At 52.8% G+C, this 114,501-nt stretch carries 107 protein-coding genes and 2 tRNA genes (1 of these 109 only partly in view); 52 read left to right on the top strand and 57 right to left on the bottom strand.

The genetic code is table 11. From position 1 onward, the window contains the following. The 6 genes from E1162_RS10940 to rplU all read right to left on the bottom strand — a co-directional run. A protein-coding gene (locus E1162_RS10940; RefSeq protein WP_155130625.1) for a GNAT family N-acetyltransferase crosses the window boundary here: on the bottom strand, positions 1-349 show its 5' portion. It extends 221 nt beyond the left edge of the window; the window shows 349 of its 570 coding nt (coding positions 1-349); it begins with the start codon at positions 347-349; the stop codon falls past the left edge of the window. After that, positions 346-903: a GNAT family N-acetyltransferase gene (locus tag E1162_RS10935; RefSeq protein WP_257098912.1), complete on the bottom strand. Its 558-nt coding sequence runs from the start codon at positions 901-903 to the stop codon at positions 346-348. Before E1162_RS10935 ends, E1162_RS10940 begins: the two co-directional genes overlap by 4 nt. Next, the gene (locus E1162_RS10930; protein ID WP_155130621.1) at positions 900-1,457 is read right to left on the bottom strand and encodes a GNAT family N-acetyltransferase; all 558 of its coding nucleotides are present in this window, start codon (positions 1,455-1,457) and stop codon (positions 900-902) included. The genes E1162_RS10935 and E1162_RS10930 overlap by 4 nt, the downstream gene beginning before the upstream one ends. An 80-nt stretch (positions 1,458-1,537) precedes the next feature. Beyond that, positions 1,538-2,146: a GNAT family N-acetyltransferase gene (locus E1162_RS10925; protein ID WP_155130619.1), complete on the bottom strand. Its 609-nt coding sequence runs from the start codon at positions 2,144-2,146 to the stop codon at positions 1,538-1,540. A 153-nt stretch (positions 2,147-2,299) separates the two neighbouring features. Beyond that, positions 2,300-2,569 (bottom strand): 50S ribosomal protein L27, encoded by a 270-nt coding sequence (gene rpmA / locus E1162_RS10920; RefSeq protein ID WP_155130617.1) that lies wholly within the window; start codon positions 2,567-2,569, stop codon positions 2,300-2,302. Positions 2,570-2,616: 47 nt separating this feature from the next. Then, the gene (gene rplU, locus E1162_RS10915; protein WP_155130615.1) at positions 2,617-3,180 is read right to left on the bottom strand and encodes a 50S ribosomal protein L21; all 564 of its coding nucleotides are present in this window, start codon (positions 3,178-3,180) and stop codon (positions 2,617-2,619) included. A gap of 540 nt (positions 3,181-3,720) precedes the next feature. Here rplU and E1162_RS10910 point away from each other — a divergent pair. After that, a tRNA-Ser gene (locus E1162_RS10910) sits at positions 3,721-3,810 on the top strand. Positions 3,811-4,153: 343 nt separating this feature from the next. Here the strand turns inward: E1162_RS10910 and E1162_RS10905 are convergent. Next, on the bottom strand, positions 4,154-4,903 hold the full coding sequence (locus E1162_RS10905) for a FadR/GntR family transcriptional regulator (RefSeq protein WP_155130614.1): 750 nt from the start codon (positions 4,901-4,903) through the stop codon (positions 4,154-4,156). Between the two features lie 328 nt (positions 4,904-5,231). Between E1162_RS10905 and E1162_RS10900 the strand changes: the two genes are divergently transcribed. The 5 genes from E1162_RS10900 to E1162_RS10880 all read left to right on the top strand — a co-directional run bounded on the left by E1162_RS10900 (position 5,232) and on the right by E1162_RS10880 (position 9,454). Further along, positions 5,232-6,047, top strand: coding sequence for an aspartate/glutamate racemase family protein (locus E1162_RS10900; RefSeq protein WP_155130612.1), 816 nt, complete (start codon positions 5,232-5,234; stop codon positions 6,045-6,047). A 14-nt stretch (positions 6,048-6,061) separates the two neighbouring features. Continuing rightward, the gene (locus E1162_RS10895; protein WP_155130610.1) at positions 6,062-6,433 is read left to right on the top strand and encodes a RidA family protein; all 372 of its coding nucleotides are present in this window, start codon (positions 6,062-6,064) and stop codon (positions 6,431-6,433) included. Between the two features lie 82 nt (positions 6,434-6,515). After that, positions 6,516-7,517 carry a TRAP transporter substrate-binding protein DctP gene (gene dctP, locus E1162_RS10890; protein WP_155130608.1) on the top strand — a complete coding sequence of 334 codons (1,002 nt, stop codon included), beginning with the start codon at positions 6,516-6,518 and terminating at the stop codon, positions 7,515-7,517. A gap of 67 nt (positions 7,518-7,584) precedes the next feature. Then, positions 7,585-8,136: a TRAP transporter small permease gene (locus E1162_RS10885; protein WP_155130606.1), complete on the top strand. Its 552-nt coding sequence runs from the start codon at positions 7,585-7,587 to the stop codon at positions 8,134-8,136. 31 nt (positions 8,137-8,167) lie between these two features. After that, positions 8,168-9,454, top strand: coding sequence for a TRAP transporter large permease (locus E1162_RS10880; protein WP_155130604.1), 1,287 nt, complete (start codon positions 8,168-8,170; stop codon positions 9,452-9,454). Between the two features lie 115 nt (positions 9,455-9,569). Here the strand turns inward: E1162_RS10880 and E1162_RS10875 are convergent, their stop codons facing one another. Next, positions 9,570-10,640 carry a LysR family transcriptional regulator gene (locus E1162_RS10875; protein ID WP_155130602.1) on the bottom strand — a complete coding sequence of 357 codons (1,071 nt, stop codon included), beginning with the start codon at positions 10,638-10,640 and terminating at the stop codon, positions 9,570-9,572. 1,115 nt (positions 10,641-11,755) lie between these two features. Here E1162_RS10875 and E1162_RS10870 point away from each other — a divergent pair. The 5 genes from E1162_RS10870 to E1162_RS10850 all read left to right on the top strand — a co-directional run bounded on the left by E1162_RS10870 (position 11,756) and on the right by E1162_RS10850 (position 15,952). Beyond that, complete coding sequence (locus E1162_RS10870) at positions 11,756-12,409, top strand: CoA transferase subunit A (protein WP_155130600.1); 654 nt, start codon at positions 11,756-11,758, stop codon at positions 12,407-12,409. 11 nt (positions 12,410-12,420) lie between these two features. After that, a complete protein-coding gene (locus E1162_RS10865; RefSeq protein ID WP_155130598.1) occupies positions 12,421-13,077 on the top strand; it encodes a 3-oxoacid CoA-transferase subunit B in 657 nt (218 codons plus the stop codon). A 10-nt stretch (positions 13,078-13,087) separates the two neighbouring features. After that, on the top strand, positions 13,088-14,254 hold the full coding sequence (locus E1162_RS10860; RefSeq protein ID WP_155130596.1) for a thiolase domain-containing protein: 1,167 nt from the start codon (positions 13,088-13,090) through the stop codon (positions 14,252-14,254). A gap of 3 nt (positions 14,255-14,257) precedes the next feature. Further along, on the top strand, positions 14,258-14,476 hold the full coding sequence (locus E1162_RS10855; protein ID WP_155130594.1) for a PhlB family protein: 219 nt from the start codon (positions 14,258-14,260) through the stop codon (positions 14,474-14,476). Positions 14,477-14,539: 63 nt separating this feature from the next. Beyond that, positions 14,540-15,952 (top strand): TIGR00366 family protein, encoded by a 1,413-nt coding sequence (locus tag E1162_RS10850; protein WP_155130592.1) that lies wholly within the window; start codon positions 14,540-14,542, stop codon positions 15,950-15,952. 246 nt (positions 15,953-16,198) lie between these two features. Here the strand turns inward: E1162_RS10850 and E1162_RS10845 are convergent, their stop codons facing one another. The 7 genes from E1162_RS10845 to E1162_RS10815 form a co-directional block, all read right to left on the bottom strand. Beyond that, positions 16,199-16,762 (bottom strand): 3-hydroxyanthranilate 3,4-dioxygenase, encoded by a 564-nt coding sequence (locus E1162_RS10845; RefSeq protein WP_155130590.1) that lies wholly within the window; start codon positions 16,760-16,762, stop codon positions 16,199-16,201. A gap of 137 nt (positions 16,763-16,899) precedes the next feature. After that, positions 16,900-17,784 carry an EamA family transporter gene (locus tag E1162_RS10840; RefSeq protein WP_155130588.1) on the bottom strand — a complete coding sequence of 295 codons (885 nt, stop codon included), beginning with the start codon at positions 17,782-17,784 and terminating at the stop codon, positions 16,900-16,902. Between the two features lie 14 nt (positions 17,785-17,798). Further along, positions 17,799-18,596 (bottom strand): FAD binding domain-containing protein, encoded by a 798-nt coding sequence (locus E1162_RS10835; RefSeq protein ID WP_155130586.1) that lies wholly within the window; start codon positions 18,594-18,596, stop codon positions 17,799-17,801. Then, the gene (locus tag E1162_RS10830; protein WP_155130584.1) at positions 18,589-19,041 is read right to left on the bottom strand and encodes a (2Fe-2S)-binding protein; all 453 of its coding nucleotides are present in this window, start codon (positions 19,039-19,041) and stop codon (positions 18,589-18,591) included. The genes E1162_RS10835 and E1162_RS10830 overlap by 8 nt, the downstream gene beginning before the upstream one ends. Next, on the bottom strand, positions 19,038-19,490 hold the full coding sequence (locus tag E1162_RS10825) for an SRPBCC family protein (protein ID WP_155130582.1): 453 nt from the start codon (positions 19,488-19,490) through the stop codon (positions 19,038-19,040). The genes E1162_RS10830 and E1162_RS10825 overlap by 4 nt, the downstream gene beginning before the upstream one ends. A gap of 21 nt (positions 19,491-19,511) precedes the next feature. Further along, positions 19,512-20,465, bottom strand: coding sequence for a dihydrodipicolinate synthase family protein (locus E1162_RS10820; protein ID WP_155130580.1), 954 nt, complete (start codon positions 20,463-20,465; stop codon positions 19,512-19,514). Next, entirely contained in the window at positions 20,465-22,579 is a 2,115-nt protein-coding gene (locus E1162_RS10815; RefSeq protein WP_155130578.1) for a xanthine dehydrogenase family protein molybdopterin-binding subunit, read from the bottom strand. The genes E1162_RS10820 and E1162_RS10815 overlap by 1 nt, the downstream gene beginning before the upstream one ends. Positions 22,580-22,724: 145 nt before the next feature. On the opposite strand from E1162_RS10815, the gene E1162_RS10810 reads away from it, so the two are divergent. From E1162_RS10810 to E1162_RS10755, 12 genes are all read left to right on the top strand, one after another. Continuing rightward, the gene (locus E1162_RS10810; RefSeq protein ID WP_155130577.1) at positions 22,725-23,519 is read left to right on the top strand and encodes an aspartate dehydrogenase; all 795 of its coding nucleotides are present in this window, start codon (positions 22,725-22,727) and stop codon (positions 23,517-23,519) included. A 100-nt stretch (positions 23,520-23,619) separates the two neighbouring features. Beyond that, positions 23,620-24,564: a LysR substrate-binding domain-containing protein gene (locus E1162_RS10805; protein ID WP_155130575.1), complete on the top strand. Its 945-nt coding sequence runs from the start codon at positions 23,620-23,622 to the stop codon at positions 24,562-24,564. Between the two features lie 432 nt (positions 24,565-24,996). After that, positions 24,997-25,947 carry a Bug family tripartite tricarboxylate transporter substrate binding protein gene (locus E1162_RS10800; protein WP_155130573.1) on the top strand — a complete coding sequence of 317 codons (951 nt, stop codon included), beginning with the start codon at positions 24,997-24,999 and terminating at the stop codon, positions 25,945-25,947. Positions 25,948-26,054: 107 nt separating this feature from the next. Next, the gene (locus E1162_RS10795) at positions 26,055-26,567 is read left to right on the top strand and encodes a tripartite tricarboxylate transporter TctB family protein (RefSeq protein ID WP_257098911.1); all 513 of its coding nucleotides are present in this window, start codon (positions 26,055-26,057) and stop codon (positions 26,565-26,567) included. A gap of 1 nt (position 26,568) precedes the next feature. Beyond that, positions 26,569-28,068, top strand: a complete 1,500-nt coding sequence (locus E1162_RS10790) for a tripartite tricarboxylate transporter permease (RefSeq protein ID WP_155130571.1) — start codon at positions 26,569-26,571, stop codon at positions 28,066-28,068. Between the two features lies 1 nt (position 28,069). Beyond that, the gene (locus E1162_RS10785) at positions 28,070-29,242 is read left to right on the top strand and encodes an L-rhamnonate dehydratase (RefSeq protein WP_155130569.1); all 1,173 of its coding nucleotides are present in this window, start codon (positions 28,070-28,072) and stop codon (positions 29,240-29,242) included. Continuing rightward, entirely contained in the window at positions 29,239-30,153 is a 915-nt protein-coding gene (locus E1162_RS10780; RefSeq protein ID WP_155130567.1) for a dihydrodipicolinate synthase family protein, read from the top strand. Before E1162_RS10785 ends, E1162_RS10780 begins: the two co-directional genes overlap by 4 nt. 5 nt (positions 30,154-30,158) lie before the next feature. Next, on the top strand, positions 30,159-30,860 hold the full coding sequence (locus tag E1162_RS10775; protein ID WP_155130565.1) for a GntR family transcriptional regulator: 702 nt from the start codon (positions 30,159-30,161) through the stop codon (positions 30,858-30,860). An 11-nt stretch (positions 30,861-30,871) separates the two neighbouring features. Next, entirely contained in the window at positions 30,872-31,906 is a 1,035-nt protein-coding gene (locus tag E1162_RS10770; protein WP_155130563.1) for a 4-hydroxythreonine-4-phosphate dehydrogenase PdxA, read from the top strand. Beyond that, positions 31,906-33,408, top strand: coding sequence for an aldehyde dehydrogenase (NADP(+)) (locus E1162_RS10765; protein ID WP_155130561.1), 1,503 nt, complete (start codon positions 31,906-31,908; stop codon positions 33,406-33,408). The genes E1162_RS10770 and E1162_RS10765 overlap by 1 nt, the downstream gene beginning before the upstream one ends. A 389-nt stretch (positions 33,409-33,797) precedes the next feature. Beyond that, positions 33,798-34,979 (top strand): CD0519/CD1768 family membrane protein, encoded by a 1,182-nt coding sequence (locus E1162_RS10760; protein WP_257098910.1) that lies wholly within the window; start codon positions 33,798-33,800, stop codon positions 34,977-34,979. Between the two features lie 184 nt (positions 34,980-35,163). Further along, on the top strand, positions 35,164-35,895 hold the full coding sequence (locus tag E1162_RS10755; RefSeq protein ID WP_155130559.1) for an MBL fold metallo-hydrolase: 732 nt from the start codon (positions 35,164-35,166) through the stop codon (positions 35,893-35,895). Here the strand turns inward: E1162_RS10755 and ocd are convergent. After that, a complete protein-coding gene (gene ocd, locus E1162_RS10750) occupies positions 35,892-36,929 on the bottom strand; it encodes an ornithine cyclodeaminase (protein ID WP_155130557.1) in 1,038 nt (345 codons plus the stop codon). The genes E1162_RS10755 and ocd overlap by 4 nt on opposite strands. Positions 36,930-36,945: 16 nt before the next feature. Then, complete coding sequence (gene rocF / locus E1162_RS10745; RefSeq protein ID WP_155130555.1) at positions 36,946-37,878, bottom strand: arginase; 933 nt, start codon at positions 37,876-37,878, stop codon at positions 36,946-36,948. A gap of 119 nt (positions 37,879-37,997) precedes the next feature. Here rocF and E1162_RS10740 point away from each other — a divergent pair, with 119 nt between their 5' ends. Then, positions 37,998-38,456: an Lrp/AsnC family transcriptional regulator gene (locus tag E1162_RS10740; protein ID WP_371311919.1), complete on the top strand. Its 459-nt coding sequence runs from the start codon at positions 37,998-38,000 to the stop codon at positions 38,454-38,456. A gap of 3 nt (positions 38,457-38,459) precedes the next feature. Here E1162_RS10740 and E1162_RS10735 read toward each other — a convergent pair whose 3' ends face one another. Then, positions 38,460-39,047, bottom strand: a complete 588-nt coding sequence (locus E1162_RS10735; RefSeq protein ID WP_155130551.1) for a DUF4339 domain-containing protein — start codon at positions 39,045-39,047, stop codon at positions 38,460-38,462. A gap of 216 nt (positions 39,048-39,263) precedes the next feature. Continuing rightward, on the bottom strand, positions 39,264-40,274 hold the full coding sequence (locus E1162_RS10730) for a proline racemase family protein (protein ID WP_257098909.1): 1,011 nt from the start codon (positions 40,272-40,274) through the stop codon (positions 39,264-39,266). A gap of 153 nt (positions 40,275-40,427) precedes the next feature. Here E1162_RS10730 and E1162_RS10725 point away from each other — a divergent pair, with 153 nt between their 5' ends. Continuing rightward, positions 40,428-40,874, top strand: coding sequence for a YqaA family protein (locus E1162_RS10725; protein ID WP_155130549.1), 447 nt, complete (start codon positions 40,428-40,430; stop codon positions 40,872-40,874). 42 nt (positions 40,875-40,916) lie between these two features. Here the strand turns inward: E1162_RS10725 and ubiV are convergent, their stop codons facing one another. The 3 genes from ubiV to ubiT all read right to left on the bottom strand — a co-directional run bounded on the left by ubiV (position 40,917) and on the right by ubiT (position 43,410). Further along, positions 40,917-41,813, bottom strand: a complete 897-nt coding sequence (gene ubiV, locus E1162_RS10720; RefSeq protein WP_155130547.1) for a ubiquinone anaerobic biosynthesis protein UbiV — start codon at positions 41,811-41,813, stop codon at positions 40,917-40,919. A 7-nt stretch (positions 41,814-41,820) separates the two neighbouring features. Continuing rightward, the gene (gene ubiU, locus E1162_RS10715) at positions 41,821-42,807 is read right to left on the bottom strand and encodes a ubiquinone anaerobic biosynthesis protein UbiU (RefSeq protein ID WP_442587042.1); all 987 of its coding nucleotides are present in this window, start codon (positions 42,805-42,807) and stop codon (positions 41,821-41,823) included. Positions 42,808-42,876: 69 nt separating this feature from the next. Then, complete coding sequence (ubiT, locus tag E1162_RS10710) at positions 42,877-43,410, bottom strand: ubiquinone anaerobic biosynthesis accessory factor UbiT (RefSeq protein WP_155130543.1); 534 nt, start codon at positions 43,408-43,410, stop codon at positions 42,877-42,879. A 150-nt stretch (positions 43,411-43,560) separates the two neighbouring features. Between ubiT and E1162_RS10705 the strand changes: the two genes are divergently transcribed. The 4 genes from E1162_RS10705 to ggt all read left to right on the top strand — a co-directional run bounded on the left by E1162_RS10705 (position 43,561) and on the right by ggt (position 47,995). Further along, complete coding sequence (locus E1162_RS10705) at positions 43,561-45,087, top strand: UbiD family decarboxylase (protein WP_155130541.1); 1,527 nt, start codon at positions 43,561-43,563, stop codon at positions 45,085-45,087. Continuing rightward, complete coding sequence (locus E1162_RS10700; protein ID WP_155130539.1) at positions 45,080-45,652, top strand: UbiX family flavin prenyltransferase; 573 nt, start codon at positions 45,080-45,082, stop codon at positions 45,650-45,652. Before E1162_RS10705 ends, E1162_RS10700 begins: the two co-directional genes overlap by 8 nt. A 120-nt stretch (positions 45,653-45,772) precedes the next feature. Next, positions 45,773-46,093, top strand: coding sequence for a hypothetical protein (locus E1162_RS10695; RefSeq protein ID WP_155130537.1), 321 nt, complete (start codon positions 45,773-45,775; stop codon positions 46,091-46,093). A 129-nt stretch (positions 46,094-46,222) separates the two neighbouring features. Continuing rightward, positions 46,223-47,995 (top strand): gamma-glutamyltransferase, encoded by a 1,773-nt coding sequence (gene ggt, locus E1162_RS10690; protein WP_371311900.1) that lies wholly within the window; start codon positions 46,223-46,225, stop codon positions 47,993-47,995. A 24-nt stretch (positions 47,996-48,019) separates the two neighbouring features. On the opposite strand, the gene guaD is transcribed toward ggt, so the two are convergent. Together guaD and E1162_RS10680 are read right to left on the bottom strand one after the other, a co-directional pair. Further along, positions 48,020-49,351 (bottom strand): guanine deaminase, encoded by a 1,332-nt coding sequence (guaD, locus tag E1162_RS10685; protein WP_155130535.1) that lies wholly within the window; start codon positions 49,349-49,351, stop codon positions 48,020-48,022. A gap of 119 nt (positions 49,352-49,470) precedes the next feature. After that, entirely contained in the window at positions 49,471-50,004 is a 534-nt protein-coding gene (locus tag E1162_RS10680) for a glycine cleavage system transcriptional repressor (RefSeq protein ID WP_155130534.1), read from the bottom strand. A 391-nt stretch (positions 50,005-50,395) separates the two neighbouring features. On the opposite strand from E1162_RS10680, the gene E1162_RS10675 reads away from it, so the two are divergent. Further along, a complete protein-coding gene (locus tag E1162_RS10675) occupies positions 50,396-52,213 on the top strand; it encodes a cobalamin biosynthesis protein (RefSeq protein WP_155130531.1) in 1,818 nt (605 codons plus the stop codon). 45 nt (positions 52,214-52,258) lie between these two features. On the opposite strand, the gene E1162_RS10670 is transcribed toward E1162_RS10675, so the two are convergent. Beyond that, positions 52,259-52,828 (bottom strand): cytochrome b, encoded by a 570-nt coding sequence (locus tag E1162_RS10670; protein WP_155130529.1) that lies wholly within the window; start codon positions 52,826-52,828, stop codon positions 52,259-52,261. 96 nt (positions 52,829-52,924) lie between these two features. Between E1162_RS10670 and E1162_RS10665 the strand changes: the two genes are divergently transcribed. Further along, positions 52,925-53,713: a RibD family protein gene (locus E1162_RS10665; RefSeq protein WP_155130527.1), complete on the top strand. Its 789-nt coding sequence runs from the start codon at positions 52,925-52,927 to the stop codon at positions 53,711-53,713. Positions 53,714-53,726: 13 nt separating this feature from the next. On the opposite strand, the gene E1162_RS10660 is transcribed toward E1162_RS10665, so the two are convergent. Genes E1162_RS10660 through E1162_RS10645 form a run of 4 tightly spaced genes read right to left on the bottom strand, consistent with a single transcriptional unit; the run spans position 53,727 to position 57,023 of the window. Then, entirely contained in the window at positions 53,727-54,557 is an 831-nt protein-coding gene (locus tag E1162_RS10660; RefSeq protein ID WP_155130524.1) for a class I SAM-dependent methyltransferase, read from the bottom strand. Next, a complete protein-coding gene (locus E1162_RS10655) occupies positions 54,554-55,615 on the bottom strand; it encodes a glycosyltransferase family 4 protein (protein WP_155130521.1) in 1,062 nt (353 codons plus the stop codon). Before E1162_RS10655 ends, E1162_RS10660 begins: the two co-directional genes overlap by 4 nt. Beyond that, complete coding sequence (locus E1162_RS10650) at positions 55,605-56,027, bottom strand: 6-pyruvoyl trahydropterin synthase family protein (RefSeq protein ID WP_155130519.1); 423 nt, start codon at positions 56,025-56,027, stop codon at positions 55,605-55,607. Before E1162_RS10650 ends, E1162_RS10655 begins: the two co-directional genes overlap by 11 nt. Before the next feature lie 21 nt (positions 56,028-56,048). Further along, on the bottom strand, positions 56,049-57,023 hold the full coding sequence (locus E1162_RS10645; RefSeq protein ID WP_155130517.1) for a zinc-dependent alcohol dehydrogenase: 975 nt from the start codon (positions 57,021-57,023) through the stop codon (positions 56,049-56,051). A 111-nt stretch (positions 57,024-57,134) separates the two neighbouring features. Between E1162_RS10645 and mdoH the strand changes: the two genes are divergently transcribed. Next, a complete protein-coding gene (mdoH, locus tag E1162_RS10640) occupies positions 57,135-59,012 on the top strand; it encodes a glucans biosynthesis glucosyltransferase MdoH (RefSeq protein ID WP_155130515.1) in 1,878 nt (625 codons plus the stop codon). Between the two features lie 19 nt (positions 59,013-59,031). Here mdoH and E1162_RS10635 read toward each other — a convergent pair whose 3' ends face one another. Further along, positions 59,032-60,216: an OpgC family protein gene (locus E1162_RS10635; protein ID WP_371311899.1), complete on the bottom strand. Its 1,185-nt coding sequence runs from the start codon at positions 60,214-60,216 to the stop codon at positions 59,032-59,034. 63 nt (positions 60,217-60,279) lie between these two features. Continuing rightward, complete coding sequence (locus tag E1162_RS10630) at positions 60,280-61,665, bottom strand: tetratricopeptide repeat protein (RefSeq protein ID WP_155130514.1); 1,386 nt, start codon at positions 61,663-61,665, stop codon at positions 60,280-60,282. Between the two features lie 405 nt (positions 61,666-62,070). On the opposite strand from E1162_RS10630, the gene E1162_RS10625 reads away from it, so the two are divergent. Together E1162_RS10625 and E1162_RS10620 are read left to right on the top strand one after the other, a co-directional pair. Continuing rightward, positions 62,071-63,258: a YeeE/YedE family protein gene (locus E1162_RS10625; RefSeq protein WP_155130512.1), complete on the top strand. Its 1,188-nt coding sequence runs from the start codon at positions 62,071-62,073 to the stop codon at positions 63,256-63,258. 86 nt (positions 63,259-63,344) lie between these two features. Next, positions 63,345-63,836: a DUF302 domain-containing protein gene (locus E1162_RS10620; RefSeq protein ID WP_257098908.1), complete on the top strand. Its 492-nt coding sequence runs from the start codon at positions 63,345-63,347 to the stop codon at positions 63,834-63,836. A gap of 64 nt (positions 63,837-63,900) precedes the next feature. Here the strand turns inward: E1162_RS10620 and E1162_RS10615 are convergent, their stop codons facing one another. The 3 genes from E1162_RS10615 to E1162_RS10605 all read right to left on the bottom strand — a co-directional run bounded on the left by E1162_RS10615 (position 63,901) and on the right by E1162_RS10605 (position 67,863). Then, on the bottom strand, positions 63,901-65,526 hold the full coding sequence (locus E1162_RS10615) for a thiamine pyrophosphate-binding protein (protein WP_155130943.1): 1,626 nt from the start codon (positions 65,524-65,526) through the stop codon (positions 63,901-63,903). Further along, complete coding sequence (locus tag E1162_RS10610; RefSeq protein ID WP_155130510.1) at positions 65,526-66,797, bottom strand: CaiB/BaiF CoA transferase family protein; 1,272 nt, start codon at positions 66,795-66,797, stop codon at positions 65,526-65,528. Before E1162_RS10610 ends, E1162_RS10615 begins: the two co-directional genes overlap by 1 nt. A gap of 292 nt (positions 66,798-67,089) precedes the next feature. Further along, positions 67,090-67,863: a potassium channel family protein gene (locus E1162_RS10605; RefSeq protein ID WP_155130508.1), complete on the bottom strand. Its 774-nt coding sequence runs from the start codon at positions 67,861-67,863 to the stop codon at positions 67,090-67,092. A 491-nt stretch (positions 67,864-68,354) separates the two neighbouring features. On the opposite strand from E1162_RS10605, the gene E1162_RS10600 reads away from it, so the two are divergent. Together E1162_RS10600 and E1162_RS10595 are read left to right on the top strand one after the other, a co-directional pair. Further along, on the top strand, positions 68,355-69,428 hold the full coding sequence (locus tag E1162_RS10600; RefSeq protein WP_155130506.1) for an efflux RND transporter periplasmic adaptor subunit: 1,074 nt from the start codon (positions 68,355-68,357) through the stop codon (positions 69,426-69,428). Positions 69,429-69,431: 3 nt separating this feature from the next. After that, complete coding sequence (locus E1162_RS10595; RefSeq protein WP_155130504.1) at positions 69,432-72,578, top strand: efflux RND transporter permease subunit; 3,147 nt, start codon at positions 69,432-69,434, stop codon at positions 72,576-72,578. Positions 72,579-72,636: 58 nt separating this feature from the next. On the opposite strand, the gene E1162_RS10590 is transcribed toward E1162_RS10595, so the two are convergent. The 7 genes from E1162_RS10590 to E1162_RS10560 form a co-directional block, all read right to left on the bottom strand. Next, a complete protein-coding gene (locus tag E1162_RS10590; RefSeq protein WP_155130502.1) occupies positions 72,637-73,533 on the bottom strand; it encodes a tetratricopeptide repeat protein in 897 nt (298 codons plus the stop codon). 102 nt (positions 73,534-73,635) lie between these two features. Further along, positions 73,636-74,583, bottom strand: coding sequence for a tetratricopeptide repeat protein (locus E1162_RS10585; protein WP_155130500.1), 948 nt, complete (start codon positions 74,581-74,583; stop codon positions 73,636-73,638). 403 nt (positions 74,584-74,986) lie between these two features. Further along, positions 74,987-75,766 (bottom strand): ABC transporter ATP-binding protein, encoded by a 780-nt coding sequence (locus E1162_RS10580; protein ID WP_155130498.1) that lies wholly within the window; start codon positions 75,764-75,766, stop codon positions 74,987-74,989. After that, positions 75,763-76,518 carry an ABC transporter ATP-binding protein gene (locus E1162_RS10575; RefSeq protein WP_155130496.1) on the bottom strand — a complete coding sequence of 252 codons (756 nt, stop codon included), beginning with the start codon at positions 76,516-76,518 and terminating at the stop codon, positions 75,763-75,765. The genes E1162_RS10580 and E1162_RS10575 overlap by 4 nt, the downstream gene beginning before the upstream one ends. Positions 76,519-76,527: 9 nt before the next feature. After that, positions 76,528-77,736 carry a branched-chain amino acid ABC transporter permease gene (locus tag E1162_RS10570; RefSeq protein ID WP_155130494.1) on the bottom strand — a complete coding sequence of 403 codons (1,209 nt, stop codon included), beginning with the start codon at positions 77,734-77,736 and terminating at the stop codon, positions 76,528-76,530. 3 nt (positions 77,737-77,739) lie between these two features. Continuing rightward, the gene (locus E1162_RS10565) at positions 77,740-78,771 is read right to left on the bottom strand and encodes a branched-chain amino acid ABC transporter permease (RefSeq protein WP_155130941.1); all 1,032 of its coding nucleotides are present in this window, start codon (positions 78,769-78,771) and stop codon (positions 77,740-77,742) included. 125 nt (positions 78,772-78,896) lie between these two features. Next, complete coding sequence (locus tag E1162_RS10560; protein ID WP_155130492.1) at positions 78,897-80,258, bottom strand: substrate-binding protein; 1,362 nt, start codon at positions 80,256-80,258, stop codon at positions 78,897-78,899. 615 nt (positions 80,259-80,873) lie between these two features. Between E1162_RS10560 and E1162_RS10555 the strand changes: the two genes are divergently transcribed. Next, the gene (locus E1162_RS10555) at positions 80,874-83,174 is read left to right on the top strand and encodes a putative bifunctional diguanylate cyclase/phosphodiesterase (protein ID WP_155130490.1); all 2,301 of its coding nucleotides are present in this window, start codon (positions 80,874-80,876) and stop codon (positions 83,172-83,174) included. Position 83,175: 1 nt separating this feature from the next. On the opposite strand, the gene E1162_RS10550 is transcribed toward E1162_RS10555, so the two are convergent. From E1162_RS10550 to uxuA, 3 genes are all read right to left on the bottom strand, one after another. Continuing rightward, positions 83,176-84,126, bottom strand: a complete 951-nt coding sequence (locus E1162_RS10550; RefSeq protein ID WP_155130488.1) for a 2Fe-2S iron-sulfur cluster-binding protein — start codon at positions 84,124-84,126, stop codon at positions 83,176-83,178. Between the two features lie 156 nt (positions 84,127-84,282). Further along, the gene (locus E1162_RS10545) at positions 84,283-85,095 is read right to left on the bottom strand and encodes a class I SAM-dependent methyltransferase (RefSeq protein WP_155130487.1); all 813 of its coding nucleotides are present in this window, start codon (positions 85,093-85,095) and stop codon (positions 84,283-84,285) included. A 148-nt stretch (positions 85,096-85,243) separates the two neighbouring features. Continuing rightward, on the bottom strand, positions 85,244-86,476 hold the full coding sequence (gene uxuA / locus E1162_RS10540; protein WP_155130485.1) for a mannonate dehydratase: 1,233 nt from the start codon (positions 86,474-86,476) through the stop codon (positions 85,244-85,246). Positions 86,477-86,666: 190 nt separating this feature from the next. Here uxuA and E1162_RS10535 point away from each other — a divergent pair, with 190 nt between their 5' ends. From E1162_RS10535 to gltS, 6 genes are all read left to right on the top strand, one after another. Further along, the gene (locus E1162_RS10535; protein ID WP_155130483.1) at positions 86,667-87,377 is read left to right on the top strand and encodes a GntR family transcriptional regulator; all 711 of its coding nucleotides are present in this window, start codon (positions 86,667-86,669) and stop codon (positions 87,375-87,377) included. Positions 87,378-87,615: 238 nt separating this feature from the next. Further along, positions 87,616-88,596 carry a C4-dicarboxylate TRAP transporter substrate-binding protein gene (locus E1162_RS10530; RefSeq protein WP_155130480.1) on the top strand — a complete coding sequence of 327 codons (981 nt, stop codon included), beginning with the start codon at positions 87,616-87,618 and terminating at the stop codon, positions 88,594-88,596. An 81-nt stretch (positions 88,597-88,677) separates the two neighbouring features. Then, positions 88,678-89,157 (top strand): TRAP transporter small permease, encoded by a 480-nt coding sequence (locus tag E1162_RS10525; protein ID WP_155130478.1) that lies wholly within the window; start codon positions 88,678-88,680, stop codon positions 89,155-89,157. Beyond that, the gene (locus E1162_RS10520; RefSeq protein ID WP_155130476.1) at positions 89,154-90,431 is read left to right on the top strand and encodes a TRAP transporter large permease; all 1,278 of its coding nucleotides are present in this window, start codon (positions 89,154-89,156) and stop codon (positions 90,429-90,431) included. The genes E1162_RS10525 and E1162_RS10520 overlap by 4 nt, the downstream gene beginning before the upstream one ends. 263 nt (positions 90,432-90,694) lie before the next feature. Further along, positions 90,695-91,405, top strand: coding sequence for a GntR family transcriptional regulator (locus E1162_RS10515; RefSeq protein WP_155130474.1), 711 nt, complete (start codon positions 90,695-90,697; stop codon positions 91,403-91,405). 177 nt (positions 91,406-91,582) lie between these two features. Beyond that, positions 91,583-92,782, top strand: coding sequence for a sodium/glutamate symporter (gene gltS, locus E1162_RS10510; RefSeq protein WP_371311898.1), 1,200 nt, complete (start codon positions 91,583-91,585; stop codon positions 92,780-92,782). Here the strand turns inward: gltS and E1162_RS10505 are convergent. The 9 genes from E1162_RS10505 to E1162_RS10465 all read right to left on the bottom strand — a co-directional run bounded on the left by E1162_RS10505 (position 92,757) and on the right by E1162_RS10465 (position 101,247). Then, positions 92,757-93,272 carry a hypothetical protein gene (locus E1162_RS10505; protein WP_155130472.1) on the bottom strand — a complete coding sequence of 172 codons (516 nt, stop codon included), beginning with the start codon at positions 93,270-93,272 and terminating at the stop codon, positions 92,757-92,759. The two genes, gltS and E1162_RS10505, sit on opposite strands and share 26 nt — an antisense overlap. 210 nt (positions 93,273-93,482) lie before the next feature. Next, positions 93,483-94,178, bottom strand: a complete 696-nt coding sequence (locus E1162_RS10500) for an orotate phosphoribosyltransferase (RefSeq protein ID WP_155130470.1) — start codon at positions 94,176-94,178, stop codon at positions 93,483-93,485. A gap of 47 nt (positions 94,179-94,225) precedes the next feature. Continuing rightward, positions 94,226-95,275: a dihydroorotase gene (pyrC, locus tag E1162_RS10495; RefSeq protein WP_155130468.1), complete on the bottom strand. Its 1,050-nt coding sequence runs from the start codon at positions 95,273-95,275 to the stop codon at positions 94,226-94,228. A gap of 4 nt (positions 95,276-95,279) precedes the next feature. After that, positions 95,280-96,527: a Zn-dependent hydrolase gene (locus E1162_RS10490; protein ID WP_155130466.1), complete on the bottom strand. Its 1,248-nt coding sequence runs from the start codon at positions 96,525-96,527 to the stop codon at positions 95,280-95,282. Then, positions 96,524-97,468, bottom strand: coding sequence for a dihydroorotate dehydrogenase (locus E1162_RS10485; protein ID WP_155130464.1), 945 nt, complete (start codon positions 97,466-97,468; stop codon positions 96,524-96,526). The genes E1162_RS10490 and E1162_RS10485 overlap by 4 nt, the downstream gene beginning before the upstream one ends. After that, positions 97,465-98,307 (bottom strand): dihydroorotate dehydrogenase electron transfer subunit, encoded by an 843-nt coding sequence (locus tag E1162_RS10480; protein WP_155130462.1) that lies wholly within the window; start codon positions 98,305-98,307, stop codon positions 97,465-97,467. The genes E1162_RS10485 and E1162_RS10480 overlap by 4 nt, the downstream gene beginning before the upstream one ends. A gap of 13 nt (positions 98,308-98,320) precedes the next feature. After that, positions 98,321-99,601: a TRAP transporter large permease gene (locus tag E1162_RS10475; RefSeq protein WP_155130460.1), complete on the bottom strand. Its 1,281-nt coding sequence runs from the start codon at positions 99,599-99,601 to the stop codon at positions 98,321-98,323. Continuing rightward, on the bottom strand, positions 99,601-100,119 hold the full coding sequence (locus E1162_RS10470; RefSeq protein WP_155130458.1) for a TRAP transporter small permease: 519 nt from the start codon (positions 100,117-100,119) through the stop codon (positions 99,601-99,603). The genes E1162_RS10475 and E1162_RS10470 overlap by 1 nt, the downstream gene beginning before the upstream one ends. Positions 100,120-100,233: 114 nt before the next feature. Beyond that, the gene (locus E1162_RS10465) at positions 100,234-101,247 is read right to left on the bottom strand and encodes a TRAP transporter substrate-binding protein (protein WP_257098907.1); all 1,014 of its coding nucleotides are present in this window, start codon (positions 101,245-101,247) and stop codon (positions 100,234-100,236) included. A gap of 425 nt (positions 101,248-101,672) precedes the next feature. Between E1162_RS10465 and E1162_RS10460 the strand changes: the two genes are divergently transcribed. From E1162_RS10460 to E1162_RS10450, 3 genes are all read left to right on the top strand, one after another. After that, a complete protein-coding gene (locus E1162_RS10460) occupies positions 101,673-102,719 on the top strand; it encodes an L-idonate 5-dehydrogenase (RefSeq protein WP_257098906.1) in 1,047 nt (348 codons plus the stop codon). A 109-nt stretch (positions 102,720-102,828) separates the two neighbouring features. Continuing rightward, entirely contained in the window at positions 102,829-103,455 is a 627-nt protein-coding gene (locus E1162_RS10455) for a nucleotidyltransferase family protein (protein WP_257098905.1), read from the top strand. Between the two features lie 118 nt (positions 103,456-103,573). After that, positions 103,574-104,224, top strand: coding sequence for a nucleotidyltransferase family protein (locus tag E1162_RS10450; RefSeq protein ID WP_155130450.1), 651 nt, complete (start codon positions 103,574-103,576; stop codon positions 104,222-104,224). Here E1162_RS10450 and pabB read toward each other — a convergent pair. The 4 genes from pabB to E1162_RS10430 form a co-directional block, all read right to left on the bottom strand. Continuing rightward, positions 104,212-106,014: an aminodeoxychorismate synthase component I gene (pabB, locus tag E1162_RS10445; protein WP_155130448.1), complete on the bottom strand. Its 1,803-nt coding sequence runs from the start codon at positions 106,012-106,014 to the stop codon at positions 104,212-104,214. The genes E1162_RS10450 and pabB overlap by 13 nt on opposite strands. A gap of 146 nt (positions 106,015-106,160) precedes the next feature. Next, positions 106,161-106,625, bottom strand: a complete 465-nt coding sequence (locus E1162_RS10440; protein WP_155130446.1) for a MarR family winged helix-turn-helix transcriptional regulator — start codon at positions 106,623-106,625, stop codon at positions 106,161-106,163. 227 nt (positions 106,626-106,852) lie between these two features. After that, a complete protein-coding gene (gene msrA / locus E1162_RS10435) occupies positions 106,853-107,503 on the bottom strand; it encodes a peptide-methionine (S)-S-oxide reductase MsrA (RefSeq protein WP_155130444.1) in 651 nt (216 codons plus the stop codon). A gap of 63 nt (positions 107,504-107,566) precedes the next feature. Beyond that, complete coding sequence (locus E1162_RS10430) at positions 107,567-107,884, bottom strand: hypothetical protein (protein WP_257098904.1); 318 nt, start codon at positions 107,882-107,884, stop codon at positions 107,567-107,569. Between the two features lie 314 nt (positions 107,885-108,198). On the opposite strand from E1162_RS10430, the gene E1162_RS10425 reads away from it, so the two are divergent. From E1162_RS10425 to E1162_RS10400, 6 genes are all read left to right on the top strand, one after another. After that, a tRNA-Ser gene (locus E1162_RS10425) sits at positions 108,199-108,288 on the top strand. 353 nt (positions 108,289-108,641) lie between these two features. Beyond that, positions 108,642-109,322 (top strand): helix-turn-helix domain-containing protein, encoded by a 681-nt coding sequence (locus tag E1162_RS10420; RefSeq protein WP_155130442.1) that lies wholly within the window; start codon positions 108,642-108,644, stop codon positions 109,320-109,322. A 149-nt stretch (positions 109,323-109,471) separates the two neighbouring features. Then, complete coding sequence (locus E1162_RS10415; RefSeq protein ID WP_155130440.1) at positions 109,472-110,440, top strand: TAXI family TRAP transporter solute-binding subunit; 969 nt, start codon at positions 109,472-109,474, stop codon at positions 110,438-110,440. Positions 110,441-110,459: 19 nt separating this feature from the next. Then, a complete protein-coding gene (locus tag E1162_RS10410) occupies positions 110,460-112,373 on the top strand; it encodes a TRAP transporter permease (protein ID WP_155130438.1) in 1,914 nt (637 codons plus the stop codon). Further along, on the top strand, positions 112,354-113,520 hold the full coding sequence (locus E1162_RS10405; RefSeq protein ID WP_155130436.1) for a mandelate racemase/muconate lactonizing enzyme family protein: 1,167 nt from the start codon (positions 112,354-112,356) through the stop codon (positions 113,518-113,520). Before E1162_RS10410 ends, E1162_RS10405 begins: the two co-directional genes overlap by 20 nt. Further along, positions 113,513-114,409 carry a dihydrodipicolinate synthase family protein gene (locus E1162_RS10400; protein ID WP_155130434.1) on the top strand — a complete coding sequence of 299 codons (897 nt, stop codon included), beginning with the start codon at positions 113,513-113,515 and terminating at the stop codon, positions 114,407-114,409. The genes E1162_RS10405 and E1162_RS10400 overlap by 8 nt, the downstream gene beginning before the upstream one ends. The last annotated feature ends 92 nt before the right edge of the window (positions 114,410-114,501 follow it).

Here is a 114,501-nt window from a genome sequence, read left to right as displayed (position 1 = left end):
CAAACAGGTGATGTAACACGGCGGCAAGCGCTTCACTCATGTAACCCTTGCCCCAATACGGCTTGCCCAGCCAGTAGCCAACATAATGACCGTCCTCGAAAGGCCGCGCGTTTATGCCGCCAACAAGGCCGGTACCATCATCAATCGTAAAGGCCAGAATGCCCTGAGCCGCGATTTTGTCCTGCTTGCTCAGTATCTCTCTCGCATGTTCCGGCGGATACGGATGAGGCACACGGGCAAGCTTGCTCGATACCTCGAAGTCTCCAAGATATTGGACCATTCGTTCACAGTCAGCAACTTGCATCCGTCGAAGCGTCAGGCGCTTGGTTTCAAGTGCTAGAGTGTTCATAACGCTGCCTCTCTTTCGAGGCTACGCAGGAAACTCTCTCGGTCCAGCTGAAGCCGCCAATCTTTATAAACCTCCGGGCCTCTAGCACGACTATCGCCTTCGCCATAGCCAATGAACTTAGCGCCAAAATATTCCAAGGTGCGCTTGGATTGTGGGTTGTCGGTGAATACATCGGCTATGAAGACTGCGTCTGGATGCTCTCTGAACATATGAGAGAACGCTGCAGTCAGAGCCTCGCGCATGAAGCCGTATCCCCAATGTGACTCGGCAAGCCAATAACCCAGCGTTGGAGTGTCCCGAGCAGTCGTGTAACCGCAAGAGCCGATAAGCTCACCGTTTAACGTTATTGCCCATGCAGCCGCGTTGGTATGTCCGTATGACATCATCCGGCGAAGTAGTTCATCTGCATCCGCGAGCGTAAAAGGCGAGGGGATAGTGCTCAACATCCGCGAAATATTCGGATTGTCGAGCAGGGCTACAAGCGGCGCTTTGTCGTCTGTCTGCCACTCTCGCAGAACGAGCCTCTTTGTGCGCAAAATCGGAAATCCGCTCATAACGCTGCCTCCACGAAGTCCTCGCGCGAGAGCTTTAACACATAGTTCTCGACCTCGGCGTGGAGGCTGTTGCTGAAACGAACGCATTCGCCTGTTTCTTTGAAGCCGAGTTTTTTGAGCAACTTCTGTGATCGGCTGTTTTCTTTTAGAACGCGTGCCGCGATTGCAGGCATATCGTAAGTTTGAAACGACCAATCAATCAGCGCAGACATCGCTTCGTAGCCGTAGCCATTACCGTGATAATCACGCCCAAGCCAGTAACCGAGCGTTGGGAGTTCGGGGTAATATTCGCTCTCGTCCGGCGCTGAAACTTTGCAGCCGCCGATCGGGTGACCATCCAGTAATATGGAGAAGGCAGCGCCCTCCGTGTAAACGTCTTTTCGCGGGCCGGCGAGCAGGTGGTCGCTTAGCTCTTTGCGGACAGGCGGCCATGATGAGCCGGTCAACCAACGGACGACTTCAAAGTCGGTTGAGCCAAGTGTCCAGAAGGCTTTCTCATCCAGAGGGAGCGTTGGGTGTAAATTTAATCTCTGGGTTGTAATTACAGGTGTCATGCTACACCTCTTCAATTGGCAATAATAAAAGAGAAGAAACGGTGCGCCCGAGAATTAGGCGCACCTTTATACTGTGCGGATTAAGCGGCAGAGCCCCAGCGCTTAAGCGCTGTCCAAGTGGTCTTTTTCAAGCTGAAGCGGTCTACTGCCACTTTGCCGCCTGCGCCGCGAGAATGCATCATGGACTGATTGCGCAGCTGGAAGCCGGATTTTTCCAGCACGCGTTTGGATGCCGGATTGTTTACGCGGCATGCTGCACTCAGTTCATGGAAAACTGTTGTGTTAAAGATGAAGTCAGCCACTGCATGTACGGCCTCGGTTCCAAACCCGTTCCCCCAGAACGGTTCACCGATCCAATAACCTACATGCATTACGCCGTCGTCTTCCTGCATCGGGCCATAGCCGATACAACCGATGATACGGCCAGTATTCTTCATGCGGATAGCGAACAGCCTGCTCTGCATGGAATTCTGCGCACTACGTTTCACGAGCGCTTTCGCGTCTTCCAGTGTAAACGGATGTGGCATGGCAGTCAGCATTTCGGCTACGCGCTTATTATTGGCCAAAAACATGATATCGGCCAAGTCATCGGTACGCACTCGGTCAATAACCAGATGCGCTGTGTCCTGCGGCAACCCGTCCGCGCTGTAACTGCTTTCTTCAGGAACCTCTTCGTACTCTACAACCATTTCTGGTTTCCTCCGGCTTGCCCTTTGCTGCGGGCATGAAAAAAGGGAAGATGGCGTCCCATCTCCCCTTTTCCTGATCTTTCGATCTTGTGCCGGATTTCCTAATCCTGCCGGGTCGATGAGACGCCGACATTTTGGAAATTCACGTCGGCTTTACTCTGCTGCTTCCGCAAGTGGCATCACATTAATAAATGTGCGGCCGCCGCGTTTCTGTGTGAAGGTCACTTTGCCTTCCACAGTTGCAAAGATAGTGTGGTCTTTACCCATACCTACGTTGACACCTGGGTGCCATGTAGTGCCGCGCTGACGCGCGATGATGTTGCCCGGTACGACGCGCTCGCCACCGAACTTCTTAACACCAAGACGACGACCAGCTGAGTCGCGACCGTTGCGGGATGAACCGCCAGCTTTTTTATGAGCCATAACGAAGTACTCCTCGTTTAATCTCTAAGGTCAGAAACCGGGGTGAATTACTTCACCAGTTCCTTAGCCTGTTCAACCCAGTTATCACGTTCAAAACGGCCTTTGATGCCAGCTTCGTCTTCAACGCGTGCGATGTCTTCAGCGGTCAGAGCTGCGATCTGAGCGTAAGTGGAGATGCCAGCAGCAACCAACTTTTTCTCGATAGCAGGGCCAAGGCCGTTCAGTTTTTTCAGGTCGTCAGCGCCTTCTACAGCAGCTTCTGCTTTAGGAGCAGCAGCTTTAGCAGCAGGTTTTGCACCGCCGGTCAGGATGTCGGTGATCTTGACGGTGGTGAAAGACTGACGGTGACCGTTGCGGCGACGGCTGTTCTGACGACGACGCTTTTTGAAGATGATGATCTTGCGGTCACGGCCCTGTTCTACAACTTCAGCAGCTACAGAAGCGCCTTCAACGATTGGAGCGCCGATGGTGGTCTCGGTTTCGGAACCAACGATCAGAACTTCGTCGAATACGACGGTTTCGCCTGCTTCAGCAGAAACTTTTTCGATCTTCAGAAGATCGTTTGCGGCAACGCGGTACTGCTTGCCACCAGTCTTAATGACTGCGAACATGAGTTCAGTCCTTTATATTCAAACGCGCCCTTCGGCGCCGCGATAACGCGGGCTTTGGTGACCTAGCCTTCTTAAGTGAAGTCCCACCTTCAGTTCCCGTCGGAACGAAGCGCGGTGTCGGTGGCCTCGGACAGCGCAAAAAGGCGGACTTTACGCCCGCCAAACAAAGTTAGGCCGGAATATAAGGATTGGCTTGCACAAGTCAACGTGAATCTGGGAGAAAATCTGAGAAAAACAAAGGTGGTTCCGTTGTGAAAGAAAGTCTTTATCTCCAGTAGGTTGGGCTGGTTTTATAGCTGGCATTTGTGTGCTTCTGACAAAAGTGTGAGAGGATTTCTTTTGCCGGTAACGGGATATTTGAAAGGAAATAGCGCCCTGAATGCGATTTGTAGCGCATTGTTCTAAGAGATTCTTTCAAAAGCTTGTGTGGGACCTGTGAGTTTTGCAATTGTGAGGTAAATCGCAGGCTTGTTAATGGCAGCGCTGTTGTATATGTTCCGCGCGTTCCCGCCCGCCATGGGCCTCATAATCGGAACATGCGGAGAGTTGCCGGAGTGGTTGAACGGGGCGGTCTCGAAAACCGTTGAGCGCGCAAGCGTTCCGAGGGTTCGAATCCCTCACTCTCCGCCATTTCGAAGTTTATGTTTTTGAAATTGTATATTTATTTGGTGTAACCATTTAATCACCCATCATCCTACCCATCAAACTGAAAAAAGATGTAACGCGAGTTTTTATTCGAGTGTGTGGAGGTCAGACCTTTCTAACATCATCGAAAAAGCGCATTCTTCTGCTCCCTTTACGCTTTTCTAGAGTGTTGAAGAGCGATGGCTCTTAGTTAGTGGCGATCGATGGGATAGCCACGTGAGGTCATGGCGTCCAATAGATAAGCTACCAAAAATGGACGCAGACCTTGAATTTCAGATGCCGTTAATAGTCCTACTTTGTCTTTGAGGTTGGGAAGAGACATTGTCGGTTAGCTGGACTTCTTAAAGTCCACCGCATCTTTAGTGTGCTCAATATCTGAATGGAAAATAGCTATGTGCTCACACATGGCTTTGCGCGCCGCTTCGGCGTCACGAGCATGTAGCGCCTTTAGAATCGTCTTGTGCTCCTTGAGCACTTTCTTATGCGAGAGCTTAGGCAACATGAGGTGGAGTTGGTGATTTAGGTTAGTACCAACTAGCAGATATGGCTTCATCCAGTTATAGCAGGCCACTCCGAAGGCATTTTTGGAAGCCTTGATGATCGAATAATGAAAATCCATTTCATATCGTAAGGCCTCATCATGATCCTTTTCACCATCGATCGCGCCATAATATGCTGCCTCGATTGCTTCCATGTCCTTTTCATCCCAGCGCAAAGCCGCAAGCGCAGCCAGCTCACCTTCAAAAAGCATCCTGATCTCGTTGATGAGCAAGACGTCGGCAAGCCCATGCATTTCGAATTGAGTGTCGGTGCAAGGTTGAAATATGTACTCCCGAGGGGAGGGTTCAGGTTTGTCCTTGGGTTTCGTCACAAAGCTTCCTGAGCCTCGGATGGTCTCAATATAACCGTGTGAGCGAAGCTGGGTGATTGCCCCTCGAATGACAAATCGCGAAACAGAATACGTCTGAGCTAATTCGGCCTCTGTCGGGAGTTTGCTTCCGACGCTTATTTCTCCGCTAGCAATCTGGTGAAGCAGCGACGCATAGACTTCATTCGTAAGCTTGGATTCTCGAGCCATACAGGATCCATAGGTAGTTGGCGTAAGTAAAAAAATCTACTTTTTCTATCAGTTTTAAGCAGTCCGCTGATTACCATCGTTTTTTGAATATACATATTGAAAAAATTGTACGGCAAAAAAAATGGAGAATAGCAGGACAAATATTTTTACTTGAGCGTACAAGTCGTTGAAATGTGATGTGGTGAATTACGTAAAATTTTATTTGTCCTTTTTGTTGGTTGAGCGGTGTGTTTCTTAAAAGGGAAACCGGACAACAAATCCTTCCCTGCATTGAAAAATACAAGGAAAGGCACTCAAACACAGCGTTTGGGCGGAATTGTTGTCAGATATGCCAATTCAAGTTGTTCGTGAGGACAAGGTGACCAACAAAATAATCCGGAACTACGGCTACGTTGATCGTCATTCCGCTAATCGTCGCTTTCATATTACAAAAGGGCAGCTTATCGCAGGCTACACTGTTGGGATAATGCATTTGGACGTTCATTATCCGCTTGTGCCGGGGAATGTTGTGAATGCCACTACCTTCGATTTTCCGGTGCGCTACCAGCTTATTCCAGGTGCTGACGGAGAAAGAGTCCACACTGGTGATCGTTCTCTGCTTCCTGCGCTCATTGAGACGGCCAGAAAGCTGGAAATGGAAGGCGTTCGGGCAATTTGTGGGGCTTGCGGCTATCTCGGACATTTTCAGCAGGAAGTTGCAAACGAGATCGATATTCCTGTTTATCTTTCCAGTCTCGTTCAAGGTACTTGGATTGAAGCGGGCCTGAAGAGAAGCCAGAAGATTGGCGTTCTTTGCGCCGATCATGATGCAGATCTTACGGCGTCCTTGCTGACCCCTTGTGGTATTGACAATCATGATCGGTATATCATCCGATCTGCTGGCGATCTGCCTGAGTTCAACGGCATTGCCACAAGTAAAGGCCATTTCAACCATCAATTGGTTGAGGAGGAGATCGTCGGTCTAGCTCGCCAGATGGTAGAGGAAGATCCGGATATCGGTGCGATTTTGCTCGAGTGCAGTGACATGCCTCCATACTCCGCAGCAATTCAAGCGGAGCTCAATATCCCTGTTTTTGATTTCAATACACTCATCCGCTTTGTGCATTCGGTTGTTGCGCAAAAGCCGTACTACGGCTTCATGTAAATATAAGGAATACAATGACAAGAGAAGTAAAAGGCATCATTCCAGGCCTACCAATTGCCACTACTGTTCGTGAAGGCGACACCGTCTACCTTTGTGGGCATTTAGCCTATGACGACAACGATGCTGTTGTGGGTACTGACATCGTTACGCAGTGCGAACAAACCATGAAGAATCTCGTTGCCACGCTTGAAGAGTGTGGGAGTGATATCTCCTTGGTCAATGCCGTCACGATCCATCTTGTGAACCGGTCTGACTTTGCTGGAATGAACGCCGTTTATGGCAAGTACTTCGGAGAATTTCCTCCAGTTAGAACAACAGTGATCGCAGGTCTGATCGATGAGCGTTGCCTTATCGAGATCACCGCGATTGCCAGCATCAAGAAATAATAGAAACCGCACGCAATGGCGCCCTGTCTTTGTCTTCTCCAGGAAGGCGGGGCGCACACTTCATAATATGGGAGATTATGTAATGCGTAAATTCGGGAAACTGGGAGCGCTCGCGCTAACTAGCGTATTTCTGGCTATTTCAGCAAATTCTGCAAGTGCGGCGAATCTTCGCCTCAAGCTGGCAGGTACGGTTCCTGCCGCTCACTTTGGCAATGCCATTATTGAAGAAATGGCAAACGAAATTCAGGATGCAGGGGTTGGGCTTAAAGTAAAGTACTTCCCCGCAGGCCAGTTGGGTACAAGTGAAGAACTTGCGGAGGACTCTGTTCGCGGCAACGTGGATCTGGTTCATGGCTTCATTTATGCCCATACAGACCCGCGTCTCGAAATCATGAACCTACCTTACCTGGTTAGTGGCTTTGACGAGATGCGGGCGCTCTATACTGACATGAGCTCTCCGCTGAACAGTGTACTTAACGACACTCTCGACGATGCTGGGCTCGTGCATCTCTCACTCATCGGTGAAGGCCTCCAAGGTGCAGTGACAACCTCAATGCCTGAAAATCCAACAGACCTTGGCAAGAAGGACTTGAATATCCGAGTGTTTAGTTCGCAGATTGCGAAAGACACGATGGAGAGCCTTGGATATCAGACTACGACACTGAGCTGGGGTGAAGTGTTCCCGTCAATGCAGTCCGGTACGATTGACGGTGCTATCTGCTGTACGCCGGAATGGGCTTACACTGGATTTGCGGTAAGCGATGTTGGTCAATACTTCATTCCGTACGAAGTGTTTATTGAAACCACTATGATCTACTCCAACCAGAAAACCTGGAAGAAGATGAACGACGAACAGCGAACCGTTGTTCGTAAAGCCGCTGAGAACGCAGCTATTAAGTACATTGATCAGGCTTGGGCACGCAATCAGGACTTCGTAACCAAACTGAAGGAAAAAGGCTGGGAGATTGTAGAGTTTGATGATGAAGAACGTCGTGTGATCGTCAAACACGTTCGCGATACGGTCTGGCCTCAAGTCGAAAAGACTATTGGCGCTGAGACCATGAAACAAATGCTCGGCAAATAAACTTCACTGAATTGAAATAATAAATGGCAGGTGGGTTCCACCTGCCAATTTAAATAGCGGTGCAATAATGAAAGATTTGGCGCAGCATTTGCCGGGTAGGTTCGGGCGTTTTGTTCAGAGCATGATTAGAGCCAAGTCGGCTTTCATTGTTGCTTCTGCCTTGATCATGGCCTTCACATTCTTTTTTGTGGTTATTTTCCGGTACATTTTTAAAACGGACCTTTTTGCCTATGAGGAATGGCTCCTGCCAATCTGCTTTTGGATGTTTTTTATGGGGGCTGCGGTTGGTTCGTATGAAGACAGTCATATCAATGCGGACCTCTTTGACAACATCCTTTCCAATCCCAAAGCACTATGGATCCGAAAGGTCATCATTGTTGGCCTTGAGCTGATCATCACCTGTTTCTTGGTGTATTGGGCGCTTCTTATGATTGGAGATGAGATCGCCGCTTATCCTAATTGGAAATCTACGATCGCTCTAAAGATCCCATTTGTTGTTCCACGCCTCGGAATACTCCTAGGATTCGCGTTGATGGGCTTTTACAGCGCACTCCACCTTTATGTGTTGCTTAAGGTTGGTCCACGTCTAACAGATCCGACAGTGATAGATAGTAAATAAAAACAACAGCATAGATCCTCGGACAAAAGTAATGATTATTTCTTTCGCAGTTCTTCTGATATGCGTGCTGTTGGTGGCTGGCATATCGGTTCCGTTAGCGTTTGCTGGCGTTCTGGTCCTTATCTCGTTCATGGCTGACCATGACGTATCCGGATTTCTTCCATCCGGTCATTGGAAAATGAACTCCGTCATCTTGCTTGCAATTCCTCTGTTCATTCTGGCAGGTGCCATTATGGAGCGAGGCAAAATCGCAAAGCCAATCGTTGAGATTGCTGAGTTGGTTTTCGGTCGTGTTCGCGGGGGGTTGAGCGCGGCTGCCGTAATTGCGAGTGCAATGTTTGGCGCAATCTCTGGTAGCGGCGCTGCCACTCTGACCTGCATAGCGCCGATAATGATGCCACATCTCCAAAAGTGTAAGTATCCAAGGCATTTTTGTGCGGCGCTTATGATCAGTGCAAGTCCTCTAGGTCTTCTCATCCCACCAAGTGCGGCGCAGTTAATCTATGCTTGGGTTACCCAGCAGTCGGTATTGAAATGCTTCCTCGCCACAGTCGTTCCAGGCCTCATCTTAACCAGCCTGTTGGTGATTGTGAATTTTGTGCAGCTGCGCAAATACAAAGATATTGAGCTGACTGGTTCATCAGAAAACTTCACTCTTGAGCTGACCAAAAAAACCAAGAGCGCGATTCCAGCTCTAATTATGCCGATTATCATCTTGGGTGGTATCTACGGCGGTATCATGACTCCAACCGAGGCTGCGGGTCTTGCAGTGGTTTATGCCATTCCGATTGGATTCTTCGTATATAAGGGGCTCGATCTTCGCATCTTTTTCGAGACCGTACGTGACGCAGCTGTAACCATTGGTGTTGTTATGGTTATGGTGTTCATGGTGCTGATCGTAAGTCGCTTCCTGATTTTTGAAGATATTCCGGGAATGGCTGAGGAGCTGATTTTCTCGATTTCTGAGAATCCGATCATCGTTCTTTTGATGATCAATCTCGTGATGATCCTGATCGGTATGTTGATGGATGACATCTCTGGCATCATCCTCTGTTCCTCTCTTCTCCTACCAATCGCTCAAAGTGCTGGAATGGACCCAATTCACTTTGCAGCTGTATTGGGTGTGAACCTGGGTATGGGTAATATTACTCCGCCAACGGCTCCTCTTCTGTATCTAGGCTCACGAGTTACACAGGTGCCGGTACGCCAATTGATATGGCCTACACTGATCATGATTATCTTTGCTTGGATGCCTACATTGGTTTTGACAACGTTCGTTCCACAGATTGCTCTTTGGTTGCCGAACTACTTTTTCTAGTACTTTGTAGATTTGAGGGAAAGGGCTGCAAATTGCAGCCCTTTTTTTTCGTTTAACTAAACGCAGGAATTGGAGCTCGTAACCACGCTCTGAATATCCTCAGCCAAAGTACGACCTAACTCGCCAACAGGCACGGGTGAGAGAATGATTGCTCGTCTTTGTTCTGAGTTGCCCAATCCAGACTTCCATCGCTTGGCAGACCAAGGTTCTGGACAAGGCTAGCAATGTCATCATCGGACTTAGCATTGCGTGCGATTTTCAAGAAGAAATTCTTGAAAAGCTCGGTAGCTATGTCGAGATTTCCGAGAGGCTGGTGATAGAGGTTTAGGTGCCAGTGAAGGGTCTCAATATCTTCGAATAAGCGAGTGAGTTTGCCTTGTTCCAGACTTTCAGAAACGATGAACTCCGGTAAATATGCGACACCCAACCCTAGGCAGGCTGCCTGATGCAGCAAATGGCTGTCATTGATATCCGCAGTGTTGTTTGAGCGAATAAGAACTTCATTGCCATTTATCTTGTAGGCCCATTTCCTGTTCTTGGTGATTGAACTACCGTAAAGACAATGGTGTTTGGATAGGTCGTAAGGGGTCTCTGGTTTCCCGTGCTTCTCGATGTATGCTGGCGAGGCGACGGTGATAAACTGCTCGGTAAGAATACTTTTTTTGACAAGCGGTAAGTTGTTCTCAAGGTATGCGTTGTAGCTGCAAATTGCTCCGATCAGGATATCGTATTTTTCATAGTCGCGAAGTCCAAATGGATTGACGTCGATCTGAAAATTGATCCTTTTATAAATATTTGAAAAAGCGGTAATTATCGGGATTAAATGGCCGCGTGCGTACACTGGGGCACAGCAAATCCTGATGAGGCCAGTGGGCTCTTTAGTGAAACTCTCGATGTCCTGATTGAGGCGATCCACAATCTCGGAGACATCCTTGGATTTTTTAAAAAGGTACTCTCCGCTTCTGGTGAGTTGGATCTGAGGCCCGTTTCTTTTGACAAGCTGAAGTCCGAGTTCTTTCTCGAATTCACAGAGCTTTCTTGATCCTGTCGCAATCGAGATATCGCAGGCTTCAGCTGCTGCGGAAATGGACCCAGACCGGCAGACCTGAATGAAGAAGAGAAGTTTTTCGATCTGCTTGCTTGAAATTGCAGGTTGATGACGTGCAGACAGTTCTGAATTTTCCAAGAGTACCCCCACGCTCGATCTGTAATCCGAGCAACCTCTCAAGAGACACAGAATAGAGCTCCCAATAAAGCCTCCACTCCGTCAGTCATTGATTTTGGAAAGCTTATAGAGGACTGAAATATCTACAATTCGTGTTTAAATGTACTTGCCCGATCATCGCTGCATTTGTGCGTTGCACTACCTATTATCCTAGGGGTAAACGAGGGTTTCTGCCAGTATTTCCGGCGAATCTACGAAGTTTCACAGGGTATTTTGCAATTTTGCAAAATCCACTTTTCGTCTGTGATATTTTACAATCGGACAAAACTTGCAATGATCCTTGCAGCAGATATGAGAGCGAAAAGGAGAAGCGAGTTAGATACTGCTGATCGACTATGGTTTTGGACTGCGGGTTTCCTATCCAAATGGGGTGCACAGACCCGGTTTCGGCATTTGAGCAGTTTGCCGAATAGTGCTTGGGTTATGCCTGCGAGGAGCTAGCCGAAGCATTGGTTGAAATTGAAAACCCTGCGCCGAACCGTAGGAACTGATCCAGCAGATCACGAATTGTTTTTGTGCCTGATAAGGCGAAAGGTCCGACCAGTGGTCAGTCTGTAGATAGCACTTCATCGAAGGTGGCGATGGCAGTTGGCTCCGATCACTTGGCAACGGCATTCCCAAAAGCATAGCTGTCGCTGGCCCTTGGGTACTCCTGACAATTGAAAAGGCAATGAACGCCCAATGCGAGTTGGGTGAATGAGACTGTTCGTCCCGAGCGCAGGTCTCGTTGTCTTCCTTTGGTTGCACCGACCTTCCAAAGGCATTGCTTTGTACCCGTCAGGAATGGTTGGCGCATGCCCTGCTGTGCTGCTGGCTTTAACAATTCGCGACCGGTCATCTAGCCCGTGTTTCTTACGTTTTCATATCTGCGCAGATCATCTGATGAGCGGAGATAGCCGAGCGAAAACAACAAACTACCGATCTGAATTTTACTCGCAATGCCATGCTTTGGGGGGTGAACGTGCCAATAAGCGTAATGAGTACGCACGGGCGCTCTCCTTGAACTTTCAGCTGTTGGTGCACTGCGCAACAAGCACCAACGGCCAATCAAGAAACATAAATTACGGGAGTGAACTGTGGTTCAAATTTTGAATCTGGAAGAGGCAGTACGCCACATTAAGGACGGCGATATCGTTCTGGGTGGTGGCTTTTACGCCAACGGTACGCCTGAGCGGATCATTGATGAAATGATCAAGCAAGGCCAGAAAGACCTCACCATTGTAAACAACGATGGTAACACCACAGAAAAGGGAATGGGTCGTCTGGTTGCTGCCGGACTGGTCAAAAAGTGCATCTTCTCTTGGTGTGGTCGTATGACCTGCCTGCCGCAGATGGTTGACGAAGGCAAGATCGAGCTGGAACTGTGCCCGCAGGGCAGCCTTGCAGAGCGTATTCGCGCAGGCGGTTTTGGTCTCGGCGGCATTCTTACACCGGTTGGCCTTGGAACCATGGTGGAAGCCAAGTGGGGCGAACGCACCCACCTGAACGGTCAGGACTGGCTGTATCAGAGCCCGATCCGCGGCAACGTTGCAATCATCGAAGCAGACCGTGCCGACGAAGAAGGCAACCTCGTCTTCAATCTCACCCAGCGCAACTTCAACCAGATCATGTGCTACGCAGCAGACGTTGTTCTCGTACAGGTGAACAACCCAATCGAGCCTGCTGGCAGCATTCATCCGCAGGAAGTCCACGTTCCGGGCATCCTTGTCGACGTTATGGTTCAGGCTTGAGAGGGGCTGCCATGAATAGCAAAGAATTTATCGCCGCTCGCGTAGCAAAAGAATTCAAAGACGGGGACACCGTAAACCTTGGCGCAGGTCTTCCAAACCTTGCAGTTAAGTACCTGACACCGGGCACAAAAATCTACCTTCAGGCAGAAAACGGTATCGTTGGCTTTGGTCCTCATGACCCTGAGCAGCCAATCAACCCGTTCTGTACTGATGCAGGCGAAAACCCGATCACCATCAACAAAGGCGGCGCGATCGTAGACAGCGTGACCTCTTTCGGTCTGATCCGTGGTGGCCACCTGAAGCTTTCCGTTCTTGGCGCAATGCAGGTGGACGAAGAAGGCAGCATTGCAAACTGGCTTGTTCCTGGCGGCAAAATGGCTGGCATGGGCGGCGCGATGGATCTGGTTTGCGGTGCCAAGAAGGTTATCGCCACTATGGAGCACAACGCGAAAGACGGCAGTGCCAAGATCCTCAAGAAGTGCACCTACCCACTCACAGGTGAGCGCGTACTCAGCGCTATCGTGACCGAACTGGGCTTCTTTGAAGTAACCCCGGAAGGCCTCGTGCTGAGAGAAATCTCCCCGAATGTCACCGTTGATGAAATCCGCGCTCGTACCGAAGCGTCCTTCACCGTCGATGAAAACCTCAAAGAAATGACCGTCAACTAAGGGCGCCAAAATGAAAAAGATTTCTATCCTTGGCATTGGCGAAACCAAAATGGGTCGCCTTGCTGATCGTTCCCTCCGGGATCTGATCAAGGAAGCTGGTACCAAAGCTATTGAAGACGCCGGTATTGAAAAAGAACGCATCCAAGCGGTTTATATGGGCAACTTCAACAGCCAGTTCCTGACCGGTCAGGGCCATATGGGTCCTATGGTTAGTGAGGCCCTTGGCCTTGGCAATGTTCCAACCGTACGTACCGAAGGTGCTTGTGCATCTGGCAGTCTTGCACTGCGCATGGCGATTATGGCTGTGTCTGCGGGCGAGTACGATGTCGTTCTGGTTGGCGGCGCTGAAAAGATGACCCATCAGCCTACTGAGACCGTTACAACCGGTATCGCATCGGCGATGGACTTTGAATTGGAAGCAATGCAGGGTTTCACTTTCCCGGCATGCTTTGCAATGATCGCAAACCGGTACTTCTATGAGTACCGCAATGTGAAAAAAGAGATGGGCATGGTTGCATACAACGCGCACCAGAACGCTCTTCTCAACCCGGATGCACAGATGCAGAAAGACTTCTCCTTGGAGAAAATCCTTTCAGCAGATCCAATTGCATCCCCGCTTTCGCTGTTTGACTGCTCTTTGGTCACCGACGGTGCTGCATTCATCGTCATTGCAAATGCTGACGTTGCCGACAGCATTGCTACCAAACACCGCCGCGTTGATATCATCGCGTCCGGTCATGCAGGTGACTCTCTCACTCTTGCATCGAAAGCAAGCATCACTTCGTTCGGTGCTGCAAAAGCTGCAGCAGCTCAGGCCTATGCTCAGGCTGGCTTGAAACCTGCTGATATCGACCTCGCAGAAGTCCATGACTGCTTCACCATTACCCAGATCATCAACACCGAAGACCTTGGTTTCTTTGAACCGGGTAAGGGCGGTGATGCAGTAGCAGAAGGTCTGACAGCCCTGCACGGTGCAAAGCCAATCAACACTAGTGGTGGTTTGAAAGCCAAAGGCCATCCGATTGGCGGCACAGGCATCAGCCAGATCTTTGAACTTGTCACACAGCTTCGTGGTGACGCGGGAGAGCGTCAGATCCGCAAAGCCGACATCGGCCTCGCACACAACCTTGGTGGCACGGCTGCAACCTGTGTGATCACCATCCTGAAAGGTCGTTAAGCTATGAGCAAGTACACACTCTACACCTACTCGGTTGTTTACTCATCCACCGAGGACTTCAAGGACAAGACACCTTACCTGACCGCCATTCTGGAAGACGAGAACGGTGACCGCTTTGCTTCGTTGGTGGAAGGCTACGAAGACGGCTGTGACGTTTGTGTTGGGCAAGAAATCAAGCGCATTGGTGAAGATGCGAACGGCAAAGTGATCTACTCCCTTTAAATAGGAGAGCTCCCCCGGGGGGATTTAACGGGGGAGCTTCCTTTAGCTATCAAGGAAACATCTATGAACGGGAAAAGTGCGGACCTGAAGAAACGGTCCTTTATGGATGCCTATATTGATTGGTTTATCCGTTGGGTGCCGGATTCCTTCTTTTTCTGTATGGCGCTGACCATCATTGTTGCCATTCTCGCAGTTGCTTTCACAGACATGCCGTTGTGGAGCCCGAGTGAACAAGTAAACCTTGTAAACTCTTGGACCGGTAAGTTCTGGAACCTGCTCGCCTTTACAATGCAGATGACTGTTCTGCTTGTGGCCGGTACTGCTGTTGCAGCATCTCCACCAGCAAAACGCCTTCTGTCCTGGATCGCTAGCCAGCCTAAAACGCCTCTTGGCGTCATTATGGTTGGTGGTATCGGTGCAGCAGTACTTGGTTACCTTCACTGGGGTATCGGTATGATGGGTGGCATCATGCTGGGCCGTGAACTTTTTGCTCAAGCCAAGCTGCGCGGCATTAAAGTTCACAAGCCAATTCTGGTAACCGTTATCTTCCTGCAGTTTATGCCAGGTTCCGAAGGTATCTCTGGTGCAGCAGCTCTGTTTGCGGCATCTCCTGGTTACCTGCAGAGCATGGTTACAGGCGAGTACAAGGACCTTGTTCCTGAGTTTATTTCGCTTGCAGATACCGTTGCATCTCCAGCCTTCATTTTGACCCTTGCTGCTGGTGTAGCTATCTCCATCGCAGTTTGCTGGTTTATGTCACCAAAGGACCCTTCCAAGATCGAAGAGATCGACGACGAGTTCGTTCGTGAAGTAACCAAGGTCGAAAGCGAAGACAGCATTGACCGCAGTACACCTGCTGCCCGCATGAACAATAGCCATCTCATGATGTATATTGTTGGCGGTACCGGTCTTGCGTGGAGCCTTTACAACCTCTGGCTTGCAGGTCTTACCGGCCTTTCGCTGAACAACTACAACTTCCTCATTCTGTGCCTTGGCATGGTGCTTTGCGGCAACCCTAACCTGTTCTGCAAAAACATCCGTCTTGGTCTGAATGGCACTTGGGGCTTTGTTCTGCAGTTCCCGTTCTATGCGGGTATCTTCGGCATGATTTCCGACAGTGGTCTGGGCCACATCATCGCGAACTGGTTCATCTCCATTTCCAACGGTGACACCTTCCCGCTGATCGCGTTCATCTACTCCGGTCTGCTGAACATTGCTGTTCCATCGGGTGGTTCCAAGTTCGTTATCGAAGCGCCGTACATCATTCCGGCTGCTATCGAAACCGGTGCTCAGCTGAAAACCATCATCTGCGCATACCAGCTCGGCGACGGTCTGACCAACATGATCATTCCATTCTTCGCGCTGCCATACCTTGCGAACTTCAACCTCGACTTCAACCGTATCGTTCCTTACACCCTCGTTGCGGTTCTGCTCGTGTTTATCGTGAATATGCTCAGCTTGTGGATGTTCCTATAGCGGCTTGTTTACGGTCCTCAGTGAAAAGGGAGGCTTTCATAGCCTCCCTTTTTGCCGTTCTAACTTGGGTTAACTAAAGGCTTTCATAGGCACTCTTCATAGCGACCAAGGGGTCTTTGCGCGGAATAAACGCGTAAAAATCATCTCTCGCCTATGGAGCTACTTCGATCTCAGACGAACAAAAGAAAAAGGCCTGCCAGTGAGACACTGACAGACCTGATTTAGATCAGTCAAAACTGTTTAGAGTTACAGCTTTACCCAGCCCTCAGGCGGCTTGCCTTTACCCGGGTGAACTGTGCCGCAGCTTGGGCAGGTGCGCGCATCCATATCCGCATCAAATGCCTCGTAGATTTTAGGCAGGGCAGAGACGATGCCTTCAGCTCCATCAAGAGCGACCTCAGCGCGGTGAACAAGACCTTCGCAGTTAAAGCAGAACCACTCGAAGCCTTCTTTCATGCCTGGCTGGCGCGGCGCCTCAACAACAATTCCAACGGAACCTTCCTGCGGGCGCTGCGGGGCATGGCGAACATGGGGAGGAAGCATAAACACTTCGCCCTCGCGAACTGGCACGTCGTAGACTTTGCCGCCATCTGCGATCTTCAACATCATGTCGCCCTTGATCTGGAAGAACCATTCTTCGACAGGGTCATCATGAAAGTCCATGCGGGTGTTCGGGCCGCCAACAACCATCACAATCATATCGCCTTCTTTGTGAAGCAGCTGGTTGCCAACTGGCGGCTTCAGTTTGTCGGCGTTGTCTTCCACCCACTTGTGAAAGTTGAATGGCTTGAGTGTTGGGTGTTGGCTCATGAAATCCTCCCTCCGCAGCAATTCCCTAAGAGAACAGAGCGACTATAAATTGCAGTGCGAACTGTATGCTATCGTTTTGCATCAGAACATCGGTTTCGCAGAATTCAGATATCCAAAATGCGGATACCTAAAGCATCTCAAACAAACACAATAAAGGTGCCAAGCGTTGCCAATGCGCTGGCAACGGCAAAGCGTATCGGTCTCAACGTTTCCGTTTTGAAGACAAAGGCAACCAACATGGCAGAGAAAAACACCTCCAGCGCGCCGAGCACCGCAACGGTTGGCACGGACGCAGACTGAAGCGCGAAGAATTGTAAGGTCTGGCCAAAGCTCAACGAGAGCGCGGTGATGTACTGCCACCGCCCTCTATCAAGCAGCAACCGTCCGATGGCAGCTTTGGGCGCAGCGGATAAAGCGGCCGCAATAGCGAACCATAAAACTCCGACTACAGCACCGATCAGCGTGCCGAGTGCAGGGTCTGGAATATCCTGAAGACCAAGGCTGCGAAAGCTGTAGGCAGAGGCGTAAAATAGGGCCGAAGCAATACCAAGCATATCGCCATAAGCGCAGGATTTTTGCGAGCACCCGCGCGGTGCACCCATATAGGCTAGCACACCAATCAGGATAACGCCGCCGCCAATGATGGCCTGCGGTGCGGGCAACTCATCCAGCAAAATGATGGCACAAGGAACCGCGAAGACCGGTATCAAACGGCGGAAAAGGCTTGCCTTCAACGCGCCAATTCTCTCCGTAGCACGGTACATGGCAGAGCGGCCAAGCACACTGGCGCAAAGACCTGCAATTACGAAGAAGGCCAAACCACCAGTGTTTTCTGCGGTGAAAAGGGAGGGTATCGAAACGTTGCCCCACCCAAGCCAGAGAACGAGAGTGAGAAGGGCGGTCATGACCACGGAGAGAAAGACGCCGTTGTCACCTTTCGCTGTGCTTTTGCCTTTGGCAATGCTGACGCCCGCAAGCCCGTAGAAAAATGCCGAGAGCAAGGCGAGGGCTTCACCAGACATTTCGCCGCCTCCCGTTAAGCGCCAGTGATCTGGTGCACAGCGCGTTTTGTCATCTCGACTGCAAGCGCCGCGCGGTATTCGGCGTCGGCATGCATGTCAGACAAAAGCCCCTCCGGTTCGATCGTTTTGCCCTTTAGAGCCCAAACGTTGAAATCGCCCTTCAGAGCCTCTTCCAACTGATCCGCGCGGAAAACACACGGGCCAGCGCCGGTAATAGCTACACGAACATCATCATCGAACCGGGCAACAAAAGCGCCTGCAACTGCATAGCCAGAGGCCTTGCTGGCAAACTTGGAATAGGCAGCGCAAACCGGAATTTTGAAGCGAACGTGAGTGACGATCTCGTCATCATCCAGCAGGGTTTCGAACATGCCGGAGAGAAAGTCTGCAGCAGCGTATTGCTGCTTTGTTGTGGTGATCTGCGCATCAAGCGCAAGTGCGGCAGATGGATAGTCAGCAGCAGGATCGTTATTGGAAAGGGAACCGCCGATTGTGCCGCGATTGCGTACCATCGGATCACCGATGAGGCCTGCAAGTTCAGCTAGTGCAGGTAGTGTTTCACGCACAATCTGGCTTCTCTGCACATCCACATGTCGCGCGCCTGCGCCAATGGTCAAAAAACCGTCGGCAACAGCAATGTCGCGGGACAGTAGTCTAGACAAATCAACAAGTAGACTTGGCATGGCAAGGCGCTGCTTTAGCGTGGGTACATAAGTCATGCCGCCTGCGAGGCACTTGGCATCTTCGTCGCTTTGTAAAAGCTCTACCGCTTCTTCAAGTGTGCGAGGGCGGGCGTAGGCAGTCTCATACATCTTGAGAGACCTCGTAGATTGCATCGACCATGCCGCGATAGCCGGTGCAACGGCAGATGTTGCCTTCCAGTTCCTCGGCAATGCGCTCACGGGTTAAGGAGGAGCCATGACGGCGGATCATATCCAAACCGGACATGACGACGCCCGGCGTGCAGAAGCCGCATTGCAAGCCTTGATGCCGAACCATGGCCTCCTGTAACGGGTGGTCCGACAGCGACTCGATTGTTTCTACCTTCGCGCCGTCGCAGGCGGCAGCAAGCACCGAGCAGGATTTGACGGCTTCGCCATCCAAATGCACGGTGCAGGCCCCGCATTGGCTTGTGTCACAGCCAACATGGGTGCCGGTGAGGCCAAGTTCCTCGCGCAGGAGCTGCGATAGCAACACGCGTGTTTCGACGCTGGCCTCAACCTTGTTTCCGTTCACAGTGAGGGAGATTTTGTTCATGCCGCTTCAGGCTCGAACTGGGCTGCAAAACTATCGAAAAACTGCGCCGCCAGTTTCTCAGAAGTGGATTTTATAAGACGCTGGCCGAGCTGAGCCAGTTTGCCGCCGATAGCCGCTTCCACTTCGTAGGTGAGCTTTGTGCCCTCGTCACCCAAATCTTCAAGGTGAACCCTCGCTCCGCCTTTTGCAAAGCCAGCAACACCGCCATTGCCTTTGCCGGAAATGACATAGGTTTCCGGAGCAACGATATCGGAGAGTGTCACATCACCTGAAAAGCGCGCCTTCACAGGGCCGATCTTCAAGCGAACCTTTGCAGACAGTTCGGTGTCGGAAGACTTCACCACTTCCTCGCAGCCTGGAATGCAGGCTTGTAAAACGCCTGCATCATTAAGCGCAGCCCAAACCGCCTCACGGTTCGCAGGGATGATGTGTTCACCGGACATTTCCATAAAGCGATCTCCCTCGTGGCGTTAGAGCTTCAGACCGCAGGCTGCGAAAGCCTCGCGGGTTGCGGCCTTTTCTTCTTCTGTCAATTGGAGCAGTGGCTCGCGCACTGGCCCGCCTACCTGCCCAAGCAGTTCCTGCCAGTATTTGCCGTGGGCCTGAGGCTTTCCGCCCGGTTTCGTGCGCTTCATGGCTTCACGAACAGGGTTCAGGCTGTCGCGCACCCTGCGCGCTTCCTCAAACCGGCCTTGGAACGCAAGCTGGGTGTACTCATGCATGCGTTTGTCATTCTTGGTTTGCAGGTGATATGGCGGAGAAGAGCACAGGTAGAGCTTCCAATTCAGCTCTTCGATGTTCTCAAGCCACTCTGCCTCAGATGCGGTGGAGACGTGGATCTTGTCGCCAACCATGTGGCTAAGTTTCACGTACATGTCGCGCGGAACGGAGTATTTGATGGCAACGATATTCGGTAGCTCAGCAATGCGGGCGCAAAGCTCAGGGCTCATCAAATAGCCGCTGTCTGGATGGCTCCACATGGCAATGCCAATGTCTACCTGCTCACAAATCGCCTTGTAGTAATTGTAAACGGTGTCGTCCTGATCGGTCACAAAGTGAAGGATCGGCGCATGCACCACAATATAATCAGCGCCGCAGTTCTGCGCGTGCTTGGCAAGCTCGATCACAGTGTCGAAGTTCTGGTCTGATGCAGACATGATGGTGCCCGCTTTGCCGTCGCATTCTTCAACCGCGATCTCGAAGTTGCGCTTGCGCTCTTCAAGGCTCATGGAGAAGAACTCGCCCTGCTTACCGGCAATAAACAGGCCCTGAATATCAAGATCATCCACCCAGTGACGGATGTTGGAGCGCAGACCCGCTTCGTTGAAAGAAAAGTCTTCGTTGAACGGGTTCAGGGCAGCAGCCCAAATACCGCGCATATTTTCACGCGCGTAATCCTTGGCATCTAGCCTAGAGTATTTCATCAGCTTTTTCCTTGCTCGGCGCTGCGAATGGCACGCCATAAAGATTGACTGGTAAGAGGCATGGTCAGGTCGGTAACACCAAGCGGACGCAGTGCATCCACGGCGGCATTCAAAATGGCCGCCGGAGCGCCAATCGTGCCTGCCTCGCCAACGCCCTTGGCGCCCAATGCGTTCATTGGGCTAGGCGTTTCGAACTTATGAATATCGATCGTTGGGATATCGGCAGCGCGGGGCATGGCGTAGTCCATGAAGGAGCCGGTCAAAAGCTGACCGTCTTCATCGTAGACAATGCTCTCCATGAGGGCTTCGCCCAGCCCTTGAGCCAAGCCGCCGAGGATCTGCCCTTCCACCAGTTTGGGGTTCACAATGGTTCCGGTATCATCAACGCAGGTGATGCGCTCGACGCTAAGCTCACCTGTGCTGCGGCAGATGGAAACCTGCGCAAGATAGGCCCCATAGCCCCACGCTTGGCCCTTGTTCTCATAGCGAACGTCTGCTGTGATCGGCAGCGCTTCGCTAGCCTCCAAGCGTGATGTAATTTCCTCGCACGCCTTAAGAACCGCGCTGCCACCAATGGCGGTGGAGCGACTGGCAAGAGCGCCAATCCCTTCCGGAGTTTTTGCTGTATCGGCCAGCAAAACGGAAATCTGGTCTATGTCGATGTTAAGAGCATCTGCTGCGATCTGGGCAAAGGCGGTTTCGCGGCCATGCCCTTGTGATGAGCTGCCACTAGCGACAACAACGCTGCCGTCTTCGTTTAGGGTAACGCGAGCCGTTTCCCAGCCATTGCCGGAGGGCTCCAGATAAAACCCGATGCCGATGCCAACAAGCTGTCCCTCTGCGCGGCATCGTGTTTGCTCAGCAAGTAGGGCAGGGTAGTCTACGGCCTCACACAAAACGTCGAGGGCCTTGGCATAATCGCCTGAATCCAGTGTGTTCCCTGTCAGGGTGTTATGAGGAAGAGCTGTTGCAGGAATAAGGTTTTTGCGGCGCAGTTCAACGGGGTCGATCCCGCTTACAGCCGCGGCTTTGTCGATAAGCCGCTCCATCAAACAGTTTGCTTCAGGTCGGCCCGCTCCGCGATAAATGCCGGTAGGGCCGAGATTATTCATTACCGCTTGAGTGGTGATGTCTTGAGCGGGGACAGCATAACCTGATGGCAACACGCGGGCTGCATTCCACGCTGTGATAAGACCACTGTTTGGCAGCCAAGCGCCAACAGGGCCTTCAACCATAGCCTTCAGCCCGAGGAATGTACCGTCGCTTGAAAGCGCCAGCTCACCTTCGCTCTTGATGCCTCTGCCGTGGGTTGCGGAAAGAAACTCTTCAGAGCGGGTCGCGGTCCATTTCACATCGCGCTTATGTTTGAGCGCAGCCCAAACTACGAAGACATCTTCAGGGTAAAGCGATGCTTTCATGCCAAATGCACCGCCCACATGTGGAGCGATGACACGAATGCGCTTCGCTTCAATACCAAGAATAGCGGCGAGTTCTGAGCGGGTACGGTGCGGTGTTTGGGTGGAGTGCCAAACGGTTACGCAATCAGTTTCCGCGTCATAAGCGGCCGCGATTGATCTTGGCTCCATAGGGGAGGGCGCAAGGCGAGGGTGCTGAATGGTGCAAGACACCACATGGTCTGCTTTAGCTGCTGCCTCCTCGTATTGTGCGTTCGACCAATTTTTCTCCGCTACAAGAATCGGGGAACTCTCGGTCGGCTCGATCTCGGCATATACGAGTTCTGCTGCGTCAGCGGCTTGCAGAGCGGTTTCACCCAAGACAGCCGCTACCGGCTGTCCCAGCCCGCGCACCGTCGCCTGCGCCAACACGGAAAACGGCGGAAGATGTTTGATTGGCAGAACAGGATTAACAGAGAGGCTGCCAAGGTCTGCAACATCTGCCCCTGTATGAACAGCAGCAACGCCTTCAGCCTCCAGCGCATCTTCAGTTTCCAGTTCTACAATCTCGCCGGATGCGATTTGCGAGCGCACAAACGCTACATGCAACGGGTTCGTCAGCTTCACGTCATCGGTAAACACACCTCGTCCACGCACGAGAACATGATCTTCCCGTCGCAGAGGCGATCCACCTATTTTGTGAGAGTTTTGAACCGACATGGCACACCCGGATAAATATTCGTTGGATGCGATACCAACAAAAACCCGAGCAGAATCCAAATCTAAAGAACAAATCTCGATATAACCAAATTGGATACCTAGGCCTCTGGAATAAAAGTATAAATTGAGCAAATGGAGGCTGCTGATGAAACTTGGTTTGATCGGAAACGGGGCAATCGCTCAATTTGTAAGACGCGCTTTGGAAGCGCACGGGCATGAGATTGGAGCAGTGCTTTTGCGTCCTGCCCGCATAGCGCAGATGAGCCCAATTCCTAATGATGGGCCTTTATATGTAGGCTCCGTCGCCGAGTTGCCCGATGATCTTGACCATGTGATCGATTGTGCTGGCCATGAAGCATTACGCCAATACGGAACAGATGTTTTAAGGGCTGGATTTGATTTAACGACAGTCTCCATTGGCGCCTTGGCGGATAAGGCGTTGGAAGCCGCCTTGGAAGACGCCGCGCTTGAGGGCGATAGCAAGCTCCATTTGGCAAGCGGTGCAATTGGCGCGCTCGATACGCTGCGGGCTGCGCGGGTCGGTAACCTGACTAAAGTGCGCTACACAGGGCGCAAGCCGCCTAAAGGCTGGCTCGGTTCTCCCGCTCAAGAGAGCATCGACTTGGAAAACCTTGGCGATAGACCCCAAACCCACTTTGTGGGAACAGCACGTCAAGCGGCGCTGGAATATCCTAAAAACGCTAATGTCGCTGCGGCTGTAGCCCTGTCTGGTGTCGGCTTTGATGAGACAGAAGTTGTATTGGTTGCCGATCCGGCCATTTCGGTAAACATTCATGAGATCGAAGTCACCGGCGATTTTGGAAGCTTTGAATTCCGTATTCTGGGAAATGCGTTGCCCGATAATCCCCGCAGTTCCGCTCTTGCCGCAATGAGTGTTGTTGGCTGTGTGTTGCAGGAGACTAAACCGATCGTTTTCTAAGTGTTTTAGCTGACGGGCCAGCTTGAACGCTCTAGGCATTAATTGCGCGTACTCTTTTCGATATGAGTACCTTTCAGGGAGTGCGCAGTAGGAGGCAAGCTTGGCTGCACGACACACCCGTATCGTAGAACGTGTTCTCACCCGTCTGAAGTTTAAACAACTCAGGCTTTTGGTGGCGGTAGGCAAGCATAACAACATCCAGAACGCGGCGCATGAGCTGAACGTTTCCCAGCCCGCCGCGACCAAGATGATCAAGGACCTTGAGCTAGACTTCGAGGTGCAGCTTTTTGAGCGTACCAATCGCGGTGTTGTACCAACCCCGTTCGGTGAGGCCTTGATCCGCCATGGCAAACTGATCTTTGCGCAGGTTTCTAATGCCGCACAGGAGCTGGATGACCTTAACGAAGGCAGCAGCGGGCGCGTTGTCGTCGGTACTCTGCTTGCTGCATCCCCGCATCTCTTGCCCCTCGCAATCGAGAAGCTTTTAGAAGAGCGGCCAAAGGTTGCCATCAAGCTGGTTGAGGGCACCAACGAGGTGCTTATGCCAGCGCTACGCTCAGGTGAGATTGATCTTGTGGTTGGAAGATTGCCAACGCATCGCCATCGCAGCGAGCTTTCTCAAGAAAAGCTGTTTGATGAGCGTATTCTTGCGGTCGTCGGCAAAGGGCATCCGCTTGTTGGCAAGAAAGCGCTGGAGTTTGATGAGCTGAAGCCGTTTGGCTGGATCGTACCACCGATTGAGACAAGCCTACGCCGCCAACTCGACCAGTATTTTATCAATCAAGACCAGTATGTACCGCCGGTCTCGGTGGAATCGGTCTCCTACCTTACCAACCGCTCACTGCTTCAGGCGCGTGACTTCATTGGTCTGATGCCAGCCCACGTTGCCGCGCAGGATATTGCAAGCGGTGCATTGGAGCAGATTAACTGGACTGTTCCGTTTGGCGAAAGTCCTGTTGGGGTCTCCTACCGCCGCGGCGGTCAGCTTTCGCCTGCTGGTGTGGCGTTTCTCTCTGCTCTGCGTGAGGCTGCCAAGGTTATGTAACAGCTAGCCGACTTTTCTAGCAGGAAATTAAGCGGTTGCTTAGCCCTGCTAGGCGACAAGGCGACTACGAAAAACTGCCTTAATGTTTGCTGCTATAGGTTCTCGTTTTGCGGTATGAAACGCTCATACCTTTAGAGGCATAGTGCTGTGAATTGATTCAAAAATTAACCTTTTGAGTGTTTGTGTGTAGTTAACCACAGGCCCTAAATCATTTTTAGATCGAACGTTGCGGTATCGTTAATATGGTTTAGGTATTTGTAATTATTGATTAATATCAAAAATACATTTGCCCTTCCGTCGCTAACCTAGCGCGACTGCCTCCTAAAGGCGCTCTAAAAAGGTATACCATATTCCATATATCTGATACCGATACCGAGCTGTTATCAGTACTTAAACCTATTTTTATCGGTTTGATGTTTTCGGGAGGAATTCATGATTAAATTGATTGCCGCGGCCTCTATGGCTGCATTGACGCTGGGTACGTCGCTGGTTAGCGCGGAGGAATACCCGTCCAAGACTATTGAGGTTGTAACCCATGCCGGCAACGGCGGCGGTACCGACGTAACCACCCGCATGATGATGCTTCGCGCTCGTCGTGAGCTTGGTGCGGACATGGTAGTGGTCAACAAAAAGGGTGGTGGCGGTGCCGTAGCTATGGACCACTATCTGGGCCTGCCAGCTGACGGGTACTCCATCCTCACCTTTACAATTGGCCATGCTGCAACTGTCGCCAAGGGCAAGACCAAGATGACCCTTGATGACGTGCGCCCAATCGCACGCGGTACCGACGATCCGCAGATCCTTATGGTTCGCTGTGGCGCATACGACAGCGCTGAGGACTTCGTTGCCAAGCAGAAAGACGCTGCGATCTCCTACGGTACAACCCATCTCGGTAACATCGATGACGTGTCTGCATTCATGTTCACCATGAAGGGCGGCATGAAGACACCTAAGATCGTTCCGTTTGATGGTGGCGGCGAACTGGCAACCCAGCTTGTTGCTGGTGCAGTTGATGCGGCGGTTCTTAACCTTGCAGAAGCATCCTCCCAGATCGATGCAGGCGAAGTGTGCCCAATCGTCGTACTTGCTGACAAGCGCATGGATGGCCTTCCAGAAGTTAGCACTGCGAAAGAACTCGGCATTCCTGTCAGCTTCTCCACCGTACGTGGCTTCGTCATTCACAAAGACACACCGGAAGACGTCGCGCAGAAGGTTGAGGCCTCTCTCGTAAAGGCTATGAAGCACCCAGTTTATCAGGGCTTCCTCACCTCCATCGGTCTTGATGCAAACTCTGTCGTTGGTGCGGAAGAGTGGGGCAACCAGCTTCAGACTATGACCACTGACATGGAATCCGCTCTCAAAGAGTTGGGCTTCATCCAGTAAGGCCAATCGGTCTTCGGGGAAGCCGCGTTCTGCGGCTTCCTCTCAAACACTCCCCCTAAATGATCTCTGCCCTTAACGGGCAGGCAATAATGTCTTTGGAGGATTTCTTGACGAGCTCAGCAGATTTCGAGCCGCGGGAAGAAGGTGCGGCAGACTTTCCTAGTCGGCGCGAGCAGTTGGTGGCACGTTTTGTTGTTCCTTTGCTAATACTCCTCTTCTGTGTAGGTGCGTACTATCTATCCACGCAGTTTGACCGCGTTCCGCCAATTTTGAAGCGTGGCATCCAGCCCTCTGACTTTCCTCAATTGGTCATTGGCCTGATTGGTTTTCTCACCATCTGGCTGGCGCTCACCCAGAAGGTCGGGAAGCTTGAGGTTCTAACCTCAACGGTTTGGGGCACATTGCTTGCTCTGATCGGCTTTCTCTTGGTGGCAGAGATAGACCTCTTCCTCGGGCTTGGCCTTTTTGCCTTCACGCTCGCGTTGATGTGGGGCGAAAGGCGGCTTTGGGCACTTGTGCTCGTTGGTCTCATTATCCCAGTTGCAGTGTTCTTTCTCTTTGACGGAATTTTCGAAGTCCGCTTCCCGCGCGGCCCTCTGACGAACTTGTGGTATCAATAATATGGAAGCTGTATTTTCCGGCCTGATGGCTCTGGCAGATCCAAGTTTGCTTGTACTGCTTGTTGCCGCAACATTAGGCGGCGTAATGGTAGGGGCGTTGCCGGGCCTTAATGCAACAACTGGTGTTGCACTTCTTCTGCCATTTACCATCACCATGGAGCCGATCGCGGCAATCGCGATCCTGACAACGATTTATTGCGCCGCCACGTTTGCTGGCGCGATCACGGCAATTCTCATTAATACGCCGGGTACTTCAGCCAGCGCGACCACCTGTCTAGACGGATACCCGTTAGCGCAGAGGGGCGAGGCTGGGCGGGCCCTAGGCATGGCTGCGGTTTCCTCCACCATCGGCGGTATCGTATCGGTACTTTGCTTGATGGCAGCCGCGCCGCTTATGGCTCGCGCCGCTTACAACTTCGCGCCGCCTGAGTACTTCGCGCTTACTGTCTTCGGCCTTTCCATGCTGGCAACCATCGGTGATGGCAGCGCTCTTAAGAACCTGATTGCCGGTGCTTTCGGCGTGCTTCTGGCAACCGTTGGCATTGACCTGCTAACCTCTATCGAACGCTTCACGTTTGGCATGAACGAACTGAGCGAAGGTATTCCATTTGTACCGGTCATGATTGGCGTCTTCGGTATTTCCGAGTTGCTGGTTCAGGCAAGTAATCTGCACATCAAGCGCGAACCGGTGAAGATGAAGGCAATTCGCCTTCCTAGCCGCGAAGATTATAAGCGCGTCTGGCGCACTATCCTTCGTAGCTCCGGCATCGGTACCTTCATCGGTATTCTGCCAGCAGAGGGGGCAACTGTTGCTTCCATGATCGGCTATAACGAAGCTAAACGCTGGTCAAAGCACCCTGAAGAATTCGGTAAGGGTTCTCTGGAAGGTGTGGCTGGCTCTGAGGCTGCGAACAACTCGGCGACTGGCGGCGCAATGGTACCAACGCTCGCGCTGGGTATCCCAGGTAGCCCGACTGCTGCCGTTATCCTGGCGGGCCTTATGGTTCACGGCCTGCGTCCGGGCCCGACTATGTTTACCGAGCAGGCAGACTTTGTCTTTGCGATTTTCTGGGCGATGCTGCTGGTAAACGTGCTCTTCTTCTTCGTTGGTCTTTGGGGGGCAAAGCTCTTTGCTCGTATCACCCTCATCCCGATCAATATTCTTTGGCCAATCGTTTTCACTTTCTCCATCGTCGGCGCCTATGCGCTGGAACAGTCCATGCTCGATGTCTGGATTGCAGTTGGAGCCGGTATCCTTGGTTTCTTCATGCGCCGCTACGGATTTTCTGTAGTGCCGCTCACAATTGGTTTGATCCTCGGTGGCATGCTCGAAACACGCCTTGGCCAGTCCATGGTCATGCTTGATGAGCAGTGGTGGCTCATGCTCGCCCGTCCACTTTCTTTGTTCTTCTTTATTCTGACCGCACTGGCACTGTTCGGCCCGTATTTGTGGGGACGGTTGTTCACCCAGCGCGCACCAATTAAATCGACCGGAGAATAATATGACGAAAATTAAATCCGTCCGTACTCGGGTGTGGAACTGGAAAGGCAAGACAGTTCCCCCGCAAGGCAATTTCTGCACCAACGCCAGCGACGCGCTTTACGACAAGGGCGATGCGATGGGCAGCTTTCGTTTTCATCAGTGGCTGACCTGTGAGGTTGAAGCGGAAGACGGAACCATCGGTATTGGTAACGCAGCGCTTGCACCTAATCTGGTGAAAGCGGCCATTGATCAGTACTACGCTCCAATGGTTATTGGCGAAGACCCTTTCGACTACGCTTATCTCTGGGAAAAGATGTACCGCAAGACCCATGCATGGGGCCGCAAGGGCGTGGGTATGACGGCAATTTCTGCTGTCGATATCGCGATTTGGGACCTGATGGGCAAGCTGGCTAACAAGCCGGTGTTCAAGCTGTTAGGTGGTCGTACCAAAGAGAAAATTCCGGTCTACTATTCCAAGCTCTACGCTGCCAGCATCGAAGAAATGCAGGCCGAGGCAGAAGAAGCCATGCAGCACGGCTATCAGGGCTTTAAGACGCGCTTCGGTTTCGGCCCTAAGGACGGCATGAAAGGCATGCGCGAGAACCTCAAGCGTGTTGAGGCAGTGCGCGAAGTCATCGGTTATGACAAGGATCTTATGCTCGAGTGCTACATGGGCTGGAACCTCGACTACACCCGTCGCATGCTGCCAAAGCTTGAAAAGTATGAGCCTCGTTGGCTGGAAGAGCCGGTGATCGCAGATGACATTCACGGCTATGCTGAGCTGAACCGTGGTCCGATCCCAATCTCTGGCGGCGAGCATGAGTTCTCGCTGCTCGGTTTCCGTCAGTTGTTGGATGCCAAGGCTGTTTCTGTCATCCAGTACGACACCAACCGTGTCGGCGGCATTACAGCAGCGCAGAAGATTAACGCGCTCGCAGAAGCCTACCAAATTCCGGTTATTCCGCACGCTGGCCAGATGCATAACTATCACCTGACCATGGCGAACGTGAACTGCCCGATTGCTGAATACTTCCCTGTGTTCGATGTCGAGGTTGGTAACGAGCTGTTCTACTACATCTTTGAGGGCGATCCTGAAGCGGTAGATGGCTTCCTGCAGCTGGATGATAACAAGCCGGGGCTGGGCATCTCCATCACTGACAAACATCTTCATGACTTCGAGGTGGTAGAATGACAAAGCCATACAAGGGTATTTGGCCTGTAGCGCCTACACCGTTTAATCCCGATGGAACACTTGATCTGGAGGGCATGAAACGTGTTCTAGATTGCATGGTCGATCAGGGCGTTGACGGCATCTGCATTCTTGCAAACTTCTCGGAGCAGTTCCTCATTTCAGATGAAGAACGTGCGGTCCTAACTCGTTTGTGCTTGGAGCATGTGGCAGGACGCGTTCCTGTTATCGTCACCATTAGCCACTTTGCGACGGATATCGCGGTAGCGCGTGCAAAAGAGGCCAAGGCACTCGGCGCGGCAATGGTGATGATGATGCCGCCGTATCATGGTGCTCTCCTTAAAGGAAACGCCCAGCAAACCTACGAGCAGTTTCAAGCCGTAGGTGAGGTTGGTATTCCGATTATGATTCAAGATGCGCCGCTCTCGGGTGTTGATCTGCCTGTTCCTCTGCTTGTGCGTATGGCGCAAGAAATCGAGATGGTGAAACTCTTCAAGATCGAGTGCGCAGGCGCTGCCAGCAAGCTGCGTGATCTGGTTGCCGCAGGTGGCGATTCTATTGAGGGGCCTTTTGACGGAGAGGAAGCCATAACTCTAATGGCGGACTTGGATGCAGGGGCAACCGGTTCTATGACTTCCGCTATGATACCGGACCAGATTCGTCCTATTCTTGTGGCGCATGCTGCAGGGGAGAGGGATACGGCACTGCGTCTCTACGCCCGCATTCTTCCTGCGGTCAATCACGAGAATCGTCAGTGTGGCTTCCGGTCCGCGAAGGCTGCTATGGTTGCTGGTGGTGTTATCAAATCGGATTTCTGTCGTCATCCGATAGCGCCGCTGCATCCGCAAACGAGGGAGGCCATGATCGAGCTGATCAGGCCCCTTGATCCGGTCGTTTTGAACTGGGGAAGGTAATGGGAATGGGCGAGACAAACTGGATCGCAGAACTGAAGCAACACGGACAGGTAACACAGAGAAAGTCTCTGGCAGAAGAAGCTGCAGACACTCTGCGTGAGTTCATTCTGCTTGAAAAACTTGCTCCCGGTACTGCTATTCCAGAGCGGGAACTCGCCGATGCTCTGGGTATTTCCAGAACGCCATTGAGAGAAGCGCTGCGCTTGTTGGTTACCGAAGGGCTGGTGGAATATTCTGCCACCCGTAGGCCACGCGTTGCAGCGCCGTCAATGGCGGAATTGACCCAATACATTACCGTTCTGGGTGCATTGGAAGCTCTGGCAGGCGAACTCGTCTGCAATGAGGCGACCGACGAAGAGATCAACGGGCTGATTACTATGGAGCGGCGGCTGAACAACGACGCCGAGAGCATATCTGCTCTTGAGTTCTTTCAGCGGGATATGCGGTTCCATAGCGAGCTGGTTGCCCTTTCGCGCAACGAGCCGCTCATCGAAACTCATCGGCAATACAATGCGCGCCTTTGGCGTGCCCGCTTCATCTCTTCAAAACGTGCAACCCGACGTGCCAACACGCTCGCCGAGCACCGCGCAATTGCGGTGGCGCTTGGCCAGCGTGATCCGCAGGCAACGGCTCACGCCCTGCGGGCCCATCTGAAATCGACAATCAGCAATATAGCCGTGGCGTTGGAAGGCCAAGCCGACGGCTGAAGGGTTTAAAAATGAAACCACGTATCGGGATTATTCCAGGCGACCCAAGTGGCATTGGGCCGGAGCTGATCGCACGCCTACTAAACGACAACGGCGTAGCAGAGGCAGCAGATATTCTTCTTATTGGCGACGCCCATGTTTTTGAAGAAGGGCAGAAGGTTGCAGGCCTAACATTTGAAATGAACGCAGTTGATGCAAGCTGTGACGACTGGAAACAGGCTTCACAATTTGCATTGCACGCAATGGAAACCATTACTCTTGAGGAGATCGTCGTCTCCTCCGTTGAGCAGCCATGCGGTGCATCCGTCCTTAAAACGCTCGATCAAGCACTGAAATTCCTGCAGGGCGGCGTTATCGACGCGTTGGTTTTCGGGCCATTTAACAAAGCGTCCATGCACCTTGCAGGCCTCGGCCACGATGATGAGCTGCACTACATGGCCGAAAAGCTTGGCGTTTCCAACTATATCTCAGAGCTGAATACGCTGGACGGCATCTGGACCAGCCGCGTCACCAGCCATATCGCTCTGCGAGATGTTGCCGATGCAATTACAGAGGAGCGTATCGAAGAAGCCGTTCATCTGATCGACCGCACTTTGCGTCGTTCCGGTCTAACGCGCCCGCGCATTTCTGTTGCTGCGATCAACCCGCATGCAGGTGATGGCGGCAATTTCGGAACAGAAGAGATCGACACTATTGAACCGATAGTGCGCCGCCTTGCTGAAACGCAAATGTCCGTCGATGGGCCATGGCCATCTGACACCGTGTTCCTGAAAGCCGTCGCCAAAGAAATCGATGCGGTGGTGACCATGTATCATGACCAAGGGCAGATCGCGCTTAAGCTGCTGGGCTTTGATCGCGGTGTAACAGTGCAGGGTGGGTTGCCATATCCGGTTTCCACGCCCGCTCACGGCACAGCATTCGACATTGCAGGTAAGGGCTTGGCAGATGTTGGTGCAACCCGCGCTGCGTTCGATGTTGCCTGCGACATGGTTCAAAACTGGGACAAAGCAGAGCTGACACAGGCAGAAACTGAAGGGGCAGGGTAATGGCTTACGAACCACATGGAAAACACCTGATCGCCGGTGAATGGGTAGCCAGCGACACAACCTTCAAGGCTGATCCTGTCTCTGGCCCTGCGCTTGATTATTCCGCTGGCCGCGTAAGTGATGTTGATACTGCTGTAGAAGCAGCAGAAGACGCTTTTTGGAGTTATGGCTACAGCTCTCGTGAAGAGCGTGCCCAGTTCATCAACGCAATCGCTGATGAGATTGATGCGCGGGGCGAAGATATCACCCGCATTGGTTCCGCCGAAACAGGGCTTCCAGCTGCGCGTCTTGAAGGAGAGCGTGGCCGCACCGTTGGCCAGCTTCGTTTGTTTGCCAGCCACATCCTGAAAGGTGATTACCTTGATCGCCGCTCGGATGAAGCCTTGCCTGATCGCCAGCCAGCGCCGCGACCAGCACTGGAGATGGTTCAGCGTCCAATCGGGCCGGTTGCCGTGTTTGGTGCTTCCAACTTTCCGCTGGCATTTTCGACAGCAGGTGGCGATACCGCTGCGGCTCTTGCAGCGGGCTGTCCGGTTGTGGTGAAGGGCCATCCCGCTCATCCGGGAACTGGCGAGATCATCGCTGACGCTATCCTTGCTGCTATCAAGAAAACCGGCGTTCATCCTGGTGTGTTTTCCTTGGTGCAGGGCGGCAATAACGAGGTCGGCAAACGCCTTGTCGAACATCCGCTTATCAGAGCTGTAGGTTTTACAGGCAGCCTTGCAGGTGGCCGAGCCCTGTTTGACCTTTGCGCTCGCCGTGTTGAGCCAATTCCGTTCTTCGGTGAGCTGGGCTCCATCAATCCGGTCTTCGTTTTGCCAGAAGCTGCCAAGAGCCGAATGGATAGTATTGCAAGCGGCTGGGCAGGCTCGGTTACCATGGGCGCGGGGCAGTTCTGCACCAACCCCGGTGTGGTGGTTCTGCCAAAAGAACACGCGCCAGCCTTTGTCGAGGTAGCATCTGCAGCGCTTGATCAGGTACCCGACCAACATATGCTGACCATGGGCATAGCCTCAGCCTATCGAAAGGGCCGCGATCATATCGCCTCTGTTTCTGGCGTTGAGACGATCCTGTCTAAAGATGCTGCAGAGCGTGATGCTGCTCCAGCCATGTACATGTGTGATGCAACAACGTGGCTGGGTTCAGATGTTCTTAGCGAAGAAGTCTTTGGTCCAACGGGTATCGTTGTAACAGTCTCCAGCATTGAAGAAATGCACGAGCTTGCCAAGCGCCTTGAAGGCCAGTTGACTGCAACACTGATTATGGACGACGGCGACCTTGAAGATGGTGGGTCCTTGATGCCAATTCTGGAGCGAAAAGCAGGACGTATTCTCGCAAACGGGTTCCCGACAGGCGTTGAAGTCGCCGATAGCATGGTCCATGGCGGACCGTATCCGGCATCGACCAACTTTGGGGCAACGTCCGTGGGCACGTTGTCGATCCGCCGTTTCTTGCGTCCGGTTTGCTATCAGAACCTGCCGTCTTCTTTGTTACCGAAATAAAACAGCCCCTTTAGGGGCACTCCCAGACCCGAAACTGCGGGAGCTAGTTGTGATGTTGCTCTTTTGAGCATGCGCGGCTGCTCCCGCTTTTTTTGCTCAATTCATCACGTCGTCTTGACCGCAAAAACCAGCCGAAAGCGGGCTTGTTTTATGCATTTGCGTATTTGTGTTCACACTGGTATACGCCAAGTCCTATCCTAATTGATCCTACAAAAATGGGGTTCTGACGGTTCTCGGAGCACGCTTTGAGCCGCTGCGGCTTGGCTTGTTCTGCAATAAACATAATACAGCCTGTCGGCCTAAAATGGCTGAAAACGGGCGTATTTACCCTGAACGAAACAACATGATGGGCTGCTCACAACATACCCGTCACCAAAAATGAGGGTAAAATGACTGATGAAGTGACCACTGTGTCGGCAGAAAAATCCAGCCGCTTTTCGGCTGTATTCTATCCGGCATTCCCTGTTGTGGTTTTGGGCCTTCTCTTCGGATATCTGGGCAGCGTTATGGGCGCGGCGAACATGTTTAATACCATGTTCTCGACGGCGCACGGCCTGCTCATGAACACCGTGCTTTACATCATGGGCATCTGCGTTTTAGCCGGTGCTATTGGCCGTCTTCTGTTGGAATTTGGTACCGTTGCTGTAATGGAGCGCGTTCTGCGCCCGCTTATGCGCCCGCTCTACCGTCTTCCAGGCAAGGCTTCCCTTGCAGCGGTAATGACCTTCTTCTCCGATAATCCGGCGATTATCTCTCTGGCAAACGACGCCCGCTTTGCGAAATCGTTCAAAGCCTATCAGCTTGTTTCTCTGGCCAACTTTGGCACAGCGTTTGGCATGGGCTTGATCGTCGTTACTTTTATGTCCGCCCAGTCTATTGGCGGCGAAAGTGCAATGACACCGGCGCTGATTGGCCTGTTTGGTGCCATCGTTGGCTCGGTCGTCTCCACCCGCCTTATGCAGCACATGATCTACAAGGATCTGGGTGAGCGCGATCACATCGAGCCGGACTCCGATGCTGACGATCAGGCCTCGGAAATTCCGGTTAGCGGCGATACGATTGGTCTGCGTTTCCTCAACTCCTGCCTTGACGGTGGTAAGTCTGGTGTTGATCTCGGCATCGCGATCATCCCAGGCGTGCTCATCATTGCAACAGTTGTGATGATGCTGACCTTCGGTCCGGGTGAGACTGGTTACACCGGCGCGGCCTTTCAGGGCGTTGCTGTTCTGCCTAAGCTTGGTTCCGTTTTCTCTGGCGTGTTTTCCGCACTGTTCGGCTTCCAGAGCCCTGAGCTGATTGCCTTCCCTATCACTTCTCTTGGTGCTGTAGGTGCGGCGATGACCTTGGTTCCTCCGTTCATCACGCAGGGCATCATCGGCGGTAACGAGATTGCAGTGTTCACCGCAATGGGCATGTGCTGGAGTGGCTACCTTTCCACCCACACTGCTATGCTGGACACCCTTGGCTATCGCAATCTTATTTCCAAGGCATTGCTCTCCCACACCATTGGTGGTTTGGCAGCAGGCATTGCAGCTCACTACACCTATTTGCTTTTCTCACTGTTCTCCTGACTGTGAGAAAAAGCTGAACTGACAAGGCCGGAGCGGAAAGCACTTTCGCTCCGGTTTTTTGTTGTGCTGTACGGCGCTCATCGGGCGTTTGCCCCTAGTCTAATTTGCTAGATTCTTGCTGGTTGCAAGCAATGCCCCGCTAGCCTTACTCTGGCCTTGTAAGTCTTGTGAGTGGAGCCGAAATATGCACCGGATTGCAGCAGAAAACTGGTACCGCACGACACACCTTGCCGACGGCATTTCGCTTATTGAGGAGCCGCATATCCTGCCGTTTTACCGTTGCAACATCTGGCATGTTGCTGGGCGCGATTTTAACATGCTGGTAGATAGCGGCATGGGTGTCGTTAGCCTTCGCGAATACGTACCCCTAGCGGCGGAAAAGAACGTGGTGGCGGTGGCCAGTCACAGCCATTTCGACCATGTAGGCTGCCATCACGAGTTTGAAGAACGCTGGATCCACGAAGCAGAGGCAAGCATTCTTGCCCATCCAACGCGGCAAAATACGCTCGCAGACCCTTATGTAATTGACGAGATTTTCTCGGCCTTACCGCCGGAGCCCTATCGCTCCTGCGCCTATCACGTCAAATCCGCACCGCCGACAAAACTGCTGCGGGATGCGGATATCATTGACCTTGGAGATAGAAGTTTCCATGTGCTGCACACACCGGGGCATTCGCCGGGCGGGATCGCGCTTTGGGAGGAAAAAACCAGAACCTTGATAGCAGGGGATGTGATCTATGACGGAGAGCTCATTACCGACGCCTATCATAGTAACATGGGGGACTACATCGACAGCATGCGCATGCTGTCTGCCCTTCCTGTCGAAACCGTCCACGGAGGACACTTCCCAAGCTTTGGAGGTGGGCGGTTTAAAGAGATAACCACCCACTTCCTAAAGGAGCATGACAACAGCTAGGCGGCTTTATCGCGGCTGTCGTCCTGTGTCAGCAAACCAAACAGGTTTCGAGGGTCTGTCGGCTCTGCGATCATGTCTACGTCTTCATAGTCTCCGGTCTTTTGAACCGTGTCGTGAAGGAAGCGGAGGGCAGAAAAGTCTTCCGTTGCAAAGCCAACGGAGTCGAACAGCGTGATGTCGTTGGCATGTGCCCGCCCAACTTCCATGCCGGAAATAACGCGCCACAATTCGTTGACCGGATAATCCTCCGGCAACTGCTGGATTTCGCCTTCAATGCGGGTCTGCGGCGGGTATTCGACGAAGATCTTGGAGCGCAGAAGAATATCCTTGTGCAGCTCCGTCTTACCCGGACAATCGCCGCCAATGGCATTGATGTGAACGCCAGCGCCAATCATGTTGTCCGTCAATATGGTCGCGTACTGCTTATCAGCGGTCACAGTAGTGATGATATCTGCGCCCTCAACTGCCTCTTCCGCACTCTTGCACGGGATCAGCTCCAAGCCATAAGGAGCAAGGTTGCGCATACACTTTTGCGTTGCCTCCGGATCCAAATCGTAAAGGCGTAGAGTTTTCGTTCCCAGCAGCGCCTTAAAGGCAAGCGCCTGAAACTCCGACTGGGCACCATTACCGATGATAGCCATTGTCTCCGATGGCTTTGGGGCAAGGTGACGGGCTGCAACGGCGGATGTCGCCGCAGTGCGAAGCGCGGTAAGCACTGTCATTTCTGAAAGGAAGAACGGATAGCCGCTTTCGACCTTTGAAAGCATGCCAAACGCGGTAACGGTCTGCAGGCCCAGCTTGGTATTGGCTGGGTGACCGTTTACGTACTTGAAGCTGTAGAGCTCCCCATCACTTGTTGGCATCAACTCGATGACGCCGATTTTGGAGTGGCTTGCAACGCGCGGTGTCTTGTCAAAAAGCTCCCAGCGACGGAAATCCTGCTCAACATAATTGGCGAGGCCGGCAAGAAATGTCTCCACCCCGCATGTGCGCACGGTTTTGAGAATATTCTCGACACTCACAAACTGAACCATCTTAAAAACCTCACGATTAGTTATAGCGGAATGTCGGTCTATCCATGACCGTTTTGCCAAAAAGACTTGCAACAAGATCAACAAGCAAGGTTGCTGTCCGTCCGCGTTCATCAAGGAAAGGGTTAAGTTCCACCAGATCGAGAGAGGTCACGAGCTGGCTGTCATGGAGGATCTCCATAATCAAATGGGCTTCTCTAAACGTAGCGCCGCCCGGAACGGTTGTTCCCACAGCTGGCGCTATTTCAGGATCGAGAAAGTCCACGTCAAAACTCAGGTGCAAATTGCCATCCCGCTCTGCCACCATCTCCAAAAAGCGGTTGAGAGGGCCTGCTACGCCGCGCTCGTCTATGGCACGCATGTCGTAAGCATGAAGCGGGGTCGTCTGCAAAATTTCGCGCTCCGGCGCATCAACCGAACGCAAGCCCATCATGCAAACGTTGCGGGTCGGTACAGTGGCTGGCGGCTTGGGAAAGTGCGGCTCAAACCCGTCAAAGCCACAGAAGTAGGCCGAAGGTGTGCCGTGCAGATTGCCACTGCGCGTTGTGTCTAGCCGGTGCAGATCAGGATGAGCATCCAGCCACAGCACAAACTGCTCCTTGCCCTGTTTTGCCGCAGCACTTGCAACGCCCGTCACCGTGCCTGCTGCAAGGCTGTGATCGCCGCCCATAAAGATCGGAAACGCCCCCTCCAGAAAACAAGTCTCCGCTTTCTGCTGGAGTTCCTTTGTCCAAGCTGCGACTTCAGCGAGGTTGCGGATGGCATCGTTATCATGGGCTTCGTGGAGGCAATCGTTGATATTTAAATTGCCGCGATCATCCACTTGGCAACCAAGGTCCGCCAGCGCACTGGAAAGGCCTGCCGTACGCAGCGCGTCTGGTCCCATCAAGCAACCAGATTGATCAGTACCTGCTTGAAGAGGTACGCCAAAAAGAGCAACGCTACGTTTCATATGATCTCCAACGTAATTATACGTAGATCTCATTATTGGTTGTTTTTGATTAGAGGGAAGCTATCATACTGATCAAAATGATAGGTCACTATGCCAATTTGGTAATCTAAAATATGCAAATCGACGAAATTGATCGCAATATTATAGGGATATTACGTAGAAATGCGCGTGCCTCGCTCTCCGATTTGGCAATCGAGCTAAAGCTCTCCAGAGCCACCATTCGGGCACGACTGGATAAACTGCAAAAGTCCGGCGAGATTCTCGGCTACACAGTCATTTTGCAGCGAGATACCATGGATGCGCCGGTAAGGGGCATTACCTTGGTAAAGATTGAAGGCAAGGGCGCAGACCGGATCACATCAATCCTGAATGCCATGACGGAAGTTGCTGCGCTACACACGACGAACGGCAATTGGGATCTGATTTTGGAGCTGCATACCGAAACGCTTCAGGACCTCGATAAGGTCCTCAACCGGATCCGCAAAATCGACGGCATTCAGTCAACCGAAACCAATCTTCTGCTCTCAACCGTCAGAAGTTCCAAGAACGTGCTCTACTCAAACCTCTCTAACAGCTGAGGGTTAGAGAACGAAATAGAACAGCACGAATGGTGCGGGCAGGAGCAGTAAAGACACCAAAGGGGCCAGATAGCCCTGATGAATCTCGGTCTGTTTTCTCAAAAGGAAATAGACAGGTGGCAGGAACAGGAAGATCAGATAGCCCAGTGGTACCGCCTTCGTATAAACGCTGAGCAATGCGCGGCGGTCGATGTAATAAAATCCGGCACTGATAAACGGGAAGGCGATCACGAAATAGATCGGCGTCATAAACTCTTTAAGCTCTGGCACCGGTAGAGGGATGATAGAGCCCAATGAAATCGCCATTAGAGTGCTGATCAGCGGCGTAAAAATCATCAGCCATAGAATGAACTGGCTTACCTGATAGGCTTTGCCCTTGTCCGCCGGACCCACTTCAATGAGCAGCTGCTTAAGAAACGCAATCTCTCCCGCACGCTTCCAAACAGGACCGAGCTGGTAGTGCCAGACTTTGGTTTGTGCCGTCACAACGCCGCGGGCAATCAGCCGCTTCATGGCTCCATCATCAACAGGACCGCACTTCTCACGGTCGTGTTTATAAAACCACTGTGTCGTTCCTTCGCCGTGCTGCATTCCAGAAAGCCCCAAAACCTACACTTGTCAGCATGTGACGCCAAAGCCGGAGGCAATGGCCGCACGCTCTCGCGTTATTTCACTGTGCTATATCAAATGCAGAGGAGAATGGAGCCTTCCAATTTGTCGTAATCACTTAAAATTACGAAATTTTTTCGTGTGTGTGATGCATATCAAAATATCGGCGAAGTTCCGTAGCGTTGTGTGTTGATAAACCTAACGCAACAGGAAGCCCGCTCCCACGCTGTCGCCTTCCTCTTTCCAGAAGGTGGCCTTGCCGGAGTAATTAGCGCTGCCGGATACCTCCACAACAACAGCCGGAAACTGCCCGCAGGTGGTTTGCTCAGCAACGGTTCCTTTGAAGGTGGTGCCTATGCAGCTTTCAAAAGTGCGCGGCTGGCCAACATCGATAAGACCTTTGGCAGCTTGGGCTGCAAGACGTGCCGTCACACCCGATCCGGTCGGGCTACGGTCCACCTGAGATGCGGCAAACACGCAGATATTGGCGGTTGACTCATCGCTATAGATATCCCGCCCATCAGTCAGGATCGTTCCATAAAGATATGCCAAATCATCGTCATCAGGGTGGTGTAGCTTAATGGTCTTGTTGATGGCATCGCTCACCGCATTAGCCGCATCAACAAGATCGCGGGTGCGGGAGGTGCGAACATCAAGTCCAAAATCAGCAGCATTGGCAAGGCCGTAGAAGGCACCGCCATAGGCAACGTCAACGGTAATTGGTGAAAAACCTTCCGGCTCCACCTGAACATCGCCGCTATGGAGAAAAGCCGGTACGGAGCGGAACGACACAGCACCGGCAATACCGTCTTTCACTTCCACAAACGCTTCAACCAATCCACACGGGCACTCGATGCCAACGCGCGTGATAGGTTCTTGTTTTTCAACGAGGCCATGGTCAATGGCGTAGCGGCCAAGGGCAATCACCGCATGGCCGCACATGGTGCTGTAACCCTCGTTGTGAATGAACAAAACACCGAAGTCGGCAGTAGGCAGCGTGGTCGGAACCAAAATAGCGCCGTACATGTCGTAGTGGCCACGTGGTTCAAACATCAAAAAGCGGCGGTAATCATCAAGGTACTCGCGGGCGTAGCGGCGCTTTTCCAGAATGCTGTCGCCTTTAATCGGCGGATATCCGCTGGTTACGATACGCAGAGGTTCTCCACCTGTGTGCATGTCGATGACGGAAATTTCTCCATTCACGCCCATAACTTACCCTTGCTCTCATTCTGATATATTACGGTTATTGCAGGAGGCCTCCTAAAATCAAGCGCTTCTTTGGTTGTTCCGCAACTAAGAGCTTGTTAGAGGAATGCAGCGCTCGCGCTTGCGTGCGCCACCATTGTTTTGAGTTGCTGTTTTATGCCTGTCGATCTTGGCCTATATCTGGGCCTAACACTCACCGCGTTCTTGTCCGCAACCCTACTGCCGGGGTCTTCTGAAGCGGCGCTGGTCGCGCTGCTGGCCTTGGAGAAGGGCTCGGTGATCCTGCTCCTGTGCGCGGTGACACTAGGCAATGTGCTCGGCTCGCTGTTCAACTGGTACTGCGGTGCGTTTTTAAGCCACTTCAAGGGGCGCCGCTGGTTTCCGGTATCAGAGAAGCATTACGACAAGGCGATTGGCTGGTTCGGGCAATACGGCAAATACTCGCTGCTGTTTGCATGGCTGCCCATCGTGGGCGATCCGCTCACCGTTGTTGCTGGTGCGTTGCGGGTTCGCCTACCGATCTTTCTCGTGCTGGTCACCGTTGGCAAAGCAGCGCGTTATATCGCCATTGCCGCGGCTACATTGTGGTGGCAGGGCCTATAAAAAAGCCGCCGGTTGGATGCGGCGGCTTTTTGAGAAGATTTGTTATTCCGCGGCCCAAACATGGCCGGGCTTGCCACCCAGATAACCGTTTGCCAGCTTGCCCGGCAAAGGCAGTTCTGAAAGACGAGCCTGTGCTTCTTCGCCGTCGATCTTACCGTTCACTAGATCACGGTAGATCTTGTTTACCGCAATCATGTCGACAGAATGCGGGGAAAGACGCAGACGGCCAATGCCCTTGGCTCGCAGTTCGTCAGGGGAAAGCGTAACAGCCTGAACGCTGTGCGACAGGGTCTGGATGCCATTGGCAGAGAGGAACTGCTGATTGTCCAGCGTGGTTACGTCCATTCCGTCTGGATCTTGGTCACACACGAACTGGCAGCTGTCCTTGTGAAGCTTGTGGGCACGGGCGTGATAGCAACGACCGGACACAGCAAGCGGCAGACGGCCAAACGCGAACAGCTCAATGGTCAGCTCAGGCAATGCCTTTGCAATGATCTCAATAGAGCTAAGTGGTAGCTCGACCGGTGGGCACAGGGTTTCCATGCCGCGCTTTTGCAGCGCCAGCGCCGCGCCTTCGTTGTAGACGTTCATAAACGGACCAGCCACAAAGGGCTGGCCAGAGCGGCGGGCAAGACCGTTGATGTCGTTCACTTCGACTTTTAGGTCCATCTCACAAAGGCCGGCGATGGATTTACGGTCACGGGTCGTCACCGGCAGCGCCATGGTGGAAAGCACCACCTCTTTACCAGCACCAAGCAGACGCTCGATAATTTCCGGCCAGACCTTGTCGGAAAACGGCAAGCGTTTACCGCAGATCACTTCACCAACGTAAATACGGTCGAAGTCGGATTCATCAGCCATGCGGGCGTAGAATTCGACGAGCTTTTCATTAGGCCAGTTGAAGAAAACCGGTCCAAGAGAGAGTTCAAGAGCGTTCATGGTGCCTCTATCGCCAGATTTTCTTGTAAGCGCCGGTGGTTTCGCGGCCACCTTCGGTCATGGCTGCAAGCATTGCAGAAACCTCCTGCTGTGCATCTCGGCCCTCATCAAGCGCATCAACTGCTGCGCGGAAGGCTTTCACCACCTGCGAGATGTAGGCCTTACCGCGCTGGCGGCCTTCAATTTTCAGTGCTGTTACGCCAGCCTTTTTCAGACGAGGCAGAAGAGCGGCTGCGTTAAGGCTGACTGGATCCTCAAAGAGGTAGGAAGTAGAGCCCTGCGCGTTGAAACGGCCTTTGCAAAGGGTTGGGTAGCCTGCAGCTTCGCCGTTTTCAAAGCGGTCAATGGTAAAGCCGCCAAGGCGTGCATGAAGGTTGCCGCCTTCATCGTCGTAAGAAACGTCGCCCGGAGGTGAGCAAACGCCGGTGAGGTTTGGTGATTTTCCGGTGGCATAAGAAGATAGAGCGCATCGGCCCTCTGTCATCACGCACAGTCCGCCAAACACGAACACCTCGGTTTCAACGTTGATCTCTTTGTTGAGACGTTCGATCTCTTCAACGGACATCACACGCGGTAGCACGACGCGCTGTACGTTGAAGGTCTCTTCATAAAAGTTGATCGCTTCTGGCGTTGCAGCCGCAGCCTGAACAGAAAGATGCAGGCGCAGGTCCGGGTGGTGAGTCGCGGCATAGTCCAGCACGGCGATATCGGCAGCGATAATGGCATGGGCGCCGGATGCAGCAACAGCATCAACAGCTTTTGTCCATAGGCTCACATCGCCAGCGCGGGCAAAGGTGTTTACCGCGACAAGCACCTTGGTGCCTTTGGAACGAGCCAGCTTTACGCCTTGGTTCAGCTCGCGCTCGGAAAAGTTCAAACCCGGAAAGTTACGGGCGTTGGTTTCATTTCTGAAGCCGCAATAGACCGAGTGTGCACCAGCTTCCACCGCTGCCTTCATGGCAGCAGGGGTTCCTGCCGGGCACACAAGCTCCAAAGACTGAGTGCTCTTTAAAGTGTTTTCAGACATGTATCTTCCGAGCTTTCCAAGGGAAACGAATAGAAATCAGTAGGCTTCCGGTGCATTCAGCTGCCTGCGCAGCGCACCAAGGCCCTTTTGGGTAACGGTATCGAGTTTATCGCGCAGATCACCTTTGAAGCCGAGCAGTTCGGCAGGCGTTAAGTCCGCCTCTTCCATGGTGTTGCGCAGGGCCAGTACCGCGTCCGTATCGCCTTCAATCACCAGATCGCGGGTGAAGAACACCGCATCGCCGTCATAGGTGCCATCAACCAGACCAAGCAGAACAACCAGCGGGCCGCTGATCTTTGCAGTGCCTTTCGGGCATTTGCTGCGGGCGATCATTTCCACGGTCGCGTGCTCACCGTTAGGGATGAGACGGAACACATGCGGAATGTCGATCGGGTCGATGATAAAGTGGGCGTGACGGTAAACGTCCAGCCGTTCAAACAGGTCTGGCCTTTGTACAGCAAGACGACGAACAGCACGGGTAAGAACAAAGCCGAGGGGCGGTGGCGGGACTAAACGTAACGCCCCGGAAAAGAGCGGAGGAAGAGATCCTCGTTCGCGCTGTTGGTTCATCTGTGAAATCTCCTAGATCAATAACAGCGGTAGGAGGTGTAAGGCGCAGCTTCATTGATGCAAATCAAGGACGTACGAGGCACTAAATCCAAAAAAGACAAAAAGACCTGCAAATCTGCTGGTAGATAAATTCGCAGGCCAAGGCGGTAAATGTACAAGCGTTCACAACCTTCTTTCCCAAGTCTAAAAAGCTTTCTTGCTCACCTGAGGGCAGAAGGGACTCTTTGCAACGTCGCCGCGCCTGTCTCGCTGCATGTTGAAATGACCGAAGTTCATCGCCGCGTGATTGCGCAAGGTGGACCGGTTTTGCAGTTTGACCGGCCTGTAGCACTGGGCGATGTTCAGCCGGTTATGCCTGTTGTCACTAATGTCTTCGGCACGCGTGAGCGCGTCGCTATGGGGCTGGGGTGCGGTGTCGATGAGCTGACCAAGCTGGGTGAGTTCATGGCTTACTTGCGCTCGCCAACGCCGCCGGAGGGCTTGAAAGGCATTTGGGAGAAGATCCCCGTCGCTCAAGCTGCGTGGAATGCGCGCCCTAAACTGAGCAAGGGTAACGGTGATCTCGTTGAATTGCCGTGTGACCTGCGCCAATTACCGGTGCAAACCTGCTGGGCTGAAGATGTCGGGCCGCTTATCACATGGGGTATCGTCATCACGCGCCCGCCGGGTAAAGACGATCCCTCTAAATACAATCTGGGCATCTACCGCGTGCAGCCAATTGGCAAGGACAGGGCCATTCTGCGCTGGCTTTCCATGCGCGGCGGCGCAGCGCATCACCGCCAATGGGCGGCTCTTGGCGAGAAGATGCCAGTAGCGGTGGTGATCGGTGCAGACCCCGCCACCATTTTGGCAGGTGTCATCCCGACCCCGTCTCAAGTCACAGAGCTTACCCTTGCCGGTATGCTGGCAGGAAAGCGCCCAACGCTTATCCCGTGCAAGGATATTCCGCTGCATATTCCAGCAAGCGCGGAGATCGTGCTGGAGGGCTATGCAGAACCGACAGAAGTCGCCGAGGAAGGGCCATTTGGCGATCATACCGGCTACTACAACGCACCAGAAGATTTTCCGGTTTTCAAGATCGACACCATCAGAGCAAAGAAAGACCCAGTTTACATGAGCACCTTCACAGGCCGTGCGCCAGATGAACCGGCAGTTCTTTCCGAGGCGATGAACGATGTATTCCTGCCGCTTCTCAAACAGCAATTGCCTGAGGTAATCGACCTTTGGCTGCCGCCGGAGGCGTGCTCCTACCGTATCGCGGTTTTGAAGATCAAGAAGTCATACGCCGGGCAGGCCCGCCGCGTGATGATGGGCATGTGGTCTTTGCTGCCGCAGTTCACCATGACCAAGATGATCATCACCGTCGACGAAGACATTGATTGCCGAAGCTGGAGCGATGTCATGTGGGCCGTTGCGACCCGTATGGATCCGGCTCGCGATTTGGTGGTGCTGGACAGAACGCCAGTTGATACGCTTGATTTTTCTTCTCCGCTGGAAGGGCTCGGCGGCAAGCTGGGAATCGATGCGACCACCAAAATCGGCACTGAAACCTCCCGCGAATGGGCGCAGACCATTATCATGCCGCAGGATATCATCACCAAGGTTGATGAGCGTTGGAGCGAGCTGTTCCCCGATGGCTTAACGAAGAAAACAACGGAGCCGGAAAACAATGGCTGATCCTGTTATCGTCGGCGTGAGTGGCGCGTCCGGCGCTGTTTTGGCTCTCAAGACACTGGAAATTTTAAAGGCGGTTGGGCAGGGCGCCCACCTTGTCTATTCCAAAGGGGCAAACGCGACCATCACCCATGAGCTAGGTGCGAACGGGCTCGACCAACTCACCGCGTTGGCTGAGGTTACTTACGCACCTGATAACATGATGGCCGCCATAGCCAGCGGCACGTTTCGCACCAGCGGTATGATCATTACCCCATGCTCCATGCGCACATTGTCCGCTGTTGCCTACAGTTTCAGCGACAATCTGCTGACTCGCGCAGCCGATGTAACACTGAAAGAGCGCCGCAAGCTGGTGATTGCCCCGCGTGAGGCGCCGCTTCACCTTGGCCATTTGGAAGCTATGGTGAAGGTGACGCAAATGGGCGGTATCATCTGCCCGCCTGTTCCTTCGTTTTATAGTGGTAAGACAGAGTTTGAAGCGCTGACGCTGGAAATCGCCGCTCGTGCCGTTTCATGCCTTGGCATCGACCCTGGCCCTGCATTGGGCCGTTGGACCGGCGATCAGTGATCATTAAAACTGCACGTAAATCGGAGCGCTTTCGAAGCCATAAAACGCCTGTTTGCTGTCATGGCCACCGACCTTGTGTGTATCAATAGCCTAACGCTATTGCTTTCAAAGGGTGGTGAAATGACAAAAAACAGAACAATCAAACTGCTCGCTTCCGGTCTGGTGCTCTTGTTCAGCGCCTCAGTAGCTTCAGCTGGGCCGATTTATCTTGAGGTCGCCAATCCGCGCATCTGCAAAATCGAAGTTACCGTGGGCGCCAACGCACCCAACGGTCCCGCTCGCGCTTATGCTGATTTGGAGCGCGATGAGCGTGTGAAGTTTGATGCAGATAAGATCTGTTTTCGAAAAACAGTGGGTGACGATGAGTGCAGCGCAGGCATGACTGAATGGATCTGCTGTGAATCTGCCCCCGGTGAAGAAAAGGTCTGCCTTGTTCCGTAACGTTTATAAATCTTTGTAGGAGGCGGGGCTTTGCAGCTTCCGTCTTTTTTCTTTAAATAATCTGGTCTTTGCAAACGGCAATAAAGCTGTAAGTATTCGCGATGGTACAAATCGCGGGGAGGCAGGGCTGTGCTGGACTGGAATAGATTCTTTTCTCTTAGATCACTGGTTTGTCTATCTGTTCTTTTGGGAACGGTCAGTGTTGCGTCATCTCAAGAAGCAGCTGATTCCGTCGCACCAGAAGCGGCGACGAGCCTACAGCAAGCACCTGTAACCTCTGCCAAAGAGTTCATGGTGGTGGCAGCAAACCCATACGCTTCTATGGCGGGCTTTGAAATTCTAAAAGCTGGAGGCAACGCCATTGATGCGATGGTCGCCGTTCAGCTCACTCTCGGCTTGGTAGAGCCTCAATCTTCCGGCATCGGCGGCGGTGCTTTCCTTATGTACTATGATGCCGTTGCTGGTGAGATTACCAGTTATGATGGCCGCGAAACCGCGCCAATGGCTGCAACGCCAACGCTCTTCCAGAACGATGACGGCGAGCCGCTCAAGTTCTGGGATGCTGTCGTGGGTGGCCGCTCTGTCGGTACTCCGGGAACTATGCGTCTTATCCATGACACCCACGCCAAATACGGCAAACTTCCGTGGGCAAGAGTGGTGGAGCCTGCCGCGATATTGGCGCAGGAAGGCTTTGAGGTTTCGCCTCGCCTTAACCAGCTGATTACACGCGATAAAGACAGGCTGTCCCGCTTCAAGTCCACGCAGGACTATTTCTTCCTTGAAGGTAAGCCGCTACCGGTTGGCCATGTACTGAAAAACCCAGCTTATGCGCAGACTTTGATTGAAGTTGCCAACTTCGGTCCAGATGCGTTCTACAAGGGCAAGGTTGCCGAGGATATCGTAAAGACCGTTCAGACCGCTGAAGGCAATCCGGGTGTTCTGGCCTTGAATGACCTTGCAAACTACCATGTGATTCAGCGCGATCCTGTTTGTACCTCCTACGAAGAATATGAGGTTTGCGGCATGGGGCCGCCGTCATCAGGTGCTCTTACCGTTGCCCAAATCCTAGGTCTAACAGAGCCTTATGACCTTGAGAGTGACGCTGCCAAGGCGGCTCAAACGTGGCGGGTGATTGGCGATGCCTCTCGTTTGGCATTCGCTGACCGTGGTCGCTACATGGCAGACAGTGACTACGTTCCAATGCCAACAAAGGGGTTGGTAAGCGAAGACTATCTGGATGAGCGCTCGGTATTCTTGGAAGGGCAAACAGCATTGCCGCAAAGCGAGGTCGTGCCGGGCACCCCGACATGGGATCATGCCATGATGCTTGCCGATGATGAGAGCATCGAACTGCCATCTACCAGCCACTTCTCCATTGTTGATGCTGAGGGCAACGTGGTGTCCATGACCACCACAATTGAGAACGGTTTCGGCTCTCGCCTCATGACCAACGGCTTCCTGCTCAATAACGAGCTGACGGACTTTTCCTTCCGCACCCATAAAAACGGTAATCCAATTGCCAATCGTGTAGAGCCGGGTAAACGCCCACGCTCATCTATGGCACCAACAATCGTGATGAAAGACGGTAAGCCGTTCCTCGCAATCGGTTCGCCGGGTGGAAGCCGTATCATCGGCTACGTCGCCACGACGCTAATTGCGGTGCTGGATTGGGAAATGGGATTGCAGGAGGCAATCGACATGCCTCATCTGGTCAATCGTTTTGGAACCTATGATCTGGAAAAAGGCACGTGGGCAGAAGAGCTTGAGGCACCGCTGCAGGAGCTTGGCTACAAAACCAATATCCGCGATCTCAACTCCGGTCTGCATGGCATTATGATTACGCCGGAAGGGCTTATCGCCGGTGTGGACCCAAGAAGGGAAGGAGCGGCGTTCGGTCAGTAACGCCGCCCTCTAGGCCTAATAGGCTTATGCTTCGTCTTTGTTGTAGACCTGCTTGCCGCCAATGTATGTGGCGGCAATTGCACGGTCGTCACCCAAAATCATCTGGATGAAGAGCGCTTCTGTCAGCTCAGTTGCGTAAGACATGCGGTTGGCAATGAGCGGGGTGGAAACCGGATCAATCACGGTGATGTCCGCTTCCATACCCGGCTTGATGTTGCCGATTTTGTCTTCAAGGCACAGAGACTGGGCAGAGCCAACTGTCGCCATGTAATAAGCCTGCGCAGGGTGCAAAACGATGCCCTGTAGGTGCGCAACTTCATAGGCACAGCGCATGGTCTGCAACATGGAGAACGTGGAACCGCCGCCGGTGTCGGTTGCCAGACCAACGGTGAAAGGCTTAGTCCCGAACTGGCTTGCCTTCACGTTGAACAGGCCAGAACCAACAAAGGTGTTGGAGGTCGGGCAGTGAGCAATCGCGGTGCCGGTTTCGTGAATGGTCGCAACTTCACGCTCGTTCATGTAGATGCCGTGGCCCAGCACTGCCCCCTTGCCCAGCAGGCCGTAGTGCTCATAAACGCCCACATAGTCAGGGTGTTCTGGGAACAGCTCTTTAACCCACAAAAGCTCTTTCTTGTTTTCAGAGGTGTGGGTCTGCAGGCGAACGGTTGGGTGTTCTTTCCATAGCGCACCGGCCGCTTCCAGCTGAGCCGGAGTGGAGGTTGGCGCAAAGCGCGGCGTGATGGAATAAACAGCGCGGCCCTTGCCATGCCACTTCTCGATCAACGCCTTGGACTGGTCGTAGCCGGTCTGGGCGGTATCGAGCAGTGTGTCCGGCGCGTGACGGTCCATCATCACCTTACCGGCAACCATACGGGCATTGTAGGTTTCTGCGGTTTCGAACAGCGCGTTCACGCTTTCCGGGTGGATGGTGCAGTAAACAGAAGCGGAGGTAATGCCGTTCTTGAGGTTTTCTTTGAAGTAGATCTGCGCTGCGCGACGGGCATAGTCTTCATCAAAGAACTTGGATTCGGCAGGGAAGGTGTACTTGTTCAGCCATTCCAGCAGCTGAGTGCCGTAAGAGGCAATAACCTCGATCTGCGGATAGTGTACATGACAGTCAACAAAGCCCGGCAAAATGAACCGGTCTTTATGGTGGTCAACTTGGGTTCCTTCCGGCAGTGTCGGCAACAGGTCCTGCGCGTTACCTACCTGTGTGATCACGCCATTTTCAATAACTACAAGGCCGTCGGACCAGTCTGTAATCGCGCTTTCCGGCTTTTCGCAAAATGGATTGCCGCTGAACTGAATAACGTGTCCACGCAGCGCAAGCCGCGTTGAATCTTCCGTTTGAGCCATGCTGTCCTCTGTCGGCTGAAAATCAGGGGTTCTTAAAAAGTCTCGCTCACATGAGACTATCAGCTATATGGGAAACTACGCTAGTAGAACAAAGAGAACAGCATGATCTCGAAACGGCATCAGCTCAGCATAGGTGAGCCCGTTTCCATCTCAATTTCGATCATGATGTCACCGGCAATTCCTTCCAGCGCAGCAGTCAGCACCTCTATATCCATTTGTGGAGGAAGAACAATACGGGCACTTGCTTTAAAGTACATCTCACCGCTCATAGAGCCCGGTTCTACACGGCTGTCCAGCGCTTCGATGTTGACGTGGAAACGCTCCAGTATACCAGCAACGCTGCTGACCATGCCCGGTTGATCCTGCCCAACGATGGAGAGGCTTGCAATCGCACCCTCCGGCGCTTTTTCCTCGCCGTGCTCTTGAACTGTTACCGCTATACCCGAAGCGGCAAGACCTGCTAGCCCTTCTTCAAGTTTGGCTACACTTGCCGCCGGAACACCAACGCGCAAAACACCGGCAAACTGACCGCCTAGACGAGCCATCGCGCTGTCTACCCAGCTACCATCATTTTCTGCAATAACGCGGCTGATTTCGCTTACGCGGCCGGGTTGGTCGGAAGCAACAACGGTAAGGATAAGCTCTTTCTTCATGGTCAGGCCCCTGTTTTTGGAAGCAGCACGCTTGTGACACTGATTAGCTATGACAGCGGATTGGCGAATCTCGATACGCCTTCCCGTATAGGGTTCATACTACACAGGCGGTAAGAAATTATGGACCTGTTTTCGCTCGCAAATATGCGACCTTGTTGCAGTGATAATAGGGTAGAACCGGCTCACGAGTGTTCTAGTTTAGCTTTTCAGATGCATGGTTCGACCACCTAGAAGGTGCGGATATGCGTTCCGCTTCGGCTTTTGCTATGCAAGTAATTGAGCCAGCACAAGGAACGCTGAAAACCTATTGCTTATCTTGCTTGTAGTGGCGATGGGCGCGTGAAATGCGCCAAGGCTTGGCCGAATACGCCGACAACTAAGGGAGAGGTCTATGGTTTCTGCCCCTGTAATTATCGTTGTTAGCCCATCAGCTTTGCCAGTTGCCCGAATAGTTTCTGCCCTTTTTGAAGGGGCGTTGATCCATGGGTATTCGCGGCGTTCCAAGCTTCCGGTTGTCGATTACCACATCAGCTTTCATGACCTTTCCATCCATTTGCAGGACCTTTATGAAGCCGAGACGCCGATTATCGGCATATGCGGCGCATCTTCGCTCATACGCGCTCTTGCGCCCGACCTTGGTGATAAGGCTGTTGAACCGCCTGTTCTAGCCATCTCTGAAGATGGAGAGTGTGTGGTCCCGCTGCTTGGAGGGCACCACGGAGCCAACGCTCTGGCACGGAAAATCGCCGAGGGGTTGGAAAGTTATGCTGCACTCACCAGTGCAGGAGAAGCTGTTTGCGGGATAGCGCTTAACGAACCTCCGCATGGATGGACATTAGCGAATCCGCGGGATGCGAAAGGTGTAATGGCGCGGCTTCAAGCTGGCGAAACGGCTGTTTTGCGGGGTGAATGCGACTGGATTAGCGAGAGTAGTCTGCCGCTTACAAGCGATGCTGACATCGAGTTGGTCGCATCTGAGTACGTTGAGACGCCATGTGAGGGGCGCTTGATTTATTACCCTCATACTCTTGTCTTGGGGCTAGATGTTGAAGAGGGTGTAGGTATAGCTGAACTGGAACTCGCCGTTCTAAAGGCATTGGAAGCAGAGCGCTTCGCCATAGGAGCAGTCGCTGCAATCGTTATGGACGAGAAGCTAGCAGATAACGCAGCGATCAATGAGCTATCAGAAAAGCTCCACCTGCCGCTACGGTTCTATTCCCAACAAGAGCGAACCGCTTGGCAGGAAAACCGGAAACTAGAACAGGGCGTTAGTGAGGCTTTAGCTTTGCTCGGTGCTGGTGTTTCTTCCCGTTTGGTCGGCAGTAAACAGAGAAACGATGCTGTCTCCTTGGCAATCGCACAGGCATCAAAGCCACTGGATAGCGAAGAAATTGGCCGCGCTCGTGGCTGCCTTAGCGTTGTTGGGATCGGACCGGGAAAAGAATGCTGGCGTACGCCGGAGGCTTCTAGATGGCTTGCTCAGGCCGATGAAATCGTCGGATGTGCAAAGCATCTTGATCAAGTTGCTCCCCTTATCCGCGGTAAGCAGCGACATGTTTTTCCCTCTGGTGCTGAACATGAGCGGGCAAGCTTTGCGCTGGAGCACGCAGGTAAAGGGCACAATGTAGCGCTGGTGTGCAGCGGTGATGCAGGAGTAAGTAACGTTTCGGCTTTGATTTATGATCTAATCAGCCGGAGCAAAGATTGCGGAGGTGTGAGTGATGCTGCCAGCCGCGTTGAGATAAAAGCAGCTCCCGGAATCTCTCAGGTACAGGCTCTTGCAAGCCTCGTTGGTGCGCCGTTTGCGCAGGGCTCTTGCCTCATCCCAGCACTTGAAAATGACGAGAGCGTTGATGCCTTCTTGCTTAAGCTAGAGCATGCTTTGAAGGGGGATTACGCCATTGGCATGAACGCCTTATGCGCTCATCTCGCGAAAGATAAGGCAGCGCAGATAACGAACTTGCTTCTGCGTTACAGGGATGCAGAGATACCCGTTGTCGTTGGGGTAAATATCGGCTGTGAAGGGCAGAGCATCCATGTAACACCACTCTCGGAGCTCAACATTGCTGAGGTGAATGAAGGGGCTTCTATAATCATCGCCAGTTCCCTGACACAGCTCTCGCGTGAGTGTGGTGGTAAGCGTTTCCTTTACACATCAAAGCTGGATGCAGGCGACCAGAGCGCCGATCTGCCGGAAGCAGCGCAGTAGAAATCCAATCGAAGTCAGAGCTTCCCTATCTCTTTGACAGATAACCTATTTGTCTTCTGCTTTGCGTCCCCACATCCGCTGAAAGATGCCATCATGCAAAAACAGCAGATGATAAAAAGCGCCCAGAATATGCAAGACAATCGCGCATACGAATACGATGCCAAGGCCGGTATGGAAGGTGAAAAGAACTTCCGAAAGGCCTCTGTTTTGGGTCGTTAGAGCTGGAAGCGTAAAGAGGTTAAATACCTTGATGCTGGCTCCATAGGCAGACGTTGCATACCACCCGATTATGGGAGTTATGATGAGGATACCGTACATCAACGTTTGCGTAGCGCCCGCCAAAATCCGTTGCCACATGGGAACAAAATCAGGAAGCGGGGGAACCTTCATGAACTGGCGAAACAGCAGCCTGACAGCGGTAAGAACGAGCAGGAAAAACCCCATAGAGCGATGAAAATCAAAGAGGTTATTCTGTAGGTAGCCACTTTCGATGTTCACCATGGCGATGCCAGCGATCACAGTCAGGATCGCGCAAATCGCAGTGATCCAGTGAAACCAGCGCAAGCTGAGTGGATACACACTCTTTGTTCTTGGTGGCGGGTTTTTTATTGTCATTTAGCAAACCCCAAAGTTTCCAAACCTCGACAGTCTACCGATCCTCGGTTACCACTAGGCTAACCTAGCGGAAGTTATGCGGCGGAAGGAAGGGTTATGGATCAACAATCACAACAGGCACAGGCTTTGTGCGGGTCCATGTCCCCCTTGGTTTGGGAGGCTGTAAAGCAGGCTCAAACAGAGAGCGTCGCGCCAAAGTTTGAAGGCTATCCGCAATCCTTTGCGCCACTGTGCACGGCGCAAAAGCAGTTTTTTATCGGGCAGTTAGGCCAGTCTGTCGATGGTCGGATCGCAACCGAGACAGGTCATTCCTATTACATTAACTGCCCTGAAGCGCTCGACCATCTCCACTGCTTGAGAGCGCTATGCGATGCGGTAATTATCGGCGTGGAAACCGCGATCTGCGATAATCCTCAGCTCACTGTTCGTAGGGTTTCGGGGCAAAATCCCGCTCGCATCATCATTGATCCCAAGGGAAGACTGCCTTCAGATGCGCGCCTGTTACAAACGGATGACGCACGGCGCATTGTAGTGACAATGGAAGGTGTAACGGTAAATCACCCTTCCGGTGTGGAGCATATAACGCTGCCCGTGGATGAGAACGGCCGCCTTTGCTGCAAGCAGCTATCAGGTAAACTCTCTGATTTTAAACGCATACTTGTCGAAGGCGGCGCTTGGACGTTGTCTCGCTTCCTCGCTGCAGGGCTTCTTGACCGGCTGCATTTGATGGTCGCGCCGATGATCATAGGAGCTGGTCCAACGGGTATTCAGCTCCCCCCGATACAAACGCTGGATGAAGCGATACGTCCGAAGGCGAACTGGTATCACCTTGGCTGCGATGTGCTGCTGGACCTTGATCTACGCGAAACAAACCCAAAGGCTTGAACGGCTCCTCGCTCTAGCTCTCTGGCGGTAGCGCAAGCAGGTCAGTATGGCCAACGCGAATTTTTGAGCGGCCCTCGTCGATCAGCTTTTGTCGCCTAGCAAGCCACGCGTTTACCTCAGCTGCGTCGACCCCATATTCCTTGGCTGCCACCGCCCAGCCTGACAGGAGTTCTTTTTGAAAAAGCTGATCACCTGCCTCGCTTATCCAATCAGATTCAGCTGTTTCGACAGAGTAACCTCTTGAAGAAAATGCCTTTTGGGTTTCGTGAGCAGCTGCGGGGCCAAGCGCTAAACCTAACCCCTTTTCTTGTTGCTGGTGCCTGTTTACCGCGTCAATAATCTCCGCATCCAGCGGGTCCTGCGGGGAACACTCTGCAAATCCGTTATAGGTAAGGCTGGCGAGAAAGGGCAGTTTGAGTTCTGCAATCGCTTGGGCGAGCTTTCCAAGCCATGCAAGACAAACAAGGTCCAAGAAGGCTGAGGTCGTTATGCCATCATGGCCGCTAAACAGCGTCGTCAGACGGCAGGTCGAAAGGTCTACTTGTAACGGAGATAAATGTAACGCGTAACCGTGGCGAGGAAGACTGCGCTTCTTATCTATTAGATCATCAAGAAGAGAGGCATCATTGTCGATCAACGTCCAAAGCTGGTCTCGCGGAATGCGATGGGCCATAGCTTTTAAGGTGGCCCCGTTTCCTGCGCCCAAATCGACGATATGCACCGTGCTGCCAATGGGGACCTTGGCAAGAAGATGGTCGATATACTGATCTTCCAACTCCTTACTTCGTGCTTTTAAATCAACGGGATATCTAAGGTCCAGCCAAATGCTGGAAAAGGCACTCATTGCGGTTCCTCCAGTATTTTGGAGAGTTTTTGTGCAGCGCTTGTCCACGTTGGCAGGTGGCGCGCGCCGGCCCGCGCAGCTTGGGCAAGTCTCATACGGGTTTCAGGGTCTTCAAAGATCAGTTGTAGATGGTGGCGCAGCGCTTCCACATCTCGCGCTTCAAAGTAGAGGCAGGCGTCTGAAGGAAGGGTCTGACGCACAGCGCCTTCACCGGAAGCGATAATGGGCAGGCCATGGGCAAGCGCCTCTGTAAATGCCATGCCGTACCCCTCATAAAGACTGGGCAGCACGAAAACATCCGCACAGCGGTAAAGGATATCAAGTTGCGGTTGGTTCACCGCTCCCAGCATCGAAACCCTCTTTGCCAAGCCGCTTTGTTCAAGCTTCTTTCGAACGTCCTCGGCGTAGGTACGGTCGAAATCGAGAGAGCCAACAAGCTGTAGCTCCCAATCGTAGCTTTGAAGTTGCTCTAATGCCTCTAAGAGCAAAATCTGTCCTTTTCGCGGAATAAGCGAACCGACACAAAGTAATTTGAGATGACCGTTAGCAGATCGTGATGAAATCTCGCTCGGCAGGTCCGTTCCCGGCTCTACAACAAATGCCTTTTGAACCGGAACATTGAACACTTCACGCAGGGTCGTTGCTGTTTGCCGCGATGTGGTAATCGCCGCAGTGCAGTTGTTAAGGGCCTTTTGTTCTAGTGCCCGATAGGCTTCGCCAATAGGAGGGCTGATACCTTCTTCCATAAAAAGCGGATGATGGACCAGCGCAAACAGGCGAAGCCGTGCGCAATGGGCTTGTGCAACTTCTGGCAAAACGCCAAAGGCCAGCCCGTCCACCAGAACTGTTGCCCCATCAGGAAACTTTGCAAAGCAGGCGTGGGCATGCTCGCGATCAGCAATCTCGCACAGCGGGAACGTATCGCCCAGTTTCACATGCTCTACATGCCAGCCCAACAAACGCAGCTCTGCCATGATCCGCCGGTCATAGGCATACCCGCCTGTCGGGCTATCCAGCGCGCCGGGTATTACGAAGTATAGCGTTCGTTCAGCGGACATCTTTTCGTGACTCGCCCAATGGGGCCTCGAAGCTTGCGCGGGCTACGGAGGATTCGGCTATGGTTATCCGCACTCGGTCAAAAGCATTGGAGGGGCGGCCAAGCCTGCCTTCATACACCGCGTTGCAATAGCTTTGATAAATGGCGTGGCAGAGAACCTCGGTGGTGGTGTTGTAGCCAGCAAAGCGGTTTATCTCGTCGAGGTTTTTGTAGTTCAGCTCATCAAGGATCTCTTTGAGAACCAGAGAGGCTTTGCCGATATCTGCCACAATGCCATAGGCATCGAGAGAGGGGGCGTACAGCGCCACATCCACCTCAAACGTTGCTCCATGCAGCGCTTGGGCCGGGCCGAATACATCGCCCTTAAAACTATGGGCAGCCATGAACTGGCCGTGAATTTCAATGGAATACATCAGGTCCTCGTTATGGTCTCGTCAGGGATAGACAAGACACTGGAATGGTGAGCTTTGAACATCCTTAAAAATCGACGGAAGCTTTTGCGGAGCCTCCATAAATGGAATGGGTGGCCCCAGCAGAACATCCAGCCGCGGATCATCAAGAAGGGCGATCGCTTTTTGCAGGCGCTGGCGGTGCGTTGTGCTGGCCCGCATTGCTGGTGCAACAGCCCCAACCTGCGATGAGACTAGACGTAGGCGCTTGCTGTGAAACGTTTCGCCAAGCGGCACGCTGGGAGCTTTCGCGCCAAACCACGAGCACTCCATAACTGTGCCCTCAAAACGGCAGAGAGAAAGCGCATCTGCCAAGCCCGCCTGCGTGGCACTGCAATGGAAAACCAGATCCTGCTCGCCCAGCCCTTTTGTGGAAGCGCTATAAGAGCAGCCAAATGTCTCGGCTATGTGACGGCGCGATGTGAGGGGGTCAACCAAGGTCACAGTAGTGCCCGCTACTTGGCTGCAAAGGTAGGCGATCAAACAGCCAACGCTACCAGCGCCAATAACCGCAATGGAGGTTGCTGCAAGAGGCGCTCCATCCCACACGGCGTTGAGGGCCGTTTCCATATTGGCCGCAAGAACTGCCCGTGTCGGCGGAATACTCTCAGGGATATCGGTAATCTCGTCCTCCGCCAAAGCTACAAAGTCTTGGTGCGGGTGAAGGGCAAAGACGTGACCGCCCTTACCGCCCTGTCGCTGGGCAACCAGCGCATAGCCATATTTGACCGGAAAAGGGAAATCGCCTGCCTGATGCGGCGCTCTCATCTGCGCAAACTGGCTTTGTGGGATCAGCCCGTTTGAAACAAGTGCTTCAGTTCCGCGGCTAATACCGCTTGCAATAGTCTTTAGCTCAACAAGGTTAAGCGACTGCTGCGGAAGAACTTCTTCAACAATCTCTATAGTTTGCGGGCCAGTATACCAGAGTGCTTTTGCTTGCCTGCGGCTTCTTTCTGCCATCTTTCGCACAAAAACTCCTCACTGAGACCACTCTGTAAAAGTAAAATTTATAGAGTTATCTTAGGCTGACCCTTGGTACGGCGACAAACCAGAAAAATAACAAGGATAAAAATGGCGCGTACAAGCAGAAAGCGGTCTTCGCTGGTTTCAAGAGCCGTTGCGAAGACAAAGGTTCTCTACGGCAATCAACAACTAGACTTTGACGAGACGTTCTCAGAGGCTTCGACGATCAAAAAACGCTTTCGCGGTATCGCTGGGCGGCGCTTGGTTTTTGGCACTCTGGTGGTGGCAACCATTCTGACGCTGTTTGTGGCTATGACGAATACGGTGGTGACGCAGTCTTTCTCCGTGCCGCGTATTTTGATGCTCACGGCATTTCTGATCACTCTGCCTTGGTTGGTTATCGGCTTTTGGCATTCGGTTATTGGTATGAGCTTGATGTTTCGCCATGCCAAACCGGAGGATCACGTCTGCCAGCTAGAAACGCTTGACCCCGATGTGGCTCTGCCAGAACGCAGCACCGCGCTGCTTTCGTGCATTCGCAATGAGGATGTGACGGCCGTTGGGCAAAAGCTGGAAGCGATGCTGGAGGATCTTGCAAAGGCCAATGCCTTGCAGGTGTTTGCGCTCTACATTCTTAGCGATACGGATGAGGAAGATGTCGGCGCGCAAGAAGAAGCGCTTGCCGCCCAACTGCAGCAGCGATGGGGTACCCGCATTCCAGTGGTTTACCGCCGCCGCGCACAAAATACCGGATATAAAGCTGGCAATATAGCCGACTACTGCCGCACCTATGGTGAGCGGCACGAGTTCTTCATCACGCTGGATGCAGACAGCTATATGGCTGCCCACGTTCTTAAAGGCTTGGTGAGCCGAATGGTTGCCAATCCAAACCTTGGTATCTTGCAGACCTTGGCTGTTGGACTTCCTTCCAAGAGCTTCTTCGCCCGAGTATTCCAGTGGGGTATGCGCCTTGGTATGCGCTCTTACACGCTGGGCGCTGCATGGTGGCAGGGCGGCTTTGGTCCCTACTGGGGCCACAATGCGATTCTGCGCACAAAGGCCTTCACTCAGCACTGCATGTTGCCAGTGTTGAAGGGTAAAGGTCCACTCTCTGGCCCTATCCTTAGCCATGATCAGGTAGAAGCTGCACTCATGGCCAAGGGCGGGTACGAGGTTCGTGTATGGCCGCAGGAAGGTGGTAGTTACGAAGAGAACCCGCCGAACCTTCTCGGCTTCATTGATAGGGATTTGCGTTGGTGCCACGGCAATATGCAGTACCTGCGCCTGTTCGGCATCAAGGGCCTTAAACCCATCAGCCTTATTCAGCTGTTCCTTGCGGTGTTGATGTTCGTTAGCTCGCCCGCTTGGTTGCTATTCCTGTTTATCGGCGCTCTTGGTCCCTACGCATTTGCAGAGAACCCGATCACCTATGATGGTCAACTTGGTATCGTGATGCTTGCAACGATCATGACGATGGTGTTCGCCCCAGTTCTGTCATCCATGTTCTACATTGGGCTTTCCCGTGCAAGGGCGGCTGTATATGGCGGAACCGGTTTGTTCTCGCTGGGCGCTGTTGGCTTTCTCTTCTTCTCCATCATGCTTTCACCGCTTATGGCGATAGCCCATAGTGTATTTATGGCGCTGTTGTTCATGGGCAAGAAGTGTAGCTGGCGGGGGCAATCTCGCGATGTAACAGAAATTAGCTGGAGTGAAGCGCTATCCAAGTTCTGGCCCCAGCTCTTGTTCGGCATCGCGGGTCTTGTCTGGGTTAGCGACCAAAGCGGCCTTGTTATGGCGCTTGCAGCTCCTGTGCTGATTGGCCCTCTACTGGTGGTGCCCTTTGCGGTACTGACAAGCCGCATCAAAGCGGGGCAGCTGGCTGTTCGTCTTCGCCTGTGGGATGTGCCAGAGGAAATCAGCGAGCCGGAAGAGCTCAGACAGTTGGAAGTGGTTGAGGCAAATGCCGCCACCTTGGGAGCGCGCTAACGGTGGTGCGCTCCGGCCTTTATGGCGTGGTGTCAGGCTTGGTTTTGTGCTTGCGCCACGGCTGTGCCTTGTACCAAGCAACGGTGTAGGCGACGGCGATCAGTCCGGCAAAGCCAACAAGGTTACTCGCCACCTGCATAGGAAGGTCCCGATTGAAAAACTCATCGCGTATCATCGCGATAAGCTGAGCCAGAAACAGGCTTGCCAAAAACACAGCAAGGGACTGCTGGCCGACCTTTTGAACCACCTTTACAAACTTGCCCCAAAGGTTGTTGGCAATGAGATACTTGCCGCCAGCCCCAACGGCGACCCAGCTCACATAGGCAAACGCGAGAAAGTGAATGTAACGCAGCAGGCCAAACTCTGTTTTGCCCGTTAGTGGCTGAAGCTGGGCGTTAATCTGGGCGAGCTCTGGTACTTCGCGCAGAATGCGGAAGTAAGCGAACGGGATGGTTACAAGAAGCCCGGCAACGCACAACACAACAAGCCATCGCTTGACGGGTGGGGCGGGGATCCACCCCAGCATCCACGCAAAGCCGGTAAAGAAGAGAAGCTGCCAGCCAAACGGATTAAAGAACCATACACGATCTGACCACGGTTCGGCTGGTAGGCCAAGATAACCAAGGTTCGCCACAAGCCATAGCGCAACAACGCCGATGAAAACGCCTATGCGTCCGCTGAAGCGGTGCGCAAGCATCACCATTGGCATCAGGGCGAGGATAACCAAATACATCGGTAAAATGTCGAAGTAGTTGGGCACATAGGTAAGGGTTAGCAGGCCGGGGATGTTGAACAATGGGTCCTCATAGAAGACCCAGAGATTAAGTTTGCCAATGTAGTCGTTAATGACAAGCCCGTTGATCTGTACCAGCGCCAACAATCCGGCCAGCGCTATGAAAAGGCCGATATGCGCCCAGTAAACCTGCCAGACGCGGTAGGAAACGCGTGCAGTTCCCATCCACCAGCCCCGCTGCTGGAACGCTTTGCCAAAAGCGATGGCCGAGGCCATGCCTGAGCAGAAAACGAATATCTCTGTTGCATCAGAAAAACCGAAACGAGCAGGGATCCAAAGCGTCCATGTATTGCCGGGTGTATGGGCAATGAAGATGATGAACATCGCTATACCGCGAAAGAAATCAAGACGCGGGTCTCTGGGGGCGCTTATCTGTGCGGCGCTCTGCGTATTGGTCGGGTGCTGGTTCACGGGCTCTGGCTTTTTCAAAACGTCATAAAAAATCTAAAGAAAATATCAGGAGTGCGGAGGAGGCTAACCCCACCGCGCCCTCAAACTTTCATCTTGCATAACTTGTGATGCGCTGGACATACGTTCAGCCAAAGGCAGGCGGCTTTCACTAAAGGCATCTGGTGCGCTTCTAAGTGCTAGGCGCTGGTCAAGCAGGCGCTTGGCTTCGGTTGAAAGACCGGCCCGTAAGGCCGCTTCAATGGTTAGGCGCTCAAAAACATCGCGCTGGGCGTGGCTTCCACCCACCTCAATCAAATGCGGGCGAGCCTGATTGAGTGCATGAAACGCTGAAAAGTACTTGCCGTCTCTGTAAGCTGCTAGCCCTTGCGCCGTGGCAAGGCCGGTATCACGGGTGATAACGGCAGGCTCGTCAGAGGCAACGTTGGCGCTGTCCCTCATGCGGTTCATCATCATATCCATTGCGCGGGTTCTGTCGTCACCACAAAGCGCGAGGAAGTAATGGAGATCTGCAAACACATTGCAGGCATCGGCCACGCGGTGCTCACTCAGGTCCGCAAGCTCTTCCCAGCGGTTTCCGACGGAAGCACCTTCGATTTCCAGACGAACGAGAAGGGAGGCGGCGTTGGAAATGTCGCGGTAATCGTCTGTTTTATCTTTGCGAATGCGCTCGTCGTAGAGCATCAACACGCGGTCAATATTGCCGTTGTCCAGATGCATAAGCGCTAAATGCCACCAAACGTGATAGCCGAAGTTGTTGCAATGAGCCCAGCTTGACGGGTTTTCATCCAGCCAGCGAACGCCGTGGTCGGCGCGTCCCGTCATGTCGTAGACATGGGCAACAGCGTGCAAGCCCCACGCATCATCGGGCGTATGGCTAACGGCATCCCTGCCGATTTTTTCTGCACGGGCGTATTCGCCGGTTTCTTCCAGCGCAAAGGCGTAGCAGCCGTTGATATAGCCCCACGCTTTGTCGGTTGGCTCATAGTGCGGAAGCACAGCTTCAAGGGAGGCCCGCATTTGCTTCGGCTGCCCAAGCACAAAGCGAATTGCATGAATGAGCTTGATGAGCAGTGCATCACGCGGAGCATTAACTGCAGCACCTTCCAATATGGCGGCGGCTTTACTTGGCCAGCCATCAACCCATGCCTCCAGCGCATCAACATAGGCGCTCTCTCGTGCCGTAGCACCCACCATCAAGCGGGATTGGCGCGCCTTCTCCAGCGCTTTGAACGCAACCGAACAAAGCTCTCTTCGACCCAGTAACATGTTGAACAGGCCCAATGTGGCGTAGGCCATGGCAAAGTCCGGCTCGCCCTTCAGCGCACCTGTCATGTGTTTGGGGGTTTCTGCGCTATGCGCTAGAAAGGCCATTGTGCAGGCATTCCAGCTTTCCAGCCGGGATTTGTCCGACAGTGACACGTCGTAGCCGAACTGATCTACAACCTGCATCAAGCGATCCTCTCTTTTTGTTCGGCCACACATCCGAAGCTTGAAATCCAACAAGGGGCTAACGCCATCTTTTGAAAGACTTCAGGAAGACAAGATGACAAGCAAAACACAAATAAGTGTTTTGGATGTGTATGGCTTTGTTTGAAATAAGTTGTAGCGCGAACAGATAAATAAAATGAAAAAAGCGCCTGAGTGATCAGGTTGCCCATTATATCTCAAGGTTTATGTAAGTTACAGCTCAATCGAAATTTAAAGAAATACACATCCAGTCAGTTGGTGTTTGCAGTGTTTGACAATAACCTCTCTTAAGTATGCTGCGTTATCCGTCATTAAATGCTGATATTTATTTGTAGTGTCGGTTTTAAAGTACATGCCAATCAAAGGAAGTGATGAGGCTAACAGCGCATGGAAACAACAAGGCATGAATCGCTGCCTCCAACGCAGGCGAGGGAGCGGACATCCCCGCAGCCTTTGGTCTTGCTGGCCTCGGTGGTCATCATACTCGGCCTTGTAGGCGCCGCGCTAACATACGGCAGTCATCGCCATGCCTTTGCGGTGCTGATTGGCGTTCTGGCAGGGCTTTCGCTCTACCTTGCGCGGTTCGGGTTTACAGCAGCTTGGAGGCGAGCTGTCGTTGAACACCGCGGCGCGGGGCTGCGTGCCCAGTTTCTACTGCTGGCTTTGGTGTGCGCGGTTAGTTTTCCATTGCTGGCCCAAGGCAACGCTTTTGGCATTTCCGTCTATGGCTACATTTTACCGTTTGGTGTTTCGGCGGCGCTTGGCGCCTTCATGTTTGGCGTTGGTATGCAGCTTGGCGGTGGGTGCGCTTCCGGCACGCTGTTCACGGTTGGTGGTGGCTCTGTGCGTATGGTCATCGTACTGGCGTTCTTTGTGCTGGGCTCCGTTATCGCTACAGCGCACATGCCGTTTTGGCGCTCACTTCCCTCGTTGCCGCCTGTGTCGTTCATCAAGTCCTTTGGGCTTTGGCCAGCTCTAGCGCTTGTTGGCGCTATCTTACTTGGCCTTACGCTGCTCAGTGTGTTTCGCGAAAAGCGGGCACATGGCGTGGTTGAATGGAGTGGCGCTACGATTTCAGCGCTGCAAGGGCCTTGGTCCTACAGGCTGGGTGCTTGCATGATTGCGCTCGTCTGCCTGCTCACCTTTGTTGACCTTGGCCGTCCTTGGGGTATCAGCTCCGGCTTTGCGCTTTGGGGTGCCAAGCTATTTCATGCAGTTGGTATTGATGTTCTTAGCTGGCCGTATTGGAGCGCCCGTTCTGGTGAGGTAGAGCGTAGTGTCTTTGCCCATTCCACGTCCTTGATGAATTTCGGCATTATTGCGGGGGCTTTTATTGCCGCTGGTTTGGCGGGCAAATTTGCGCCGGCCTTTCGCATTGAACCTCAGCAAATCATGACAGCGATACTTGGCGGCCTTTTGCTCGGCTACGGCGCACGCCTTTCCTATGGCTGTAACATTGGCGCTTATCTTGGCGGCGTAACCTCCGGCTCCCTTCATGGGTGGCTCTGGATGGTGTTCGCCTATGCCGGATCGGCAGCCGCCATTCATCTTAAACGTAGACTTAAGCTTGCCTAGAAAACTGAGGGCCAGCAATGAAAGGCCCGTTAGGCTTCCGCGCTTAAGCTGCAACAAAAAGCACTCTAGCACGAGGCACGAAACCCATGATCGCACGTAGTTCTCTAGTTGGCCTTTCCATGTTGCTCATGGCAATGAGCGCGCCTGCCCAGGCCGATGGCGCAATGGCTGATCGTGAAGGCTGGCGCAGCATTGATACCCAGTTCACCTACGGCGAGCTGCTCAAGAATCTCAAGAACGCCATCACCCAGATTGATATGCGACTGGTTACGCAGGCTAGCGCCTCTGCTGGTGCCAAGGCCGCTGGCGTGGAGATCCCGGGAAATGCGGTCGTTGGGGTGTTCCGCAATGACTATGCCCGCCGCATGCTGGAAGCTTCCATTGCAGCTGGCATTGAAGCGCCTATCCGGTTCTATGTCACGGAAAACGCCAGCGGAACCGCAACGCTTTCATGGAAAACGCCAAGCTTTGTTTTTCAGCCCTACGAGAAAGAGGGTGGCGACGCTCTAGTGGAGCTAGGGCAGGAGCTTGATCAAGTGTTCCTCAGTATTGCAGAACTTGCCACCGGCAACATGTAGGCCTTGCTGAAAGCGGAGGACAAGCGGAGCACTCTTCTAATGAGATGCGCCGCTTTTTATTGGCTTACAGCCTGCCGGAATACGCCCCGCGTGGAATGCGGCAAGCAAGCAACGTGAAGGTGTCACGATCCAGCGCCGCAGATGCTTCCTTGGCGAGCGACTTCGCATCATCCACCCAAACACCGTGACCGCCATAGGCATTCGCTATGGAAACAAAGTCCGTCCCCTCAAAGTCTACGCCGAGATTTTCCAGCTGGTTTGCCCGCTGCTTTAGCTGGATGAGCGCAAGGCTGGTATCTACGAAAACGCAAATGATGACAGGCAGTTTTTTGTCTCTAAGCACTGCCAGCTCGCCCAGCCCCATTTCTAGTCCCGCATCGCCAACGAAAACGAGGGTCGGTGTATCCCGATCAACCATTTTGTAGCCCGCTCCGAGGGGAAGGGCACAGGCCATGGTGCACAGAGCGGAGCTTTGTAAGAAAGTGCGCGGCTCATAACACTGCCAAATCTGGCTCGCCATAATCCTGTGAGCGCCGCTATCGGCAGTAACAACGCAAGTTGGTGGCATCGCCTCACGCAAACCATGAACGATTGCGGCAGGCCCCCAACTTTCTTCCTTAATCGCGAAGGTGTCAGCGAGCCGCTCCTTTATTTGCGCTAATTGCTGCTCCGGCCATGGCGCTTGAGGCGCTGCAATCCCTTCACCGAGCGCACCAATGGTGAGCGCAACATCGCCAATTAGCTGGTGAGTGACCGAATGCATGGAGTGGTGGCGTGGGACCGGCGTTACCTCGATCACCGGCTTATCGGCAGGCCAAGGGTTGCGCCAGTTTATACGCATCTCAATAGGGTCATAGCCAAGCAGCAAAACCAGATCAGCTTCATCCAGAAGCGGCAGCAATATGCTGTCGGCTCTCGGGGAGAGACCAGCCCCGCCAAGAGACAGCGGGTCTCGCTCATCAAGAAGGCCCTTGCCCTTGTAAGAGGTGATGAGCGGAATGCCGAACTTGTGGCAGAACTCGGTTATCTCTTGGCCGGCCTCACCGTTGACCGCTTCTACTCCCGCAATAGCCACGGGGCGCTGGCTTTCCGCGAGCAGGGTGCGGGCGCTCTCGAGAGCCGGTCCTGCGGGCACAAATGTGGATTGGGTACCAATGGCGCAAGAGCGAAGCGGCTCCTCCGTGCTGCCCTCGGCAACAGAGATCGGCACGTCAATGTGAACGGGACCGGGCTCGCCCTCCATAGCAATCGCAATGGCTTTGTCCATCACAGCGTTGAGGGCGCCTTTTTCTGCCTTAAGGGATGCTTTGACTATGGGTTTCAGCAGGGCCTGATGATCGAAAACCTGATGAGTATAGGTTTGCGCTGTGCTGCCATCCACGCAGCCGCTTAGGAAAATGAGCGGCACCTTATCTTGCAGGGCATTCGCAACAACGTTGACGGCATTGGCAACACCCGGGCCCAGAGTTGCAAGCAGCACTACAGGGCCGTCCTGCCCCTTGCGGCGCATTGCATGCCAAGCCCCTTCAGCCATAAACCCGCCGCTGTTCTCGTGCTTGCAAAGGGTAAAGCTCAGTCCCGCTTTATCCAGCCCGTCCATCAAAGCCAGTACTTCGCCGCCGGGAATGCCAAAGGCATAGCGGGCTCCGGCTTTTGCTAGTTTTCTGGCAATAAGGTCCGCTCCGCGCATCATTGGTCGTCGTCTCCCAGTTTGATAATCCCTTTTTCGGCAAGCTCTTGTAAGCGCTCCGTGCCAAGGCCGAGCTGATCCTGCAGAACCTCAAAGGTGTCTTCTCCCAGTAGCGGAGGCGGGCGGCGGTACTGCACGGGTGTTTCGCTAAAGCGGATAGGATTGCCCAGCAGATCCACATGGCCTGATGCAGACGTCGGATGGGGCATTGTGATTTTCATTTCCCGCGCTTTAACCTGCGGATTTGCAAACACGCCTGCCAGATCGTTCACTGGGCCGCAAGGTACGCCGACTTTCTCCAGCGCCTTGATCCAGTCATTGATGCTTCGCGCTCTGGTTAGATCATTGATGAGAGGAATGAGCGCTTCTCTGTTGCGCACGCGATCGGCATTGGTTTTGAAGCGTTTGTCGGTGGCAAGGGCCGGATTGCCCGCAACGTCGCAAAACCGCTGGAACTGCTCGTTGTTGCCAACGGCTAGAATAAATTCACCATCCTTGGCCGGAAATGTCTGATAGGGAACGATGTTGGGGTGGCCGTTGCCGATGCGCTGGGGCACTTCGCCCGAAGTCAGGTAAGCCGTGCCTTGGTTGATTAGCCACGCCACTTGGCTGTCTAGCAGAGCGATGTCGATATACTGACCTTTGCCGCCGCTATTGCGGGCATTCAGCGCTGCGAGGATAGCCGTAACCGCATACATGCCGCACATGACATCGGTAATGCCTACGCCGATCTTCGTGGGGTGTCCGCCCTCATTGTCGGGAAATCCGGTTAGGGACATGATCCCGCCCATGCCTTGGGCCAGAAAATCATAGCCAGCCCGTTTCGCATAAGGGCCGGTTTGCCCAAAGCCGGTGATGGAACAATAAATCAAGCGCGGGTTTAAGCTGCTTAGCGCCTCATAGCCAAGGCCACGCCGCTCAAGATCACCCAGCTTGAAATTCTCGACCAGAATGTCTGCCCGCGATGCAAGCTGCTTTACAAGCTCAACGCCCTCAGCATCCGCTATGTTGATGGTGACAGAGCGCTTGTTGCGATTGGCGCAAAGATAGTAGGCGCTTTCGTTGGTGTCGTTGCCATCACTGTCTTGCAGAAACGGAGGGCCCCAGCCGCGTGTGTCATCACCTTTTTCAGGGTGTTCGATCTTGATGACCTGCGCTCCAAGGTCGCCAAGCATCTGAGTACAGGTGGGGCCTGCCAAAATACGGGTAAGATCTAGAACCACTAATCCGGCAAGAGGGCCTGTGCGATCGGGGTTGGTATTACGCGTCAAGGCTTGTGTCCTGTTCTGGCTAGTCTTAGCCCTAGGCTAGCCTTCCAATAATAAATGTCTGGTCAATAAAATGCTTCGCCCACGCATCGCCATTGCGGCAAAGCGAGATCGAGTACTCCAGCATTTTCGGAAAAAAGAAGAGGAAAGGGCAAGCCTTGTATCTTCACAAAATGGAGAGCCAAGACTTGCACAGGAATCCCGATTTACCGGTGATCTTCTTGGTGTATCTTTCAGCTCTGGCCTCAGAGCTTTCCGGTGAATCAGTTATACCTCACGTAGCGTTTAAAAAGACTTACTGCCACTCGCCTTCTGTCGGAATATGAATGGTCCGGCCGCAATGCTTGCAGTGCACAGCATCAAGGTCATGCCTGTTTAAGCCACAGTCCGGACACGTATATTTGACCTTGGTCGGGCGGAAAATCGTCTGGATCAGCCGCAAGAAAAGCGCCACGCCGAAGATCATAATCAGAATCGTGATGAAGCGACCCACCGTGTCGGTCATGATGATGTCGCCAAACCCCGTGGTGGTGAGGGTCGTCACGGTAAAGTACAGCGCATCCATGTAGCTGTTGATCTTGGGGTTGATGTCTTCTTCCAGCACAAACACCACAGCGGTGATGAGGAAGATAAACACCAGCAAATTCGTGGCGGATTGAATGATCTCTTCGTTACGACGGAACCAACTGGACATTCCTCGCAGCTCTTTAAGAACATGGTAGGAGCGCAGCAGACGCAGCATACGAACAACGCGCAAGAAGCCGAGATTGTCGAGGAAGGTCGCCGCAAAGAGCGAGAAAATGACGATCAGGTCGGCAATCGCAGTGGCGTCTGTCATTGCTCGCAACGGGCGCGGAGATATGTAGAGGCGGGCAATATAGTCTAGCGTAAGGACTGCGCCGATTGAGTAATCGAGCCAAAAATGATGAATATCTGTCCAAACTGTGGCTGAAATAATGAAGTAACTGATTGTCACCAAATCAAAGCCAAGTAGAGCGAATCGGAAAACGCGGGCTGGTGTCGATGGGCCAAAATATAAGCGCTTAATGCCGTTGCGGAACTCTTTCATCGGGTGGCCCTGACCTTTAATAGGCTGGTGAAAACTAGATATATTTAGGCAGTTTAAGCGTGTTTGCCTAACATTTGGCAAGCTTGACGCGAAAATTCTCCGCAATTGCAGGACACCGTTTTATGCAAGAGCGCCGCTTTTCAAGATTTTGCAAGGCGGCCCCTACGACAAGTTGGCAGCAATGGGGAATCGATGATGTGCGTCACAGATATCTTCCATAAATGCCTTTACCTCCATGCGTCGAATTGGGCGACGGGGGGCATTTCTGCTTGCCACGGCGAACGCAATAAAAACTCGAAGTGCGCGGGCATCAATGAAACAGTTACTTCCCTATAGTAATCTGATAGTAATTTAATTGTCCAAGCTACTCAAATTGGCCAGCGAGTGAGAAAATGAATAATAAAAGTCTCGTCTCTTGGATGGGTATACCATTTGTTAAGCGTGCCGTAGTCGGAAATTTGGCAAAATTTTCATTGGCATGTTCGGTCGTTATGGCCGCTCCCCAAATTTCCTTTGCGCAAGATGCTGAAAATGCTCAAGCAGCTGCGCCGCGTCCGGGCGTTATTGTTGAAGAAGTCCGCAAGGAAAAAATCGAGAACCAGCGCGTGTTTGCAGGCCGAACTGAGGCTGTAGCTCGCGTAGAGTTAATCGCTCGTGTTGGTGGATTTCTCGACCCTCTCAAATTCTCAGAGGGCCAGATTGTAGAGGAAGGCCAGACGCTATTCGTCATTCAAAAAGCGCCCTACGAGTTTGCTGTAGAGCAGCGAAAAGCAAATCTGGAGAGCGCCAAAGCGCAGCTCGATCTGGCCAAGCTGGATTTTGACCGTAAAGAAAAGCTGGTAGCGCGTGACACGGTTTCCGTCTCCGAGCTTGATGTGGCAAGGGCAAACCAGCAAGAAGCGCAGGCAAATGTCGATTTGCGGCAGGCGGACTTAAGCCTTGCTGAGCTGGACCTTAGCTATACCGAAATCAAATCCCCTATGAAGGGCAAGGTCGGTACCGCCCGCTTTAAGGATGGTGCATATGTGACCAGCCAGAGCGGCACTTTGGCAACCGTTACCAAACTTGACCCTATGCGCGTTGCGTTCCCTGTACCGCAGGCCTTGATGCTGCAAGGGCAGCGTCTTCGTGTTTCTAACGAAGATATGGCAAAGTTGACCCTGCGCCTGTCAGATGACAGCATTTACAACCATGAAGGCAAAATCGAGTACTTCGACGCCGTTGCCAATCCCGGTACCGACACAGTGACGGTACATGCACTGTTTCCAAACCCAGACGGATTGCTGTTCGATCAGCAGTTGGTGGATGTAATCGCCGAGCAGCGCGACACAGCCCCTGTTCTTGTGGTGTCACAGGCAGCACTTTTGATCGATCAGGACGGCCCTTACGTTCTTCTGGTGAACGATGAAGACAAGGTCGAGCAACGCCGCATCTCTGTAGCTGATCAGGTGCAGGGCAAAGTCATTGTCCAAAATGGTCTGAAAGAGGGTGATCTGGTTATCACCTCCGGCATTCAGAAAGTGCGTCCGGGTGTTGAGGTCAACGCGAAACTGGCGGGCCAATAAATCATGATTTATGACGTCTTCATACGCAGGCCCCGCCTTGCACTGGTGATATCGATCCTGATTACGGTGATCGGTGTCATCTCCATGATGGTCATTCCGGTATCGCAATACCCGACAATCGCCCCTCCAACCGTGCAGGTTCGCGCAACGTTTATCGGTGCTGATGCGTTGACGGTGGAAGAAAGTGTGGCACAGCCTATTGAAGGGGCTGTGAACGGCGTGGACGGCATGCGTTACATGAAGTCCGCTTCTTCCAGTGATGGTAGCTATACGCTGACTGTGTACTTCGACCTGACCGTCGATCCTGATATCGCTGCAGTTAACGTGCAAAACCGCGTTAGCACGGTGGAATCGCGATTGCCGCAGGAAGTGCGCTCGCTCGGTGTGAACGTCACAAAAACTGCGGGCGATATGCTGCAGGTCTTTGCGTTCTATTCGCCAGAGCAGACCCACGACAGCTTGTTCATTTCCAACTACGTGACCATCAACATCATCGACGAATTGAAGCGTCTTCCAGGTGTTGGTGATGCGCAGGTTCTGGGTGCGCGTGACTACTCCATGCGTATTTGGGTCAATCCGGACAAGCTCCGCGCTTTGAACCTGACAACGCAGGACGTGATTACAGCAATTCAAGCGCAAAACCGTCAGGCTGCGGTGGGCCGTATTGGTGCAGCTCCCGTATCCGATGACCAGCAGCTCCAGCTAACGGTGACCTCGCGTGGTCGTTTGAATACGCCTGAAGAGTTCCAAAACGTCATTTTGCGAGCAAATCAGGATGGCTCCGTTGTCCGCTTGAAAGATGTTGCCCGTGTTGTCTTGGACTCTGAGTCCTATGACTGGATTGCTGACTATAACCAGCAGCCCGGCGCTATCGTGGGTATCTACCTCACACCGGGCGCAAACGCTGTGGCCGTGGCTGAATCGGTCAATAAGCGGCTTGGAGAACTCTCGGAACGCTTCCCTGAAGACTTCACGTTCATCTCGATTTTTGACACCTCGCTCTTCGTGAACGAGATGATCTCCAAGGTTATCCATACGCTCATCGAAGCGTTCGTGCTGGTGACGATTGTGGTCTATGTGTTCCTTGGGCGCTTCAGGGCAACGCTTATTCCGCTTATCGCCGTTCCCGTGTCGATCATCGGCGCAATTGCCGTAGCCAATGGTCTCGGCTTTACCGCGAACACCATCTCCCTGCTGGCACTGGTGCTGGCGATCGGGATCGTGGTGGATGACGCCATTATCGTGGTGGAGAACGTTGAACGCGTTATGCACGAGGAGCCTGACTTAACCCCCGCGCAGGCAACCTCTAAAGCGGTGGGTGAAATCGCAGGGCCTGTGCTGGCGATTACCTTCGTGCTTTTGTCGGTGTTCGTGCCGGTGGCGTTTCTTCCGGGTTCGTCCGGTGTGCTCTTCCGAGAATTTGCGATCTCCATTTCCGCAGCGATGGTTCTCTCCGCCGTTAACGCGTTGACGCTGTCTCCGGCCCTTTGTGCGATCTTGATGAAGCAGGGACACCTGACTGGCATCATGGCGAAGGTGTCAGGTGCGATTGATGGGATGGGTCATGCCTACGCCAATTTCATCAAGCGCATTGTGCACTTGTCGGTTATCTCCATCCCTGTGGTGATTGGCTTCTTCCTGCTCAGCTACTTCTTCGTCAGCATTACGCCAGACGGCTTTGTGCCGGACGAAGATAAGGGCTACGCGCTGGTAATCGCCAACCTGCCACCGGGTGCTTCGCTCAACCGAACTGATGCGATTATGCGTGAGGCGGATGACATCATCCGTCAGGACCCTGCGGTTCACTCCACCACGCTGATTGCTGGTTTCGACATCCTGTCAGGCGGTGGTACGGCTTCCAACGCCGGTGTGATCTTTGTGAAGCTGAAGGATTATGAGGAGCGCACCAGCTCGGACATGTCATCGTTCGCGTTTGTGAACCGCATGTTCCCTAAACTCTCCGGCTTTACCGAGGCAACCTTCTTCCCGGTTAACCCGCCTGCTATTGACGGTATGGGTTCTGTTGGTGGCTTTGAATACATCATGGAAGGCCTGCAAGGCCAAAGCCCGAACGATATGGCTCAAGTCGCCCGTTCATTGATGTATTCCGCTTCGCAGAGCAAAGATGTTGCTGGCTTCTTCACCACGTTCAACGCGAACACTCCGCAAGTGTCCGTGGTGTTGGATCGTGACAAGGCGCAGGTCTTGGGCTTGAACGTTGCTGATGTTTATCAGGCGCTCCAGACCATTCTGGGTGGCTATTACATCAACGACTTCAACCTCTATGGCCGCTCTTGGCAGGTTCGCCTGCAGGCAGAGCAGAACTTCCGCTCTGAAATCGAAGACATCTCCCGCGTCAACGTTCGCAACGACAAAGGCGAGATGGTCGAGCTTTCATCGGTGGTTCAAACAGACCTTTCACAAGGTGCCAACAACATCACCCGCTATAATAACTACCGCGCTGTGAGCTTTAACGGCAACCCGGCACCGGGGGTTGGTATGGGGCAGGCGATGGATGCGATGGAGCAGGTCTCTGCAAAAGACCTTCCTGAGGGCTACGCCTATGAATGGACAGGTATTGCATTGGAACAGAAGGAGGCGGCAGGCCAAACCGGTCTTGTGCTGGGTCTTGCGTTCCTGTTTGCCTACCTCTTCCTCGTCGCGCTCTATGAAAGTTGGAATACGCCAATTCCGGTTCTGCTTTCTGTGGCTCCTTCCATTGCTGGTGCCTTGGGTAGTTTGTGGCTCTTTGGTTTGTCATTCGACCTTTATGCCCAGATCGGTCTGGTTATCCTGATCGCGCTGGCAGGTAAGAACGCGATTTTGATGAACGAGTTCTCACTCGAAAAGCGTATCGAGGGCATGAGCATCTTTGAATCTGCGGTTGAAGGTGCGCGTCTGCGTTTCCGTCCGGTGATGATGACATCGCTGGCGTTCTCGGCAGGTCTTGTGCCGCTCGTTCTTTCCAAAGGTCCGGGTGCGGGCGCAATGGTCGCCGTTGGCGTGCCAGTGCTCTCCGGTATGGTGGTGTCGTTCACCGTTGGTATCTTCTTGATCCCGACGCTCTACACCATCTTCCAGTGGATGCGTGAAAAGACCGGCTGGACCATTGAAATGGGTAAGGCCGCTCGAAGCACCGAGATCAAATAGAACAACAAAAAACCCCGCTCTTTCGAGCGGGGTTTTTCTTTATCTGAACGACCTTGAATTAAGGGCATTCTGTCAGTTCGGAGAAGGAGCACTGCATTGCAAGCTCGGATACTTTCTCCAAATCTGCTTCACTCAAATCAGCGCTGTATTTATCAAAAGCAGGGCCGCCGGGACCATCGTTGTCGATGGAAACCTGAAGCCAAACAAGACCAGACATGATGTTCTGCTCAATGCCTTTGCCTTTAATAAAGCGCATAGCCAACTGGCGCTGAGACTCGGAGTTACCCATTTCAGCGGCGCTGCGGTAAAGAGCGGTAGCTTTTACAGGGTCTGCTTCACTGCCTCGGCCTGCATCAATCAAGCCAGCTGCATACTGATAACCTTCCGCGTCGCCCAGTTCGCCAGCTTCAAGATAGAGCTGCTGCGCTTTTGCGAAGTCCTGCGCAATGATGTCGCTGCTAACGTGGTAGCGGGCAATTTTCTTGTAAGCTTCGGTGTTCTGCATTTCCATGGCGCGGGTGTAAAGGTCAAACGCTTTCTGCTCATCCATCGGGATGTCTTGGCCATAGAAGTAGAGGTCTGCAAGGTTGACGATAGAGCCTTCATGGTCTTGGGCAGCAGCTTTGCCATACCACTCGACAGCTTTTTGCGGGTCTTTTTCCGCACCCCAGCCGTTGGCGTAAATCTGTCCAAGGTCATACTGAGCGGTCACGAAGCCGTTTTCGGCAGACTTGTGATACCACTTCATCGCTTCCGGCTCGTTTTCTTCAACGTCATTGCCGTAATAGTAGGCTTCGCCAACAAGGTATTGCGCTTCAGCGTTACCTTCGTTGCCAGCTTCAATAAGCTGCTCGACGCTCATGTCGCTGAGGTCAACTTCTTCGCTTGCATGCGCGGTAAAAGGTAGGACTGTAAGGCACAGCGCGGCGACGAGGCCACGGATAGGAGAGATCATGCTTTTTTCTTCTTTTTCAGTATTTTATGAAAGAAGAAATACGGACAATCACATGTCTTGGGAAGGTGCTCCCAATGTTTATCAAGGTATATCGATGTTTGCTTATTGTCCTGCGGGAACAGAAGTCATCGGTTTGCCGCCAATAATCGGGCAAGCTTTAAAATCTGAGAGCAAGCACTCTACGGCACGCTCTTCAATGAGTTCGAGATTGTCTTCGGAAAGATCTCGGGAGGCTACTCTAAATAGGGTAGCGTTGTCTTCTCCCATCAGCATTGCAACGCGCATCCAGACAAGCCCTTTAAAAAGCTTGCTCTTATTGCCGTACCCCAAGACCAAACGTATGCCCAAAATAGACTGGGCGTAGGCATCTCCCATGAGGGCTGCTTGCTCAAAATGCAGATTGGCGCTGTTTTGGTCTTGATCACCGCCGTAGCCCTGTGACTGGAGCACCGCGAGATAGACGTAGCCCTTTGGATCGCCGAGCCTGCCCGCAAGCTCGAACCATTTTCGTGCTTCCTCGCAATCTTGAACGACCACATCGCCGCGCATAAAGTAGAGCCCAACCTCCGTGTATGCCTTGGCGTTGCCGACATCCGTCGCCCTCATATAGTAGTCGAGTGCTTTTTCCGGGTCAGGGTCTAGCAATTCACCTCTTTCAAGCAGCTTGGCGAGCGACATCATGGAGAGTTCATGCCCCTTCGCTGCTGCCATCTCAAACCAGTAGATGGCCTCTTTCGTGCGCTCCGGAGTAGGTTCGATTAGTGAAAGTATTCGGCCTAATCGATACATAGCAAGAATACTGCCTTGTTCAGCAGCCAAGGTCAGCCAGTACTGCGCTCTCTCAAAATCCTGATCGACTTTATTTGCGACTATGTAAGCCATTCCAATGTCGTACAGCACTTTCGCTTCTTTGTGCTCTTTGTGCAGCTGATACTCAGGCAGCACTTCACGGTCGCTTTTGTACCAAGGAGCTGACTTGGCAAGAGACGGCGTAAGGGCAAAACACAGAAGTGTTGCTATGAGCGCTGGCAGACGGGCGAGGGCGGGCATAGGGGCTTCTAAGGGTGAGAGCAGCGAGGAAATTTTCTGTTCTTTTCTTGGGTGCCTATAAGAAGCATAGTTGCATCGATAATTGAAATGAAAAAGGGCTGCTATCTAAAGTTTATTTCCATTTTAATTAAGTGCGTTGGAATAATTGTTATATGGCAACGTAGCTATACGTAATGTTTTAGCAGATCTCTGCCATAATTGATTGAAATGGTAATTTGAGTAACTAATTCCGAATTCTGAAATTTAAATAAAATTGTATCTATTGAGCCTTGTTTACTGATTCCTAGAGAAGAATTCTCCAAAAGAATCAGTGTTTTTATTGATTTCTGATTTTCAGCAGACAAAGAAAAGCCCCCGCAAAACTGCGAGGGCTCTTTCAGGGGTGCCAGCCGGTTAAGGCTGGTCAAATCGCCAGATAGTTCTGACGAAGTTCTTCGTTGTCGAGCACTTCCTGAGCGGTGCCGTCAAACACCACCTCACCCATGTCGAGGATCACAGCGCGATCTGCCAAGTTCAGTGCAGCAACAGCATTCTGTTCCACGATAATGGTGGTGATGCCCAGTTCCTTCACGTTGATGAGAATGCGCTCGATTTCCTGCACGATAACAGGGGCGAGGCCCTCGTATGGCTCATCAAGCAGAAGCAGCTTCACATCACGGGCCAGAGCGCGGGCAACGGCCAGCATCTGCTGTTCGCCGCCGGACATGGTCACCGCTTCCTGCTTGGCGCGTTCGGCAAGGCGAGGGAAGTGATCATAGATACGATCCAGCGACCAGCCATGTGGCTCGGCAATTTGAGCCAGCTGAAGGTTCTCTTCTACGGTCAGGCCGGGGATGATGCGGCGATCTTCCGGCACCAGCTGAATGCCGCTGCGAGCTGCTTGATAGCTTTGCATCTCGTGAACGGGTTGGTGGTCCAGCCAGATTTCACCGCGTCGCAGTGCAGGATCATCTGCACGGGCAATGGCACGAAGGGTTGAGGTTTTGCCTGCGCCGTTACGGCCCAGAAGGGCGAGGATTTCACCCTCGCGCACTTCAAAGGAAACACCTTGAACGATGTAGCTCTCGCCGTAGTAAGCGTGCAGGTTCCATGCAGAAAAGTAAGCATGGGCACCACCTTGGGCGCGGGCTGGCGGGACAGCAGGAGCCTTGCGTCCTTTGAACTGGTCTTCAAACAAGGTCATATGTGCGCCCCTCCAAGATAAGCTTCCTGCACCCGCGGGTCGCCCTTAATGTCCTCCGGCTTTCCTTCGGCGATCACTGTGCCTTGCGCCAGAACGCTGACCTTGTTTGCCAGCGAGAACACCACATGCATGTCGTGTTCAATGACGATCTTGGTAATACCGCGTTCGCCAATTCGCTTTAGAAGGTCAATGGTGTTGTTGGTATCCGCACGGGACATGCCCGCAGTTGGTTCATCCAGCAGCACCAGTTTCGGGTCTTGAACCAGACACATGGCAAGCTCCAGGCGACGTTTGTCGCCGCGGGAAAGAGAAGCGGCCAAAACATCTTTCTTCTCGGCAAGGCCGATGTCTTCCAGAATACTCTCGGCTTTATCAAGGATTTCGCCGCGCTTCTGAACACCGTTCCAAGCGTTGAAGGAGAATGACCCGTCGTTGGAAGCAAGTGTCGGAATGATCACGTTATCCAGAATGGAAAGATCAGAAAAAATCTCCGGTGTCTGGAATACGCGCGACACACCAGCTTGATTGATCTCGTGCGGTTTGATGCCGATGAGGTTCTTGCCCATGAAGGTCACGGAACCGGTATCGGGTGTTAGTTTGCCCACGAAGCAATTGAGTAGGGTGGACTTACCTGCCCCGTTAGGGCCGATGATGGCGTGTACATTGCCTTCTTCGATGGAAAGGTTCACCTCGTTCAGGGCTTTAAGGCCGCCAAAGCTCTTGTTTACCCCTTCGACTTTTAAAATTTCCATGGGGTACTCCTATTCTGCAGCCTTGGCGCTTGGCACTGCGCCGTTGCTAGACGGGCTGCTTGAAAAGCGCTTTTTGACGAAAGCGGAAATCCTGCGCAGACCTTCCATAATGCCGCCCGGCAGGAAGATAACTACGAGCATGAACACGATGCCGAGGGTGAGGTGCCAGCCTTTACCGATGAACGGGTGGATGACGAACACAAGAGCATCTGCAACACTTTCCGGCAGACCAGAGAACCACTGGTACAGGATGTTATCGTTGATCTTGGAGAAGATGTTCTCGAAGTACTTGATAAAGCCAGCGCCCAGAACTGGTCCGAACAAGGTACCGGCCCCGCCAAGAATGGTCATCAGAACCACTTCACCACTTGCTGTCCACTGCATGCGCTCGGCGCCTGCCAACGGGTCCATGGCAACCATCAAGCCACCTGCAAGACCTGCGTACATGCCTGAGATAACAAAGGCTGCAAAGGTGTATGGCTTGGAGTTAAGGCCGGTGTAGTTCATGCGCTGCTGGTTAGACTTAACCGCTTTAAGCATGAGGCCGAAAGGTGAGCGGAAGATGCGAACCGACACATAGAACGCAAGGATCATGATCACTGCGCACAGGTAGTAACCAGCGTTGAAGGTGAATGACCAGCCACCCAGAGTAAGGTCCCAGCTATCGCGCATTGCAATGCCAAAGATGCTCGCTGGTGGGATGGAACCATCTACCTGAGAAACGCCGAGGATACGCGGGTCATCGAGAGCCAGCTGTAGGCCGGTTTCACCGTTGGTGATCGGGGTGAGCACCGAGTAAGCCAGCGAGAACGACATCTGCGCAAACGCAAGGGTGAGAATGGAGAAGTAGATGCCAGAACGGCGCAGGGAAACATAGCCCACCAGAATGGAGAACAGGCCTGCAACCACCATGGACATAAAGATCGCAGGGATCACGTCCATAGTCAGCAGCTTCATCATCCAAACGCCAGCGTAGGAGCCGACCCCAAGGAATGCAGCATGGCCGAAGGAAAGGTATCCGGTTAGGCCGAAGAGCAAGTTGAAGCCGATAGCGAAGATTCCGAAAATCACAAAACGCTGCATCAGATCCGGATAACCGGCGTTGAACTGGGCAAGCTGTGAGGTTTCTGGAAACGGGTTCAGGATGAATGGAGCGAACATTGTCATGCCGACAACGATCAAAAAGAGTGAGGTGTCTTTTTTGTTCAATCCGAGCATGGGTTAGTCCTCCATCACACCTTTGCGGCCCATGAGACCGCGAGGCCGCGTGAGCAGCACAATGATGGCCACCAGATAGATGATGATCTGGTTGATGCCGGGAAGAAGCGCGACGACCTGCGCCATGGAGGCGAAGCTTTCAAGAATGCCAAGCAGGAAGCCTGCCAGAACAGCGCCAGCGAGCGAGCCCATACCACCCACAACAACCACAACGAAGCTGAGGACCAGAAAGTCCATTCCCATGTGGTAGTTAGGGGAGTTGATAGGCGCGTACATTACGCCAGCAAGACCAGCCACAACCGCCGCGATGGCGAACATAATGGTGAAGCGGCGATCGATATTGATGCCGAGGAAGCCGACCGTTTCGCGATCTGCCATACCTGCACGCACCACCATGCCGAAGGTGGTGTAACGCAGGAAGGCAAAGACCACACCGATAATGCCGATAGCAAAGGCAAAGTAAACCAAACGCCAGTACGGATAGATGATGGAACCTGGGGCAAAGCCAAGCCACGCGCCAAAATCAAAGCTGCCTGCAAAGGCTGGCGGTGCCGGTGTCGGAATTGGGTTCGCGCCGAAGAAATATTTGATAATTTCCTGCAGGACGATAGCCAGACCAAAGGTCACAAGGATCTGGTCGGCATGTGGACGCTTGTAAAAGTGTTTGATCAAGCCCCGTTCCATGATGAGGCCAACGGCCACCATGATGGGTATTGCAAACAAGATGGAAAGCGGCACGGACCACTGAATAATAGTAGCGCCAATCTCCGGACCGAACCATGCCTCGACATAAGGGGTCTGGACCTTGAGCGGCTTGCCGAGAAAATCTGTGCGGCTGGGGTCAATGGTAGTGTAGGAAAGGGATAAAATGCCGTTGAGCGTAACGGCACAAAAGGCCCCGAGCATAAAAAGGGCGCCGTGGGCAAAGTTGACCACACCCAATGTCCCGAAGATCAGCGTCAAGCCCAATGCGATAAGCGCATAGGCCGAGCCTTTATCGAGACCATTTAAAATTTGCAGGAATATAGCGTCCATCAGTCCGACCATTAGTCGTGTTTCAGGGTTTCCTCTCCGCCTCTGCGCGAAGAAGAATGAATGGTCCGGCTCCCTCGCGTATGGTGAGGGAGCCGGATTGATTGTCTAGAAAGCTTGAAAAGCTCTTATGCGCCTGGGTTACAGGTTCCCAGCGCACCACCGGCGAACTGCGGGTGGTTCGGATCGTAAGTGACCTGACCCACTGGGGTGATCTCTACGATCTCAAGCAGATCGAACTCGGAGCTCGGGTTTTCTTTACCGCGCACAACAAGAACGTCTTTGAAGCACTGGTGGTCAGCGCCGCGATAGAGGGTCTTGCCGTTGCCCAGACCGTCGAACTCGTAGTCCTCAAGCGCTTCAACAACCGCACAAGGGTTGAAGCTCTTCGCACGCTCAACAGCATCTGCATAAAGCAGGGTCTGCACGTAGGTGGTGTGCGCTGCCTGAGATGGTGGGAAGCCGTACTTGGTACCGAAGGACTTAACGAATGCCTTGGAGCCTTCGTCAGACAGGGACCAGTGCCAGTTAGTGGAACCGAAGATGCCCTTAACGTTGGCGCCTGCACCCTTTGCCATGAGGCGGGAGTACAGAGGAACGACGATTTCGAAGTTCTTGCCGTTGACGATGCGGTCACGCAGGCCGAACTGAACTGCGTTGGTGAGTGAGTTCACCATGTTGCCGCCGTAGTGGTTGAGAACCAGAACGTCAGCATCGGACTGCAGAACAGGGGTGATGTAAGCGGAGAAGTCGGTGGCAGCCAGAGGCGTTTTCACGGTCTCTACTGTTTCCCAACCCATGTCCTCGGTCGCGGACTTGATCGCTTCTTCAGTGGTGTAACCCCAGTTGTAGTCTGCGGTCAGGTGGTAGGCTTTACGGTCATCGCCATAAGCGTTCTTCAACACTGGTGCCAGCGCTGCGCCGGACATGTAGGAGTTGAAGAAGTGACGGAAGCCGTTCGCGCGCTTGTCTTTACCTGTGGTGTCGTTTGAGTGGGTAAGACCCGCCATGAAGATAACGCCAGCTTCCTGACACAGAGCCTGCACAGCCACAGCCACGCCGGAGGACGAACCGCCGGTGATCATGATCGCACCGTCTTTTTCGATCATGGATTTCGCGGAGGCGCGTGCTGCGTCGGACTTGGTCTGCGTATCACCGGTTACGTACTGAACCTTGTTTCCAAGAATACCGGTACCCTGAAGCGCCTTGGAGCTGAAGGTGTTCAGCATGCCGCCATCGCCTTCGCCGTTCAGGTGCTCAACTGCCAGCATGTACGCGCGCAGTTCGTCAGCGCCTTCGTCAGCATATGGGCCAGTTTGCGGCACGTTGAAGCCCAGAACCAACTTGCCGGACTTGGCAGGGTCGTTCAGGAATGCGCTCTGCGCCCAAGACTGACTGGTGAAAATTGTAGGCGTTGCCAGAACCAGGCCAGTTGCGGCACCAGTTTTTAGTAGGGAACGTCTGCTAATTGTCTTGCCAAAATCGCTCATTAATCTCCTCCCAGGAAGGCCAATATTTGCCCGTTGAGCGCGTAGGAACGTGTTTCCTCCCAAACACGCCGCAAAGTTAACCGTAAGAGGAAAGATACTCTGCGGCACCTCACGCTAGGGAAAGAATAGTCATCAAGGTTTTTGAATCGCAATACGACTAAAGGCTGCTAGTCGAAGGGACTAATACATTTGCAAATATGATTAGAATGAAAGTTCATCATGCGGCAAAATTATATGCATAAAATAAAAACGGATAAGTTGGCGGAACTATTGCGCTGCGGTTTGTGTAAATACTTATATTGTAACGAAATGTTTCGATCTATTGATGGCTATTGTTGCGTTGCACTATAAATTCCGTTTCGGAATGTAATTCTAAGGCCTGCTGTTAATGTTAATGGCAGATGTGAAGAGCATACCCGCCGTTCTATGTGTTCCAGATCAGCGCCTATGGGTCCTAAGGGTTGGTAACCAAGTGCCCTTGCATTTTTAGGTAAGTTTAAAGCGAAAACTCAGGGTTACTTCGTATGGTTGTGCAGTAACAAACCAAAAGCGGGCCTGAGCACTCATAGCAAGAGTATTGCGTAAGGCCCTGCGACTGTGTGGTGCTTGGGGTTTATGGCGCGTACTATTCGACCTTTCCTGAACTGGAGCTTTTCTGTTTTGCTGGCTGGCAGCCTTTTCGGCTCGCCAGAGCTTTCAGCTTCTCCGGTTTTCGCAGATACGCTCAGCAACAGTGAGAAGCTTGTCGCGATGCCTAAAGCTTCTCCGCCTTTGGAGGTGCGTCTGCCAAAGCAGGCAGAGCGAGTAGCAAGCGAGTTACAGGGGCGTCTTGATAGGTTCGAAGAAAATGTCGAGCAACTAGCGGCACGGCGAGACCTTGGTATCGCGAACTGGTTTGGAAGCAACGAGCGGGTTCATAGAATTCTTCGTAGTGCGTCAGCTCAGCATGAGCTGGGTGAAGTCTTTATCTTGGATGAGGCGGGTGATCTGGAAGTCAGTTCGCTGCCCACTGTTGGCCTTCAAGAAATCGAGCCATGGCTTGAGCAGCTAGTTGATGATCCGCGTGCTTTTGAGCTTGGTGAGGCATTCTTTCTCAGTGCAGACAATGCGCCGCCTAACGCGGCCGGATTGGAAGCCGGAGCGCTCTACCAGATGATGGTAACGCCTCTGGGTGGTGCAGTCGGGTTTGAAAACGGCAGCATGGTTGCGCTTCTACCTGTGCAGTCTGCCAGCCTGACGAAAATTCTGAATGGTGGTGCGTCAGGCGTTCTTGGCGCGCTTTATCATCCATCGGGTCAGTTGGTAGCTGCGTCGCCTTCACCAACAAGCGCATCGGGCGCTACACCGCCTCGGCATTTGGTGCTGAAGGATGGGGCGCTGCACTACTGCCATGTCGGCGCAACTTCTCTCGTTGTGTGTGCTGCGGTAAAGCTCGGAGCAATTCGGGAGGTCGGCGCTCAGGTTGGCCAGACTGAATATATAACCCCAACGCCTGCGAAGGGGGAGGAGGTGACGATAGCCATAGCGATTGTTCTTCTTCTCATCGCGCTGGGGTTCTATCTCTGGCAGGTTTGGCAGCGCAGAAAAACGCTCATAGCGGACGACACCGCACCAACGCGCACAGACCGCGTTACAGGTCTTCCGAACCGTACGCGCTTTCTGGATGAGCTCGCCGCTCGTTTAAAGCGGCGCCAAAGCTTTGGCAGACCCAGTGGCATTTTTATTATGTCGCTTGATGAGTTCAAGCTCATCAATGACTCGCTTGGCTATGATATCGGCAACGAGCTTTTGGCAGAAGTCGCCGGACTTATGCGCAACGCTCTGCCTTCTTCTTTCTATCTGGCGCGGTTGGATGGTGGATCCTTTGCTATGATCGCGCCGCCAAATCTGGATGCCGACGCTCTGGGTGATTTTGCGCTGATGCTTTTGTCGTTGTTTGATGAACCCGTCCCAATCCGCAAAAAGCGCCTCATAATATCGGCCAGCTTTGGTGTTGCGCCGGTCGCCAATGATATTCGCAGCGCCTCAATTTTGATGCGTCAGGCTGATCTGGCTTTGAGTGACGCGCGCAATGACGGGCGCAACACGCTGCGCTTCTTCCACGAGGCGTTGGCCCATCAGGCAGCCTATCGCCAAAGCCTGATCAACGATCTGCCTAACGCTCTGCGAAACAACGAACTCTCGGTTCACTATCAGCCGCAGGTCGACTTGGTGACACGTCGCATCATCGGTTTTGAAGCGCTTATGCGCTGGGAGCATGACGAGCGTGGCTTTATTCCTCCGGTAGAGTTCATTCCGGTGGCTGAGGAAATAGGGCTGATGGGCGAGCTTGGCGTATGGATATTGAAGGAAGCTTGCCGCAATGCACTGGATTGGCCTGAAGATGTAAGAGTGGCTGTGAATGTTTCTCCCAAGCAGCTTCGAACGGGAGAACTGGAAGACGCTCTTATCGAGATCATTGAGGAAACAGGGCTGGCAGCAGAGCGGATCGATCTTGAGATAACGGAAAGCGCGGTGCTGGAAGAAAATGACGAGGTGCACATGCGCCTCCATAATCTGAAGGACTTGGGCGTTCAGATATCCATGGATGATTTCGGCACTGGGTATTCGTCGCTCAGTTCGCTGCGACGGGTGCCTTTCGATAATTTGAAGATAGATCGGCGCTTCATCAGCACCATGTTCGAAGATGAAGAGGCGATTTCCATCGTAACCGCGATTATTGAGCTAGCGCGCCGCCTTGGCCTTGTACCGGTAGCCGAAGGCATCGAGGACGAGCACACCGCAATCGTGCTGGAACAAATGGGCTGTAAGGTCGGGCAGGGGTACTATTTCGGCAAACCTGCCTATGGTCGTAAAGCTCTATCCATGTTGGCGGGGCAAAATCCGGCCACGAGCTCAGTTAGAAAGTTCGGATAGGTTAAGCGTCTTCTGTAACAGCGGTCTGCATGCCAGAGGTTGGAACGGGATGGAACTGAGCTGCGCTTGGTTCCACTACTTGTGCCACGGCTTGAAGGAATGATGGAGAACCGCAGGCGTGTACAACGTCAAACTCGTTGAGGTCTCGCAAGCTCAGGCGCAGGTCTTCAAGCAAAGAGGTCTCTGTTGTCGAGAGAATGTCAGCAGCGGTTCTGCGCTTGTTCAGCCAGCTATGCATGGCATTCACAGGGTGTGAAACCTCTCCGTAGCTTACGATAATTACCTGCTTTGCCCGCCGAGGCTGGCCCATCGTGGAAGCAACGGCCATCGCCCAAGCTGGCGCAAAGGATTCTGCTTCACAAATCACAAAGAGCCGCTCTTCCTCCCTTCTTAGGAAGGAAGTCCCAAAGGGGCCTTCGACAGAAACAGGAAGCGAGTCTTTCTTCTTCTTAGCAAGATGAGCAAAAAGGCCCGCATGCTGGGCGGTATCGATATGGAAAAACAGGCAGCTTAGCTCAGCGGCACCGTTTAAGGAGAAGCTTGGAAACAGGTTTACAGGGTCTTGCCCGCGCATTGAGAGCCTGAAGTACTGACCGGGAACCCATGAAGGCGATTTTGTAAACGCCACCTTCAGCTCCAGATGGTTCTCACCAGATGGGGCAGAGGAGACAAGATGCCCTTTCATCTGCTCCGGCTTGGGGGCAGGCTCGACAAAAACTTCCAAGTCTTCTGTGAGGGTTGCTGTGCAGGCAAGTGCGCTGTTGCGAATGGCGGTGCCATGGTCCTCAACACTGCCTTTATCGATACGCACGCGGCAGGTTTCGCCAAGGCCTCCAGAGCAATCACAGCTTAGGGAAATGGAGGAGCGATTGATGGCTTCTATTAGAAGCTCACCCTGTTTGGCAGTAACACCATGGCCGTTTACAAGGACCTTTAATGATCTGGCCGCCATCTATTTCCCCACCAGTTTTCAAACCACCCGAAAGGCAATTTTGATGCCGTTCACTTCGGGTGGTTCCCCAATACGAGTGGGTTTAGCATAGACAACCTTTGGTTTTCTATGCCGCCAAGTCGGGTAATTGTTAAAAATCTATTAAAACAGACTTCTTTAATTGCTTTCGGCAATTACCAGATGGCCCGGAACCGGCTGACCTTGCTCGTAACGAACGATGATAGGCTCAACTTCCTTGACCGAGAAGCCGTTCTTTTCCAGAAGCTCGCGAATGTAGGTCTCACTATGAGCAAAACGCTGGAACGCGCCAACCATGTATGTGCGACCGTTCAGGATTTCTTCTGGAAGTGTTTCGCTTGAAAATGCCAGAACGCCACCTTTTTCGATGTTCATTGCCGCGCCTTTGAAAAAGTCTTCAAGACCGCCAAGGTATGGCAGAACATCAGTCGCAACGATCAGATCCCAGCGTTCTTCCTCTTCTTTATGAAGGAAGCTGACAACCTCACCGAGATAGAGGTCTTCGTAGACGTCTTTTTCATCAGCGATTTCCAGCATGCCTTCGGAAAGATCAACGCCGGTTTTGTGTTCAACCATGTCAAACAGGGCTTCACCGGTTAGGCCAGTGCCGCAACCCAGATCCAGCAGAGACTTGAAAGAGCGGTCATACAGTTTGCTCAGGCGGTCAGCCACCATCACAGGCACGGAGTAACCAAGCTGATCTACGAGAACATTGTCGAACACGTCTGCATGCTGATCAAAAAGAGTGCTGACATAAGCATCTGGTGCTTTGTCAGGCGTTGCGCCAAAGCCCATGCTGGCAAGGCGAACAGCCGCGCCGCCGTGGTCCTCAGGGTCCAGCTTCAGAACTTCCTGATAAGCTTCCGCAGCTTCTTCCCGTTTGCCTGCTTTTTCGAGGGACAAGGCACGGTTATAGGCTTCAGCGAGTGCTTCGTCGTTAATATCGGTCATTTGAGGATTCCGGTGCTGGGCCGGTTCTGCCCGGCTGACGCAAAAAATAGTCGTGCAGCCTTCTATTGGAAATAGTCCCCAAATGCAAACGGCCCGGCGTATGGGTCGCCGGGCCGTCTTTTGCAAGATCAGGAGATTGGGAGGATTGTTAGGCGATCTTGCCGAAGGTCTGATGGGTAAGAGCAGCAATAATGCCGTTCATTTCAGCCAGACCCTTCATGCGGCCAATGGTTGGGTAACCCGGCTGGGTACCGCGACCAATGTCATCAAGAATGTCGAGGCCGTGGTCAGGACGGAACGGCAGTTCCCAGTCCTCACGACCAGCGTCGCGGCGGCGTTTTTCTTCACGCAGGGTAGCAGCAATGAGTGCAACCAGATCGGTGTTGCCGATGAGGTGTTCGGACTCATAGAAGTTACCAAGACGTGCAGGCTCACCAGCAGGTGCCGGGTTCTCGCTCACAACGTTGCGGATGTGCAGGAAGTGAACGCGGTCGCCGAGACGGTCCAGCATGCCCGGAAGGTCGTTGTCCAAGCGCACGCCCATGGAGCCAGAGCACAGGGAGATGCCGTTTGCAGGGCTGTCTACAGCGTCGAGCAGCTTCTTGAAGTGCTCTTCGGTAGAAGAAATGCGTGGCAGACCCAGCAGCGGGAATGGGGGATCATCCGGATGGCAACCCATCTTCATGCCAAGGCGTTCTGCAACCGGAATAACTTCGGACAGGAAGTCGATGAAGTTTGCGCGCAGCTTGTCTTCGTCGATGTCCTTGTAAAGACCCAGTGCACCAAGAACGTCAGAAACTTCCTGCTTCTTTGCACCTGGAAGACCGCACATGATACTGCCAGCAAGCTTTTCTTTTGCTGCATCATCAAGAAGAGCAAAGCGCTTTGCAGCTTCTTCGCGAACTTCTTCGCTATAGTCTTCTTCTGCGCCTTTACGTTCTAGAATGTGCAGGTCGTAAGCTGCAAAGTCATAGATGTCGAAACGCATGCAGGTCGCGCCGGTTGGCAGGCGGTAGTGCAGGTCGGTGCGGGTCCAGTCGAGGATCGGCATGAAGTTATAGCAAACGGTCTTGATGCCAGCTGCAGCAAGGTTTTCCAAGCTCTGCTTGTAGTTTGCAATGTGCGCACGCCAGTCGCCGGACTGCTGTTTGATGTCTTCAGAAACCGGAAGGCTCTCGATGATTTCCCATTCAAGACCAGTCGGAGTGCCATCTGGCAGGAAACGCACTTCCTGCTGACGTTTGGCGATTTCTTCTGGCGTTACCAGCACTCCATCTGGAATGTGGTGCAGGGCCGTCACAATGCCTTTTGCTTCGACGTGCCGGATATCGGCCATGGTGCACAGGTCACGGGGACCAAACCATCTCCACGTGGCTCTCATGAGTTCATCTTTCTTCTTAACAAAAACTGGTTGGCGCGATCTATCGTCTCGTCAGCATCGCAGGACTATCAAATCCGATCTGTTGCCTTTAAGCGGTGCTGTTAGCTTGGCTTCGGCCCAGTGGGTTTTGGTAGGAGATACTGGAGTGCGTCATGGCCCCAGTAGACTAGAATGGTAGTCGGTTGTCAATATGGAAAATCGTGAGAAGCTAGAACTAATCAAAAATATTTTTGCCGAGCAGGCGATGGGGACTGTTGGCTCACGGATCTATGCGACGCTTAAGCGGGCGATTGTTCAACTTATCTTGTCACCGGGATATGAGCTCTCTGAGGCAGATGTGGCCAAAATGTTCGGCGTTTCTCGTCAGCCTGTACGTGAAGCCTTCATAAAACTTGCAGAAGTAGGGCTGTTGGACATTCGGCCACAGCGCGGCACCTACGTAAGAATGATTTCACGCAAGGATGTGGAAAATGTCCGTTTCATGCGTGAAGCCATCGAGGTTGCGCTTGTGCGTAAGGCAGCAGAGCTGCAGCCGGAAGCTCTCATCAAGGAGCTGCGCAAAATCGTCGCTTTGCAGGAACTTGCATGGAAACATGAGGATAATGCGGAGTTTTTGCGTCTGGATGAGCTTTTCCATAGCACGATTGCTGAAGGGATTGAGTGTGATCTGGGCTGGCGCTTGGTGATGGATATGAAGGCGCAGATGGACCGCGTTCGCTATCTTTCCCTTGATGAGGCTACGCCAATTTCTGCATTGATCGAACAGCACAAGGTCATAGTTGACGTAATTGAAGTTGGTAACGCCCATGCGGCACAAGGACATATGGAAATTCACCTTAGGGAAATTCTAAAGTCTCTTCCGCAGATCCAAAAGAATAACAAACAACTCTTTTGCGACTAAGCCTCGATACACATGAGATAAGAGTGCAGGGTATTACGTTGCGATAGGTTGGCATTCAATTCGAGCCTGAATTGCTAAAACCGTCGCATACGTAAATAGCCGAACTTCCTAAATCAGACTAGTATGGTAATTAACTGGTGTGTTCTCGAGATGTGACGCAACGGACGTTTCTTAGGCTTCAATTTGGGGGTCTGTCCTAATGACGTAACGCATTTCGATGTTTTTTGGAGGAAGCACCATGAAATCCGTGTTCAAGACGCTCGCTGGCTCTGTCGCAGCACTCGCACTGTCCACCTCTATTGGTATGGCAGCTAGCTATCAGCTCAACATGAACTCATCTCTCACCCCAGACGATCCTGTCTTCAAAGGCCTTGAGCGCTTTAAAGAACTGGTTGAAGAAAAGACCGACGGTGATGTGTCCGTTCGCGTTTTCCCAGGTTCCCAGCTCGGCTCTGACGAAGACATTCTCGAACAGGCTCGTGCAGGCGCAAACGTTGGCGTTGTTGTAGACGGCGGCCGTCTTTCCGAATTTGCACCAGAACTGGCAATCTTGTCCGCACCATACATCGTGGACAACTTCACCCAGATGCGCAAAGTCGTGACTTCCGAAATGTTCGACCAGTGGGCTGACAAGCTGGCAAACGCATCCGGTCACCGCATTCTTTCCTTCAACTGGTATCAGGGCACCCGTCACCTGATCACCAACAAGGAAATCAACTCCCCGGCTGACCTTTCCGGCGTTCGTCTTCGCACCATCGGTGCACCGGTATTCATGGAAACCATCCGCGCGATGGGTGCAACTCCAACCCCAATGGGCTGGACTGAAGTGTACACCGCAATCCAGCAGCGCGTAATCGATGCAGCAGAAGCACAGGCTCCAGCTGTTTACGGTTCCAAGCTGCACGAAGTTGGTACCCACTACACCAAAACCGGTCAGTTCTTCCTGATCACCGGCCTTGTAACCGGCGAACTCTGGTTCAACCAGCTGCCAGCTGAATACAAAGTTGCTGTACAGGACGCAGCTCTTGAAGCTGGTGACTACGCATCCAACCTCGTTGAAGAAAGCCTTCTCGAGTACGAAGCGAAAATGAACAAAGAATCCGGCATGAAGATCGTTGAGATCGATAACACCGAATTCAAGCAGGCAACTGAAGTTGTTTACGAGAAGCTTGGTCTGACTGAGCTGCGTGACCAGGTACGCGCTGTAATCGCCGAATAAGGCTCTGCGTTCTACCTGATATCGAATGCGCGGAGAGCCCACAATCCCGCGCATTCCCCCCATCCAAAATGGATAAATCTCATGTTGGACTATTATTATAAACTCGAAGTGCTGGCACTTAAGACCCTGCTTACCGCATGCGTGGGCTTGGTGTTCGTAGCTTCTCTTGCTCGTTGGGTCGGTTATCCGATCATCTGGTCGGTTGATATTGCTCAGCTGCTGTTCGTTTGGGTTTGTTTCCTCGGCTCCAATCAGGCCATGCGTTACAACCAGCACATTGGTGTAGACTTCCTGGTCAAGAAGTTCCCTGTAAAGGTTCAGAACCTGATCGAAGTTCTTAGCTACATCATCATCATCGCGTTTCTTCTGGCGCTGGTCTACTACGGCACTGATCTGACCCTGATGAACAAAGAGCGTCGCCTTAGCGACACCGACATGAGCTATGCTTGGGTTACTGCTGCCGTTCCAGTTGGCTGCGCACTTCTCTCCGTAACCTCATTCGTCAAGCTCACCGAATCTATCCGCAAATTCCTTGGCGGTTCTGAAGGAGCTGCAAAATGAGCCTGATCGTCACCGTCTTTGCAGCATTCATGCTGCTTGGCATGCCTGTCGCATTCGCTATCGGTATTGCCAGTTTCCTGTTCTTCCTGACATCTGACTTTGTACCTGTTTCCATCAGTGTGCAGCGTATTGCTTCTTCTTCGCAGTCTTTCCCGCTGCTCGCCGTGCCGTTCTTCGTTCTGGCCGGTAACCTGATGAATGCCACCGGTATTACAAAACGCCTTATCGGCTTTGCGACTGTAACAACCGGCTGGATTTCTGGTGGTCTTGCTCAGGTTACCATCGCCCTTTCCGCGCTGATGGGCGGTATTTCCGGCTCCGCAGTAGCAGACTCCGCAATGCAGGCCCGTATCCTTGGCCCTTCCATGCTCGACCGTGGTTTCTCCAAGGGTTACACCGCTTGCTCCATCGCATTCTCTTCCCTGATCTGCGCTACCATTCCTCCGTCTGTTGGTCTCATCCTCTACGGTTTCGTTGGTAACGTTTCCATCGGTCGCCTGTTCCTTGCCGGTATTATGCCTGGCATCTTCATGGCAATCTTCCTGATGGTTACCGCATATCTTGTTGCAAAACGTCGTGGCTATGAGCCAGAGCTGAAAGCTCCTCCGAAGTTCAAAGAAGTTATGCGTGAAATGGGTCACGCGAAGTGGGCGCTGCTCTTCCCGGTATTCCTCATCGGCGGTATCCGTCTGGGCATCTTCACCCCTTCCGAAGCTGGTGCATTCGCAGTTGTCTACGCTCTGGTAATCGGCTTCTTCGTTTACAAAGAACTGACTTGGGCTGCTGTTTGGAGCACCGTTGAGGAAAGCGCTCGCGATATCGGCATGATCATGCTGATCATCATGCTCTCCGCAATGCTTGGCTACGCGATCGTCTTTGAACAGGTACCACAGAACCTCTCCGCATTCGTTCTGGGCATCTCTGAAAATCCAACGATCATCATGTTCCTCGTACTCATCTTCCTTGCAGTATGCGGCATGTTCCTTGAGTCCACCGTTCTGGTACTTCTGCTGACCCCGATCTTTGTTCCAGTAATCACAAAGCTCGGTATCGATCCGGTTCACTTCGGTATTCTCATGATGACTATCGTCACCATGGGCAGCATGACCCCTCCGGTTGGTGTGGCTATGTTCACTGTTTGCGGCATTCTTGAGTGCCCGACTGAAGAATACATCAAAGAGTCCATTCCGTTCATTGCAGCGATCTTGGCTCTCGTAGTGTTCCTCGCAATGGTTCCTCAGGCAGTTCTGTTCCTGCCGGATCTATTGTTCTAAGGGCGCCCAAGAACCCTTATCTGTCACCACTGTGTGACTTCCCGATAAACGCCGGAGTTCTCCCTAACTCCGGCGTTTTTGGCGTTTAAACGGCGCCGTCGATTTGCTGGAGCGCAAAGAAAAAGCATTCCTTTGCGGCATGTAAGTCCAATGAAAAACAAAGAGATTGCGAGCCAAGCGGCAAATGTTGCCTTGGAAAAGCAAAGACCTAGGAAATATTCAGGTTGCTACCGGACTAGAATGGTAGCATATTTAGAAGTGTTATGACAAAGAAAACCCAGCTAGACGCGGTAACAGCTGCATTTGCAGCGAGTAAAGAAGCAACAATCGGGGCGCAAGTTTACAGCTCCCTGAAAAAGGCGATCGTGCAACTTCACCTTAAGCCCGGCAATTCATTGTCGGAAGCTGAGGTTGCAAAGCAGCTTGGTGTTTCGCGCCAGCCGGTTCGTGAAGCGTTCATCAAACTCTCAGACGTTGGCCTTGTAGAGATACGCCCTCAGCGCGGAACCTACGTTGTGCTTATTTCCAAGCGCGATGTAGAAAACGCCCGCTTCCTGCGTGAAGCGATTGAGGTTGCTATTGTTCGCAAAGCCGCTTTGATGGATACGGCGAAACTGGATGTTGAACTCCAGCGCCTTATCGAGCTTCAGCAGATTGCTGCAAAGCACAATGATACGGCGGAGTTCATTCGTCTCGACGAGGCTTTCCATCAGGCAATTGCTGATGGCGTTGACTGCGGGCACGGTTGGCGCGTTGTGATGGATATGAAGGCTCAGATGGACCGTGTGCGTTATCTCTCCCTTGAGGATGCGACACCGCTTTCGACCCTCATTACGCAGCATATGGCAGTCGCTGATGCGATTGCCAAGGGTGATGCGCCGGATGCTGAGGACAGCATGCGCGGGCACCTGCGCGAGATCATGAAGTCCTTGCCGGAAATCTCCAAAGGTCACCCAGACCTCTTCACCGACTAAAAAATCGGCCCATTGCAGACACTAAATCGCTGCAATGGTGATTGTATAATGCGCGGCACAACACTCGTGCCGCGATATGCCTTGAGCAGGAACGCGGCCAATAATCTGTGGCCGGGCCTGCCATAGGCCCACGAGCACTGGTCGCAGCTAGAATAAAAATAGCTAAAAGGCGTGCGCGTGACTTTTCCAGTCGATACCTTTTTCACCTTCAACATCGCTATTCTTGTCTTGTTCTTGGGGCAGTACGTCTCAAAAAAATCCGTCTATCTTCGGCGTTTCAGCATCCCTGATCCCTTAGCCGGCGGTTTGATCTGCGCACTTGTTCTTGCGCTTGTGAATGTCCTTCTCAATGTGAAGGTGACTTTCGCGACAGAACCGAGGGACTTCTTCCTCGTGTACTTCTTCGCCGCGATAGGGCTTCGCGCCAACATTATGGATCTGGTGAGTGGTGGTAAGCCGCTGGCGATTTTGATCGCAGTGTCGACAGTCTTCCTCATACTGCAAAACCTGACAGGCATGACCGCCGCCACAGTATTCGGGCTGGACCCGCTGATTGGGCTGGTTTCTGGCTCTGTGTCGCTCGTGGGCGGAGTGGGAACCACTGTGGCTTGGGCGCCAATCTTTGAAGATCAGCTCGGCTTAACCGGGGCGCAGGAGATCGGCATTGCCTGTAACACTGTAGGCATGATCGCAGCCTGTCTTATCGGCGGTCCTATCGCACAGCGCCTCATGTATCGCCACAAGATCGCTGGTAGCAATGATCGTGATCTTGAAGTCGGCGCGCTTGAAGGGGAATCCCGCGGTCCCGCATTGCATTACTATGATGTCCTGAAAGGCATCTTCTCCATAAATATGGTCTGCGCTATCGGCTTTGCGCTGCATCTGTCGCTGACCGAAGCGGGGGTTGTTGTTCCTCTGTTCGTGCCGGTTCTGGTCTGCGGTATTCTCTACAACAACATTGGCCAGCTATTAGCTCCAAAGGTTAGCAGAGCAGGGCGCAATCGCGGCGTTGCACTCATTTCAGACATCAGCCTTGGTATCTTCTTGTCTATGGCCTTGATGAGCATGGACCTCCTCACCGTCTGGGCATCTATAGACTACGTCGCTTTCGTCATGGCCCTGCAAATTCTGCTGGCGATCCTCTACGCCTACTTCATCGTCTTTAGAGCGATGGGAAGGGACTACGATGCAACGGTCGTTTCGGCAGGTTTCGGAGGTATTGCGCTAGGCTCCACCGCAACTGCGGTGCTTAACATGACACAGGTCGTGCAGCGTTTCGGTGCGTCTCACAAGGCTTTTCTGATTGTTCCGTTGACGTGCGGCTTCTTCATCGACCTTGCCAACTCGGCGATTATTGGTTGGTTTGCGGGAGTGTAGTGCCCGCCAAACGAGCCGGAGAACGAACCAGTAGATAGCGGGCAACCATGGCTTTGTTGCCCGCTTCAAACTGCATGATTTCTATCGTGTTGGGCTCTAGGATGCGTCCTTGGATGGTTCCGCTATCAGGGTGCTCCACCAGTGTAAACGCGTCTCCTGCCCAGCTAATCATGCCGATAACCGGTTCGCGTCCTTCGTGAACTTCGCGCACGCCGTCATGGTCAGGGCCTTTGTAAAGAACAGTTTTCCAGTGCAGCTCCCCTTCGAGGGCGGGGCCTTCCTGCTCCTGAATTTCAAGAGCGAACCGCTGCGTTGCTTCATCAACCGTATCGCGGTGCCAGTAGATGGCGCGGGCCTGTGCTGCGTGCCAAACGCCTCTCAAGTCTGGGTAATCTGTCTCGCGCAGGTGATCGCTGCTGGCGGCAGGGTGCGCCAGAAGAGCAAAAACAGCGAATAGGCTAAAGAAGCGGACCAGAAAACGCAGCGACACGAAACCCCACAAGAGCACCAAACGGATACGTCAGAGAGAGTATCGTTTCCGTTTGGAAGAAAAATCCTTGGGTTCCGACCTCCTTAAAAGAGGTGGTCAGACTTTGCTGGCGGGTAGCGATAGGTATCGCTGCGCTTTTAACTGGGGTGCCAAAAAAGAAAAACGCCGGAATGGGTACACCGGCGTTTCTCAAAGAATGGCGCTGCGAAATTAGATGGTGATTTCGCTGATGCCGCCGTGGTTCTTGGACCATTCCAGCGGATTGTTCAGGAAGCTCTCAACTTCGTCCAGAGTTGCTGCATCAAAGTAGCCGTTGTCGCGGCAAACTTTGAGAACATCCCACCAAGTGCAGAGGTAGTGCAGGTTCAGGCCATGCTCTGCCAGCTTGTCTTTGGTTTCTGGGAAGATGTCGTAGTAGAACACGACGAGGGTGTCGGTTACTTCCGCACCAGCGCGGCGCAGAGCTTCGCAGAACTTGATTTTGGAGCCGCCGTCGGTGGTCAGATCTTCCACCAGAAGAATGCGGGAACCTTCTTCAACGTGACCTTCGATCTGCGCGTCACGGCCAAAGCCTTTTGGCTTCTTGCGAACGTACTGCATAGGTGCGTTCATTTTGTCTGCAATCCAAGCAGCAAAAGGAATACCAGCAGTTTCACCACCAGCAACAGCGTCGAACTTTTCGAAGCCGCAGTTGCGCAGGATGGTTGCAGTTGCAAAATCCATCAGGGTGTTGCGGATGCGCGGATAAGAAATGAGCTTGCGGCAGTCAATGTAAACTGGCGACGCAAGCCCGGAAGTGAAGGTGTATGGCTGTTCTGGGCGGAAATGGATAGCGTTGATTTCCATCAGCATTTTCGCGGTGATTTCAGCCATGAGCTCGCGCTCAGGGAAAGAATTAGAAAACATCTCGGGCTCTCTCTGACTTAAAGTTTAGGCCAGAGCGCCTGAGAGTCTTATTGTTCCACTTTCCAGAAGAGGTCGAAGCCGGGGTCGAATATGGTGACTGGTCCGTCTTCAGTCCAAATTTGGCGCGGAAATTCTACAGGCGCATCGTCTCTGACCAGTGTAATTCTTTGTTCGTTTGGTGCCATGCCATAGAAAGCTGGGCCGTTCAAGGAGCTGAATGCCTCAAGCTTGTCTAGTGCACCATCTTCTTCGAAGACATGTGCCAAACAACTCATAGAATTAATAGCAGTAAAAATACCTGCGCAGCCACATGCACAGAGTTTGTTAGCCTGCGTGTGCGGTGCGGAGTCTGTTCCGGTAAAGAATTTCGGGCTTCCAGAGGTTGCGGCAGCGCGCAAAGCCAAGCGGTGCTTTTCGCGTTTGGCTACAGGTAGGCAGTAATAGTCTGGCTTGATACCACCAACCAAGATGTTGTTTCTATTGATGATTAGGTGGTGGGTGGTGATGGTTGCAGCAAGGTTGTCACCACCGTCGCGGGCGTAGTTCACGCCTTCTTCTGTCGTGATGTGTTCCATCACAACCTTCAGTTCCGGGAACCGGCGACGAAGTGGATCAAGGATGCGGTCGATAAAAACGGCTTCGCGGTCAAAGATATCCACGTCGTGGTCGGTCACTTCACCGTGGACAAGCAGTGGAAGACCGATTTCAGCCATGCGCTCAAGCACGTTGGACACTTTATCGAAGTCGCGCACGCCGCTTGCGGAGTTGGTTGTCGCCCCTGCAGGGTAAAGCTTTACCGCAGAGATCAGGCCAGACTGCGCTGCTGCTGCAAGGTCATCAGCATCGGTGTTCTCGGTGAGGTACAGCGTCATCAAAGGGGTGAAGTCATGCCCCTCTGGAATCGCCGCTTCAATGCGTTCTTTGTAAGCTTGTGCATCTGCACCTGTTACGACGGGTGGCACAAGGTTGGGCATGATGATTGCCCGGCCAAAGTTGGCGGAGGTCGATGGAAGCACCGCCTGTAACATGGCTCCATCACGAAGGTGGAGATGCCAGTCATCGGGCCGGCGAATAGTCAGGCTACGGGCGGTACTCATAAAGCTACTCCGTCAGATATTGGAAAAGAATCTCTGTTCCGACCATAAAATCGGAAATCTCCATGGCTTCAAGGGGATTGTGCGAACCATTCCGGTTACGAACGAAAATCATGCCTGTTGGAATGCCGCTGTTTGCAAAAACCGCCGCATCGTGACCAGCGCCGCTTGCCATAACAAACGGCTCCCGACCGGTTGCCTGCATGGCTTCGCTAAGGCCTTCAACGATTTGCGGATCACAAAGAGCAGGGGCAACGCTGTGCTCTTCATCCATCTCGAAGCGAACGCCGCGATCAAGGGAGATGGTCGCCATTTCGCCGCGAAGCATCAGCTTCATGGCCTCAAGAACATGCGAAGACTGGCTGCGGATATCCAGCGAGAAGCCAACTTCGTCCGGAATACGGGTCATGGCGTGTTTTGCCGGTTCCGTTCCCATCATGCCGCTGGTCAGCACAAGGTCGTTACCCTTTTGCAAAATCGTCAGCCAGCTTTCGTCGAGACGGGTCATCAGATCGGCAAAAGCCATCACCGCGTCCTTGCGGTATGCGCGTGGAACCGCGCCGGAGTGGCCAGCTTCACCAACACAGCGAATACGTTTGTGGCGGAAGTTACCGCGAATGCCGGAAACAACAGCGGCGGGGATTTTCTTCTCCACCAACAGCGGGCCCTGTTCGATGTGCAGCTCGATATATTGCAGCACTTCTTCGCTCGCCAGCAATGGCTTCTGCTCGGCAATAGGTGCGGTATCGATACCAACCGCTTCCATATGCTCGCGCAGCGTACGCCCGTCGCTTTTGTGTTTGGAGGAGAGCTCGTCAGCACTCAACTGTCCCAGAAGCGCCTTGGAAGAAATATAGCACGGGCCAAACCATGCGCTTTCTTCACCGCGCAGTGCCATCACCTTTACAGGGTGTTTGAAGGTCGCGCTGGTTTCAGAGGCTTTCAAAAGGCAAAGAAGGCCCGCGATAATACCGGCGAGGCCATCATAGTTGCCGCCCTGAGGTACGCTGTCAGCGTGTGACCCAATGAGGATGTACTCCTTGGCGTCGATATTCTCTGGTCGGCTGAAAATCAGGTTGCCTGCTGCGTCGGAGCAGCTGGCAAGGCCGTTCTCTTTGGCAAAAGCCTCAAGATAGGCGAGGGTTCGGGTTTCTATATCCGAGTAAGCAGGACGGCTGACCCCTGCGGAGTCAGCCGTATCTTTTTCAATATCATCGAATAGCTTTGCAGCAAGCTCGTGATAGTAATTGCTCATTCTGCCGCTTCCTGAAAGAAGACAGCATCTGCTGCTTCTTTGTCCCGTACGCTGCCAATGATTTCGCTCAGGTCGTTGATGTGGTTCTCGCGCATGTAAGCGTCGAGCTGATCAACAAGATCCACCATCACGGTTGGGTTCACAAAGGTTGAAGTGCCAACCTGTACCGCGCTGGCGCCAACCATGAGGTACTCCAGCACGTCTTCCAGAGTAGCGATGCCACCGCAGCCGATAACCGGAATGTTCACGGCTTTGGCGCACTGGTAGGTCATACGCAGGTTGATTGGCTTCAAGCTAGGGCCGGAAAGGCCGCCCATTACGTTGCCCAGCTTCGGCTTACGGGTGCGGATGTCGACAGCCATCGCCAGCAGCGTGTTTGCAGTTACAACTGCATTCGCGCCGCCTTCTTCACAAGCCTGTGCAACTTCTGCTGGCTCACCGGTGTTTGGTGTCAGCTTTGCCCAAAGCGGAAGGTCGGTAGCAGAGCGAAGCTTCTTCATAACCGCCAGAGCCGTGGAAGGGCGCATTGCAAAGGCTTTGCCATCTTCCTCGATGTTCGGGCAGGAGATGTTCACTTCAATGGCGGTCACGCCCGGCATGGTGATTTCTTCACAAATGCGGGCAAACTCGTCAACGCTCGGCGCGGAGATAGAAGCAACCAGTGGTGGGGTGAACTGCGCATAGAACGGTAGGGAGTTCGTGCGGAAATAGTCCACGCCCTTACTTGGAATGCCAATCGCGTTCATCATGGAACCACGAACCTCGCAGATGCGCGGGGTCGGGTTACCATTGCGGATCTCGCGGGTAATGGTTTTGGCAACCAGAGCACCAAGACGGTTCAGGTCAAAAACCTGCGCCAGATCTTCAGAGAAGGTGCCGGAAGCTGGCATGATCGGGTTGGCGAGCTGAACACTGCCGATTTTGGTAGAAAGGTTGCTCATACCAGCGTCTCCAGAATCTTGAATACCGGACCTTCTTTGCAAACGCGCTTATGCACGATGTCGCCTTCAACCGCGAAAGGACGGCTGCAGCACTGACCGATGCCAAGGCCGCAAGCCATACGCTGTTCAAGAGCAACTTCACCTGGCACGTTGTAAATGCGGCAAACGTCTTTCAGCTCGATCAGAGCCAGATCACAGCCACAGGTATAGATCGCATCAACACCGTTTTCCTTGATCTGCTCTTCAACCATACGGCGGATGTTATCGAGACCGGAGTTTCCTTCCTCCTCGGTCACGGTGATAACGGTAGCGCCCGGCTGTTCGAACTGGTCAATCGGCAGCTGCACAGCTTTGGAGCGTGCACTGTAGATGGTGGTGACTTTTTTGCCAGCTTTAGCAGCTTCAACAGCAAGCGGTGCAAGGCTGGCAAGGCCAACGCCGCGACCCCAGAGCAGAATGTGGTTCCACTCAGGTTTCACTTCGTATCCGGTGCCAAGAGGGCCCATGATGTTGATCGGGTCACCAACCTTCAGCTTGGTGAGTGCTTTGGTGCCCTGACCAACGATCTTGTAGATGATGCCGAGGGTGCCAGCTTCTCTGTCATAGCTGTAGATGCTCATCGGGCGGCGCAGATATGGCTGCTCAGAGCTGTTTACAGGGCACAGGATCTGCACGAACTGGCCCGGCTCGCAGCCCAGAATGCTGTCTGGTGCATCGACGATAAGGTGTCCGTACTCCGCGTTGACCGGAGCGTTGTACTTGACGGTACAATCAGCAGCGAAAACGCTGAGAGCGCCCGCGGCAGGTGCCGTCGCAGTGTGATGGGTTGCTTGGGTCATCGTTTGGACCTTCTTATCCGAATAGCAGACGAGGAATGAACAGCGAGATCTCCGGCACGTAGGTTATAATTGCCAGAACGATAAGGTTTGCCATAACAAACGGCCACACGCCATTGATGATAGTCGCTACGGGTTTGTTCAGCGTTGAGGATGCAACGAAGATATCAAGCCCGAATGGCGGCGTAATCATACCGATACAGATGTTCATGGTAACGATCATACCGAAGTGGATCGGATCAATACCAAGAGCCAGAGCGACCGGATAAAGCGGTGGAACCAGAATGAGCAGCGCGGTGTTCGGATCAATGAACATACCGGCGATCAGGAAGCAGATGTTGATGATCAGCAGGAACATGATCGGACCTGCATTGATGAACTCAAGGAACTGCTGGATCAGCTGCGGTACCTGCGCAAGCGTTACGAAGAAACCAAGCACACCACCAAATGCCAGAAGGATGAAGATCACAGTGGTCTGGATCGCACTGGCTTCTGTCAGGTGGAAGAGGTCTTTAAAGGTGAGGTGTCGGTAAACAACCATCTCTACGAAGATTGCATAAACAACGGAAACAACAGCAGCTTCTGTCGGGGTCACATAGCCACTGTAAATACCGCCGAGAATGATCACCGGCATACCCAGCGCCCAGCCAGCACGTTTGAGTGCAACGCCGCGCTCTTTCCAAGTGCAACGGGCAGCAGGCGTAATGTTGGAGCGGCGCGCTTCAATCATCACCATCACGGCAAAGGCAAGGCCGAGGAAGAGACCGATTGCAAGACCGCCAGCAAACAGCTGTGCAACGGACGTACCGGTCATCCAGCCGTAGATGATGAGGGTGATGGATGGTGGAATAAGCAGAGCGGTTTCCGCGCTGGATACGATAAGGCCAACGCTGAAGCGCTCGCTAAAACCGTTTTCACGCAGACGCGGATATACCATGTTACTCATGGCTGCCACGGTTGCCGGAGCAGAACCGGACACAGAGCCGAACATCATGGACGCACCAATGGTGGTGTGGCCCATACCGCCGCGGGTGTGACCCACAAGCGTCTGGATGAAGTCGGTCAGGCGGCGGGCAATCTGGCCAGCGCCCATCAACTGAGCGGCAAAGATGAAGAACGGAATTGCCAGAAGGGTGGTGTGGTTGATGCCGCCAACCAGCTTCTGGATGAACACCATCTCAGGCAGCCTGCTGTAGAACATTTCCTTAACAGCAAGGGCAGGCATACCCAGAACGAGGAACATTTCAAAGCCAAGAACAAGAAGAGCACCGGCCAGAATAATAGGAATGGCGATCATTATGCTGCCTCTTCTTCTTCACTATTGGCACCCGGCTTGTCGGCGTAGCGATTAATTACACCGAAGAAGCTGAGGGCATAACGCAGGGCAAGAAGGGAGAAGCCAACTGCCGGAGCGAGGTAAATCCAGCCCATCGACATATCGAGTGTCGGGCTGGTCTGCCCGGAGGCGAACACGAACACGGAGATGCGATAGCTCAGCACGATCATGTAGATGGAGAGCAGGAAACCGCTGAGGTCGATTACCTTGATCAAGATGCGGCGTTTTTCGGCCGGAAGCTGATCACGGATACTGTCGATGCTTACGTGGCGGCCGCGCTCTAGCGCAAGGCCGAGGCCAAGGAACACAAGGAACAGGTTCAGCAGACGGACGCCTTCTTCAATCCATGCGAACTTGCTCACCAATTGTCCACCGAACTCGCGAACCAGCACGTTTGCAAAGAAGAGGAAAACCATCAGTAGAAAAATGGAGACGATCGCAGAACGTTCCGCAAGTCGCAAATAGTGGAGAGCTTTCAATCTAACCCCCTGGCAGAAATGAGGAAAGCTGGATCTTAAAATCCAGCCTTCTTTTCATGGATAGGTTGTAAATGGTTGACGGCGTGCCAGCTATAAGCGCGCCGCTACCAATGCTTACTTCGCAGCGACTGCTTCGAACTCTTTTTCGTAAACCGCGATCAGGTTTGCACCTTCGTCGCCGGAGCGCTCAAGGAACGCATCGCGTGCAGCTGGGTACATCACTTCGCGCATCTGGCCCTTCATCTCGTCGCTTGCAACGATGATGTTGGTGTCGCTCTTCTTGATTTCTTCAAGAGCAGCGTCAGCAGCAGCGGTTTTGTGGGTGATCAGCTGAGGAATAACTTCGTTAAACGCGTCGGTGATGACGGTTTTGTATTCTGCTGGCAGGCTGTCCCAGAACATTGGGTTGAAGAGAACTACGTCTTCAAACGCGCCGTGACCGGAAACGAGGATGTTGTCCTGAACCTCGAAGAACTTCATCTTCAAGATGGTGTCCATCGGGTTTTCCTGGCCGTCAACAACGCCGGTCTGCAGGGAGGTGTAAACTTCGTTGAATGGCAGCGCTACAGCAGATGCACCAAGAGCGTTGAACTGCTCGATAAGGATGCGGCTGTCCATTACGCGGAACTTCTGGCCTTTGAAATCTTCTACAGAGTTCAGAGGCTTGTTAGAAGCCATGTGCTTCCAGCCGTTTGGCCACAGAGTTACGCCAACAACGCCTTTGGAGTTGAAGGTTTCGAGGAGGGCTTTACCAAATTCGCCACCGCGCAGAGCCTGTGCTTTTGCAGGGTCGGATGGGTACAGGTAAGGGATGTCCAGAACGGAAACAGCTGGGTTGAAACCACCAAGGAAGCCAGCTGGAGCGACTGTCGCTTCAAGAACGCCCATCTGAACGCCTTCAGTCATCTCGCGCTGTGTGCCGAGTTGGCCCTGAGGGAAGATCTGGAATTCTACAGCACCGTCAGTACGCTCTTTCACCATATCCGCTACTTTGAGCAGGTGAACGTGGCGGGTCTGTTCTACAGACTCAAGGTGACCGATGCGGGCGGTGTACTCAGCTGCAACAGCGAAGCTGGAGGCAGCAACCGTCGAAATCGCGGCAAGCGCGAATGTAGTAAGGCGTTTCATCATTTTCCCCGAAAGCAACGTTAAACGGCGGATTAATGAACTGAAATAATATTAGCTGTCAACACGCTAAATAAAAATGAGATAAATTTAACTATTATTCCTATATCTATTGTAAGTAGTTCAACGTATTTCGGGGGATGAAATAAAGGATTTCTATAGATCCTTTGATGGCCTAAGTATACGACTCACTTTTATTTTCCTCAAGATTATTGTGACGTAGGGGATAGTTCTCTTTGGGTTGCGTATAAACACTATCTGGCGACTAGAATGGTAGTGGATTAGGCTTTGCTCATGAGGAAGTTTTGGTGAGGCACGACTCTCTGGATGAAAGGTAGATGATTCTCCGCGCAGGGAGCCGGTGAAGAGCCTTGGCTGACGGTCAAATGTTTGGCTGCAGATACCCAATAGAGGGAACTGGGAAGGCAATGTGCAATAAAGAAATGACTAAAGGGCTGGCCATTGAGTCTGCTCTTCAAAAAGGCGTAGTCGAAATGCCAATCCCTACGCCGGGCGCCGGACAGGTGCTGGTGCAAATGGCTGCAGTTGGTATTTGCGGTTCTGATCTGCACTATTACAACGAAGGCCGTGTCGGCAATTTCCAGATCCGTGAGCCATTTACTCCGGGCCATGAGGCTTCTGGTTACATTGCCGCTTTGGGTGAGGGCGTTGAGGGACTGGAAGTGGGTCAGCCAATTGCCATCAACCCATCAAAGACCTGCGGCACTTGCGAGTTCTGCCGTGATGGTAGCCGTCACCTTTGCTCCAACAACGGCTTTATGGGCAGTGCAAGCCGCTTCCCGCACTCTCAAGGCATGATGCGCGGATACTTCGTTGCTGAAGAATTCCAGTGCAAGCCGGTACCTGCTGAGCTGGATATTCGTCTGGCAACTATGGCAGAGCCGTTCTCTGTAGCGCTGCATGCTGTTAGCCGTGCTGGCTCGCCAATGGGCAAACGCGTCCTCGTTGTTGGCGGTGGTACCATTGGTTTGCTCGTTGCTGTTGGCGCAAAAGTCGGTGGCGCGAAAGAAGTTGTTCTTTCCGATCCATCTGAATATGCGCGCAACACTGCAAAGGCTCTGGGCATTGATGTGGTGATCGACGGTTTCCTTCCGCTTGAAGAAAAGCAGAAGCAGGCTGGTGTCATCGATATCGCGTTTGAAGCCGCTGGTGTTGAGCCGGCGCTTGCTGACTGTCTTGAACTTGTACGCCGCGCAGGTGTTGTCGTTCAGGTCGGCACCGTTCCAACCTTGACTGGCCGTGCGAACCTCAACCTCGCGATGAACAAGGAGCTGGATTACAAAGGCTCCTTCCGTTTTGACGGTGAGTACGACTACGCGCTGCACCTCATTGCAACCGGCAAGGTTGATCTTATGCCGATGATCAGCGGCAGCTTCCCTCTGGAAGAAGCGGCAGAGGCGTTCGCTCTTGCTAGCGATTCCACCCGCTCCACCAAGGTGATGGTGACTGCCTAATAGATTGAATGAAAACGGGGACCTCAAACGGTCCCCGTTTTAATATCAGCCAAACTTGCCCTTGTGGAACAAATAATGAACAATACTTCTCCTGCAGAGGGAGGATGTATTGTTCAAAGCGAAGTCAGCCAGGTCGTTGGCACCTCATGTTGTTGACGCAAGCGAAGAGCAGTTATCCCTCCATCTAAAAACGTTCATCAGGAACAGCTCTCTTCTTATGGAAGCTTATGAGGCTGGGCGTTCGTTGAACCTCGCCGACTACTGGCTTACGTCCGGCGCAATCTATCAAAGCTTATGGAACAGCCTTACTCAAAGACCTGAAGGTTATGGCCTTAAAGACATAGACCTCATCTATTTCGATGAAGATCGGTCTTGGGCTGCAGAAAACCACGTGATCGAAACGATCGCTGCAAAAACATCGCATCTGCCTGTAGAGGTGGAAATCAAAAATCAGGCGCGGGTTCATTTGTGGTTTCAGGAAAAGTTCGGCTCTCCCTATCCCAAGCTTAAATCGGCAACTCAATCTTTGCTCTATTACGCCGCTCTTACCCATAGCGTAGCGTTCACAGTTGCTTGTGATGGCAGCATAAAAATCGCCGCCCCTTTTGGATTGCGGCGGATTTACGCAATGCGTATGGAACCCAATCACACTTTGGACAATCATGACACATACAAGCGTAAGTGTGCGCGGATGGCGCGTTTATGGCCCGAACTTCAGTGCCTGCCTTGGGATTAACCCAAGCGCTGATTGCTTGCGGTCTTGCGCCATTTACCCATAAAACGGGCTTTATTGGATGTAGTCTCCGGCTTGCGATATAAATTAAATAAGCAAAAACAAGCCGGTCGATCAGTGCATGGCCCGAAGACCAGACCCTGCTAGGGATAGAACATTGGAAAAACTGGATGCGGATCTGCTCGCAGATCCAGCGCGGTCAACGGAAGATGACCGGCGCAAAATGCTTGAGCTCATCGTGCGCTCAGACAATCAGTTAATGGCTGCACTCCGCGGTTTGCGCTCCCTTGCGCTGCCAGATTGGCGCGTTGCGTCTCACAGTATCTGCTACAGCGTCTGGAGTGCTCTTGCTGGTCCTCCTGTTACTCTTAGAAGGCCGGTTCTCTATATCTCCTATTACGATGCGACCCAGCCGACAAAGCGGATGGAAAATACAACGGCGAGAAATACCGAAAAGATATTGTCGGAAACCGGTTATCTCATCCGTTTGGAAAATCAGGCCCGAGCCCATTTTCGCGGCATGATGGGCAGTGATCTTTCCACGCCGGGTATCACTTGTACCGATGAGTGGATACTGCGCAGCCCCATTACTGCACTTGCTGTTGGTGTAAGGCTTGAGGGCGACGGCCGGTTGTCAGTCTTCGCGCCTTATGGCTTGAGCGCGTTGTTTTCTATGCAGATTATCCGCAATCCCGCATTTGGTGACGAGATTGCTTATGAGCGCAATAAGGAAACGCTTCTGCGTCTTTGGCCAAGCCTTCACACGACTTGAAGCTGGCGTATCAGCTGGCACTCAATCAAGCCACGAACGCTGTTACCAACGTAAATTGCATCAGCGTTGATTAGGTCTTCCGGTCGAAGGTCCGCTTCTTCGGCCAGACCATGTTCCAGCAGACCTGCGCGGAAAGTTCCCGGCAACAGGCCGTGATGAAGCGCTGGGGTGAGGAGTGTTCCCTCTACTTCCACGAACAGGTTGGTAAAGCTGCCTTCACAAACAAAACCGTTTTCATTCAAGAAGATAACCTCGTCGCAGCCTGTTGAGCTGCGGTAGTGCTTCAGGCTTTCATCATAGAAAGATCGCTTGGTGGTTTTATGAAACAGAAAGCGGTCGTTGGAATGGATGGTTTCCCCTGCAATGGCGATATTCCAGCGCTTTCCGTCGCTTTCAGGAAGCGCGAAGTGCTCCAGCTCCAACTCCCCTTGATGGGAAAGAGAGAGGCGAACACGGCGCGGACCTTCAAATGTTTCTGCTGCATCCAGTAGCAGACTCTGAGTATCACCAAGCGAAAACGGATAGTTGAAATAGCGGGCGCTGTCTTCAAGGCGAGCAATATGGCGCTCTAGCAAAACGTAACCGTCATTTGCATTCCAAGCCATTGTTTCAAAAAGACGAAACGGTCCGCTTTTCTCGCTTAGAAACTGCAGCTTCAGCTTACATTCCTCATACTCTGGCGCAGAGCCGGAATCGTAAACAACGCCGGAACCTGTTCCCGCAAGGCCATTTCCGTTTTCGTCCAGCACCAAAGTGCGGATCGCCACGTTAAAGCAGAAGTCTCCGTTTGGATCTATGAAACCAATGGAGCCGGTGTATACGCCGCGCTCGCTTGCCTCCAGATTGTCGATGATTTCCATTGCCCAGAGTTTCGGTGCTCCGGTGATAGAACCACACGGGAATAGCTCCTCCATAATCTCCGGCAGCTCCACATCGTCCTCTAGCTCGGCTGTGACCGTGGAGGTCATCTGGAAGATGCTGCGATAGGTCTCCACTGCGCAATGGGCCGGAACGCGCACGCTGCCCGCCTTGCTGATGCGAGACAGATCATTTCTCATCAGATCGAGGATCATCGTGTTCTCGGCGCGGGACTTCTCATCCGCTGCGAGCCACCGCGCAACCTCTTGATCTTCATAGGCTGTTCGGCCGCGCTTTGCCGTTCCCTTCATCGGCTTTGTTGTAATCTTCCGCCCTTGCTTGCGGAGGAAAAGTTCCGGTGAAATGGAAAGGATGTGGCGCGCGCCGGTGTGCAGCAGAGCGCCATACTCGACAGGCTGGTGAAAGAGCAGGTGAGAGAACAAGCTGGCAGGGTCTCCGGCGTTGGAAATCTCCGCTCTGACCGTCAGATTGATCTGATAGATATCGCCTTTGGCAAGATGCTGCTGCGTTTTTAGGAACGCCGCATCGTACTGGGCTTTATCAAGGTCAAAGTTCTGACAGTTCAGGCTTGCCGAGTATGGCGCTTTGGCCTGTGCATTCAGCCAAGCTGCCTCTTCGTTACTGTCTAGCTCACTATAACTTTCATAGACACCAAACCACGCAAGCGGCGTGTCACTGGTGTTCTTCCAGCGCTTTTCCAGTTTGCTCTCAAAGGCATAGCCGAACTCATAGGCAAAGTAACCGGCAAGATAGAAGCCTGCCTTGCGGCGCTGCTCCAGTTGCTGAAGGAAAGACTTGGCATCAACTAGCTGATCGCACTGGAGAATTTCGACAGGCTTCACAAAGAGCTTAGCAGGCGCTCCTGTTAACCGATCCACCAACAGTACTGTACCGCGCTCGAATTCTGCCATTTATTCTTTCTCTCGGCCTTTTAGTGCGGCGTATTTAACAGAGCACGCTAGGAAATTCATCCATTAAAACCGTACTTCCGCACAAACGAGAAAAACTGCGGGACAAAGGCTGAACGCATCCTTCGTCCCCCAATAAAGAGCAGCTTTTAGTCAGCCATTTCCAATTCGCTCATAGGATTGCTTTCGCAGAAACGAGCGCAAGCAGGGCTATCCATTTGCCCCAGAACGATATTGAAGTAGGAGGAGAGTTGCTGGCGCTCTCCCTCTTCGAGGGATTCCAGCAGCTTGGTCGCAACATGCTGGCGCGCTTGCGCAAGATCGGAAGCGCGGCGTTTTCCTCTGGCGGTGAGCTCCACCATAACCTCGCGCCCGCGCCGTTTCTGGCGACGAACCAACCATTCCTTCTCCAGCTTGTCGATAAGACGAACAGTGGCGGAATGGGACAGGCGAATTTCGCCCGCAACAGCACCAATAGACATAGAGCGCTGTTTTCGCATGGTTAAAAGAGCGGCTACGGCGCTCGGAGAAAGGTCACCGTAGGCTTCTACACTAGCATCCTCAATTGCGGTGCTAATTGCAGAAAGTTGGTTGGCAATAAGTTCAAGTTGCATTTGTATGTATGACGCATATTGAAATAAGTGAAATCACCTAACCGTATAGGCGTCATATGACAAACACAACACAGAGATACGTTGTTTAACGTATGCAGCCTGTATTAATTAAAAAGCGATGCATTTCTGCACCTTTAGCCGAACGGCTTACTTAAAAGCCGCTGGAGGCTGCGGTTTTTACTTTAGGAAACTCTAAATTTGGTTGGGCCGAACTGCGATTTGCCCCCTTATGGTAAGGGGCAACTCACACCAGTGCCGCCTAGGCCACAGTAGCCATTAGGGTTCTTTGCCAGATATTGCTGATGGTCATCTTCTGCAAAGTAGAATGGCTTCGATAAACCGATTTCTGTTGTGATCGCTGTTGGCCGTCCTGCTTCTTTGAGCGCCGCTTGATAACGGGCCTTAGACACTTCAACCACTTCCAACTCTTCAGGAGTGTCTACATAGATAGCAGAGCGATATTGCGTACCAATATCGTTGCCCTGTTTGAAGCCTTGGGTTGGATCATGCTTTTCCCAGAATACGGAAAGAAGATCATCCAGCGATACCTTGGAGGGGTCGTACACAACGGCTACGACCTCGGTATGACCGGTTTGGCCGGTGCAAACTTCCTGATAGGTGGGGTTGGGTGTGTAGCCACCAGCGTAGCCTACTGCTGTTACATAAACACCCGGAATGCTCCAAAAGGCGCGCTCTGCGCCCCAAAAGCAGCCCATCCCAATTACCAGCACCTTCATCCCATCGGGATATGGCGGGTTAATCGGATTCCCGTTCACGAAGTGTCTGGAGGGTTGGACAATCGGCGTATCGCGGCCCTTTAGTGCCTGTTCTTCAGGAACCATAGAATATTTCGCCGACAGCATACGCATAAAAGACATGTAACCCTCTCCTTGTGTTGCCCCTAGTATATAGGAGGCAATGGCGCGAATAAAAGCGGGCGCTTAAAGGAGTGATGTCCGTAGTTTGTGTTTGCGATCGCCAGCCCAGAGAATGAGAAGGCCGATTGGTCCGAAAATTACCCAAGGTGGTAGCGTGAGTAGCCACTGTAGGACAGGATCCCACAGCAGTGGTGAGACATGGCGCTGAATGCCTGCTTGCGCTGCATTGAGTGAGCTTGGAGAGATGTCGAACCATAGCTGACCGGAGGAGGTGGTAATCCACGCAGCAGCGGCGATGCTCTTGGTCAAATCAAGCACAAGCGAAACAAGTGCGATTGCGACCATCCAAAGGCCGATAAGTCTCAACAAAAAACTGAACATCAGCAGGCGCTCCGTCCCTACAGCGGTTAATGTCCTCTAGACTGTGGGTAAACTGGCAATAAGAAAACCATAAAGTTTTCCGGTTTGGGGATTTTCAACTCACTTTCCTTTGAAATTTTTGGGAAAATATAGGTGAATGCACGCATGGTTGGCCGCCGGTTGGGGATTAAATAGGCCCAAAACATGTTTTTCATGCACAGATTGGGGATTAGGCGAAAATTATTTGTCAAAGTGTCTTGTCTGATCGTGAAGGGGCATATATACCGCCCTCCAACGACGGCGCTGCAGACGAACGCAACGCTTCGAAAATATGCGGAGAGGTGGCCGAGTGGCTGAAGGCGCACGCCTGGAACGCGTGTATACGGGAAACCGTATCCAGGGTTCGAATCCCTGTCTCTCCGCCATTTTCGGCTCGTTAGCCGATTAACGGCAAACACGAACGCAACATGTAGCAAACGCTCATGGGGCGTTTTTTGTTTTTAGGCCTCAATATTCCCCGTCAAACTGTTTTTCCATAAATAGTGCAGCGCCTTGCGAGTGTTGCATGGTTCTATTGCTTTTCAGCGTCTCTCCTTCTTTTTGTGAGGCCTGGGGCCTCAATCTGGTTACCGTGCTCTTCTGTTCTGACGGGTGGATTTCGTTTGGCTGATGGCATTGTTTGACAAGTCTGTCCGTGCGGGGATGATGCTAGTACGTACTTGTGATCCTGCGGCTCTTGGTTAGTTGGTTGAGCCAAACAACATTGCTTGAGAATATTATGATCAACCAAAGCATCTCCAATGCCATTCAATGTCTTCAAACTCTGGCCTCCAGTGAAAAGCCGATGGGTATTCGCGAGATGGGGCGGTTGCTGGAGCTTGATCCTGCTAAGGTCACCAGAATTATGAAGACCTTGATCGCGCTCGATCTGGTTCATCAGCAGGACAATCGAAAGTACACCGTAGGCTGGGGGCTGCATCGCTTGTCCGCAGTATCAATCCATAATTCCAGTTTCTATAAATCGGTGATCCGCGCGCTTGAGTCGGTCGAGAACAAAGAGCTGAACATCGCGATTGGTGTTCTCAACAAAAACAAGGTTGTTTATCTGGTGCATACCGCCAACGCGGCGTCTGTGGCTCAGTCCATTGGTAACTATGAGGAAATTCTCGCTTCCCGCTCTGTTACTGGCATCATGCTGCTTTCTCGCAAGTCTGATGAAGAGATCAAAGAGCTGATTGGTGATGATGAATTCGATCTCATCAAAGAGGATGTGGAGTTGGCGCGTAATGGCTCTCATTATGTGAAGGCTTATCCGTTTAACGAGTACAGAATGGCTCGTCCGCTCATTAACAGTCAGGCGGTTATCGCGCTTTCCAATGTTATCTGTAAGCCCGATGAGCTTCGCAAATTTACCGATTTTCTCGACGACCTCGCGTCGCGGATTGAGTGCAATAACTGATATATTGTTTCACATAATGAAACATATAGACTCGCCGAAGCCTGTATAAGTTCAATATATGCAACAAAATACACATTGATACGAATAGCTCGCACACTGCTGTGTTTCTAATATTGAAACATAGGGAGTTTGATCAGGAGTGAGTGATCATGAAACGTGTAATTATTGCAACAGCGGCATCTCTGGCTGCAACAATGTCTGTGCAGGCTGCTGAGACATTGAATTTCACAATGGGTTCTATCTCGGGCAGCGTGTACGCAATTGGCGTGCAGGTAGGCGAAGAGCTCAAGAAAGAGGGAGACTACAACGTCAACGTGAAAGCTGGCGGCGCTATGGGCAATGCCATTCAGGTTGGCAGCAACAAAGCTCAGTTCGGCCACACCAGCACTGGCCTTGGCTTTGCAGCGCTGAACGGCGCAGAACCTTTCAAGAAGCCAAGCACTGAGCTACGCGCAGTTGGCACCGTGATGGAATCTTCTTTCCAGTTCATGAGCCTGAAGGACGTACCAGTTTCTTCTCTGGCTGAACTGAAAGAGAAGAAATACCCGCTCAAGCTTGCAGTTGGTCCACGCGGCCGTGAAAACGAACTGCTGACCCGCCGTGTGCTTGAAGAAAACGGCATCTCCTACGAAGATATTCAGGATTGGGGTGGCCGCGTAGAGTTTGTAGCAATTTCTGATGCTAACTCTCTCATCCGCGATGGTCATCTTGAAGCTGTAACCATGCTTTCTGGTCTGCCATATGCTCCGCTGACCGAAATTAACTCGGCTCGCCCAATGAAGATGCTGGAAATCAGCGGCAAAACCATTGGCGCTCTCTCCGAGAAATACGGTTACGTTCCAACCGAAATTCCAAGCGGCACCTACGCTGGTATTGATGCAGCAGTTCCATCCGTTGCAGGTGGTGTTGTGCTCGTCACCAACACCAAAGTATCCGATGAAACCGCTTACCGCATGGCTAAAGCAGTATGTTCTGACGAAGGCCGTCAGCGTCTCAGTGCTCTTTCCGGTTCTATCAAATCTTACCTGACTTCTGCTCAGGCTTGTGCTTCTGGCACCGGCGTTCCTCTTCATGATGGCGCTAAGAAATACTTCGACGAAATCGGCGTAAAATACTAATTCTCCCAGAGAAAAATCAATGACTACAGTATCAAACGACAGGTTTGATCTGGTGAAAGGCTGGCTGTCAAAGCTAGCCTTTCTTATCGCTCTTGTTGCAGCTGTTTATCACCTGCAGCTCGTACTTAGCGGTATTCCAGAAGCCTATAAATTCCGTACAACCCACCTCCTGCTTTTGTTGCCACTGGGCTTTTTGCTCAAGCCGGTTTCAACGCCAGAACGTCCTTATCTGATTGTTTGGGATTTCCTTCTGGTGGTCGCTTCGCTGGTTGCAACCAGCTACATCGCCTTTGTTGAGTACGACACGCTCATCATGCGCCTCCCAGGCATTGATGAACTAACCTCGACCGACATGTTCATGGGCACCTTGCTCGTACTGTTGGTGCTTGAAGGTGCTCGCCGCGTTGTTGGCATGGGCATGGTGGTTATCTGTATCGCGGCAATCCTCTACACGCTTTACGGCTACCACATTCCGGGAACGTTCAACTATTCCGGTAGCTCCTACCATGATCTGTTGGATAAGCTTGTTTTCACCACAGACGGTATTTTCTCTATTCCTCTGGCGGCTGCTGCAACATTTATCTTCCTGTTCGTGCTGTTCGGTAAGTTTCTAGAACGCTCCGGCGCAGGTGAACTGTTCATCGAGCTCTCATTTGCCCTTGCTGGTCGCTCCCGCGGCGGCCCTGCAAAAATGGCAGTGCTTTCCTCTGCATTCATGGGCTCGATCTCTGGCAGTGCAACTGCAAACGTTGTGTCTACCGGTGCCTATACCATTCCGCTGATGAAGAAATCCGGCTACTCGCCAGCAATGTCTGGTGCCGTGGAAGCAGCAGCTTCTACCGGTGGTCAGCTTCTGCCGCCAGTCATGGGTGCAGCTGCGTTCCTTCTTGCTGACTTTGTGGGCATTCCATACACATCCCTTATTGTGATCGCAGCCATTCCGGCATTGCTATTCTTCTTCGGGATTTATGTAGCTGTTCACTTTGAATCCGTCGCTCAAGACATGAAGGGCCTGAACGAAGATCAGATCCCGAAATGGAGCAGCATTCTCTCCCGCGCGTACCTTCTGCTGCCGTTGGTTGTTGTTATTGCTGTCCTGTTCATGGGCTACACGCCTTACCTGTCAGCCTGTATTGCGCTTGTGTCGGTAATCGTTTGCTGCGGTCTTCATCCATCCACCCGTATGGGACCTAAAGCGATCGTTATGGCGCTGGTGGACGGTACAAAAGACGCGGTAATGATCACCGTAACCTGTGCTGCTGCTGGTATCATTATTGGTGTTGCTGCAGAAACCGGTCTTGGCGTTAAGTTCACCTCCATCGTGCTCAGCACTGCAAGCGATAACGTCTTCCTTCTGCTGTTCTTCATGATGCTGGCGTCCCTCGTCCTCGGTATGGGCCTTCCAACATCTGCTGCATACATCCTCATCGTTGCTATTGCAGCGCCAACCCTGATCGAAGCGGGCGTTACCCCAATCGCAGCGCACCTCTTCATCCTTTACTTCGGTGTGTTCTCCGCAATTACACCGCCAGTTGCGATTTCCTCCTATGCAGCAGCGGGTCTTGCAGAAGCATCTCCAATGACCACCAGCTTGCACGCATTCCGCCTGAGTATCCCGGCTTTCGTGGTGCCGTACCTGTTCGTCTACCACAACGAATTGCTTCTCATCGGCGCGCCAATGGACATCGCAGTTCAGATCATCTCCGGCGCTGTTGCAATGGTGTTCCTGGCATCGGGCTTGGCTGGCTGCTTCCATAAACGCTTCGGCATTGCTCACCGCATCTTCATGCTGATTGCATCGTTTGGCTTGATGTACGCCTCCGACTTCATCCTCACAGCGGCAATCATCGCGGTTACTGCGGCAGTCCTCTACTTCACCGTAGGCGATCAACCTGTCCTTGGAATGAAAAAGAATGAAAATCACGCAAGTTGAGTGCTTTCCACTCAAGATTAAGCCGAAGCAGGCCTATCTCGGTGGATCAGCAGACGTAGACGCCCCAGACTACTACTATCGCGACGAGTACCGCTGTGTGTACTCCCGCAAGATGGAAACCAGCCTCGTGAAAATCACAACCGACAATGGCCTTGTCGGTTGGGGTGAGGCACTGGCTCCCGTTGTTCCGCAGGTCGTGAGCGAGATCATCAAGAACTTGTTCGCGCCACTGCTGATCGGCGAGAACCCGAACAAAACCAACGTTCTGTGGTCCCGCATGTATGACGCAATGCGTGACCGCGGTTACCTGACCGGCTTCATGGTTGATGCAATTGCCGCTGTAGACTGTGCCCTGTGGGACATTCGCGGTAAGGCTGTTGGCCTTCCGGTTAGTGAATTGCTTGGCGGTGCATACCGTGATGGCGTTGATTGCTACATTTCGGGCCTTCCGGCTCCAGGCATTGCAGGCCGTGTTGAGCTTGCAAAGTCATGGAAGCAGAAGGGCTTCAAGGCAATCAAGATGGCTTTGGGTTATGGTGTCGATGAAGACATCGCGAACCTGAAAGCTGTTCGTGAAGCCGTTGGCCCAGAAGTGCAGCTCTTCATCGATGCTCACTGGAACTACAGCGTTTCTGATGCTGTTCGTCTTGCTCGCCGCATGGAAGAGCTGGATATCCGCTTCTTTGAAGCGCCTCTGCTTCCAGAGAACGTGACAGGTCATGCCGAGCTGAGAAGCAAGACCATGATCCCGATCGCGATTGGTGAAACAGAACGCACCCGCTTCGAGTTCCAGCCGTTTATCGATAAGCGTGCGGTCGATATTGTTCAGCCGGACGTGGGCCGAGTGGGCATCACCGAAACCATGCGCATTGGCTATCAGGCTGAAACGCATGACATCGCCATCGCTCCGCATCTGTCCGTTGGTCTTGGTCCATGTATTGCCGCAAGTATTCACGTGGCGTGCGCACTGCCAAACACCAAAATTCTTGAGTTCCAGCCAAGTGTGTTCGAGGTGGCAAACAGCATCTTGAAAGCACCAATCACTGTCGAAGCTGGTCGTTACCACTTGCCGTCTGGCCCGGGCCTCGGCGTAGAAGTTGACGAAGAAATTATTAAACAACACGTATTGGATTACAAAAATGCTTAAAGGCAACGTTCCAATTCTCGCCTCCGCCTTTTTTGAAAATGGTGATTTGGATCTGGACAGCATCGAACGTCTGATGAAGTTCCTGCTGTCCCAGAAGATCGACGGTATTGCTCTGTTCGGTAATGCTTCTGAAGGCTATGCGCTGACCGCTTCTGAAAAAGTTGCGATCATCAACATGGTCAAGCGCACAGTGGGTGATCTACCTGTTGTGGCGGCAGCAGGTGGTGCATCTGCTAACGTGGCAATTGAAGACATCAACCGCATGAAAGAACTGGGCTCAGATGTAGCGATGGTAAACCCACCATCCGTTATCAAGCCGGGTCCGGACGCGGTCTATGACTTCTTCCGCGATGTTTGCGCCAACACCGATATCGACATCATGGTGCAGGATGCGCCGATGATGACCGGCGTTAACATTCCTGTGCCAACCCTCGCCAAAATCTGTAAAGATTTCGACCGCGTTAAATACGTGAAGGCTGAGCAGCCACCAACCACGCTGAAGATCTCCCAGCTTGCAGCCGTGCTTGATGGTTCGGCTGTTCAGTTCGGCGGCCTGAACGCAGGTTACCTCTTTGAGGAACTGGAGCGCGGTGTAATCGGCACCATGCCAGCCTGCGAATTCCCTGAAGTGATCAATGCGATTTTGAATGCCTACTTTGCAGGCGACAAAGCGACCGCTCGTGAGCACTTCTATAAATATCTGCCGTTCATGCGTTACGGTGTGCAGCCGGGTATCGGCGTTTCCATTCATAAGGAAGTGCTGCACCGCGCTGGTATCTTCACCACCAACCACGTTCGTAGCCCGGGCAAGATGATTGACCAGACTACACGCGACGAGATGTTCGCCATGCTGGACGAGCTGCCTCTGGCTGTTCTGGGTCAGAAGTAAAAGGCAAGGGGCTCGCAAAACGAGCCCCTTTTTTATATCCCATACATTTGAAAAGATAAGCACATGCAAGACGAGATGAGCGCAGTTCTGGT

This window comes from Pseudovibrio flavus (genome assembly GCF_009711345.1).
Classification (GTDB): Bacteria; Pseudomonadota; Alphaproteobacteria; order Rhizobiales; family Stappiaceae; genus Pseudovibrio; species Pseudovibrio flavus.
The sequence above is the reverse complement of the archived record's forward strand: the minus strand, read 5'-3'. Positions and strand labels throughout refer to the sequence as shown.

What these genes read in the sequence shown, in the direction of transcription:
- E1162_RS10615 (WP_155130943.1), bottom strand. Translation starts at nt 65,526, where the DNA reads ATGCGCGGAGCGGACCTTATTGCCAGAAAACTAGCAAAAGCCGGAGCC.
- rplU (WP_155130615.1), bottom strand. Translation starts at nt 3,180, where the DNA reads ATGTTCGCAGTCATTAAGACTGGTGGCAAGCAGTACCGCGTTGCCGCA.
- E1162_RS10785 (WP_155130569.1), top strand. Translation starts at nt 28,070, where the DNA reads ATGACGAAAATTAAATCCGTCCGTACTCGGGTGTGGAACTGGAAAGGC.
- E1162_RS10935 (WP_257098912.1), bottom strand. Translation starts at nt 903, where the DNA reads ATGAGCGGATTTCCGATTTTGCGCACAAAGAGGCTCGTTCTGCGAGAG.
- E1162_RS10415 (WP_155130440.1), top strand. Translation starts at nt 109,472, where the DNA reads ATGAAACGTGTAATTATTGCAACAGCGGCATCTCTGGCTGCAACAATG.
- E1162_RS10630 (WP_155130514.1), bottom strand. Translation starts at nt 61,665, where the DNA reads ATGCAGGTTGTAGATCAGTTCGGCTACGACGTGTCACTGTCGGACAAA.
- E1162_RS10565 (WP_155130941.1), bottom strand. Translation starts at nt 78,771, where the DNA reads ATGGACGCTATATTCCTGCAAATTTTAAATGGTCTCGATAAAGGCTCG.
- E1162_RS10595 (WP_155130504.1), top strand. Translation starts at nt 69,432, where the DNA reads ATGATTTATGACGTCTTCATACGCAGGCCCCGCCTTGCACTGGTGATA.
- E1162_RS10780 (WP_155130567.1), top strand. Translation starts at nt 29,239, where the DNA reads ATGACAAAGCCATACAAGGGTATTTGGCCTGTAGCGCCTACACCGTTT.
- E1162_RS10500 (WP_155130470.1), bottom strand. Translation starts at nt 94,178, where the DNA reads ATGTTTTCTAATTCTTTCCCTGAGCGCGAGCTCATGGCTGAAATCACC.
- E1162_RS10765 (WP_155130561.1), top strand. Translation starts at nt 31,906, where the DNA reads ATGGCTTACGAACCACATGGAAAACACCTGATCGCCGGTGAATGGGTA.
- ubiV (WP_155130547.1), bottom strand. Translation starts at nt 41,813, where the DNA reads ATGAACGCTCTTGAACTCTCTCTTGGACCGGTTTTCTTCAACTGGCCT.
- E1162_RS10520 (WP_155130476.1), top strand. Translation starts at nt 89,154, where the DNA reads ATGAGCCTGATCGTCACCGTCTTTGCAGCATTCATGCTGCTTGGCATG.
- E1162_RS10930 (WP_155130621.1), bottom strand. Translation starts at nt 1,457, where the DNA reads ATGACACCTGTAATTACAACCCAGAGATTAAATTTACACCCAACGCTC.
- E1162_RS10535 (WP_155130483.1), top strand. Translation starts at nt 86,667, where the DNA reads ATGGAAAATCGTGAGAAGCTAGAACTAATCAAAAATATTTTTGCCGAG.
- E1162_RS10855 (WP_155130594.1), top strand. Translation starts at nt 14,258, where the DNA reads ATGAGCAAGTACACACTCTACACCTACTCGGTTGTTTACTCATCCACC.
- E1162_RS10410 (WP_155130438.1), top strand. Translation starts at nt 110,460, where the DNA reads ATGACTACAGTATCAAACGACAGGTTTGATCTGGTGAAAGGCTGGCTG.
- E1162_RS10900 (WP_155130612.1), top strand. Translation starts at nt 5,232, where the DNA reads ATGCCAATTCAAGTTGTTCGTGAGGACAAGGTGACCAACAAAATAATC.
- E1162_RS10450 (WP_155130450.1), top strand. Translation starts at nt 103,574, where the DNA reads ATGGCCCGAAGACCAGACCCTGCTAGGGATAGAACATTGGAAAAACTG.
- E1162_RS10760 (WP_257098910.1), top strand. Translation starts at nt 33,798, where the DNA reads ATGACTGATGAAGTGACCACTGTGTCGGCAGAAAAATCCAGCCGCTTT.
- E1162_RS10665 (WP_155130527.1), top strand. Translation starts at nt 52,925, where the DNA reads ATGGATCAACAATCACAACAGGCACAGGCTTTGTGCGGGTCCATGTCC.
- E1162_RS10770 (WP_155130563.1), top strand. Translation starts at nt 30,872, where the DNA reads ATGAAACCACGTATCGGGATTATTCCAGGCGACCCAAGTGGCATTGGG.
- E1162_RS10440 (WP_155130446.1), bottom strand. Translation starts at nt 106,625, where the DNA reads ATGCAACTTGAACTTATTGCCAACCAACTTTCTGCAATTAGCACCGCA.
- E1162_RS10575 (WP_155130496.1), bottom strand. Translation starts at nt 76,518, where the DNA reads ATGGAAATTTTAAAAGTCGAAGGGGTAAACAAGAGCTTTGGCGGCCTT.
- ocd (WP_155130557.1), bottom strand. Translation starts at nt 36,929, where the DNA reads ATGGTTCAGTTTGTGAGTGTCGAGAATATTCTCAAAACCGTGCGCACA.
- E1162_RS10660 (WP_155130524.1), bottom strand. Translation starts at nt 54,557, where the DNA reads ATGAGTGCCTTTTCCAGCATTTGGCTGGACCTTAGATATCCCGTTGAT.
- E1162_RS10570 (WP_155130494.1), bottom strand. Translation starts at nt 77,736, where the DNA reads ATGCTCGGATTGAACAAAAAAGACACCTCACTCTTTTTGATCGTTGTC.
- guaD (WP_155130535.1), bottom strand. Translation starts at nt 49,351, where the DNA reads ATGGCTCAAACGGAAGATTCAACGCGGCTTGCGCTGCGTGGACACGTT.
- E1162_RS10800 (WP_155130573.1), top strand. Translation starts at nt 24,997, where the DNA reads ATGATTAAATTGATTGCCGCGGCCTCTATGGCTGCATTGACGCTGGGT.
- E1162_RS10550 (WP_155130488.1), bottom strand. Translation starts at nt 84,126, where the DNA reads ATGGCGGCCAGATCATTAAAGGTCCTTGTAAACGGCCATGGTGTTACT.
- E1162_RS10650 (WP_155130519.1), bottom strand. Translation starts at nt 56,027, where the DNA reads ATGTATTCCATTGAAATTCACGGCCAGTTCATGGCTGCCCATAGTTTT.
- E1162_RS10420 (WP_155130442.1), top strand. Translation starts at nt 108,642, where the DNA reads ATGATCAACCAAAGCATCTCCAATGCCATTCAATGTCTTCAAACTCTG.
- E1162_RS10485 (WP_155130464.1), bottom strand. Translation starts at nt 97,468, where the DNA reads ATGAGCAACCTTTCTACCAAAATCGGCAGTGTTCAGCTCGCCAACCCG.
- E1162_RS10475 (WP_155130460.1), bottom strand. Translation starts at nt 99,601, where the DNA reads ATGATCGCCATTCCTATTATTCTGGCCGGTGCTCTTCTTGTTCTTGGC.
- E1162_RS10655 (WP_155130521.1), bottom strand. Translation starts at nt 55,615, where the DNA reads ATGTCCGCTGAACGAACGCTATACTTCGTAATACCCGGCGCGCTGGAT.
- E1162_RS10725 (WP_155130549.1), top strand. Translation starts at nt 40,428, where the DNA reads ATGCCTGTCGATCTTGGCCTATATCTGGGCCTAACACTCACCGCGTTC.
- E1162_RS10820 (WP_155130580.1), bottom strand. Translation starts at nt 20,465, where the DNA reads ATGAAATACTCTAGGCTAGATGCCAAGGATTACGCGCGTGAAAATATG.
- dctP (WP_155130608.1), top strand. Translation starts at nt 6,516, where the DNA reads ATGCGTAAATTCGGGAAACTGGGAGCGCTCGCGCTAACTAGCGTATTT.
- E1162_RS10405 (WP_155130436.1), top strand. Translation starts at nt 112,354, where the DNA reads ATGAAAATCACGCAAGTTGAGTGCTTTCCACTCAAGATTAAGCCGAAG.
- uxuA (WP_155130485.1), bottom strand. Translation starts at nt 86,476, where the DNA reads ATGAGAGCCACGTGGAGATGGTTTGGTCCCCGTGACCTGTGCACCATG.
- E1162_RS10830 (WP_155130584.1), bottom strand. Translation starts at nt 19,041, where the DNA reads ATGAACAAAATCTCCCTCACTGTGAACGGAAACAAGGTTGAGGCCAGC.
- mdoH (WP_155130515.1), top strand. Translation starts at nt 57,135, where the DNA reads ATGGCGCGTACAAGCAGAAAGCGGTCTTCGCTGGTTTCAAGAGCCGTT.
- E1162_RS10590 (WP_155130502.1), bottom strand. Translation starts at nt 73,533, where the DNA reads ATGATCTCTCCTATCCGTGGCCTCGTCGCCGCGCTGTGCCTTACAGTC.
- E1162_RS10460 (WP_257098906.1), top strand. Translation starts at nt 101,673, where the DNA reads ATGTGCAATAAAGAAATGACTAAAGGGCTGGCCATTGAGTCTGCTCTT.
- ubiT (WP_155130543.1), bottom strand. Translation starts at nt 43,410, where the DNA reads ATGAACCAACAGCGCGAACGAGGATCTCTTCCTCCGCTCTTTTCCGGG.
- E1162_RS10625 (WP_155130512.1), top strand. Translation starts at nt 62,071, where the DNA reads ATGGAAACAACAAGGCATGAATCGCTGCCTCCAACGCAGGCGAGGGAG.
- E1162_RS10400 (WP_155130434.1), top strand. Translation starts at nt 113,513, where the DNA reads ATGCTTAAAGGCAACGTTCCAATTCTCGCCTCCGCCTTTTTTGAAAAT.
- E1162_RS10925 (WP_155130619.1), bottom strand. Translation starts at nt 2,146, where the DNA reads ATGGTTGTAGAGTACGAAGAGGTTCCTGAAGAAAGCAGTTACAGCGCG.
- E1162_RS10680 (WP_155130534.1), bottom strand. Translation starts at nt 50,004, where the DNA reads ATGAAGAAAGAGCTTATCCTTACCGTTGTTGCTTCCGACCAACCCGGC.
- E1162_RS10905 (WP_155130614.1), bottom strand. Translation starts at nt 4,903, where the DNA reads ATGGCTCGAGAATCCAAGCTTACGAATGAAGTCTATGCGTCGCTGCTT.
- E1162_RS10865 (WP_155130598.1), top strand. Translation starts at nt 12,421, where the DNA reads ATGAATAGCAAAGAATTTATCGCCGCTCGCGTAGCAAAAGAATTCAAA.
- pabB (WP_155130448.1), bottom strand. Translation starts at nt 106,014, where the DNA reads ATGGCAGAATTCGAGCGCGGTACAGTACTGTTGGTGGATCGGTTAACA.
- E1162_RS10560 (WP_155130492.1), bottom strand. Translation starts at nt 80,258, where the DNA reads ATGAGCGATTTTGGCAAGACAATTAGCAGACGTTCCCTACTAAAAACT.
- E1162_RS10490 (WP_155130466.1), bottom strand. Translation starts at nt 96,527, where the DNA reads ATGAGCAATTACTATCACGAGCTTGCTGCAAAGCTATTCGATGATATT.
- E1162_RS10735 (WP_155130551.1), bottom strand. Translation starts at nt 39,047, where the DNA reads ATGCAGCACGGCGAAGGAACGACACAGTGGTTTTATAAACACGACCGT.
- E1162_RS10835 (WP_155130586.1), bottom strand. Translation starts at nt 18,596, where the DNA reads ATGTATGAGACTGCCTACGCCCGCCCTCGCACACTTGAAGAAGCGGTA.
- E1162_RS10885 (WP_155130606.1), top strand. Translation starts at nt 7,585, where the DNA reads ATGAAAGATTTGGCGCAGCATTTGCCGGGTAGGTTCGGGCGTTTTGTT.
- E1162_RS10465 (WP_257098907.1), bottom strand. Translation starts at nt 101,247, where the DNA reads ATGAAACGCCTTACTACATTCGCGCTTGCCGCGATTTCGACGGTTGCT.
- E1162_RS10880 (WP_155130604.1), top strand. Translation starts at nt 8,168, where the DNA reads ATGATTATTTCTTTCGCAGTTCTTCTGATATGCGTGCTGTTGGTGGCT.
- E1162_RS10810 (WP_155130577.1), top strand. Translation starts at nt 22,725, where the DNA reads ATGAAACTTGGTTTGATCGGAAACGGGGCAATCGCTCAATTTGTAAGA.
- E1162_RS10840 (WP_155130588.1), bottom strand. Translation starts at nt 17,784, where the DNA reads ATGTCTGGTGAAGCCCTCGCCTTGCTCTCGGCATTTTTCTACGGGCTT.
- E1162_RS10705 (WP_155130541.1), top strand. Translation starts at nt 43,561, where the DNA reads ATGTACAAGCGTTCACAACCTTCTTTCCCAAGTCTAAAAAGCTTTCTT.
- E1162_RS10755 (WP_155130559.1), top strand. Translation starts at nt 35,164, where the DNA reads ATGCACCGGATTGCAGCAGAAAACTGGTACCGCACGACACACCTTGCC.
- E1162_RS10605 (WP_155130508.1), bottom strand. Translation starts at nt 67,863, where the DNA reads ATGAAAGAGTTCCGCAACGGCATTAAGCGCTTATATTTTGGCCCATCG.
- msrA (WP_155130444.1), bottom strand. Translation starts at nt 107,503, where the DNA reads ATGTCTTTTATGCGTATGCTGTCGGCGAAATATTCTATGGTTCCTGAA.
- E1162_RS10695 (WP_155130537.1), top strand. Translation starts at nt 45,773, where the DNA reads ATGACAAAAAACAGAACAATCAAACTGCTCGCTTCCGGTCTGGTGCTC.
- E1162_RS10845 (WP_155130590.1), bottom strand. Translation starts at nt 16,762, where the DNA reads ATGAGCCAACACCCAACACTCAAGCCATTCAACTTTCACAAGTGGGTG.
- E1162_RS10850 (WP_155130592.1), top strand. Translation starts at nt 14,540, where the DNA reads ATGAACGGGAAAAGTGCGGACCTGAAGAAACGGTCCTTTATGGATGCC.
- E1162_RS10895 (WP_155130610.1), top strand. Translation starts at nt 6,062, where the DNA reads ATGACAAGAGAAGTAAAAGGCATCATTCCAGGCCTACCAATTGCCACT.
- E1162_RS10775 (WP_155130565.1), top strand. Translation starts at nt 30,159, where the DNA reads ATGGGCGAGACAAACTGGATCGCAGAACTGAAGCAACACGGACAGGTA.
- E1162_RS10580 (WP_155130498.1), bottom strand. Translation starts at nt 75,766, where the DNA reads ATGACCTTGTTTGAAGACCAGTTCAAAGGACGCAAGGCTCCTGCTGTC.
- E1162_RS10825 (WP_155130582.1), bottom strand. Translation starts at nt 19,490, where the DNA reads ATGGAAATGTCCGGTGAACACATCATCCCTGCGAACCGTGAGGCGGTT.
- E1162_RS10860 (WP_155130596.1), top strand. Translation starts at nt 13,088, where the DNA reads ATGAAAAAGATTTCTATCCTTGGCATTGGCGAAACCAAAATGGGTCGC.
- rpmA (WP_155130617.1), bottom strand. Translation starts at nt 2,569, where the DNA reads ATGGCTCATAAAAAAGCTGGCGGTTCATCCCGCAACGGTCGCGACTCA.
- E1162_RS10790 (WP_155130571.1), top strand. Translation starts at nt 26,569, where the DNA reads ATGGAAGCTGTATTTTCCGGCCTGATGGCTCTGGCAGATCCAAGTTTG.
- E1162_RS10815 (WP_155130578.1), bottom strand. Translation starts at nt 22,579, where the DNA reads ATGTCGGTTCAAAACTCTCACAAAATAGGTGGATCGCCTCTGCGACGG.
- E1162_RS10645 (WP_155130517.1), bottom strand. Translation starts at nt 57,023, where the DNA reads ATGGCAGAAAGAAGCCGCAGGCAAGCAAAAGCACTCTGGTATACTGGC.
- E1162_RS10480 (WP_155130462.1), bottom strand. Translation starts at nt 98,307, where the DNA reads ATGACCCAAGCAACCCATCACACTGCGACGGCACCTGCCGCGGGCGCT.
- E1162_RS10730 (WP_257098909.1), bottom strand. Translation starts at nt 40,274, where the DNA reads ATGGGCGTGAATGGAGAAATTTCCGTCATCGACATGCACACAGGTGGA.
- E1162_RS10555 (WP_155130490.1), top strand. Translation starts at nt 80,874, where the DNA reads ATGGCGCGTACTATTCGACCTTTCCTGAACTGGAGCTTTTCTGTTTTG.
- E1162_RS10675 (WP_155130531.1), top strand. Translation starts at nt 50,396, where the DNA reads ATGGTTTCTGCCCCTGTAATTATCGTTGTTAGCCCATCAGCTTTGCCA.
- E1162_RS10430 (WP_257098904.1), bottom strand. Translation starts at nt 107,884, where the DNA reads ATGTTCAGTTTTTTGTTGAGACTTATCGGCCTTTGGATGGTCGCAATC.
- E1162_RS10525 (WP_155130478.1), top strand. Translation starts at nt 88,678, where the DNA reads ATGTTGGACTATTATTATAAACTCGAAGTGCTGGCACTTAAGACCCTG.
- E1162_RS10585 (WP_155130500.1), bottom strand. Translation starts at nt 74,583, where the DNA reads ATGCCCGCCCTCGCCCGTCTGCCAGCGCTCATAGCAACACTTCTGTGT.
- E1162_RS10670 (WP_155130529.1), bottom strand. Translation starts at nt 52,828, where the DNA reads ATGACAATAAAAAACCCGCCACCAAGAACAAAGAGTGTGTATCCACTC.
- E1162_RS10515 (WP_155130474.1), top strand. Translation starts at nt 90,695, where the DNA reads ATGACAAAGAAAACCCAGCTAGACGCGGTAACAGCTGCATTTGCAGCG.
- E1162_RS10545 (WP_155130487.1), bottom strand. Translation starts at nt 85,095, where the DNA reads ATGACCGATATTAACGACGAAGCACTCGCTGAAGCCTATAACCGTGCC.
- rocF (WP_155130555.1), bottom strand. Translation starts at nt 37,878, where the DNA reads ATGAAACGTAGCGTTGCTCTTTTTGGCGTACCTCTTCAAGCAGGTACT.
- E1162_RS10620 (WP_257098908.1), top strand. Translation starts at nt 63,345, where the DNA reads ATGATCGCACGTAGTTCTCTAGTTGGCCTTTCCATGTTGCTCATGGCA.
- pyrC (WP_155130468.1), bottom strand. Translation starts at nt 95,275, where the DNA reads ATGAGTACCGCCCGTAGCCTGACTATTCGCCGGCCCGATGACTGGCAT.
- E1162_RS10700 (WP_155130539.1), top strand. Translation starts at nt 45,080, where the DNA reads ATGGCTGATCCTGTTATCGTCGGCGTGAGTGGCGCGTCCGGCGCTGTT.
- E1162_RS10530 (WP_155130480.1), top strand. Translation starts at nt 87,616, where the DNA reads ATGAAATCCGTGTTCAAGACGCTCGCTGGCTCTGTCGCAGCACTCGCA.
- E1162_RS10600 (WP_155130506.1), top strand. Translation starts at nt 68,355, where the DNA reads ATGGCCGCTCCCCAAATTTCCTTTGCGCAAGATGCTGAAAATGCTCAA.